The sequence below is a fragment of the Xanthomarina maritima genome (genome assembly GCF_008084905.1).
In the GTDB taxonomy this organism is placed as follows: Bacteria; Bacteroidota; Bacteroidia; order Flavobacteriales; family Flavobacteriaceae; genus Xanthomarina; species Xanthomarina maritima.
Window position 1 is genome coordinate 451 of record NZ_VSFC01000019.1, and the last position, 115,343, is coordinate 115,793.

Genomic DNA, 115,343 nt, shown 5'->3' on the forward strand with positions numbered 1-115,343 from the left:
TGGCACAATACCATTGGTAGATGCACCTACAGATGTTACTATGTGTGATAGTTATACACTACCAGCATTAACAAATGGAACATATTATACTGGAGCAGGAGGTACAGGATCAATGCTAAATGCAGGAGATTTAATAACAAGTACTCAAACAATTTATGTGTATGCTGAAACAGGAACAACACCTAACTGTTTTGCTGAAAATAGTTTTGATGTTACCATTAACCCAATGCCAACCATTGTGCCACCAACACCTTTTGTTGTTTGTGACGATACGGTAATCGATGGTGTTACGGAGATGGATTTAACTGTTAAAGACAATGAGATTTCTGGTGGAAACACTAATTATATAGTAACTTATTATAATAGTTTAACTGCAGCTCAAGCAGGAATGCCTGAAGTAATGCCATCTTCTTCAGCATATATAGGAACAGATGGAGAGGTGGTTTATGTTAGAGTTGAAGATTCAAATACAGGCTGTTTTGATACGACTACCTTGACTTTAAATGTATTAACAGGACCTCCTGTTGCTACACCTACTCCACTATATGACTGTGATGTAGATAATGATAATTTAGGAACCTTTGATTTATCACCAGTTAGAGATGATATTTTAGCGACAGATCCTACTTTAATTGTTACCTTTCATTTAACACTTCAAAATGCATTGGATGATGTTAATCCTCAAGGAGATTCGTTATCTAATGTTGCAGGACAAATTATTTATGTAAGAGTTGAATTTGGAACTGGACTTGATTGTGCAACTATTGTTGAGTTACAGCTTATTGTTGAGCCAGCACCAGAAATTCCAGACAACATTAGTCCTTATGTAATTTGTGATGATGATTTAGATGGCATGGCAACATTTAATTTAACCACTATGGATGCTACTATCTATGGTACACAAAATCCTGCTGATTTTGTATTGACTTACCATGAGTCATTGGCTGATGCTGAAGCTATTCCAGGTGTGAACCCAATTATTGAACCTGACTTGTCAAATTATGTTTCTGGAAATACAACAATATATGTGCGTTTAGAAGGTTTAAATGGCTGTATAAATGTAGGTCAATTTGATTTGATTGTAAATCCAATACCACAAATCCCTGCTGAAGCACAAGACGGAATTTATGAAATTTGTGATGATTCTTCAGATAATGATGGTTATGCAGTTTTTGATTTAACAACCCAAAACGATGGCCTAACTGGTGGAGATGCAACATTTGATGTAAATTATTATGAGACTATGGCAGACATTCCTAATAACCCAATTTCAGATTACACTGCTTATAATAATGTGTCTATAGGAGGTTTACCACACAATCCACAAACAATATTTGTAACTGTAACCGAAACAGCTAGTGGAAGCAGTTGTTATTCTGTAACCAGTTTAACGTTAATTGTCAATACTTTACCAACACCTAATGATGTTTTACCAGATTTAACAGTTTGTGATGATAATAATCCTGGCGATTTGCAAGAAGAATTTGATTTGACTCAAAATGAAGGATTAATGTTAAATGATTTTGATGAAATGGTTACGTATCATGAAACACTTGATGATGCTGAATCTGGAGATAACGCAATTAATAACGCTACAGCATATACTAATATATCATCACCACAAACAATATATGTTCGTGTTACAAATACTGGAGATCCTAATGATGCATCAGATGATGGAACAGGATGTTATGCTATTGTAACTTTCGATTTAATTGTCGACCCACTTCCTGTATTTAATATAGACGATTTTTACACTATCTGTATTAATCTAAATGGTACTGAGGTTATTGGTAATCCTACCATCGATACAGAATTAAGTTCTAGTTTATATACTTTTGAATGGATTGAAGATGGAGACCCATCAACCATTTTAAGTACAGATTCATTTTTTATGCCAACAGTTGAGGGTAATTATACAGTTACTGTAACAGATATTAATAGTGGTTGTTCGAGCTCAGACTCTACAGTTGTTCAGTTAAGTTCACCTCCAATGGTTACAGCAACTGTAGCCACTGAAGCTTTTGCTAATAACCATATTATTGTGGTAACAGCAACAGGAGATGGAGCTGCTTTATTTGAGTTTAGTATAGATAATGGACCTTGGGTAAGTAATGAACCAAATTCAAATACCTATACATTCTCTAATGTGCCATTTGGAGAACATGTCATTCAAGCTAGAGATATCAATGGTTGTGGTATTGCAAGCGATATGGTTCTGGTTATGGATTACCCATTATTCTTTACTCCTAATAATGATGGCTATAATGATACCTGGCAAATTTTCGGAATTGAAAACCAATTCGATGCTAAAATATTTATTTACGATCGGTATGGTAAATTACTAAAACAACTAAGTCCTACTGGACCAGGTTGGGATGGTACGTATAATGGCGAATTATTACCTTCAAGCGATTATTGGTTTACCATCGATTATAGAGAACTAGGAGAAAGTGATGGCGCTCAAAAACAATTTAGGGCACACTTTAGTTTAAAAAGATAAAGAAAAGAATTATAAAAGATTAAATTTGTAATAGAATTGCTATTTTCAGATTTAATCTTTTATGTTTTTGTTTAGAAAAGTATATCTATTAATTATATTCTTTTGTTTGGTCTATTTTAATATTTTTAGCCAAACTGGAGGTGCAAATTATTGTGCAGATGCAGAACCAATTTGTAGTTCTGCTGAGTTTTCTTTTGCAAATACTTCCAATGGTTCTAGTGCTGAAATTGGCCCAGATTATGGTTGTTTATTAACACAACCAAATCCAGCATGGTTTTTTTTACAGATAGGCCTAAGTGGCAATATAAATCTAATAATAGAACAAAGTAGTTCGCTAGGAGGGAGTCCAAATTTAGATGTCGACTTTATCCTTTATGGCCCATTTATAAATGCTGAAGATGCTTGTAGTACTAGTTTAACTGCGTCTAACACAATAGACTGTAGTTATTCACCAAATGGTATTGAAGATGCTAATATTCCTAATGCAATCTCTGGGCAATACTATTTACTTCTTGTAACTAATTTTTCAGGTCAACCAGGGTTTATCAGTATACAGCAATTAACAGGAACTGGTTCAACAAACTGTTCAATATTAGAATCTTTTAAAGCTTGTGATGGAGATTCATTTGCTCTAGATGCAACGACCCCAAATGCAGCCAGTTATTTATGGTTTGTTGAAGATGTTACTAATTTAGGAAGTTTTATTTTAATAAATGGGGCAAATTCAGCAACTTATAATGTATTCGATTCTAAAACGTATAGAGCAAATGCATTAGACAGCACTGGAGCATTAATTCAGCTTTACGAGTTTAATGTAGAGTTTTTAGATACACCTATTTTTCCAACAAGTATTCAACCATATATAATATGTGATTATTATGAAGACAATGATGGAGTTGGAGAATTTGATTTAAATACTAAAACTTCAGAAATTTTAAATGGATTAGATCCTATCTTATATTCAGTTACATTTTATGAGAATGATGCTGATGCACAGATGGATGAAAATCCATTATCAAATATATATCATAATTCAAATAACCCTGAAACTATTTATGCACGAATAGACAATATAGCTTCTGTAGTAATTGAGTGTTTTGATATTGGATCATTCGAAATAGGAGTTAATTTGTTGCCAGAAATAAGTTTAAATGACACCTATTATATATGTATTAATAAAAATGGAACTGAAGTAATAAATAATCCTGTTATAGATACTGGTTTAAATGACGAGGAATTTACTTTTGAGTGGATTGAAACAAGTAATCCATCAATTATTTTATCAACACAATCTATTTTCGAACCAATTCAAGGTGGATCTTACTCAGTAATTGTTATCAATAATTTAACAGGTTGTATCAATTCTGCAACTGCAACAGTTTTAGAAAGTTCACCACCCAATATATCTGCTACTGTGATTTCAGAGGCTTTTGCAGATAATCATATTGTAGAAGTAACTACAACAGGAGAAGGTTCTGCGTTATTTGAATTTAGTATAGATAATGGACCTTGGGTGAGTAACGAGCCAAATACTAACACTTATACATTCTCTCATATATCTTTTGGAGAGCATGTCATTCAAGCAAGAGATATCAATGGTTGTGGTGTCGCTAGTGAAATTGTTTTAATAATGGATTACCCTCTAATCTTTACACCAAATAACGATGGCTATAATGATACTTGGCAAATATTTGGAATTGAAAATCAATACGATGCTATTATTTACATTTTTGATCAATATGGAAAGTTGCTTAAGCAATTAAGTCCAACAGGACCAGGGTGGGATGGAACTTATAATGGTGAATTCCTGCCAGAAAGCGATTATTGGTTTGTAGTTAAATATCGCGAGTTAGGAGAAAGTGCAAGCACACAGAAACAATTCAGGGCTCATTTTAGCTTAAAAAGATAGAAAACAAAAAAGCTCAGATTTATATTAATCTTCATATTATTCGTAAATACGTTTCGAGTTATAGATTAAATCCTACAGTAAACGTAACATTAGTTAATCTAGAATCAATTGAGGCAACACTTGGAAAGCCAGAATTATTATATAATTTATATTCAGCAGATTGTTTTGCTTGGTCGAAAGCCATATCTAATTTAAAATTTCCGAAACTATAACCTAATCCTAAAGAATAACCCTTCAGATCGCTAAGCGTTGTTTCATCTTTATAAGGGCTTTCTTCAAATCTATAACCACCTCTAAAGCTTAATTGTTTCAATCTTATTTCTGCACCAACTTTATAAGTTGAGGCTGTAGTTAGTAGATTATTTATTGCATTATTTTGATTTGAAAAATACGAATCTGAAGTAGGTTTAAATTTAGTGTTACTATAATCTTTTAAAGAATAATCAAAACTAATTAAACCATATTCTCCAAAAATATAAGCTAAACTACCAGTAAATTTACCAGGAGATTGAATATTATATGAAGGGTAAATATTTATAATTCTAGAAATATATCCTATTTCTGGATCTGCAATGTTAGAATCTATATTCTGAATTAACTCTTCTTCTATTCTATACCATGTTGGCGAATTGTAAGTTAAACCTAATCTTAAATCGTTAGTGATTTTAGTAATAGCTCCTAGCTGAAAAGAAAAACCTGAGCCAAATGTAGAAAGCCAGTTCTCGAAAATAATATTTTTTGCTAAGGAATCTGGGTCGTTGTTAGTTTCATAGAAACTAGTAAACTTATCATAATTAATAAAATGTGTGTTTAAATTAACTCCTAAATATATTCGGTCTTTAAATGCTGTTGAAAAATTTAAGGAAAACTTACCATTATAACCAGAAGATGCATAATAATATTCCTGATAAAAAGAAGAAGCAGGAGCAGTATTCGAAAAATAGTTTGTTTCATCATCATTAGTGTTATTATCTAAATTAACTGGATCAATAATTCCTGCCCAATAACCTAAAAACACTTGTTGTACTGGGTAGCCATAATTTGGACTAGAACCTATATCTGCATAAGCCTCTTCAATATACTCACCAGGTTGTAGTTTTAGAACACCAAACGGAATTGCTTGATTTTCTGTAATATCTAAAAAATATCGATCTATTGAAGTGGTATTATTTCCATTTGCAAACCAATCGTTGTTATAATTTTGAACTTTGTCATATGCAGCACTAAATGCAAATTTTGACCAGTTTGAATTGCTGTTAGAATTATTAAAAACAAAAGCTGCTCCAGCCTGATTTAAATCTAAATTCGATTCTTTAGACGTATTAAATCCATTAAAATATTGTACTTCATTTTTAATGTTATTATTTGAAAGAGACATTGAAATGTGGCTGACATTAAAAATAGAAGAACCAGCAGGGTTTATACTAACGGCACTCATGTCTCCGCCAAGAGCACCAAAAGCACCACTTAACGCTCTGAATCTAGCAGTTCCTTGTAACTCGTCATTGGTATATCTTAATGCATCTGAAACGTCTTGAGCATATAAATTAGATATAGATATAACACTTATGAATAGTAAGATTAACTTTTTCATACATCAATATTTTTCTTTTTTGTATTTTTTTTATCTACCTCTTCCTCTACTTCCTCCACCAGAGCTTCTTCCTCCACCTGAATAAGAAGGGGAACTAGATCTACTAGGGGAATATGATCTAGAAGAATTGCTTCTAGGAGTTGAATTTGTTCTAGGGCTTACCGTATTATTAGAGTTTGTGTTTGATCTAGGTTTTGTAGTCGTTCTAGGCCTAGGAGTAGATGTAGTACCAACTTCTGGTCTTGTTGTAGTTCTCGGTCTAGAAGTTGTTGTAGAATTATTTGAAGTTGATGTTCTAGGTCTTGTTGTTGTTCTTGTGCTTAGTGAAGAATTTGTTGTATTGCTTCTTCCTCTAGTAGATGAATAGCCTAAACTTGAACTGTTATATCTAGTTCTGCCATTATAAGCATTAGAATTTCTATATCCATAATAATTATCACCATAATAGTTTCCTCTTCTACTAGAGCTATAAGCTAAACCTCTTCCTCCATATGCGTAACTTCCGTAATAGCCACCATAATATCCACCACCATAATAACCTCCGTAATAGCCACCGTAATAAGGGTAAGGAAACCAAGGATTATAATAACCCCAGCCATATCCATAATAAGGATAAAAACCACCATAATAATAAGGGTAATACCAAGGGTTATAACCCCAACCATAATTAAACCCAGTACTTATAGTAATAGAAATATCATTGTTATCTTCTCCCCATCCAGCATAACTATTATACTCAGTGTCTAATGAGTCTTGAGCTACAGCATATTCTCCCTCATAATCATCGACATCAGTAAATATTTCATTTTCCTCTTCTTCAGGTAATTGATAATCATAAGATTTTTCTTTGAAATAATTTTTATAATAGATTTGGCTTTCAGTTATAGGGTTTGTTTCTGTAGCTTCTTCATGATATTCAACAGTTGTTTCAGAATTATAAATACCATCATTATCTTGAGTTGCATTTTGTGAAGAACCACAAGATGCTAAAACAAGTAATAAGCCAAATACAGCTGCAAATGGTGTTTTTTTGAAAAAGGAGTTATTATTTTGCATATCTCTTAAATTTAATTGTTGAACATAACAAAAATAGTTAGTTTTGCTGAACTATTTTTATATTTAACATAGGTGCAATATTTGTGCCAAAAACCTGTATATGAGCAAAAAACTTACAAGTAGAGCTGAGGATTATTCTAAATGGTATAACGAACTTGTTGTAAAAGCAGACCTTGCGGAAAATTCTGCAGTTAGAGGTTGTATGGTAATAAAACCTTATGGTTTTGCTATTTGGGAAAAAATGCAAGCTGAATTAGATAGAATGTTTAAAGAAACAGGTCATCAAAATGCCTATTTTCCTTTATTTGTTCCTAAAAGTTTATTTGAAGCAGAAGAGAAAAATGCAGAAGGATTTGCGAAAGAATGTGCTATTGTTACACATTATAGATTACAAAATGATCCAGATAATCCTGGGAAATTACGTGTAGATCCTGAAGCTAAACTTGAAGAAGAACTTATTGTAAGACCAACAAGTGAAGCCATTATTTGGAACACATANTCGGTGGTCGCCGTATCATTAAAAAAATTGTAAGACCAACAAGTGAAGCCATTATTTGGAACACATATAAAGGTTGGATACAGTCTTATAGAGATTTACCTTTACTAATTAATCAATGGGCAAATGTAGTTCGTTGGGAAATGCGTACTCGTTTATTTTTACGTACAGCCGAATTTTTGTGGCAAGAAGGACATACGGCTCACGAAACAAAAGCTGAAGCCATACATGAAGCAGAATTAATGAATAATGTGTATGCAACTTTTGCTGAAAATTTTATGGCTATTCCAGTCATAAAAGGAATTAAAACAGCAAGTGAACGATTTGCAGGTGCAGTAGAAACTTATTGTATAGAAGCTTTGATGCAGGATGGTAAAGCATTACAAGCAGGTACATCTCATTTTTTAGGTCAAAATTTTGCTAAAGCTTTTGATGTAAAGTTTACTTCCAAAGAAGGCATACAAGATTATGTTTGGGCTACTTCTTGGGGAGTTTCTACAAGACTTATGGGAGCATTAATAATGACTCATAGTGATGATTACGGATTGGTTTTGCCTCCTAATTTAGCACCAAATCAAGTTGTAATAGTGCCAATCTATAAAAATGACGAGCAATTTGAAGAAATAACTAAAATTGCCAATCTAATGATGAGCGATTTAAGAGCAAAACATATTTCTGTTAAATTTGATAATAGAACAACTATACGTCCAGGTGCAAAATTTGCACAACACGAATTACAAGGTGTACCATTAAGAATTGCAATAGGACCAAAAGATTTAGAAAATGGTACCGTAGAGTTAGCTAGAAGAGATACTCTAACAAAAGAAGTTATAGCTTTAGATAGTTTGACTTCTAAAGTTGAAAGTTTAATGATTGAAATTCAAAATACACTTTATAAAAAAGCTTTAGACTTTAGAAACTCTCACATTACTTTAGTTGATGATTTTGAGGAATTTAAAACTGTTTTAGAATCAAAAGGAGGTTTTATATCAGCACATTGGGATGGAACAGAAGAGACAGAATCTAAAATAAAGGAGCTTACAAAAGCAACAATTAGATGTATTCCAGTGGATGAAAAGGATGAAAAAGGTATTTGTGTGCTTACTGGAAACCCTTCAAAACGTAGAGTATTGTTTGCAAAAGCCTATTAATTAATTTTTTTTTAAAAAAATATTATTTAGGTGTTGCAACATTTAAAAATAGTTGTATTTTTGCATCCGCAATGGAAACATTGTTAGTTATTTTGAAATGTATTGCAAGTTTAAATATATAGTTATATATTTGCGCACTCAAAACCAAATGGCCCGTTCGTCTATCGGCTAGGACGCCAGGTTTTCATCCTGGTAAGAGGGGTTCGATTCCCCTACGGGCTACAATTTTTATAAAAGAAAGATAATATAATGGCAAATCATAAGTCAGCATTAAAAAGAATTAGAAGTAACGAAGCTAAACGTTTAAGAAACAAATATCAGCATAAGACAACACGTAATGCTATTAAGAAATTAAGGGAATTAGAATCTAAAACAGAAGCTGAAACAATGTTTCCTACAATAGTTTCTATGATAGATAAATTAGCTAAAAAGAATATTATTCATAATAATAAAGCATCTAATTTAAAAGCTAGCTTGTCTAAGCACGTTGCATCTTTATAAGCTACATATTATATAAAATATTTAAAAAGCCTTTCAATTTTAATTGAAAGGCTTTTTTTATGTCACATTATTTAAAATTATAATATAAAAAAACCTTGATAAGCTATCAAGGTTTTTTTATTAAAAGAGGGTTTAAATTATCCGTTCATGGATATTAAAAATTCTTCATTATTTCTTGTTTGTTTGAATCTATCATTTATAAATTCCATAGCTTCTACAGGATTCATATCTGCTAAATACTTACGCATAACCCACATTCTTTGAATGGTATTTTCATCTAATAATAAGTCATCACGTCTAGTACTTGAAGAAGTAAGGTCTATAGCAGGGAAAATTCTACGATTAGATATTTTTCTATCTAATTGTAATTCCATATTTCCTGTTCCTTTAAATTCTTCAAAGATAACTTCATCCATTTTAGATCCAGTTTCAGTTAGAGCTGTTGCAATAATAGTTAAAGAGCCACCATTTTCAATATTTCTAGCAGCACCAAAGAAACGCTTTGGTTTGTGTAAAGCATTTGCATCCACACCACCACTTAATATTTTTCCAGATGCAGGTTGCACTGTATTGTATGCTCTAGCTAGACGTGTTATTGAATCTAATAATATAACTACATCATGTCCACATTCTACAAGTCGTTTAGCTTTTTCTAATACGATGTCGGCTATTTTTACATGTTCATGAGCTTCTTTATCGAAAGTTGAAGCAATTACTTCACCACGTACATTACGTTGCATGTCTGTAACTTCTTCTGGACGTTCATCAATAAGAAGTATCATTTGATATACTTCGGGATGGTTTGCTGCAATTGCATTAGCAACATCCTTTAATAACATGGTTTTACCAGTTTTAGGCTGTGAGACTATCATACCACGTTGTCCTTTTCCAATTGGTGAAAATAAGTCCATAATTCTAGTAGAAATTGTGCTTTGTCTTTCAGCTAAATTAAATTTTTCTTGAGGAAAAAGTGGCGTTAAATGTTCGAAAGATACTCTGTCTCTAACCACATCTGGGCTTTGACCATTAATCTTATTTACTTTAATTAAAGGGAAATATTTTTCTCCTTCTTTAGGAGGTCTCACATTTCCAAGAACTGTGTCTCCTTTTTTTAACCCAAATAATCTAATCTGAGATTGCGAGACATAAATATCATCAGGAGATGATAAGTAATTGTAATCTGATGAACGTAAAAAACCATATCCATCTTGCATGACGTCTAAAACACCTTCACTTTCAATAATGGCATCAAATTCAAAATCTGGCTCTCGATACCTATTTCTAGTATCTTTGTTTCCATTTGAATTGCCCTGATTTTGTTTTTTATTTTGGTTCGGATTTTTATTTTCTCTTTTTTGACGATTTTGATTGTCGTTTTTAGAATGAGTTTTTTTCTCATCCTTACTCTCATCTTTGCTTTTGTTTTCAGTATTCTGATTAGAATTTGAAGGGTTCGTAGATTGAGGTTTTTGATTTTCAGATTTAGGAGTTTCGGCCTTAGGAGTTTCAGTTTTTACATTTTGAGTTTGTTTTTGTTCTGATTTTTGATTCTCTCTTGCTGGCCTTTGTACTCTTTGTCTAGGCTTTTTGTCTTGTTGTTTTGGAGCTTCTTTTTTTGGCTCTTCTTTAACAACTTCTTTTACTGCTTTTGGGTTGGCAGCTTGTTGATCTAGTATTTGATACACCAAATCTAATTTTTTTAAAGAACGATACTTCGAAACGTTCAATTTACTAGCTATCTCCTGTAACTCAGGAAGCTTCATTTCTTTTAATTGTGAGATTTCAAACATGGATGTTGAATTGAATATTTGTATTAAATATTTAAATTGATTTTTTCTGAAAAAAATTGATTTTATTCTGAAGAATTAATAGCTTACAACTGTGATAGTTGTAATTTATTAATGCAATTATACAACTTTATTTTATTTATTTAAGTTAATTTTTAAAAAGAAACTATTATTTTTGTGCCTTTAAATTGAATAATTAATGCTTCAAAGAATTCAAACTATATATTTATTAATTGCTGCCGGAGTTTCTGGAGGACTTATTTATGTGTTCGAATTATGGACAACTCCTGAAAATGTAAAAATATATGCAGTAGATGTAAATTATATTTTTGCTTTGTTTCTGGTGTCAGCATTCATTTCAATACTATCTATTTCAAGATTTAAACATAGAAAATCTCAATTTATGTTGGGACGACTAAACATAATATTAAACTTTTTTTTACTAGGATTATTTGTGTATCAATCTCTAAATTTATCTGGAGAAACTGTAGTTTCAGAGAAAGGTATTGGGATTTTTCTTCCTATTATTTCTATCGTGTTTTTGGCATTAGCCAATAAAGCCATTAAGAAGGATGAAGATCTCGTAAAATCTGTAGATCGATTAAGATAAGCCTATCATCTTAGTAGTATTAGTGCGTTAACCCAAGGTGAAGACCTTGGGTTTTTTTATTACCTGTTTTCAAATTCAATAACTTCTAAGTCTTTAATATTGTTGTCATCGATTATAAATCGAAGCATGGTTCTAACTTTATGAAACCCATATTTTCCAACAGCACCAGGATTCATATGCAATAAGTTTAATTTCTTATCAGGCATTACTTTTAGAATATGAGAATGGCCACAGATAAATAAATCTGGTGGGTTCTTTCTTAAAGCTTCCCTAATTCTAATATCATATCTATTTGGATATCCTCCAATATGTGTTATCCAAACATCTATACCTTCACACTTAAATCTATTGTTTTCTGGAAATTCTGCTCTAGCGTCCTGACTATCAATATTTCCAAAAACAGCTTTTAATGGTTTTATATTCTTTATTTGGTTAGTTACGTTTAAATCTCCTATATCTCCTGCATGCCAAACTTCATCTGCTTGTTTAACATGTTTAATAATAGCATTATCTATATAGCCATGAGTGTCAGAGAGGAGAAGGATTTTTTTCATAGTGGCTTTCCAAGAAAGTAAGAATCTCTTTTATTATTTAACTTTTATTTGAAATTCAAAGAAGGATTAAAATTCTATCTTTGCTTTTCACAAAAATAGCATTTTCACTTGAGATATTTTTTAGAGCTTTCATATAATGGAAAAGGGTATCATGGTTGGCAAAGTCAACCCAATGCTATCTCTGTTCAAGAAGTTATTGAAAAATCCTTATCCACGCTTTTAAATAAACCAATTGCTATTGTTGGTGCAGGAAGAACAGATGCTGGAGTACATGCTAAGCAAATGTTTGCACATTTTGAAACAGATATAGCATTTGAAGTTGAAGATTTAATTTATAAGCTCAATTCTTTTTTACCTAAAGATATTGCCGTTTTGGATATTTTTAAAGTTATGCCTGACGCTCATGCCAGATTTGATGCTATAAGTAGAGCTTATCTATATAGAATATCACTATCTAAAGATGTTTTTAATTATGATGCTTCTTATTATTTAAAGCAGAGTTTAGATGTCTTTAAAATGAAAGAAGCATCGAAAATATTATTAGAATATAAAGATTTTCAATGTTTTTCTAAAAGTCAAACAGATGTAAACACTTATAATTGTGATATTGTATATGCAGATTGGCATCTAATTGAAAATGAATTGCAATTTCATATTAAAGCAGATAGGTTTTTAAGAAATATGGTAAGAGCTATTGTTGGAACATTAATAAATATAGGTTTAGGGAAATTAGATGTTGAAGATTTACACTCTATTATAAAATCTAAAAATAGAAGCGAAGCTGGTTTTTCTGTTCCAGCACATGGTTTGTATTTAATAGAAGTTTTATATCCTAATACAATTAAAATAACTGAATAATAAAAAAAAAATCAGTAGAAAAAATATATGAGTAAAATAGACTCCATTTTTGAAATAGAATTATCTAAAAAACTGTTGAAGTTTATTAAACCATATAAACATGTTTTTTTTGGAGTCCTTACAGCAGTTATTTTACTAGCAATTTTTGGTGCGTTAAGGCCATATATTTTACAACAAGCAATTGATAAAAATATTGTTACCAAAACTATTGAAGGGTTTTTACCATATATATATCTAATGGCAGGACTGCTTTTTGCTGAAGTTGTTTGTCAATTACTATTTATATATTATTCAGGATATTTAGGACAAAGTGTGGTGAAAGATATTCGTGTTAAGCTGTTTGATCACATGATTCGTTTTAGAATGAAATACTTCGATAATTCTTCTGTTGGAGTGTTAATAACTAGAGCTGTAACAGATATGGAACGAATAGCAGATGTATTTGGTGAAGGTCTTTTTATGATTTTTAGAGATTTACTTACCATGATAGTAGTTTCATTAGTAATGTTATATATGAACTGGGAATTAAGTTTGATTGTATTTTTAATGTTACCATTAGTTTTATATGCTACTAGGCTATTTCAAAAATATATGAAACGTGCCTTCGAAGAAGTAAGAACTGAAGTATCCAATCTCAATTCTTTTGTTCAAGAACGTTTAACTGGAATGAAAATTCTTCAATTGTTTACAAGAGAAGATACAGAGTATAAAAAGTTTAAAGAAATAAATAATAGACATAAAAAAGGCTGGCTAAAAACGGTTTGGTATAACTCTATTTTCTTTCCAATTGCCGAATTATCTTCTTCAATTACAATTGGTCTTATTGCATGGTATGGTGGATTAAATACAGTAATTGATCAAACAGCATCATTAGGAGACTTAACAGCTTTTATAATGATGATTCCTATGTTGTTTAGACCACTTCGTCAAATTGCTGATAAGTTTAATACGCTTCAAATGGGAATGGTTGCGGCAAAAAGAGTTTTTAGAGTGTTAGATACAACATCTCAAATCGATGATATTGGAACTCAGGTAGCTTCTCATTTTAAAGGACATATTTCATTTAAGGATGTTCATTTTAGTTATGTAGAAGATGAAGAAGTTTTAAAAGGAATTTCATTTGAAGTAAATGCAGGCGAAACAGTTGCTATTGTTGGAGCTACTGGAGCTGGAAAATCTACTATTATTAATTTATTGAATCGGTTTTACGATATCAATCAAGGTGTTATTTGTATAGATGATTTCAATATTAAAAAATTTACTCTCAAGTCATTACGAGCACAAATTGCTATTGTATTACAAGATGTGTTTTTGTTTGCTGATACAATTTTTAATAACATTAGTTTAAATAATCCAGATATTTTAATTGAAGATGTTGAGCAAGCTGCAAAAGATATTGGAATTCATGATTTTATTATGAGTCTTCCAAATGGATACCATTATAATGTTAAGGAAAGAGGCGCTATGTTATCATCTGGACAAAGACAATTAATTTCGTTTTTAAGAGCTTATGTAACCAATCCAAGTATTTTGGTTTTAGATGAAGCGACTTCTTCAGTCGATTCTTATTCTGAGCAACTTATACAAAATGCTACTGCTAAAATTACCAAAGATAGAACGTCCATTGTTATTGCTCACAGATTAGCTACCATAAAAAAAGCTGATAAAATAATTGTGATGGATGCTGGGCAAATTGTTGAAATAGGCACACATAAAGAACTTCTTAAAAAGCAAAATGGCTACTATAAGAATTTGTACGAAGTGCAATTTTTAAAGGAAGAAATTATGTAGGTTTTACTGCTTTAGCAAACTCAGCAAAACCACCATAATATATAATCATAATTAATATTAATAATATAACTAAGATTATGTATAATGCAAAGCCTACAATAAAAAATAATAAGGTTTTTAAAACAATACCTTTTAGACTTAAATCAAAAACACGTTTTAAACAATAAGCTGAAAAACCTATTTGAAACATTATAGTGTATAAAGTTATATTTCCCATAGTAAAACCTAAAGCCAGAGCAATAAGTGTTGGCAGAATCATTGCCAAAGAATTTTGCGAAAGGATATAAAGAAACATCACTAGATGCTCAGTATAATTATATTTTTTTTTGTTGAAGAACACAATTTTAGATACCAAAGCATATAATGGAATAAATGACATGAGTACTATTGATTGATACTCAAACATATTCTTCATCCATTTATTAGACATTTGAGCTTGGCCTTCAGCAACAAAGTCAGTAAGATCTAATCCTTCTGGGAAAAATTTAGAGATAAAAAACATTTGCAACCCTGCAAGTGTAATGGTTATAGCAAAGAAGCTTATTGGATTTACATATTTTTTTCTGGTGCCATCAATATAAGATCCAATAACATCTTCGGGTTTTGTAAAAAGGCAAATAAATGTTTGTAGAAATTTATTATCGTAATTTAGAAATTGTTCACTAAAATTTTCAAATAGATTTGAAATAGTAAGTCTGTTTTTAATTATTTTCCCACCACAGTTTTTGCAATATAAATCTGTATCAGTTAAATTAGTTTTACAGTTCTTACAAGTCATATTATGCTAAATCTTTTTTTATTAATTGAGTTAATTCTTGAATATCTTTAAACATAATAAACTCTCCATCTTTAAAAAAAGATATTTGTCCTGTTTCTTCACTTACAACAAGAGCAAGTGCATCTGTTTTTTCTGTAATACCAACTGCTGCTCTATGTCTTAATCCAAAACGTTTTGGTAATGTTTTTTCGTTATTAATTGGTAGAATAACTCTTGTTGCTTTTACAATATTATCTGCAATAATTATGGCACCATCGTGTAATGGACTATTTTTAAAAAAGATACTCTCGATTATAGGTTGTGTGACTTTAATTCTCATTTCATCACCTGTATTAGCAAGAAAATCAAGATTGTTGTTACATTCAAAAACAATTAAAGCACCAGTTTTTGTTGTAGCCATTTTATTGCATGCGGCTACAATAGCATCAACATCAGTTTTGTTATCAGCTTCTGTTTTTAAAAATTTAAATTGTTGAAAAAATTTTCGTCGTTTACTAAAATTAGTAGAGCCAACCATTAATAAGAATTTTCTAATTTCTTGTTGAAAAACAACTATTAAGGCAATTAATCCAACACTCATAAAACCGCCTAGAATCTTACTAAGCATCTTCATTTGAAGCGCATCAGTTAATAAATAAATAAAGTAGATAATTACAATTCCTATAAAGATATTAATAGCAACAGTCCCCTTTACAAGTTTATAAACATAATAGAGTAGAAGTGCTACCAAAATAACATCTATAATGTCTATAGCAGTAAATTTTAAAAGGTCGTTAAAGATTTCCAAGAGTTAGGTGTTTTGGTAAATTTAGCAAAATATACTTAATTAAAAACGAACTCTTTATTAGCTATAATAACATTTTCTGAATTTAATTGATTTAATAATGATTTGAAAGTAATATAATTTTGAAAGGATAAGTCTTCGTTGAAAAATAAATGAAGTGTTTTAGGGTCATCATTTTCTAAAATTACATTTTTAATGTTTTGTATTAAATTAAATTCAGAAGTTGCTAACTCTTTGCTATTTGATGCTGTAATTCTTATGTCTGAAAGATTATTGAATATTAAATGGAAATCATTTAATTCCTTTACAACTTCATCTGTACTTTTCTTTATATAAAAAATATCAGTGAAATCGATAAATCCTAAATTGTTAATACTAGTGTCGTGACAGGTATAATAATTTCTGGCAGCTTCGTTTTTATGAACTTCTGCATTTCGTTTTTTGTTTTGTAAGAATATAATTTTTGGAATTGCTTGTTTTAAAGTCAAGCGTTTATCTACGTTTATCAGCCAATTAGTTGTGCTTATTAATGTTTTTCTATTAAGCTCAATACTGTCTGCTTTAGTTTCGTCGTAAAATAAATAAGCTGCAGAAACATCTATAATTTCACTAATTTCAGAATGATTAATTTCTGGAAGTTGAACAATTTTATCATTACCACAAGACATAAGTAAAAGGAGTATAACTGTTTTAAAATATTTCATTTTAAGATTTTAATTGTTCAACAAGTTTAACACATTCCATAGCTTCCTTAACATCGTGAACTCGCAAAATAGAAGCTCCGTTTTGTAAAGCAATTGTATTTAAAACACTTGTGCCATTTAGCGCCTCTTTAGCAGAATTTTCCAGTGTTTTATAAATCATAGATTTTCTGGAAAGTCCAACTAAGATTGGCTTATCAAGAATATTAAAAAGGTTTAATTTGTTTAAGATTTCAAAGTTTTGTTTGCTAGTTTTTGCAAATCCAAATCCAGGATCTACAATCATGTCTATTATTCCTAAAGCTTTTGCTTTTGTAATTCTTTCTGAAAAATAAAATAACATCTCTTTTATTAAATTTTCGTAAGTGGTTTGTTTTTGCATGGTTTGTGGCGTACCTCTCATGTGCATCATAATGTAAGGAGCTTTAAGTTTTGCAACAGTTTCTAACATGAAATTATCTAATTGTCCTGCAGAAATATCATTGATTATAGCAGCTCCAGCTTCAATGCCTTGTTTAGCAACCTGACTTCTAAAAGTATCAATAGAAATTAAAATCTCTGGAAATTCTTTAACAATTAAATCGATTATTGGAAGTAAACGTTTCAATTCCAGTTCCTCGCTTATATGGTCTGCATTTGGTCTGGAACTATAAGCACCAATATCAATAAATGTGGCTTCATTTTTAAGCATCATATAAACTTGAGAAAGAATCTCACTGTCGTTTTTGTATTTGCCACCATCAAAAAAAGAATCTGGAGTCAGGTTTAATATTCCCATGACTTTTGGAGTCGATAAATCTATGAGGTTGCCTTTGCAATTTATAGTCATTTGTATATTTTATTCGGCTGTTTGAATAGGTATTGAAAACTTTAAACCTGAAACTTTGAACTTTAAATTTATTTATGCGAAATTTACGCAAAATTCATTTTAATTCATGCAAGATACTTCAAAACAATACGACGCAGTTATAAAAACATGTAGAGATTTATTTATTAAAAAAATGAAAGATTATGGAAGTGCCTGGCGTATTTTACGTTTACCATCGTTAACTGATCAAATTTTTATAAAAGCACAACGTATTAGAGGTTTGCAACAAAATGCTGTTCAGAAAGTAGATGAAGGTCAAGAAAGTGAATTTATTGGAATTATAAACTACTGTGTTATGGCATTAGTTCAAATTGAAAGAGGTATTGTAGAACAACCAGATTTATCTGTTGATGAAGCTACAAATCTTTATGATGAAAACGTAGCAATTACCAAACAACTCATGATGGATAAAAACCATGATTATGGGGAAGCTTGGCGAGATATGAGAGTTAGCAGTTTAACAGATTTAATCCTTCAGAAACTTTTGCGCGTAAAACAAATTGAAGATAACCAAGGAAAAACATTAGTAAGTGAAGGTATTGATGCTAATTATCAAGATATGATTAATTATGCAGTTTTTGCTTTAATTCATTTAAACGAAAAATAACATTTAGATTTATGAAATATATAGTACAATTAAGTAGAATAGTAGTTGGTGTATTATTTATCATCTCAGGATTAATTAAACTGAACGACCCACTTGGGTTTTCTTATAAATTACAAGAATACTTCAGTGCAGATGTATTAAATATTACATTTTTGGAACCTTATGCATTAGCTATTTCCATTTTTGTGGTCATTTTTGAAGTCATCTTAGGAATCTTTTTGCTTATAGGATACAAACCAAAATTCACAGTTTGGAGTTTGTTGGGAATGATTGTGTTTTTTACCTTTTTAACATTCTATTCTGCTTATTTTGAAAAAGTGAAAGATTGTGGCTGTTTCGGAGATGCCATTCCTTTAACTCCATGGGAAAGTTTTTATAAAGATGTTATTTTATTAGTCCTCATATTAATATTATTTTTTGGTGTACAACACATCAAACCAATATTCAGCAAACTTGGTTTAACAGTCATTTCTTTATTGAGTTTTATTGGCTGCCTTTGGTTTGGTTATCATGTATTAATGCATTTACCATCTGTAGATTTTAGAGCTTATGCTGTTGGTAATAATATTATGGAAGGTATGATTGTGCCTGAAGATGCTCCAAAACCTGTTCAAGAATTTACATGGACTTTTAAAGTTAATGGCGAAGAAAAAGAGTTTGTAACTAACGGAAGTTATCCTGAGGTAGATGGAGAATATGTAGGTGTTGAAACTAAAATTATTGAAGAAGGATACGATCCACCTGTCAAAGATTTTTCTATAGAAACGATGGATGAAGATTTTACTGAATATTATTTAAATGAAAATAATCTGATTATGATTATTATGTATAATCTGGATACTGCTGAAAAAGATGGTGTAGTAAAACTTAAAGCATTCTCAGATAAGGCTATAGAAAATGGCTATACAGTTATTGGAATGACAGCTTCAGGAGAAGATGCCAAGCAATATATGAAAGACCAATACAAACTTAATTTTGACTTCTTCCTTTGCGATGAAAAAGCATTAAAAACCGTAGTTCGTGCAAGTCCTGGTATTTTAAAATTGAAAAAAGGAACCGTTATTCAAAAAGTTCATTGGAACGATTTGGAAGATATAACATTACCTGAAGTTGAGCGTAAACCAGAACCAGAACCTGAAGTAATTGTTGAAGAAAAATTGCTATATGTAATAGATGGTGTTCAATATGAAAAGTCATATGTAGATCAAATTGACCCAGAAATAATTGAATCGGTTAATGTTATTAAAGATACACTTGTTATTAGAGAAATGGGAATTGTAGATTTTGATTCAATAATTGAAATTAAATTAAAGAAAGAATAATCTGTTAAACTATCTATTAAATAAAATATTTTACGCCTTACTTACATTATTTGGAGTTGTAACTGTTATTTTCTTTTTATTTAATGTGCTTCCTGGAGATCCAGCTCAAATGATGCTTGGTCAAAATGAAGATAGCGCACAACTGGCTATTGTAAAACAAAAATATGGTTTCGATAAACCTATAAGTACTCAGTATTTTTATTATTTGAATGATTTATCACCAATATCATTTCATTCAAATACAGAGACAGATTATACTTATTTAAAGGAAGGGAAATATACATCAGTCAGTTTATTTACAATAGGTAATACTACTACTGCTTTAAAATTCCCATATTTAAGAGAATCTTTTACTAAACAAGGAAAAAAAGTGAGTCAGGTATTAGCAGAAACACTACCAAACACTTTTGTATTAGCAGTCAGTGCTATTTGTATTGCCCTATTAATTGGTTTGATTTTAGGAGTCGTTTCAGCTTTGTATAAAGACACCTGGTTAGATAAAGTCATACAAATAGTAAGCACAGTTGGAATGAGTGTGCCTTCTTTCTTTTCTGCAATTTTATTTGCTTGGTTGTTTGGTTTTGTGCTTCATAAATACACCAATCTGGAAATGACAGGCAGCTTATACGAATTAGACGATTATGGGGAAGCCATGCATATTCAATTGAAAAATTTAATTCTTCCAGCAATTGTATTAGGAATTCGTCCATTAGCTGTAGTTATTCAACTTTTGAGAAATTCGTTATTAGAAGTGTTCAATCAAGATTATATTAGAACAGCTAGAGCCAAAGGTCTAAGCGAATATCAAATTATTAGAAAGCATGCTGTAAAAAATGCTTTAAATCCAGTAGTTACTGCTATTTCTGGTTGGTTTGCATCTATGTTAGCTGGAGCTGTTTTTGTTGAATATATTTTTGGTTGGAACGGACTTGGAAAAGAAATAGTAAACGCATTAAATACTTTAGATTTACCTATAATTATGGGTTCAGTGTTAATTATAGCGCTATTATTTATAATAATCAATATTTTTGTAGATATTATTTATGCTTGGTTGGATCCTAAAGTAAAATTAGAATAATAATTATGAGAAAAAACATCGTTGCCGGAAACTGGAAAATGAATAATGATTTAGCAATGACAGAATCATTAATTACAGAATTAAAAAAACAACATCAAACATCGAATGCTGAAGTAATGATTGCTCCTACATTTACAAATCTTTGGCATGCCTTTGAAGCTTTAAGAACTTCAGATATTGAAGTTATTGCTCAAAATATGCACTTTGCAGTATCAGGAGCTTATACAGGAGAAGTAAGTGCAGAGATGCTTAAAAGTGTTGGTATAAATACAGTTATATTAGGTCATAGCGAACGTCGTGCTTATTTTAACGAAACAGATGAGTTACTTGCAAAAAAAGTAGATGCAGCTTTAAAATATAACATGAGAATTATTTTTTGTTTTGGTGAAGAATTAACAGATAGAAAAGCTGGAAATCATGAAAAAGTTGTAGAAAATCAGATTAAAAAGGCTTTATTTCATATAGATGCTTTAGCTTTTAAACATATTGTTTTAGCTTATGAACCTGTTTGGGCTATTGGAACAGGAGAAACAGCAAGCCCTGAGCAAGCGCAAGATATGCATGCCTTTATTAGAAAGACTTTGGCTGATACATATGGAAAAGACGTGGCAAATTCAGTTTCTATTTTATATGGAGGATCTGTCAAACCAAGCAATGCCAAAGAAATTTTTTCTAAACCAGACGTTGATGGAGGATTAATTGGTGGAGCAGCACTTAATGCTGAAGATTTTTACGCCATAGTAAACGCTTTTTAAATGATGTCAAATACAATATATATAGGTTATGATTTTAAGGTGTCGCCTTTACAGCCAGCAACCGAAATTTTAATAGCAGAATTGGGTTATGCAGGTTTCGAAAGCTTTGTAGAAACCGAAGAAGGTGTTACAGCGTACATTCAAAAAGATGAATGGTATGAAACTATATTGGAAGATATACAAATTTTAAATTCAGATGAATTTGAAATAAATTATGTGTTTAACGAAATAGAACAAGTAAACTGGAACCAAGAATGGGAAAAGAATTTCGACTCGATAGTTGTTGAAAACACTTGCTCTGTTCGTGCGCCTTTTCATGAAAAGCCTAATACTAAATATGACATCATTATCGAACCAAAAATGAGTTTTGGAACTGGACATCATGAAACCACACATATGATGATTCAGCACATTTTGCATAATGATTTTAAAGGAAAATCAGTTCTTGATATGGGTTGTGGAACAGGTGTTTTGGCCATTTTAGCAGAAATGAAAGGAGCCAATCCCATTGATGCTATAGATTATGATAATTGGTGTTATATTAATAGCCTAGAAAATGTAGAACGCAATAATTGTAAGAACATAAGGGTTTTTGAAGGTGATGCCAATTTATTGGATGGAAGAAAATACGATATTATTATTGCCAATATCAATAGGAACATTTTGCTTAATGATATGGAAGCATATATCAATTGTTTAAATTCAGAAGGAATGTTGTTGTTAAGTGGATTTTATGTAGATGATATTTCAATTATTGAAGCTGAATGCAATAAATATAGTTTAAACCTCGTTGAAACTATAGAAAAAAACCAATGGGTTGCCTTAAAATTTTTAAATTAGTAGTGAAAAGTTTTTACAATGAGTGCCAAAGAAAAAATACAAGAGCAGGAAAGTGTTGACATATTAGAACAAACTAACAATGAAATTGTATTATATAATGACGATGTAAATACCTTCGATCATGTAATAAATACATTAATTTTTGCTTGCGAGCACACTCCAGAACAAGCAGAACAATGTTCCATTATTGTTCATTATAAGGGTAAATGTACTGTAAAAACAGGAGTTTATGAAGAACTTGAACCTAGGTGTTCTATGCTGCTAGATGCAGGTTTAAGTGCAGAAATTATATAAAAAAACACCTATTTTTTTAAGATAGATGCTTTGTATTTAAGAAACTAACCCATATAGATTGTCTCTTCGATTAATAGCATAATAAAGGTCAGAAATCCTTTTTTAACTTCCTATGATTTTTGTTAGGTTTAAAAAATAAAAAACCCTATCAATTAACATGATAGGGTTTTGTTTAGTGACCTCGATAGGATTCAAACCTATAACCTCTTGAGCCGTAATCAAGTGCGCTATTCAGTTGCGCCACGAGGCCATTTTTGAGGATGCAAATATATTCCTTTTTTAACAAAACCTCAAAAAAAAATTGATTTAATCTAATGCGTTTTTGGTTACATATAGTTTCCAACCAAAAATTACCATCTGTATTTTGCTTGCCATACTTAAATCTAAGCCTTGTTTTGTGTAACTTGGCAAGACTATTTTGTTGAGTTTTGCTAAAAATTTGAACAATTTCTTTTTCATAATTATTGCAAAGATACATTCCTTTTTTTAATTGCTTTATATGTTAAAATTAACCAATTAATAATTTATAAAACAAATAAAAGTCTAAGAGTTGATTACATTTGTTAAAATTCTCTAAAATGAAACAATTAATTACTTTATTAAGTTTTCTGTTTATAGGACAACTTTCTTTTTCTCAATTGGTTATTAATGAACTTGATTGTGATTCACCTGGAATAGACGATATGGAGTTTGTTGAAATTAAATCAGATGCTCCACAAACTTCTTTAGATGGTTATATTCTGGTGTTTTTTAATGGCTCAGCTTCTGGAGCAGACTCCAGTTATTTCTCTTTAGAATTAGATGGTTTTATAACTGATGAAAATGGATTGCTTTTAATAGGAAGTGATGCTGTTGAACCATTTCCTCAATTATTAATTTCAGCAAATGTTATTCAGAATGGAGCAGATGCAGTTGCTATTTACTTTGGAAATTATACAGATTTTCCTGAAGGAACGCTTGCTACTCAAACTAATTTAATTGATGCTTTGGTTTATGATACAAGTGATGCAGACGATACAGAACTTATGGCTCTTTTAGGAGTTACCGAACAAATAAATGAAGGCTCTAGTAATAATGCAAATTCTATACAACGCAACAACGATGGTAGTTACTTTGTTGGAACTCCAACTCCAAGATTGTTAAACGATGGAAGTGGAGAAGTATATAATGCTATATCAATGTCTACTTCTCAAACTCAATATAATGAGGATGACATAATTACCATAGTGTTTATAGCACAAGAAAATGTAACAGCAGATTTAGAATTTAGTTTTTCTTTAGATAATAACGGGTTTAATACTTCCGATTTTACAGGAAATACAACAGTTACCATTCCTTCTGGTCAAAATACAATTTCTACAACTATTACTTTAATTGACGATGATCTAGACGAAGGAGATGAAGAACCCCTTGTGAAATTTACAGATTTAGAATGGCCATATATTCCAAACAATAATTTTTTAAAACTACGAGTGGTAGATAACGATTTTACAATGGCACCATTTGGCACACCTATAAATTCAACTTATGGCATAGTTTCAAGTACACAGTCAAATGATTATTATAATAGTTTAGATGGTTTAGCAGACGTAGTTTTGCGTCAGGCGTTACAAGATATAATTGCAGATCCAAATGTAGTAAGAGCACAAACCTATACAGATTGTATTGAAATTTTAAAATATGCAGACCAAAATCCAGAAAATAGTAATCAAGTGTGGTTGGTATATTTAGAACAAGGAAGAGCAAAATTAGATTTTCAAACAACATCTGTAAATACAGGAACCTGGAATAGAGAGCATACTTTTCCTAGATCTCGTGCTGGATATTATAGTATTGAAGAAGACGAAGTTGCCGATGGAATAGATGTTTTTTGGACAACCAAAGCAGATTCGTTACGTCATGGAAATTCTGATGCGCATGGGTTAAGAGCTGTAGATGGTCCAGAAAATAGTAGTCGTGGCAATCAATTTTATGGTGAATATAATGGACCAACAGGTACATTAGGAGGTTTTAAAGGAGATGTTGCTCGAAGTGTATTTTATTTAGCTGTTCGTTATAATGGATTGGAAATTGTAAATGGTTTTCCTGATGGTATGGTTGGACAGTTTGGCGATTTACAAACCTTATTAGATTGGCATAGAAACGATCCTCCAGACGATTTCGAAATGAATAGAAATAACATAATTTATAACTGGCAATTCAATAGAAATCCGTTTATAGATCAGCCAGATTTAGTAGAATATATCTGGGGAAATATGGTTGGTGAAACTTGGAGTGAGAATTTAGGTGTTGTAGAATCTGAAGAATTACAAGTGAGTTTGTTTCCAAATCCTACTAATGGAAGATTAAATATAAATGGGATTATGTCAGAAACAAAAATAGAAGTTTTTTCAGTTGAAGGTAGAAATTTAATGTCTCAATTTGCACTAAACAATACGTATATTGATTTAAACTTTACTAGTGGACTTTATTTAATTAAATTAACTTCCGAAGGGAAATCGGTTGTTAAAAAGATTTTGATTAAATAAAGTAATATGTATAAAAAAATCCCAAACATCTGTTTGGGATTTTTTTTGCTCTTAAGGTTTAAAGTTCACTTTTTAGTTGTAATTACTATCACACCATCTTTAGCTTTTTCACCATATTTTTCGATGGCTTTTTCTCCTTTAAACACATTTACATTTGCAATGTTTTCTGGATTCACTTTTTCCATTTCTTCTTTAGTTATTTCTTTACCATCTAGAATGATAAGTGGATTTTGATCATCAGTAGAAATAAATACACCATCCTTTTCTTTCATTTTTACAACTTTTACTTTTTTATTTGCTTGAGCATCATCTGTTATAAAGTGAATGTCTTCTTCATTTCCATCAGATGAAATGACTTTTACTTCGTATCTTTTTTCTTTATTTTTATCAGATAACTCTTCTTTTGTAACCCATATTTTTTTGGTTTTTGAATGGTTATCAGTTTTAAATTCTAATTCTTCACCAGCTTCGGATAATGTAACAATTTCAATAGTTTTAGAGCCATCTTTTACTTTATGAACATTGCCATCTTCACTTATAAATATCATTTTTCCATCTGATTCAATTTCAATTTCTTCATCAGTATCTTGGTCATTCGATGAAAAAACAAATACATTTTCAGTATGATCATCAGATTTTATTTTGTGAACATTTCCATCTTCAGAAATAAAAGCCATGCTATGTTTACTAGATTTGATTGATGAGTTTCCAATTGAAATATCATTTCCATTTTTGTTAAAACCAATTTTTATTGGTGAAATAGGCTCATTACCATCTATATGATAATTAGCACTTGATTCTTTAGATTTAATATCTATTCTAATGGCAATTATTTCACCAGAAGCATTTCGTTTTACGCCTTTAAATTTTACAGTTAGTCCTTCTTTTAAAAGCTCATTTTTTACTTTTTCTAGCTCATTATCTGTAAAGTCTTTTGTTATTAAAACAACTTCTATTTCGGTTAAATTATTTGAAAAAATATTTTCTGATGGATTGTTTGAAGCATTGATATAAACTTCTTTGGTGTTAAAGCTCATTAAAAATAATCCTAATAATGGAAGAATTAATGTAAACTTCCATGCTTTTAATTTGTTTGATTTTGATTTGTGTAACATAACGATTCTTTTTTTGATTAATGAATTATAAAAATTATTGGTAACCATCAACTGATGATTGGGAATACTAGTTTTAAGTAATAAGCGTTGGTAACTCTTTTCACAATTAGAAATATTCTGAGCCTGATAATCTGCTATAAACTCTAAATTTTGTTGTAATTCTTTTTTGTATAACCAACAGAATGGATTAAACCAAAACACGACACAACTTAATTGTGATAAAATAACATCAATGGAATGAAACTGTTTAGCATGTACTTTTTCGTGGTTAATAATATGTGTTAATTCTTGGTTTTGAAACTGGCTTGGGTTGTAAACTATCCAATTAAAAAATGAAAATGGAGGAACTTTATTGTCAGTTTCTATTAATTTAAAACCATCTTCTTTTTTAAAGTCGTTATTTTTTAACAAAGAGAAAAGAGATGTAAATTCTAAGATTAATTTCCCTAAAAAGAATATAAGCCCTAAGGCATACACCCAATTAATAATTTGCAACATTGTCACTGTTTTATTTTTAGCTTGAATGAAAGCATTATCTATTATTAAGTTATTTGAAAAATTGGTAGGAGTATATTCTATATAAATAGGAATGACAACTAATGGAATAATACCTGCTATAAAGATACCTGACAGTAAATACAATCTATTAGCATTATAAAATGTTTCTTTTTGAAGCAATAGTTTATAACAAATAAAAAATATACCAAAAACAACCGATGCTTTAATAAAATAGTCCATAATTATTTTTTGTTTTCTATTAATGCAATAATTTCTTTTAGATCTTCAACGCTTATTTTTTCTTCTTTAGCAAAAAAGGAAACTACATTTTTATAAGAGCTATTAAAATAGTTCTCTATTGCTGTATTCATAAAACGTTCTTTATAAGCTTCTTTTGTAACAATTGGAAAGTATTGATGTGTTTTACCATAAGCTTGGTAACCAACATACCCCTTTTCTTCAAGATTTCTAATAATAGTTGAAAGGGTGTTGTAATGGGGTTTATCTTCTTTAATCTCTGCTAGAACGTCTTTAACGAATGCTTTTTTTAGCATCCATAATATATGCATGATTTCTTCTTCTTTATTTGTTAGTTTTTGCATGATGAATATTTTAAGATTCAAACATATAACTATTTTTACAGTTATACAACTATCAATATAGTTATTTAACGAAATTTTTAGTTTTCGTTAACTTTTAATAGGAAATGTTATCTTCGCCAAAAATTAAGTTTATGAGTTTGATTTGGGTTGTTTTAGGATTAATCCTGTTAGTTGTTGGAGGAGAGTTTTTAGTAAGAGCTTCAGTTTCTTTATCATTTAAATTTAACATATCTAAAATTGTAATTGGAATGACAGTTGTGTCTTTTGCAACCTCTGCTCCAGAACTTTTAGTTAGTTTACAAGCAGCTTTAGATGGTTCTCCAGATATCGCATTAGGTAACGTAATTGGATCTAATATTGCGAATATTGGATTGGTTTTAGGATTAACAGCTATCATTTCGCCTTTAACAATTAGTCACGACTTCTATAAGCTTAATTGGCCAATGATGATGTTATTGTCAATAGTTTTATACTTTTTACTGAAAAGTGGTAATGTGTTAGATTTTAAAGAAGGATTCGTATTGTTTATTTCTCTTATACTATTTCTATTCATTTTAATAAAGAAATCAAAGAGTAAAGACTTCGAGCCTGTTGAAGAAGTTAATGAAGCATTGCAAAAAACTTCAAATTTCAAATTAATTATTTGGCTTTTAATTGGTGGTCTAGCTCTTTATTTTGGTAGCGAATGGCTGGTTCAAGGTGCAAAAGAGATGGCCTTATCTTTTGGTGTAAGCGAAAGAGTAATTTCTGTAACTATGGTTGCAGTAGGGACAAGTGTTCCAGAATTGGCAGCATCAGTTATAGCAGCTTTAAAACAAGAAAAAGCAATTTCGCTTGGTAATTTAATAGGTTCAAATATTTTTAATATTGCTTCAGTGTTAGGTCTTACCGCAATGATATCTCCAATCGGTTTAGAGAATCCTAATATTTTAAATGTAGATATTTTTTGGATGCTAGGGTTTGCATTTATCCTGATTCCTTTTATGTTATTGCCTAAAAAATTCGAAATAGGTAGACTGAAAGGATTTGTTATTTTAACAGCTTATTCAATATTTGTTATTTTGGCTTTTTTGAGCGAATAATAGGGTCTATTTCATTTTATTTTATAATATTTTATATGAACCCCTATTTTTTTAGGGGTAAATGGCTTATAGTTTATTATTTTTCATAAATTTGCCCTATTAAAATAATTTAAGCTAAATGTAAATATATATGTCAACTCTAAGATTTCATGCTATTAAAGAATCTCTTAATAGAAAGCCTATTAAGATTGAAGAAAAAACACGTAGATCCGAACTTTTTGGATTAAATGTGTTTAACGAAGATAAAATGCGTCAGTATCTAACAAAAGAAGCATTTAACAGTGTTATGGATGCAATGCAAAATGGCACTAAAATTGATAGAGTAGTAGCAGACCATATTTCTACAGGAATGAAAGAATGGGCAATTTCTAAAGGAGCAACTCATTATACACATTGGTTTCAACCGTTAACAGGTTCAACTGCTGAAAAGCACGATGCGTTTTTTGAACCAATTGGTAATGGTCGTGCCATAGAAAAATTTGGTGGAGGACAATTAGTGCAACAAGAACCAGATGCTTCTAGCTTTCCTAATGGAGGTATAAGAAATACATTTGAAGCTCGTGGATATACAGCTTGGGATCCAACATCACCAGCATTTATTTATGGAACAACATTATGTATTCCAACTGTATTTGTATCCTATACAGGTGAAGCTTTAGATTATAAAACGCCACTTTTAAGAGCTCTACAAGCAGTAGATCATGCAGCTGTAGATGTTTGTAAATATTTTGATAAGAATGTTAAAAAAGTAAATGCGTCACTTGGTTGGGAACAAGAATATTTCTTGATTGATAGAGCGCTTGTTGCTTCAAGACCTGATATTTTATTAACTGGTAGAACACTTTTAGGTCATTCTTCTGCTAAAGGGCAACAATTAGACGATCATTATTTTGGAACCATTCCTAACAGAGCTATGCAATATATGCGTGACCTTGAAACAGAATGTATGTTACTTGGTATTCCTGTTAAAACTAGACATAACGAAGTTGCGCCAAATCAATTTGAATTAGCTCCAGTTTACGACGAAGCTAATTTAGCTGTAGACCATAACTCTTTATTAATGGATGTTATGGATAAAGTAGCAGAACGTCACGATTTTAAAGTGTTATTTCATGAAAAACCATTTAAAGGTGTTAACGGTTCTGGAAAGCATAACAACTGGAGTTTAAGTACGGATACTGGTGTTAATTTATTAGGTCCTGGTAAAACACCTATGAGCAACCTTCAGTTTTTAACATTTTTTATTAACACCATTAAAGCTGTTCATGATAACGAAGAATTAGTAAGAGCTTCTATAGCATCTGCTAGTAACGACCATCGTTTAGGAGCAAATGAAGCACCTCCAGCTATTATATCTGTGTTTATAGGAGAACAATTAACAAGTGTTTTAGATGAGCTACAAAATGTAACAAATGGTAAATTATCACCTGAAGAAAAAACAGATTTAAAACTGAATGTTGTCGGTAAAATTCCTGAAATATTATTAGATAATACGGATAGAAATAGAACGTCTCCATTTGCATTTACTGGTAATAAGTTTGAATTTAGAGCTGTTGGATCTAAAGCAAATTGTGCCAATCCAATGACAGTTTTAAATTCTATAGTTGCAAAACAATTAATTGATTTTAAAGCTGAAGTTGACGCGTTAATTGATGAAAAAGAACTTAAAAAAGATGAAGCAATTTTTAATGTATTAAGAGAATACATTAAAAAATCAAAAAATATTTTATTTGAAGGAAATGGATATGGAGAAGCATGGGAAAAAGAAGCTAAGAAAAGAGGGTTAAGCAATCATAAAACAACTCCAATTGCTTTAAGAGCAAAAGTTTCAGATAAAGCTATTAAGCTTTTTGAAGATTTAGGAGTCATGAATAAGATTGAAACTGAATCTCGATATGAAATTGAAATGGAAGAGTATGTCTTACATATTCAAATTGAAGGACGAGTATTAGGAGATGTGGCTAGAAATCACGTTGTACCTACTGCTGTTAGATATCAAAATATGTTGATTGATAATGTTAAAGGACTTAAAGAAATCTATGGTGCTGGTTTTAAAAAATTAGCCCAACAGCAAATGAATTTAATCGAAGAAATTTCTGGACACATTGAAGCTATAAATTCTAATGTTACAAAAATGACAAACGAAAGAAAAAAAGCTAATAATTTAGAAGATTTCGAAAAGAAAGCTGAAGCTTACTGTTTTAATGTTAAGCCAATTTTTGACGAAATAAGATATCATTGTGACAAACTTGAGTTGTTAGTTGATGATGAACTTTGGCCATTAACAAAATATAGAGAATTATTGTTTACTAGATAGTAAAATTTTTTTTAAAAAACAGAAAAAGTCCTATGTATATAGGACTTTTTTGTCTTAAATATAGTTATGTGTAGTTAATCTGATTTAAAATGTATGTTAACGAATAAGTAAAAAACTGGACTTAATTTTTAGTGTTTTTTAGTAATTTAGCTTTGCTATTAATCAATATTTATTTAACATGAAAAAGCTTATTATAAGTGTTCTTATGCTTTTGGCTGCAACTTTAATTTTCTCACAAAAAAACAATGAGAATACTAAAGTTAAAGCGCAAAAGGAATTAGTTGTACACGAACAACTTACTAAATAAAATCATGTTAATTTTAAATAAAACCACTATGCTTTAAAACATAAAGCATAGTGGTTTTATTTTTTATAAAAAATTCAATATTATATCTAATTGTTGGACGTATATAAAGATGCTTTTTATGAAAGAAGGAGAAAGTGTATATCTAATTTAAATTAATAGCTGATAAAAGATTTATTGAAGGATATATGTAATTTAAATATAAAGTGTCAATTATATATTATAAACTAAAAGAAAAGTTAAAATTTATAGAAATAAGTCAGTAAATGTCAATTTGAATTCTATAAATAACAAAAAATAAATTACAATTCTTACTTTTGCCCTTCAAACAAATTTCATGAGTGAAGAAATAAGTAAAAGGTATTCACAAAGAGGTGTCTCAGCCTCAAAAGAAGATGTTCATAATGCCATAAAAGATATCGACAAAGGACTTTTTCCTAAAGCTTTTTGTAAAATTGTACCAGACTATTTAACAAACGATTCTGATTATTGTTTGGTAATGCATGCAGATGGAGCAGGGACTAAGAGTTCTTTAGCTTATATGTATTGGAAAGAGACAGGAGATCTTTCTGTCTGGAAAGGCATTGCTCAAGATGCTCTAATAATGAACATTGACGATTTGCTTTGTGTTGGTGCAACAGATAATATCATGTTATCTTCAACTATAGGAAGAAATAAAAATCTGATTCCAGGAGAAGTTATTGCTGCAATTATAAATGGTACAGAAGAGCTAATTTCAGATCTTAAGTCATTTGGTGTTACAATTCATTCTACAGGTGGAGAAACTGCTGATGTTGGCGATTTGGTTCGAACTATTATTGTGGATTCTACAGTAACTGCTAGAGTAAAACGTAGTAATGTTATTGATAATTCTAATATTCAAGCAGGCGATGTTATTGTCGGTTTAGAATCTTTTGGTAAAGCTTCTTACGAAAGAGAATATAATGGAGGTATGGGAAGTAATGGTTTAACTTCTGCTAGGCATGATGTGTTTCATAAGTATCTTGCTGATAAATACCCAGAAAGTTTTGATGCAGCTGTTCCTGAAGAATTGGTGTATTCAGGTCAAATAAAATTAACTGATAATGTTGAAAATTCTCCAATAGATGCTGGTAAATTGGTCCTTTCGCCAACTAGAACATATGCGCCTATTATTAAAAAGATTTTAACTAAATATAATAGTGAAAACATACATGGAATGATTCATTGTAGTGGTGGAGCGCAAACTAAAATCCTTCATTTCATAGATAACCTTCATATAATAAAAAATAATATGTTTTCCGTTCCTCCGTTGTTTAAGCTTATCCAAGAGCAATCAAAAACAGAATGGAAAGAAATGTACCAAGTATTTAATTGTGGACATAGAATGGAATTATATGTATCTCCTGAAGTAGCTCACGATATTATTGCTATTTCTAAATCCTTTCATGTTGATGCAAAAATAATTGGTAAAGTAGAGGCCTCAAATGAAAAACAGTTAACCATTTCAAGCGAATACGGAGAGTTTAAATATTAGTTATTAAAAATCAGATTAATGAAGAAGTTTCTATTCATTTTATCTATTCTTAGTTTTCAGTTTATAGTTGCCCAACCAGATTCTTTATATTTTAAAACAGAAGATATAAATATTCCTAAATGGACACAAAAAAATAGAGCTAGTGCTCTTATAAGTGAAGTTGCTTTTGTAAACTGGAATGCAGGTGGTAGTAATTCAATTTCGGCCTTATTTAATTTTGAAAGTGTCTTGAAGTACCGTTATAAGCATTTGGTGTGGCATAATATATTAATATCTAGATATGGTATTAATAAACAGGAAAATCAAGGATTAAGAAAAACAGACGATATTCTTGATGTTAGTTCAACTTTGGGTTTTCGTAGAAATGAATTTACTAATTGGTTCTTTTCTTCAAGATTTAATTTTAAAACTCAATTTACTAAAGGATATAATTATCCAGACGATATCAATGTTTTATCAAAATTTATGGCTCCTGGTTATTTATTTGTTGGTGGAGGAATGGAATATGGGAAAAATATAGATGAATTCTCTCTTTATTTTTCGCCTTTAACAATTAAAACAACTTTTGTTTTAGACGAAGCATTAGCAAATGCAGGCTCTTTTGGTGTAACTCCTGCTGTGTATGATGAAGAAGGAAATGTAATTGAAGAAGGCGAACGTATAAGAAACGAAATTGGAATTCTATTAACTAGTGTATTTGAAAAAGAGGTTTTTCAAAATGTCATGCTTGTTAATTATGTGAGTTTTTATACAGACTACCTAAATGAGTTTGGAAACATTGATGTCGACTGGCAAATTAATTTTGACTTTAAAGTAAATAGTTTTATAAAAGCTAATTTTGGGTCGCATTTAAAGTATGATAACGATGTAAAAACACTTGTTGAAACAGAAGTTGAAGACGAGTATGAAGAAGAAGGGGCAAAGGTTCAATGGAAGCAAATCCTTGGCGTAGGTGTAGTTGTTGACTTTTAAATAAAATTAAAAAATTTGTTAACTTTTTATTGTTGATAAATTTTTAACTATCTGATAAATAGATTATTGTATTTTTTTCTTGTAAACTTTATGATTTAAGTCATGTTTTAAGTTTAAAATTTTTACGTTATTTACATTTGTAAACTAGAATGTAGAATTTTTAAATTAATCCAAAAACATGCCAACACAAACCCAACAAAAAGTACTTCCTCCTACTTATTCACAAGACGATGCATTTGAAGCATCTGTAACATATTTTAAAGGCGATGATTTAGCAGCTCGCGTTTGGATAAATAAATACGCCTTAAAAGATTCTGAAGGTAATTTATATGAGCTAACTCCAAACGATATGCACAGACGTATTGCAAAAGAGATTGCAAGAGTCGAGTCACGTTATCCAAACCCATTATCAGAAGAGTCTATTTTCGATTTAATTAAAGATTTTAAATACATCGTGCCTCAAGGAAGTCCTATGGCTGGTATTGGAAATCCTTATCAAATTGCGTCACTCTCCAACTGTTTTGTTATTGGTAATGATGGCAATTCAGACTCGTATGGAGGTATCATGAAGATCGACCAAGAACAAGTGCAGCTTATGAAACGTCGTGGAGGTGTAGGTCATGATTTATCACATATTCGCCCAAAAGGGTCGCCTGTAAAAAATTCGGCGTTAACGTCTACAGGAATTGTACCTTTTATGGAACGTTACTCAAATTCTACTCGTGAGGTTGCTCAAGATGGTCGTCGTGGTGCGCTTATGTTGTCGGTTTCTATAAATCATCCAGATTCAGAAGATTTTATCGATGCTAAATTAGAGCAAGGTAAAGTGACTGGAGCAAATGTTTCAGTTAGAATTGATGATGAGTTTATGAAGGCTGTAAAAGCCAATTCAAATTACACGCAGAAATATCCAATTTTTAGTGAGAGTCCTAAGTTTTCTAAAACCATTGAAGCCAATAAGCTTTGGAAAAAAATTGTTCATAATGCTTGGAAATCTGCTGAGCCAGGAATTCTGTTTTGGGATACGATTATCAACGAATCGGTTCCTGATTGTTATGCAGATTTAGGTTATAAAACGGTTTCAACAAATCCATGTGGTGAGATTCCGTTGTGTCCTTACGATTCTTGCAGATTGTTGGCTATGAATTTGTTTTCGTATGTTGAAAATCCATTTACAGAAAATGCCACATTTAACTTCGACTTGTTTAAAAAACACATTCATGTGGCGCAACGCATCATGGATGATATTATTGATTTGGAGCTAGAGAAAATTGATGCAATAATCGCAAAAATAGATGCAGATCCAGAATTAGATGAAGTGAAAGCAACGGAAAGAAACTTGTGGTTAAATATTCAAAAGAAAGCAAACGAAGGTCGTAGAACAGGAATTGGTATTACAGCCGAAGGAGATATGTTAGCTGCTTTAGGTATAAAATACGGAAGTAAAAAAGGGAATAAATTTTCAGAAGAAGTACATAAAACCTTAGGAATAGAAGCGTATAGAGCTTCAGTATATACAGCAAAAGATCGAGGCGCTTTTGCAATTTTTGATGCTGAACGTGAAAAAAACAATCCGTTTATACAGCGATTAAAAGAAGCAGATGAAAAGCTGTATTACGAAATGTTGGAATATGGACGTAGAAATATTGCTTTGTTAACTATTGCTCCAACTGGGACAACAAGTTTGATGACACAAACGTCTTCAGGGATTGAGCCTGTGTTTATGCCTGTTTACAAACGAAGAAGAAAAGTAAACCCGAATGATAAAAATGTACGTGTAGACTTTGTTGACGAAGTAGGAGATTCTTGGGAAGAATATGTGGTTTTTCATCATAGATTCAAACAATGGATGGAAGTTAATGGTTATAAAGTTTCAGATAATTGCGATCAGAAAGAATTGGATGCCATAATAAAAAAATCACCTTACTACAAAGCGACTTCAAACGATGTGGATTGGATGAGTAAAGTAAGCATGCAAGGTGCTGTGCAAAAATGGGTAGACCATTCTATAAGTGTAACCATTAATTTACCAAACGATGCTACTGAAGAATTGGTTGGGCAATTATATTTGGAGGCTTGGGAAGCAGGTTGTAAAGGTGTAACCGTTTATAGAGATGGTTCGCGTTCAGGCGTGTTAATTTCAAACGATGAAAAGAAGGAAGAAGAACAAGAAACCTTAACTACGTTCCCAACAAAACGTCCTCAAGTATTGGAAGCAGATGTGGTACGTTTTCAAAATAATAAAGAAAAGTGGATTGCCTTTATAGGGTTAATTGATGGAAAGCCTTACGAAGTATTTACAGGATTGGCTGATGATGAAGATGGTATTTTAATTCCGCGTTGGGCAAACAAAGGGCTGATTATTAAGAACAGAAATGAAGATGGAACCTCTCGTTACGATTTTCAGTATAAAAATATTAGAGGTTATAAAACCACTATTGAAGGCTTATCCCATAAGTTCAATCCAGAATATTGGAACTATGCCAAATTAATTTCAAGTACTTTACGTCATGGTATGCCAATAGATAAAATTGTCGACTTAATTAATAGTCTACAATTAGATAGTGAATCCATTAATACCTGGAAAAATGGTGTGGTACGTGCACTAAAACGATATGTTGAGGATGGTACTCAAGCGAAAGGGCAAACCTGTACTAACTGTAGTTCAACTAGTTTAATTTATCAAGAAGGTTGCTTAACATGTAAAGATTGTGGGTCATCCAAATGTGGTTAATTATTAAAATAAAATAGAGTTTAAAAGTGAAGTTGTTTACAACTTCACTTTTTTTTATATAAATACTTTGATGAATGAAAGGAATACAACCATAATACAAACATCAATAATAAATAACATAGAAAAAAGTCTTAAAGAATTAATGCCAAGGTTGTTGTAAAAAACAAGCTTTCTTTTTTCGTGAGATTCTTTAACAATAAACCATAAAAGAATGATTAAAAACAATTTGGTTAAAATGGCAGGAACAAGTTGTGGGCTAATAAAAGTTAAGACAATATTGATTATAAACGACCAAAAAACATAAGGTTTGTAAAACAATAATATGGCTCCAAAACGTTGCATCATATAGTAAAAACGACTTTTTTATTAAAATATTTCCTATTAATTATTTTAACTAAAAATAGAAGATTCTAAAAAATTCTAAAATCCATAAATTATCGTATTTTTGGCACACAATTTAGAATGGTACATGTTAGATAAATTACAAATAGTAAAGCAACGTTTTGATGAGGTTAGCGATTTAATTATCCAACCAGATATTATCTCAGATCAAAAACGTTATGTAGAGTTAAATAAAGAATACAAAGATTTACGTGTGTTAATGGACAAACGTGAACAGTACATAACCCTTACTGAAAACTTAAAAGAAGCCGAAGAGATTATTTCTGACGGAAGTGATCCAGAAATGGTGGATATGGCTAAAATGCAATATGAGGAAGCCAAAGAAGGGATTCCAAAATTGGAAGATGAAATAAAATTCCTTTTAATTCCTAAAGATCCAGAAGATACTAAAAATGCTGTTGTAGAGTTACGTGCTGGAACAGGTGGCGATGAAGCCAGTATTTTTGCAGGCGATTTATTTAGAATGTACACTAAATATTGCGAAAGCAAAGGCTGGAAGGTAGATACAGTAGATTTTAGTGAAGGAACCAATGGTGGTTTTAAAGAAATTCAGTTTGAAGTTACTGGAGAAGATGTATATGGTACCTTAAAATTTGAAGCTGGTGTGCATCGTGTGCAACGTGTGCCACAAACAGAAACGCAAGGTCGTGTGCATACAAGTGCTGCAACCGTTATGGTGTTTCCAGAAGCCGAAGAATTTGATGTGGAAATTAACCCGAAAGATGTACGAATCGATTTTTTCTGTTCGTCTGGTCCAGGAGGTCAATCGGTAAACACAACCTATTCGGCTGTGCGTTTAACGCATATTCCAACAGGTTTGGTGGCTCAATGTCAAGACCAGAAATCACAACATAAAAACAAAGAGAAGGCTTTTAAAGTATTGCGTTCTAGGTTATACGATATAGAGTTGGCAAAAAAACAAGCTGAAGATGCTGCCAAACGTGGTTCCATGGTAAGTTCTGGAGACAGAAGTGCCAAAATTAGAACTTATAACTATCCTCAAGGTCGTGTTACCGATCATAGAATAGGTTTAACCTTATACGATTTGAGTAATATTGTAAATGGCGATATACAACGCATTATAGACGAACTTCAATTAGCTGAAAATACTGAGAAGTTAAAAGCAAATACAGACGTAATTTAAAATATAGCCTCTTATTGAGGCTTTTTTTATAAGATGACAACAGAACAACTTACAGAACAAATTAAAAAAAAGAAATCTTTTCTATGTATAGGATTAGATGTCGATTTAAATAAAATTCCACAACATGTATTAGATGAGGAAGATCCTATTTTTTCTTTTAACAAAGCCATTATCGATGCTACTCATCATTTGTGTGTGGCTTACAAACCCAATACGGCCTTTTACGAAGCTTATGGTATCAAAGGTTGGAAATCTTTAGAGAAAACGATTAAATATTTAAACGAAAAATATCCTGAAATTTATACAATTGCAGACGCCAAACGTGGCGATATAGGCAATACAAGTAGTATGTATGCTAAGGCTTTCTTTGAAGATTTAGGTTTTGATAGTGTGACTGTGGCTCCATATATGGGGAAAGACTCCGTAGAACCTTTTTTAGCCTTTGAACACAAACACACTATCATGTTGGCTTTAACATCCAACGAAGGTGCATTCGATTTTCAAACAAAAACAATAGAAGGTAAAGAATTATACAAGCAGGTTTTAGAAACGTCTAAAACTTGGAAAAATTCTAAAAACTTAATGTACGTTGTTGGAGCTACCAAAGCTGAGTATTTTGCCGATATTAGAAACATAGTTCCAGATAGTTTTTTATTAGTTCCTGGTGTTGGTGCTCAAGGTGGAAACCTTCAGGATGTTTGTAAATATGGATTAAACAAGCATGTTGGTTTACTTATTAATTCTTCTAGAGGAATTATTTATGCTTCCAATCAAACGGATTTTGCTCAAGCAGCTGCAAACAAAGCCAAAGAACTTCAACAGGAAATTGAAGTGATTCTCAACAGTCATTCCGAGGAGTGATAACGACGTGGGAATCTTTTTTTTATTTAATTAAGATATTACCACAGAAAATTTAAAATTTTCTTCACAATGACAATAGTGGACCAACTAAATAGAACAATTCAAATAAAGTATGTCCCAAAACGGATTGTGTCTTTAGTGCCTTCACAAACCGAATTGTTGTATGATTTAGGTCTGGAATCTTCCATAGTTGGAATTACTAAATTCTGTGTACATCCTCAGCATTTCATTTCAAATATAAATGTAGTTGGAGGAACTAAACAAGTGCATTTTAATAAAATTAAAGCTTTAGAGCCAGATATTATTCTTTGTAATAAAGAAGAAAATACGCAAGAAATGATAGAGGCTCTAGAAAAAATAGCTCCTGTTCATATAAGCGATATTTACAGTATTGAGGATTGTTTGAAGTTAATAAGCATGTATGGCACTTTGTTTTCAGTGGAAAGTCAGGCTAAAGAGCTTATAGCTATCATTAAGATAGAACAGCAAAAGTTTCAGGATTTTATAATAGAGCAACCCAAATTAAACACAGTTTACTTTATTTGGAAAGACCCTTGGATGGTGGCTGCAAACCATACGTTTATAAATTCTTTAATGACTGAAGCTAAGTTTGAAAACCACTTTCAAAATTTAGAAAGATATCCAGAAATTGATTTGGATAAAGATATGGACGAGCAAGTGGAAGTGATCATGCTTTCAACAGAGCCTTTTCCATTTAAGGAAGAGCATATAAAAATATTGAAAAGGAAATTTCCTAAAGTAAAAGTGTTGCTAGTAGATGGTGAATTGTTTTCTTGGTATGGTTCTAGACTGGCAAAATCTTTTGAATATTTTAAAACGCTAAGAAGTGAATTTTTAAAATAAAAATTTAGTTTTTGAAGCGATAATATAAATTACAATAGATTTTTTTTGGGTGTTTCACGAAATATATATTTTAATCTATTTAGCTTATTTAAAAGCTTTATTGCTTTAAATTCTGAAATATCACTCTGAGCAGAATCAGACTCACGCAAATTGTAGGCTTGCTCTATAAGCTGTTTGTATCTACTTTGAAGTTTGATTTGGGTTTTCTTTAGTTCTGATAAATTTTCCATGACTCATACCTTTGAATATTAAATATATTTAAAATAATAGAATTCAGCAAGTTAAAAGTTTAGATTATTGAAAAAAAAATCGATTCTGTAAGAATCGATTTTAATTTAACTAACTAACTTAATTCAAATTTTCACAAGAAGGGTGAAATTTTCCATTTTGAAATAAAATCAATGCAAAGATGACCTTTTTCAATAATGTATATGTTAGCTTAATGTCAAATTAAGTTAAAGTTTTGATTAATAGTGTTTTATTGATTAATCCTGTAGGGCAAATGCTTGTTTTAATAAATTGGTAGTTCTAGAAGAATACTTAGTTCTAATTTCTTTTTCTTCTACGGCAATCATTTTATAAACTCCTTTTAAGGCTTCTTCGGTAACATAATCGGTTAAATCAGGATTTACATTGGTTGTAAAAGGAATGGCATTGTATTTGTTTATTAAATTAGACCAAATTTGATCTGCACCAACTTTTTGAAATGACTTATTTATTACAGGATGAAATTCAGCATATAAAGAGGCTTCTGTTTTTCCTGCTAAATATAGAGTTGCTGCATCATCACTACCAAGCAATATGGTTTTTGCATCATTAAAAGTAATGTCTTTAACGGCATTTATAAAAATAGGTGTTGCAGTGCTTACTGCGTCTTCGGCAGCTCTATTAAGAACTTTCAAGCCTTCATCTGCTAGACTTCCTAATCCAATATCACGTAAAGCTTTATCAACTTTTTGTAGTTCCTCAGGTAGCAATATTTTAACTAATTCATTTTTATAAAACCCATCATTTTGCGTTAGTTTACTAACTTGTTTTTCTATACCTAAATCTAAAGCTTCACGTAGTGCTGAAGCAATTTCAGAATTACTTATTCCAGAGGTGCTTTCTGGTAATTGATTGACTGCCTCATGTAATTCTGCACAAGCAGTTATATTAAGTATTAAAATGAATCCTATAAATTGTCGTAACATGTTTTGGGTTTAAAATTTTCAGCAAAGATAATTTTACAAATAAGAACATTTCAATTATTATGCCTATTATTTTGTTTTGGATTCTTTTGCTCTAATCAAATGTAAGTGCTGTTTTGATTTGTAGATTCTTATAATGTGCTTAAAATGCAAAAAAATCTTTCAATATTCCTTAAATTTGCCTCACGAAAAATTGAAGTTTAATTAATATTATTTTCGTTAAAGCGAAATATACTATGAAACAAGTTACTCCATATAAACCAAAATACAAAGTTCGTATAGTTACAGCTGCATCTTTATTTGATGGTCATGATGCGTCTATAAATATCATGCGCCGAATTATTCAAGCAACAGGTGTTGAAGTCATTCATTTAGGTCATGATAGAAGTGTAGAAGAAGTAGTTAACACTGCTATTCAGGAAGATGCCAATGCTATTTGCCTGACATCTTACCAAGGTGGACATAATGAATATTTCAAGTATATGTATGACTTGTTGAAGGAAAAAGGAGCCGAACACATCAAGATTTTTGGTGGAGGTGGAGGTGTTATTTTACCTTCTGAAATTAAAGAGTTAATGGATTATGGAATTGCTCGTATCTATTCACCAGATGATGGAAGAGAACTTGGTCTTCAAGGTATGATTAACGATTTGGTAGAGCAATCGGACTTTGCTATTGGAGATTCTTTAAATGGAGAATTAGATTTACTTCCTAAGAAAAACTCAAAATCTATTGCACGTATCATTTCTTCTGCAGAAAACTTTCCAGAAGTAGCAAAAGACACTTTAGATAACATTCATGCTAAAAACAAATCTTCTATGACTCCTGTTTTAGGGATAACAGGAACAGGAGGAGCAGGTAAATCTTCTTTAGTAGACGAATTGGTAAGACGATTTTTAATTGACTTTCCAGAGAAAACCGTTGGTTTAATTTCGGTAGACCCTTCCAAACGAAAAACAGGAGGCGCTTTACTAGGAGATCGTATTCGAATGAATGCTATTAATAATTCCAGAGTTTATATGCGTAGTTTAGCGACTCGTCAATCAAACTTAGCCTTATCAAAATATGTTCATGAAGCTGTTGAGGTATTAAAAGCTGCCGAATACGATTTAATAATTTTAGAAACATCTGGTATTGGTCAATCAGATACTGAAATTATAGAACATTCAGACGTGTCACTTTATGTGATGACGCCAGAATTTGGTGCAGCAACGCAATTAGAAAAAATTGATATGCTTGATTTTGCCGATTTGGTTGCTATTAATAAATTCGATAAGCGAGGTTCTTTAGATGCGTTACGCGATGTTAAAAAACAATACATGCGTAACAATAATCTTTGGGATGTACCACAAGATCAGTTGCCAGTTTTTGGAACTATAGCCTCGCAATTTAATGATCCAGGAATGAATACGCTTTATAAAGCCGTAATGGATAAGCTAGTTGAGAAAACAGATACCGACTTAAAATCGACTTTCCATATCTCTGATGAAATGAGTGAGAAAATTTTTGTAATTCCACCTTCTAGAACACGTTATCTATCTGAAATTGCAGAGAATAATAGAGCTTATGATAAAACTGCCAACGAGCAAGTTGACGTAGCACAAAAGCTTTATGGCATTTATAAAACGATTGAATCTGTTGTTGGAAATACACCTGAATTAGATAAAACAGGAATTAATGATAAGATCCTGAAACAAGTTCAGGATGACAATAAAGATTTTTTAAGACTCCTTATTGCTGAATTCGACAGAGTAAAACTAAATCTTGATCCGTATAATTGGGAAGTAATAACGGGTTGGGATGACAAAGTGAACAAATACAAAAACCCTATTTATTCCTTTAAAGTAAGAGATAAAGAAATAAAAATTGAAACCCATACCGAGTCCTTGTCACATACACAAATACCAAAAGTAGCTTTACCAAAATACCAAGCTTGGGGAGACGTATTGAGATGGTGTTTGCAGGAGAATGTCCCTGGAGAATTCCCTTATGCATCTGGATTGTATCCTTTTAAGCGTACTGGAGAAGATCCAGCAAGAATGTTTGCAGGAGAAGGAGGTCCAGAACGTACAAACAGGCGTTTTCATTATGTAAGCGCTGGCTTGCCAGCCAAACGTCTGTCTACGGCTTTTGATAGTGTGACGCTTTACGGAAACGATCCAGATTTACGTCCAGATATCTATGGGAAGATTGGTAATGCAGGCGTTTCTATTTGTTGTTTGGATGATGCTAAAAAACTGTATTCTGGTTTCGATTTAGCCCATGTGATGACTTCAGTGAGTATGACTATTAATGGTCCTGCTCCTATGTTGCTTGGGTTTTTTATGAATGCTGCCATAGATCAACAATGCGAAATTTACATTAAAGAACATGGTTTAGAAAAAGAGGTTGAAGCTAAAATAGCTAAGATTTACAAGGATAAAGAAAGACCTAAGTATAATGGAGATTTACCAGAAGGAAATAATGGTTTAGGCTTGATGTTATTAGGGGTTACGGGAGATCAAGTGTTGCCAGAAAAGGTGTATGCTGAGATTAAAAAGAATACCATTGCTCAAGTTAGAGGAACTGTTCAAGCAGATATTTTAAAAGAAGATCAAGCACAAAACACCTGTATTTTCTCAACTGAGTTTGCTTTGCGATTAATGGGAGACGTTCAGGAGTATTTTATTGATAATAACGTACGTAACTTTTATTCCGTATCTATTTCTGGATATCACATTGCTGAAGCTGGAGCCAATCCAATTACTCAGTTAGCTTTGACTCTTTCTAACGGATTTACTTATGTGGAGTATTATCTTTCAAGAGGAATGGATATTAATAAGTTTGGACCAAACCTATCGTTTTTCTTCTCGAATGGAATCGATCCAGAATATGCTGTTATTGGTCGTGTAGCTAGAAAAATTTGGGCTAAAGCTATGAAACATAAATATGGAGCAAATGCGAGAGCTCAAATGCTTAAGTACCATATCCAAACCTCAGGACGTAGTTTGCATGCTCAAGAAATTGACTTTAACGATATTCGAACCACACTTCAAGCCTTGTATGCTATTTATGATAACTGTAATTCGTTGCACACCAATGCGTATGATGAAGCCATTACTACACCAACAGAAGAATCGGTTCGTCGAGCCATGGCTATTCAGTTAATTATTAATAAAGAATTAGGATTAGCTAAAAACGAAAATCCAATTCAAGGTTCTTTTATTATAGAAGAATTAACCGATTTGGTTGAAGAAGCCGTTTTAATGGAGTTTGATAGAATTACAGAAAGAGGTGGTGTGCTTGGAGCTATGGAAACCATGTATCAACGTTCTAAAATTCAAGAAGAGAGTTTGTATTACGAAACTTTAAAACACAATGGTGAATTTCCTATTATAGGAGTGAATACCTTTTTAAGTTCTAAGGGTTCTCCAACTGTTCAGCCAGCTGAAGTAATTCGTGCAACTGAGCAAGAGAAACAGTTTCAAATAAAAACCTTAGAGAATCTTCATAAATTCAATGATACAAAAGCTTTATTAAAGAACCTTCAAACTAAAGCCATACATAACGAAAATATTTTTGAAGCGTTAATGGATGTTTGTAAAGTGTGTTCTTTAGGTGAGATTACTGCAGCTTTATTTGAAGTAGGAGGTCAGTATAGACGAAATATGTAATTGGTTTTAACTATAAAATGTATAATTATCCTGGGTGTTTACTCGGGATTTTTTTTGATTCAAATTTTTTTTAAACAGCTTGCATCTTTTTTACAAATCCTTCGTCTATTATATGAATATTTAAAACATCATTGAAATGAAAAATAACGAATGTACTTGCAACTGCTCAGGTTGTAAAGATGGAAATTGTAAAAACTGTACTTGTCAAAATTGCACTTGTGCTAATTGCAATTGTTAATGAATGCTAATTAACAGAGAAACAGCAACTATTTTAGTAATTTTATACTTAAGAAGTTGCTGTTTTTCAATTTTAAAAAGAATGACTACCCAAACTATATGGAAATTGTATGCAGAAGATGTTAAACACTTTATATTGAGTAAGGTGAAAGATGGCTCTGTTGCAGACGATTTACTTCAAGACACTTTTATTAAAGTTCACACCAAAAAAGACACAGTAAAAGATGAATCTAAATTAAAAGCGTGGTTATTTTCTGTAGCTAGATTTACGGTATTGGATTACTTTAGGCAACATAAAATAACTACTGACGATAAAAATATCGATGTTTTTTTTTTAGAAAACGACAACAAACATACGGAGCATGATTGTTTGCTTGGGATTATAAAAAGCTTACCAAAAAAATACCGAGACCCTTTATTTCTAGCAGACATTAAAGGATTGAAACAAGATGAAGTAGCCAAACAATTAAAATTACCTCTTCCAACTGTTAAGTCGCAAATACAAAGAGCCAGAAAACAAATTGCTCAAGGATTTATGGATTGCTGCGATTTTAAAATGAATACGAATGGCTATTTGGTAGGAGAGATTAAAGAGAAAAAGGACTGCAAGGTCTGTAATTAAATTTAATTATTTGAATGTTTGCTTGCCTTTACTTAAAGAGGATGTATTTTGTCTTAATTTTTTGTAACCACTTGTTTTTTAAAGAGATAATTTGTCTGTTCAACTAAATTATTATAATAACATTTATTCTATCTGTACATTTATCTTGATTTCAATTTTAAACACTATTATTATGAAAGCAACTTTAAATTATAGTTTTATCAGACAATCTGAAAATCATTTAGACTGGTTATTGAACTTCATTAAATCTGAAAAATACTTCGAAGTAGATAGCTTTATTGTTCCATTAAACAAAGCTAGTTAATTAAAAAAGGACTAAACTTATTAATATTAATTATAAAAAAAAGTCCAAACTTAAGTTTGGACTTTTAAATATAATATTTTTTCTAAGCCTTATTTAGAGAACTTGAATACAGCATGTTAGTCTCTCAAAACTCCTCTTGAGATTACTATTTTTTGAATTTCACTTGTGCCTTCGTATATCTGCGTAATTTTTGCATCACGCATTAAACGCTCTACATGGTATTCTTTTACAAAACCATTTCCACCATGTATTTGTACAGCTTCAACCGTATGTGTCATAGCAACTTGAGAGGCATATAACTTAGCCATTGCACTTGACATATCGTAATTGTTGCCTTGGTCTTTGTCCCAAGCAGCTTTCATTACCAACATTCTGGCAGCTTCAATTTCTGTAGCCATATCAGCTAATTTAAAGGCAATAGCTTGGTGGTTACATATTTCAGTACCAAAAGCTTTACGTTCTTTAGAGTATTTTAAAGCCAGTTCGTATGCTCCTGCTGCTATTCCTAGAGCTTGAGAAGCAATACCAATTCTACCACCAGAAAGCGTTTTCATAGCGAATTTAAATCCGAAACCATCTTCACCAATTCTATTTTCTTTAGGAACTTTTACATCGTTAAATTGTAAAGTATGAGTGTCGCTACCTCTAATACCTAACTTATCTTCCTTAGGTCCAATATCAAATCCTGGCATTCCTTTTTCAAGAATAAACGCATTAATTCCTCTGTGACCTTTGTCTCTATCTGTTTGAGCAATTACTAGATAAACATCTGCTCGACCACCATTAGTAATCCAGTTTTTAGTGCCATTTAGTAAGTAGTGGTCTCCTTTGTCGATAGCTGTTGTTTTTTGTGAAGTGGCATCACTACCAGCTTCAGGCTCGCTTAAACAAAATGCACCAATAACTTGTCCTGTTGCTAATTTTGTAAGATATTTTTGTTTTTGATCTTCGTTACCATAAGCTTCTAAACCATAACAAACTAAGGAGTTGTTTACAGAAACCATTACAGAAGCCGAAGCATCTATTTTGGAAAGTTCTTCCATAATTAGAACATAAGAAATGGCATCCATTCCAGAACCACCATATTTTGGATCTACCATAATACCCATAAATCCAAGTTCTCCCATTTTTCTAACGAGACTATCTGGAAAGGTTTGTGCATTATCACGTTCTATAACTCCAGGAAGTAATTCGTTTTGAGCAAAATCGCGAGCTGCATCGCGTATCATGATGTGTTCTTCTGTAAGATTAAAATCCATAGTTTCTTGTAATTGTAGTATTGTTTAAAAGTGCACAAAGATACTTTTTTATTGGCATTTTTTCAAAAGGGATTGTTATTTTTACAGGATATGAATAAAACCGAATATCATGTTGTTGGTGTTATGTCTGGAACCTCTTTAGATGGTGTAGATCTAGTCTTTACTACTTTTACTATTCAAGAGGGATTATGGGATTATAACATTCATTGCTCTAAAACCATTGCATATACAAAAGAATGGTATGATGTTTTAAAACATTTAACATCAAAATCTATAGAGCAACTTCAAAAGATTGATATAGCCTATTCGGAATATTTAGCACATATTATTCAAGACTTTATAGTTGGTAATAACATTACTGAATTGGATGCTATTTGTTCACATGGACATACAGCCTTGCATCAACCAGAAAAAGGTTTGACTTATCAAATAGGAAACTTGCCTAGTTTATATCAAATACTTAAAACAACCATTATTTGTAACTTTAGGGTTCAGGATGTTGCACTTGGAGGACAAGGAGCACCATTAGTTCCAATTGGCGATAAGTTATTGTTTTCGAATTATGATTTCTGTTTGAACTTAGGAGGGTTTGCCAATATTTCAACCGAGAACCACGAGCAACGAGTTGCCTATGATATTTGTCCAGTGAATATTGTTTTAAACCATTATGTGTCTTTATTGGGTTATGAATATGATGATCGAGGTAAAATAGCTTCAACAGGAGAAATTCATCAAGAGCTATTAACGCAGTTAAATTGTTTAGGTTTTTATAAAAAAGAGCCACCCAAATCGTTAGGATTGGAATGGGTGCAAAATAATGTTTTTCCTTTAATTGAAAAGTTTCAATTACCTGTAGAGTCTATATTAAGAACATTTGTTGAACATATAGCTATACAGATTTCAAAAGAAATTAATAAGAAACAATTATCAAATGTATTAGTAACAGGTGGAGGCGCTTATCATACTTTTTTAATTCAAAATATTCAAGAAAAAACAACTAACAGTATATTAATTCCTGAAAAATCTTTGGTAGAGTATAAAGAAGCTTTAGTTTTTGGGCTTTTAGGTGTATTAAAGTTGCGAGGAGAAGTAAACTGTTTAAGCAGTGTTACAGGAGCAAAACACCATCATAGTTCTGGAAAAATTTTTAAACATTAAAAATATTATAATTTTATATCTAAAGGGTTTTAGTTTTTTATATTTGTTTCACATTTATTAATCTACCAACTAAATGAAAGAATTACTTCAAAAATACGAAGCCAAAGAACCAGAAATTATATTTAATTGGAAAGATCCAGAAACTGATGCTGAAGGGTGGACAGTTATAAACTCTTTAAGAGGTGGCGCAGCAGGAGGAGGTACCCGAATGAGAAAAGGATTGGATATGAATGAAGTACTTTCTTTAGCTAAAACTATGGAAGTTAAATTTACAGTATCTGGACCTGCTATTGGAGGTGCTAAATCTGGCATTAATTTCGATCCTAAAGATCCAAGAAAAAAAGGCGTTCTAGAACGTTGGTACAATGCTGTTTCTCCTTTATTGAAAAGTTATTATGGTACTGGAGGAGACTTAAATGTTGATGAAATTCATGAAGTGATACCAATAACAGAAGAAAGTGGTGTTTGGCATCCTCAAGAAGGTGTTTTTAATGGACACTTTAAACCTACTGAAGCCGATAAAATTAATAGAATTGGTCAATTAAGACAGGGAGTAATTAAAGTCATTGAAAACCCAAATTTCTCGCCAAGTGTTAAAAGAAAGTATACCATAGCAGATATGATTACTGGTTTTGGCGTTGCTGAAGCAATAAAACAATATTATGATATTTATGGCGGATCTGTAGTAGGTAAAAAAGCAGTGGTTCAAGGTTTTGGAAATGTGGGTGCAGCAGCAGCGTTTTATCTAACTCAAATGGGAGCCAAAGTTGTTGGGATTATTGATATTGCTGGAGGTCTTATTAAAGAAGAAGGCTTTACTTTTGAAGAAATGACCAACTTGTTTTTAGCAAAAACCGGCAATAATTTAGTGGCAGAAAATTTAATTCCCTTTGAAGAAATAAACGAACAAATATGGTCATTACAGACTGAAATTTTTGCACCTTGCGCTGCCTCTAGGCTTATTACAAGAAATCAAATTGACCAAATGATAGATAGTGGTCTTGAAGTTATTTCTTGTGGAGCTAACGTGCCTTTTGCAGATAAAGAAATATTTTTCGGCCCAATAATGGAGCATACAGATAATCGTGTAAGTTTAATTCCTGACTTTATTTCTAACTGTGGTATGGCACGAGTATTTGCTTATTTTATGGAAGCACGAGTACAAATGACAGATGAGGCTATTTTTAACGATACTTCTAATACCATAAGAAAAGCCATCCAAAATGTATATAATCAAAATAATTCTAAAACCGATATTAGCGAAACTGCATTTGAAATTGCACTAAGCCAACTTATTTAACAGTTAATTTTTATGGAAACAACAATAATATTAGTATTTGTTATAGGTTATTTAGCAATAACATTAGAGCATAATTTAAAAATTGATAAATTAATACCTGCTTTGGTCATGATGGCTCTATGTTGGGCATTAATAGCTTTGGGGTTAGAGCATTTTCCAATTTGGTTTGACTCGGCTAAACATGCCTTGTTAGAAAATTTTGGTATGTTAGGACACGAAGAGAAGATGCACATTATGGAGGAAACTCTATTGCATCATTTAGGTAAAACATCTGAAATATTAGTATTCCTTTTAGGAGCCATGACCATTGTAGAAATTATTGATTATTTCGATGGTTTTGCTACAATTAAAGGCTTTGTTAAAACAAAAAGTAAAAAACGCATTTTATGGATTTTTGGATTTTTAGCATTTTTCCTATCTGCGATTATAGATAATTTAACCGCAACTATTGTTCTAATCTCCATCTTACAAAAACTGATAAATGATAGAAACACAAGAATCTGGTATGTAGGTTTAATTGTAATTGCAGCCAATGCAGGTGGTGCTTGGTCTCCAATTGGAGATGTTACTACTACTATGTTATGGATTGGAAAAAAAGTAACTACAGGTCATCTATTTGTGTACTTATTTATACCTTCTTTATTATGTATGTTGGTGCCTACTTTTATTGCTTCATTTTTACCAGTATTTAAAGGTGATTTTGAAAAAACAGAAGACAATATCGATAAACCTAAAAGCCGTTTTAGCTCAATAATGCTATACTTAGGATTAGGTGGAATTGTGTCTGTGCCTATTTTTAAAACCATAACACATTTACCACCTTATGTTGGAATGATGTTAGCACTAGGTGTTGTAGCTATTTTTGCTGAACTCTATAGTAGTTCAAAATTTACATTATCTCATTCCGAACATCAAGGTGGAGACACTGTTGGACATCACAGCCCAGTACATAGCTCACTTTCAAAAATTGAAATGCCTAGTATATTATTCTTCTTAGGAATTTTAATGGCAGTTGCAGCACTAGAATCTTTAGGAATCTTATTTGGTTTTGCTACTAGTTTACAAGATAACATGCCAATGCTAGGTACCGAGTTACACCATGAAGGAGTCTCAGATTTAGTTGTTTTACTATTAGGTGTAGGTTCTGCAGTTATAGATAATGTACCATTAGTGGCAGCTAGTTTAGGGATGTTTTCAGAACCTATTGATAATGAGTTATGGCATTTTATTGCTTATTCAGCTGGTACAGGAGGAAGTATGTTAATTATAGGTTCGGCTGCAGGTGTTGTTGCCATGGGAATGGAAAAAATAGATTTTTTCTGGTATCTTAAAAAAATTGCTTGGTTAGCATTGGTTGGCTTTATAGTAGGAGCCGTTGCTTTTATGTTTACCAGAACCATTTTTTAATTATAATTTAAAGTAAAAACTTACGTTATTAACGTAATCAAATAAAATTTCAATGTTAAATACTATGGTACAAGAAACACAAGATGGTACAGAGTTGCTTAATAATGGTGAATCTGTTGAAAAAACATTATCCATTATCGAGTTAATAACAAGTGGTGGAACTGCTGGAATGGTTATTATTACCATATTATTTGTTTTATTAATAGTTGCTTCTTATATCTATTTTGAACGCTTATTTGCTATAAAAGCAGCATCTAAAATAGATGCTAATTTTATGAATCAAATTAAAGACCATGTTACTAATGGCAAAATAGATTCTGCTCAAGTATTATGTGCTCAAGTTAATTCACCAGTTTCAAGACTTATAAGTAAAGGAATTTCACGAATTGGAAAACCTTTAGAAGATATCAATACGGCAATTGAAAATGCAGGACGACTGGAAGTTTATGGTCTTGAAAAAAACGTGAGTGTTTTAGCTACCATCTCTGGAGCAGCCCCAATGATTGGATTTCTTGGAACAGTAATTGGAATGATTTTATCCATTTTCGAAATAGCTAATTCTGGAGGTCAAATAGATATAAAATTATTGGCCGATGGTCTTTATACTGCCATGACAACCACAGTTGCAGGTTTAATAGTAGGTATTATTGGATATATTGCGTATAATCATTTAGTAGTAAAAACGGATAAGGTAGTTTATCAAATGGAAGCAAATTCCTTAGAATTTTTAGATCACTTAAACGAACCTATTTAATGAATTTAAGAGGAAGAAATAAAGTAACGCCAGAATTCAATATGTCTTCAATGACAGATATTGTCTTTTTGTTACTTATCTTTTTTATGCTTGCATCTACATTGGTTACTACCAATGCCATTGATATCTTATTGCCTAAAGCCAGTGGAAAAACTGAAAATAAGAAATCTGTTGCAGTCAGTATTAAAAAAGATTTGACTTATTATATAGACCAGAAACGTGTTGGAGAAAGCATGTTAGAATCGGAACTTATTGCTGCGTTATCAACAGAAGACAAACCGACTTTGGTTTTAAGAGCAGAAAAATCGGTTCCAGTTGAACATGTGGTGAAAGTTATGGATATTGCCAATAGAAATAAGTTTAAGGTTATACTGGCAGTAAAACCAAATTAGTTTCATGAAAAATCGATTTTCTATTTTTAAATGTATTTAGATTTTCCATATGACTAATAAAAGACAATAAAAAAGATACATGAAATATTTCGAGACCATACACGAACGTAATTCAGCAAGAATAACAGCGCTTATTGCTTTGTTAATTGTTTTGTTGTTGTTTATTGTTGGTACGCAATATATGGATCCACCTGAAGAATATGGAGTTGCCGTAAATTTTGGAACAACAGATTTTGGAAGTGGAGATGTACAGCCTACAAAACCAATAAAATCTGAGCCTAGAGAAATCAAAGAACAGCCTCAAGAAACAGTTAAACAACCAGAACAAAAACAACCAGAGGCAACTGCACCTAAAACAAAAGCTGAAGATGTTTTAACTGAAAATAATGATGAGGCAATTGCCATAAAAAAACAAAAAGAAGCAGATGCACAGGCTAAAAAAGTAGCAGATGCCAAAGCAAAAGCCCAAGCAGAAGCAGATGCTAAAGCAAAAGCAGAAGCAGATAAAGTTGCGAAAGAACAAGCTGAGAAAGAAGCTAAAAAGAAAAAGCTTGATGCTTTAATTGGAGGTGTAAGAAAATCTGAAGGTCAGGAAACTGGAGGTGAAGGCAACGATAACAAAGCAGGTGATAAAGGGCAGTTGGATGGAGATCCATATGCAGCAAGTTATTTTGGTGAGCCAGGATCTGGAAGTGGAGGAGTTGGTTATGGTTTAAGAGGAAGAGGAGTTCCAACCAAACAGGTTTTTAAGCAGGATTGTAACGAGTCTGGAATGGTTATCGTAAAAATTGTCGTGAATAGAAATGGCGATGTTATTGAAGCGATTCCAGGCGTTAAAGGCACTACCAATACAGCAGCCTGTTTATTAGAACCAGCTAAAAAAATAGCGTTATCTCATAAATGGCGAGCAGATAGTAAAGCTCCTTCAAAACAAATAGGTTTTGTAAAAGTAAACTTCAATTTAGGTCAATAATGACATATCAAGATACTGTTAATTGGATGTTTTCTCGACTTCCAATGTATCAACGGCAAGGAAAATCGGCTTATAAAGCAGATTTAAAAAACACTTTGTTATTAGCTGAGCATTTAAAGAATCCTCAAAACAAAATTAAAACCATTCATGTGGCTGGAACCAATGGAAAAGGGTCTACAAGTCACATGTTAGCATCTATCTTTCAAGAAGCTGGCTATAAAGTAGGGTTGTTTACCTCACCACATTTAAAAGATTTTAGGGAGCGTATTAAAATTAATGGCAAGGTAGTAAGTAAATCTTTTGTTATAGGCTTTGTTAAAAGTAATAGAGCTTTTCTAGAATCACAGAACTTGTCGTTTTTCGAAATGACTTCAGGGATGGCTTTCGATTATTTTGCAAAACAAAAAGTTGATATTGCCATCATTGAAGTTGGTTTAGGAGGTAGATTGGATTCTACAAATATCATTACTCCTGAAGTTTCAGTAATTACAAATATTGGACTAGATCATACGCAGTTTCTAGGAAACACTTTAAAAGCCATTGCTTTAGAAAAAGCAGGTATAATAAAACCAAACGTTCCAGTGATTATTGGAGAAACGCAAGAAGAAACTACAAATGGGTTTATTGATATTGCCAAAAAAAATCATTCTGAAATTTATTTTGCAGACACCTTGATACATGGAGTTTTTCCTTGTGATTTAAAAGGGTTGTATCAACAGAAAAATATTAAAACGGTTTTACAGACTATTCAGGTGTTAAATTCTACTTCATTTTCGATTTCTGAAAAACAAATTAAAAACGGTTTGCTACATGTAGTAAAAAACACGGGATTACAGGGTAGATGGCAAATATTACAAGAACAGCCTAAGGTAATTTGCGACACAGCGCATAATAGAGAAGGGTTAAATTATATAGTAAAACAACTAGAAGAAGAAGCGTATAGCCACATGCATATTGTTTTTGGAGTAGTAAATGATAAAGATTTGAGTTCTATTTTACATGTTTTACCTAAAAAAGCAACTTATTATTTCTGTAAACCAGATGTACCTAGAGGCATGGAAGTTGGTTTGTTACAAAAAGAATTTCTGAATGCAGGGTATACAGGATCAAGCTATATGAGTGTAAATGAAGCCTTAATAGCTGCCAAAAAAAATGCTTCTGAGAGAGATTTAATATATGTAGGTGGTAGTACGTTTGTAGTGGCAGAAATAATTTAATTTTTTTTGCAAAAAAGTTTTTGCAGTATGGAAAACTAATTTATATTTGCAGTCCAATTACGAAAGGGCGCGTAGCTCAGTTGGTTCAGAGCACCTGGTTTACACCCAGGGGGTCAGGGGTTCGAATCCCTTCGCGCCCACAGAACAAAAGGTTTATACAAATGTATAAACCTTTTTTTATTTCCGTATTTTAATGAAGATTCTCCTTTTTATAGACTAAAGGTGTTTTAAGTTTTACTTTTTTAAATTGTCTGTTGAAATTCGACATGTTATTAAATCCTACTTTGTAAGCCACATGGGAAATAGTGGGATTTTTTTTAGATAATAGAAGTTTACAGGCATGCTCGATGCGTAATTCGTTTAAAAATACGCCATAGGTTTTATTCGTGTACTTTTTAAAATATTTGCAGAATGCGTTTTTAGTCATGTTGGCCACATTAGCAACAGATTCTAAAGTTATTTCTTTATCGTAATTTGTCATAGTAAACTTAAACACATCACGCATGCGTTCACCTTCTTCTATAGAGACGTTTTTTTCATAGATAAATGAAGACAAACTTTTGTAGTTACTTTTTGAGAAAAGATTCAATAATTGTAAAAGTATGATGAATCTTTCTAATTTTGTGGCAGTTTCAACCCTATTAAAAAGCGATATAATTTCAGTTTGATTGGAGCTTATTTTAAATCCGTGTTTGGCTCGTTTAAAAAAATCTTGCGCTTCAGTCATTTCATCCAAAACAAAAAAATCTTTACCAAAGCTAGATTCAGTAAAAAACAACGTGAGCATATGCGATAGTTTATATTGTTCCTGATCGCTTTCAAATACATGAGGTAACTGACTTCCTATTACAATAACATCACCTGTTTTATAATAATTAATGGTATCGCCAACAATTAAAGTGCCTTCACCTTTTACAATATAACTTAATTGAATTTCTTCATGTTGATGAAGTTTATCATAAAAAAAGGGTTCTAAATCAACTTGGTAAACCAAAGCTGCCGATTCCGGTTTAGGTATTTTAAAGGGTAGAACTTTCATAATTTCAGACGCATTAATAAGTACAAAATTAAGCAATAATGATTATTAAAAACTATTAATTAGATAATATAGTATCATAAGTGGATAAAAACAGATTATTTTAAATATGAAATCATATTTACATTTGTGGTATTAAAAATTAGATATATTATGAGTATTCAATGGAAAGGCGTTATGCCAGCAGTTACAACCAAGTTCACAGATACAGATGAACTAGATTTAAACATGTTTGAAGTAAATATAAAGGCACAGTTAGATGCTGGAGTCCATGGCATTGTACTTGGTGGCACTTTAGGAGAAGCTAGTACCTTGTTAGATGAAGAAAAACGAATTCTAACTCAAACCACAGTAGATATTGTTAAAGGTCAAGTTCCTGTTTTAATAAACATTGCCGAACAAACCACTAAAGCAGCCATTCAAGCAGCTCAAAAAGCTGAAGAGGATGGAGCTAAAGGTTTGATGATGCTGCCACCCATGCGTTATAAATCTGGAGACAGAGAAACGGTAGAGTACTTTAAAGCAGTTGCAAATAATACGTCGCTGCCTATTATGGTATATAACAATCCAGTGGATTATAAAATTGAAGTGACTTTAGATATGTTCGAAGAATTATTGAAATGTAACAATATAGAAGCAGTTAAAGAATCGACACGAGATACTACTAATATTACACGAATCAAAAATCGCTTTGGAGACCGTCTAAAAATTATGACAGGAGTTGATACTTTAGCTTTAGAAAGCATGTTGTTAGGAGCTGATGGTTGGATTGCTGGTTTAGTGTGTGCTTTTCCAGCAGAAACAGTGGCCATTTATCAACTTCAAAAGGCTGGTAGATTAAAAGAAGCTCTTGATATATATAGATGGTTTATGCCTTTGTTAGAGTTAGATATAAACCCTAAATTAGTACAGAATATTAAACTGGCAGAAGTTGCCACTGGAATTGGTACAGAAAACGTTCGTGCTCCAAGATTACCATTAATTGGAGATGCGCGTAAACATGTCTTACAAGTGATAGAAGAAGGTTTGAAAAACAGACCTACACTTCCAGATTACAAAAATTTATAATATGATATCAGGAAAAAATTATATAGGAAACCAACTTTCTGCAAATGGAAATAAAACTTACAAGACTTTTAATCCACAGTTGCATATTGAAAACAGTCCTATTTATACCGAATCCACAAAAGAAGAAATAGATAAAGCAGTTAGTTTAGCATCGAAAGCATTTAAAACATTTCGAAATATCTCTGGAAAAAAGAAAGCCGAATTTTTAAACGCTATTGCAGACGAAATTTTAGCATTAGATTCCGAATTAATAGAGACTTATTGTTCAGAAACTGGTTTGCCAGAAGGTCGTGCTATAGGAGAAAGAGGAAGAACCGTTGGACAATTGCGTGCTTTTGCCGAGTTGGTTCAAGAAGGTTCTTGGGTTGAAGCAAGTATTGATACGGCTCAACCAGAAAGACAGCCTATGTCAAAATCGGATATTAGAAAAATGTTGGTTCCTTTAGGGCCAGTTGTCGTATTTGGAGCTAGTAATTTTCCATTGGCTTATTCAACAGCTGGAGGAGATACTGCAGCAGCTTTGGCTGCTGGATGTCCAGTTCTTGTAAAATCGCATCCCATGCATGCAGGAACAGGAGAATTGGTTGCTTCTGCCATAATTAAAGCTGCCGAAAAAACAGGTATGCCAAATGGTGTGTTTTCAAATTTAAATAGTAGTGGAATTGAAGTGGGAACGCAATTGGTGTCGCATCCTGATGTAAAAGCTGTTGGATTTACCGGAAGTATTCGAGGTGGAAGAGCTTTATACGATTTAGCTGCTAAAAGAGAAGAACCCATTCCTGTTTTTGCGGAAATGGGAAGTATTAATCCAGTGGTTATTTTACCTGAAGCATTAAAAAATAAAGGAGTGGCTTTAGCAAACACCTATGCTGGATCTATTACTTTAGGAACTGGTCAGTTTTGTACCAACCCAGGGTTGTTGTTAGGAATTAAAAGCGACTCATTAACAAACTTCATTCAGAATTTATCTGATGAAATTATAAAAATTGAACCATCCTGTATGTTGCATCCAAATATTATTGGAGCTTATGAAAGCAACAAACAAAAAGCATTGTCTCAGCCAGAATTAACTGTGGTTGCCAATTATGATTCAGAAGTTAAACCTAATTATGCCAGACAAACGGTTACAACTGTTGAAGGTTCTACTTTTTTGAATAATACCACGTTACATCAGGAAGTATTCGGACCTTATTCTATGGTTGTTCAGTGTGAACATGCACAACAATTAGAACAGGTAATTTCAAAATTAGAAGGGCAGTTAACAGGAACTTTAATTGCTGAAAATGATGAAGCTGCGCAATATTCTCAAATTATTGAAGCGCTTCAAAACCGCGTAGGACGTATTATTTATAATGGTGTGCCTACAGGTGTTGAAGTTTGTCCGTCTATGGTTCATGGCGGACCATATCCTGCATCCACAGATAGTCGATTTACAGCTGTTGGAATTCATTCCATAAAACGATGGGTTAGACCATTTAGCTATCAGGACTGGCCAAATAACTTGTTGCCAGATGCATTGAAGAATGAAAATCCTTTACATATTTCACGTTTGGTAAATAATAAACAAACTACAGATAACATTTAAAAATGAAAAGCACGTTTGTTTGCATTGATGCACACACCTGTGGCAATCCAGTAAGAGTTATTAAACATGGTGGTCCAGATTTGATAGGAAATACCATGAGCGAGAAGCGTCAGCATTTTTTAAAGGAATACGATTGGATCAGGAAAGGTCTCATGTTCGAGCCTCGTGGTCACGACATGATGAGTGGCAGTATTTTATATCCACCACACCATTCTGAAAATGATTTTGCCATCCTATTTATTGAAACTTCTGGTTGTTTGCCAATGTGTGGACATGGAACCATTGGAACCATAACTATTGCCATTGAAGAAGGTTTGGTTAAACCAAAAGTTCCAGGAAAAATTAGAATGGAAGCACCTGCAGGATTAGTAGAAATAGACTATCAACAAACTGGAGCTAAAGTGGATTGGGTAAAACTAACCAATGTAAAAAGCTATTTAGCAGCCGAAGGTTTAACCATTGAGTGCCCAGAATTAGGAGAGATTCGTTTTGATGTGTCCTATGGTGGGAATTTTTATGCCATTGTGGATCCTCAAGAAAATTTTTCTGGAGTTCAGGATTTTTCGGCTTCAAAAATTATTCAGTATTCTCAAGTGGTAAGAGAGAGGATTAATAAAAAATATCCAAACCTATTTATTCATCCAGAAAATGAAACGATAAAAGACGTGACACATATGCTTTGGACAGGAACTCCAATAGACCCAACCTCTTCGGGTAGAAATGCTGTTTTTTATGGAGATAAAGCCATTGACAGAAGTCCTTGTGGCACAGGAACTTCGGCAAGATTGGCACAATTGTATGCGAAAGGAAAACTGAAAGTTGGAGAGGATTTTATTCATGAGAGTTTTATTGGAAGTAAGTTTGTTGGACGTGTTGAAAAAGAAACTACTTTAGATGGCAAATTAGCCATCATTCCTAGTATTCAAGGATGGGCAAAAATTTATGGACATAATACCATTACTATAGATACAGAAGATGATCCTTATGCTTTGGGGTTTCAAGTGATTTAAACTATTCCCAACTTGATTGAGAATCTAGAAGGAAATAAATTATTTTCCGAATAACGAATAACGAATAACGAATAACGAATAGTGAATAACGAATAGTGAATAGCGAATTGCGAATAAGGAATAGCGAATAACGAATAGTGAATAGCGAATAGCGAATAGCGAATAGCGAATAGCGAATAACGAATAGCGAATAACTCATTAACCCATTAATTCATTAGTTTTATTAGCTCATTAATTCATTAACTAAATGAAACATTGTATAATCATCGGAGGAGGCATCATAGGTTTATGCTCTGCTTATTATCTTCAGAAAGAAGGTCATCAAGTAACCATCATAGACCAATCCAATATGGATGCAGGAGCATCTTATGTGAATGCTGGATATTTATCTCCAAGTCATTTGGTGCCATTATCTGCTCCAGGCGTTATGAAAAAAGGTTTGAAATGGATGTTAAATCCTGCAAGCCCTTTATATATTAAACCACGTTTGGATTCCGATTTTATTAAGTGGACCTTAGCTTTTAATAAATCTTGCCATGCCAATCATGTTAAAAAAGCCATTCCTGCCATTAAAGGTATTACTTTATTGAGTCAGGATTTGTATGATGATATCAAACGTGAAGAGAACTTTAGCTTTCATTACGAGAAGAAAGGACTATTGATGTTGTGTCAGACTGAAAAATTGCTAGAAGAAGAAATAGAAACAGCTCATTTAGCAAAACGAGAAGGTTTGGATGTTAACGAGATTAGTCATGAAGAATTGAAAGAGCTAGAGCCTCATGCCACTTTTAATGTCAAAGGAGCTACTTATTATAAATGTGATTCTCATACCACACCTCATGAATTTATGACAGAGATGAAAGCACATTTAAAAGCTGTTGGTGTTCAGTTTTTTTCTAATGAAAAGGTAGAAGACTTAGTGGTAAATAATGGTAAAATTGAAGCTGTTATAACGAAAAATCAGACTTTAAAAGCTGATGAATTTGTGCTTGCTGCAGGTTCTTGGAGTTCCATATTAGGTAAAAAGCTAGGTTTAAAATTGTTGTTACAAGCAGGAAAAGGCTATCGTATTAATACTACTCAAGACACAGGAATTAGCATTCCATCTATTTTAGCTGAAGCCAAAGTAGCAGTTACACCTATGAATGGATTTACACGTTTTGCAGGCACTATGGAAATAGCAGGTATCAACGATAAAATAAATAAAATACGTGTTGAAGCCATTGCAAGAGCTGCAACAAGTTTTTACCCTGAAGTAGAACTTACCCAAGAAGAAAAGAATCAAGCTGCTTCTGGCTTACGTCCAGTTTCTCCCGATGGTTTGCCATTTATTGGAAAATCTTCAAAATGCAAAAACCTGACCATCGCCACAGGTCATGCCATGATGGGGTGGAGTATGGGTCCAGCGACTGGAAAGTTGGTTTCTGAAGTTATTTCAGATAAAAAACCTATTTTAGATTTAAATCCGTTTCATCCAGATAGAACATTTTAATTATGAGATACAATCAAATTCCAAATAGTTTATTCATAAAAAGCAGAACCAATTTTACAGCTAAAATGAAAGCCAATACGTTGGCTATTTTAACGTCCAATGATGTAAAACACAATAATGCAGACGATGTCATGGGTTTTACACAGAACAACGATTTGTTTTATTTGTGTGGTATCGACCAAGAAGAAACCATTTTGGTGTTGTATCCAGATGCTTATAAAAAGGAAAATCGGGAGATTCTGTTTATTAAAGAAACGAATGAACATATTAAAATTTGGGATGGCGACAAGCTAACTAAAGATCAAGCTACTAATATTTCCGGAATAGCACGTGTGGAATGGCTTCAGGATTTTGAAAAAGTCTTGCAATTAATGGCTTTTGAAGCAGATGGCATTTATCTAGGGCATAATGAGCACATCAAGCGTGTGACTTATAATCAGCAAACGCAGCAAGACAGAATGATAGCATGGTGTAAGGAGAAATATCCTTTGCATACGTATTATCGTGCTGCGAAAATTACACGCGATTTAAGATTGATTAAATCTGAAGAAGAAATTGCTTTAATGCAACAAGCAGCAAATATTAGCGTGAATTCTTTTAAACGCGTCTTGAAAGCTTGCAAACCAAGCATGAAGGAATACGAGTTGGAAGCCGAATTGTCTTATAGCCTAGTAAAATCTGGTGCTTCGCGTCATGCCTTTAAACCTATTGTGGCTTCAGGTAAAAATGCGTGTGCACTTCATTATAATACCAATGATGCTGTTTGTAAAGATGGCGACATGATTTTATTAGATTTTGGTGTTTGTTATGCCAATTACAATAGTGATACCACTAGATGTTTTCCTGTAAACGGAACATTTTCTGAAAGACAAAAAGAAGTTTATGCTTCTGTGTTGCATTGTTTAAAAGCAGGAAGTAAATTGTTGAAACCTGGGATTTTACCTTCAGATTATGAAGCTACTATGGCAAAATTAGTAGAAACTGAACTCATAAAATTAGGATTATTACAAGCTGAAGATGTTGCCAAACAAGACCCTGAAAAACCTTTGTATAAAAAGTATTTTATGCATGGCACAGCGCATCATATAGGATTGGATGTTCATGACGTAGGTTTGTATTCAAAAGCTCTAGAACCTGGAATGGTTTTAACTTGCGAACCAGGAATCTATATTCCAGAGGAAGGAATAGGTTGCAGGTTGGAAAATGATTATCTGATAATCAAAGACGGAAATATCAACTTAACAGAAGCTATGCCTATTGAGATTGAAGATATTGAAGCGTTGATGACATCTTCATCTTAAAATAAACCCATCTTTCATTGGGTCCTTTGGATCTATCACAAACGTGTGCTTTCCTGTAATATGAGCAGTGCCTTCCACTTGTGGAATCACAGCTTTAAATGTGCCAAAATCTTCTTCGGAAATAATGGAACCTTTAAAAACGGAGCCTGTAATACTCTCTATACTCATAGTTTCATTATAAGTCATTTCATTTCTAGCTTTGTGAATTGCCATTCTACCAGAAACACCTGAGCCAGTAGGACATCTATCGACTTCGCCTTCAGCAAATATGCACACATTCCGACTATCTACTCCAGATTCTTGCTTCTTATTATCTATAAAAATGGTGCCATAAAGAAAACTCAAATCTTCTTCAAAAGGATGAATAATTTCTTTATCGTTTTTCATAACAGCATGTTTAATATCCATGCCTTTAGCTATTAAAGACCGATAAGATTCTGGTTTTAAATTGAAATCGAAATTGTTTTTTGCCATATCCACATAGGCATAAAAAGCACCACCATAAGCTAGGTCATAAGTTACTACTCCAAGACTATCAACCTGCACTTTATTATCTAAACTAACTACAAAACTTGGCACACAATGAAACCTAACACCAGTAACTTTTCCATCTTTTACATGAGCGAAAGACGTAATTCTACCACAAGGCGCATCTATTTTTAAGGTATTATCTCCTTCTTTAACTTCAATCCATTTCATTTCTACAGCTAATGTTGAAATAGCAATAATGGCATGACCACACATGGTAGAATAGCCTTCGTTGTGTAAAAAGATAATTCCAAAATCGCCTTCATCATTGTTTGGAGGAGTTAAAATACAGCCATACATGTCTGCATGTCCACGAGGTTCAAACATTAAAGCTGTACGTAAGTGGTCGTAATTTTCTAAACAATACCTTCTATATTCTAAAACTGAATTTCCTCTTAGTTCTGGGAAACCATCAATAATAACACGAAGGGGTTCGCCACCAGTATGCATATCAATGGTTTTTATTTGTAACCAATTGGTATTTGGATTAAAATCTGTTTTATTGCGAATGTTAAGGTATGTGTTATTCATTGGTATATTTATTATAATAGTAAGTAGCTGCAGTTAAATCCTCTAGAGAATGACCTACAGATTTAAAAAAAGTTATTTCATTTATATTTTGTCTTCCAGGTTTTTGATTAGAGCATAGCTCAAACAGGTCTGCTTTAATATCTTTTTCTTTAAGAATGCCATTTTTTAATGGGATAACAATATCTCCACTTTCTTTAAGTCCACCTTGGTAGGTATCGATAAATATGGAAGATTTTTTAATAACTTCATCATTAGCTTCTCTCATATCTGGTTTATAAGCACCAACTAAATCGATATGTTGTCCAGATTTTAATAATTCACCTAAAACTAAAGGAGTTTTTGATAAGGTGGCACTGGAAATAATATCGACTTCAGAAATTTTTTCTTCAATCGTTTCAATAGGATACACATGGAATTTTTCATTTTGAAGTTCAGCAGCTATTGCTTCTGCTTTCTCCATATGTCTGCCCCAAATAAAAACATTTTTTATAGGTCTTACTGAAGCATGAGCTTTTATAAGATTTATGGATAAAGCACCAGTACCAATCATTAGCAGAGATTTTGAATCTTTCTTAGATAGATAAGATGATGCCAAAGCCGATGCAGCTGCAGTGCGTTTAACGGTTAAACTTTTGGCTTCTATGATGGCTTTTATAGTGCCTTTTAAAGCATTGAAATAAATATAAGTACCTTGAATGGAGGGTAGATTAAACCGACTGTTTTCTGGATTGACTGTGACTATTTTTACACCAGCTACTTTCCCTGGATTCCATGCAGGCATTAATAAGAGTGTTGACTCTGAGTTGACTTCTAGATTCGGAAAATCATGATGATGACGTAAAGGAACCATCACATCCTTATTAGAAAAACTCTGTTTTAATTCTTGAATTAATTCAGAGAAAACAGTGCTTTGCTCAATAAAAGCATCTCCAATTTGTAGAATTTTATCCATACTTTAAAAGTAGCTAAAATTTAAATTATAAATACATTTTAACTATAAATCAGTGAATATTATATTTATATTGGATAATATAGTATCTAAATTGATTCACTTATTATGGAAAGCTATTCTTTTAACCAGCCATCAATTATGTTATAGATTTCTTTTTGTGTTTCTGGACTAAAACTTTTTATTCTAGTTGTATGACTTCCTTCAGGTAGAACAAATTTATAGACCTCTCTTTTTAAAGCATTATCTTCTAATTCTACTGCAGTTGCACTCCAGGCATCATATTCGCCATAGATAAAAAGCATATCTTCGGCAGAATTATCCAGAAATGTTTGAACCTCTTGCATAGGTTTTAAATCGTATTCTTTAGAAATACCTTCAGGGAAAGCCCATTCGAATTTATAAATTTCTTCGGTATTTAAATACTGTTTAAAAGGAGCTGTTTCATAACCATAAATTCCTTGTTGTGTTAAAGCAGCCCAAAAGTAAGGTTGTAAATTTTCGACCGCTTTTTCTTCAAAGAAACCATAACCAACCACATTAATCAAGTGGGTGTAAATTTCCTCAACAGAAGCATTCTGAGTTGGGATACTTTCAATGGGAGTTCCCCATTGCCAAAACGCAAAAGAATATTCTAAAATGGTATAATCTATGGCTTTATCTATACCAAATTCCCATGTCATATTTTTTTCTTTAGCTTCATTTTTCATCATTTCCAAAAGAGCTGCTCTGTTTTCAAAACATAAGTTTTGAAACGCTTTTACTTTATCTCTATTTTCTTGAGTGCTAACAGTATTTAAAAATTCATAAACTCTTGGGTCTTCACGTTCAAAATTTAAAGGACCAACATAACAAACACACCCATCTACGTTGTCTGGAAAATATCTACGATGCAACATGGTTGTCTGGCAGCCTTTAGAAATTCCAGTAGAAATAAACTTGGCTTCTGGATACAATGCTTTTTTAATGGCATCTATAATTCTTGCTTGATCTTTTGCTGCATTTTCAACAGTCAAGGTATTCCAGTCTATAGTTTCTGGTCGTGAATTATTAAAATATCTATGTTCTATATTAATTTGATTCGCTTTATAGTGGTCTGCTAATTCACCGGCTTTTTCTGAGCCAATGCCATAACCTTGAAGTTCAACTATAACAGGTTGTGAAGGTTCAACAAAACCTAAAAAAACACGTTGATTAAAAGTGCCCTTTGTCAAGTCGTTGTAATCTATGGGTTGCTCAAACCAGATTTCATAATTCTCATTAAAATGACTTACAGGTTCTCTTTTTTCTATGCTAACAATATTTTTAATGGAAGCTAATTTTTCGAAATTTGATAAATTAGTTGAAGCTAAAGCTAAAGTTGAATCAGAAGCTATAGCCGAAGTAGAAGTAGAAGTTTGTGAAGTCTTACAATTTATAAGTAAGATTACAAAAAGGGATAGAAATAGTTTTCGTATTAATTTCATAAGTCGTTGTTTAAGAGTTTCGCAATATGTTATAAATATAGTGATTAAACTATAACAATTCTAATATACGCTCTAATGCCATGCCTCTAGAGCCTTTAATTAATAGGGTTGCATTTTCTAGATTTTTTATATGGAACTGCTCTTTAAACTCGTTGAATGTTTTATAAGTTTCATTATTTGTATGGATGGCATGGTGAAAATTTTCACCTATATATATTACTTTCGAAATGTTAAGAGAATTAGCTAATTTAGCGATTGTTATATGTTCTTTATTAGCTTCTGTACCCAATTCGAACATATCACCAAGAATGGCTATTTTGTTTTTAGCTTCCAACTTTCCAAAATTTTGCAAGGCAACAGTCATACTTGAAGGGTTTGCATTGTATGCGTCTAGAATAATTTTGATTGTGCCTTTTTCTACAATTTGAGATCTGTTGTTTTTTGGTGTGTAGTTTTCTATAGCTTCTTTAATTAATGCTTTATCAATTTTGAAAAAAGTGCCTATTGCTATAGCTATAGCAATGTTATTGAAATTGTATTCGCCAATTAATTGGCTCCTTATTTCTATATTATTCAAACTGACTGTTACGTTTGGTTGAGCCCTTTTAAAATAAATTTCAACATCATCTGTTTTCTGTTGCCCAAAGGTAAACGTATTAGCTCCTTGGCTTTTTTCTAGTTGTAAGGAATCGTTTGAGTTAACAAAAATAGTTTTGTTGTGTTCTATAAGATGATTGTAAAGTTCAGATTTTCCTTCAATAACACCTTCTACGCTACCAAAACCTTCTAAATGTGCCTTTCCGAAATTGGTGATCAAGCCATAATCTGGAAAGGTTATGTTACATAGAAACTCTATTTCTTTTTTGTGATTAGCTCCCATTTCAACTATGCCTATTTCTGTATTCTTGTTCATTTTTAACAATGTTAAAGGCACACCAATATGGTTGTTGAGATTTCCTATAGTTGCTGAGGTATTATATTTTTTTGACAATACAGCATGAATCAACTCTTTGGTAGTAGTCTTTCCATTACTTCCAGTTAGTGCAATAATTGGAAGATTTAAATATTTTCTATGATAACTTGCTAATTTTTGCAAGGTTGTAAGTACATCTTCAACTAAGATGCATTGTTTGTTAATTGCAAATTCTTCTTCATCTATGATACAATAGGAAGCACCATTTTCTAGGGCTTGTTTAATAAAGGCGTTGCCATTAAAATTGTCGCCTTTCAGAGCAAAATATAAATCGTTCTTAGATATTTTTCTTGTGTCTGTTGAAACAGAAGGGTATTTTAAAAAGAGTTTGTACAGTTGTTCTATGTTCATAAAATAAAAGTATAAAAAAAGTCCTAACAAATTGTTAGGACTATTTTAAAAGATATAATAAATCTTAATTTTTTGTTTTGTTTTTTTGTTTAGATTTAGAACCCACTCTTGACATAGCACATCTAAAGCCAATATAATCTGTAGCCATAGTTTGTGGGAAATAACGTCTTTGTGCTGGATCTAACCAATACTCTCTGTCTTTCCAAGAACCACCTTTGTAAACACGAACTTCGTCGTTAATTAAAGAAGTTCTTTTGTTTGATTTGTCGTATTCTCTAATTAATGCACCAGTAGAATCGTCTATATCTACATTATGTTTAGGAGAATTATACATTTTACTTGTCATTGATGTTTCGCTAGCAACACCTTCTTCATCGCCAAAACTTTCTCTGTATTGACGAGACGATTGTTTATCTCCATCTCTAAAGTTTCTGTTATCGCTTCTATCAAAGTTTTGTCTTAAATAGGTTTCATCATCATCTACTGCAACTTGAGAAATTTCACCAGGTAAATCTCTTGCAATAACTTTACCGTTAGGTAAGGTATCGAAGACAATCTCTTCAGTTGTTACAATTTTTACGGTACCATCTTCGCTAATAGCATTTTTAGTGTAAACATTACCACGATAGTAGTTAAAGTCGTTAAATTCGTCATCCACTATAGGTCTGTAAACATCTGCTACCCATTCGGCAACGTTTCCAGCCATATCATATAAACCAAAATCGTTTGGCTCGTATTTTTTCACTTCGTTTGTAATATCAGCACCATCGTCTGACCATCCAGCAATACCACCATAATCTCCATTTCCTTGTTTGAAGTTAGCTAATTGATCTCCTCTTACTTTACGTTTTCCAGAACGAGTATATTGACCATCCCAAGGGTATTTTTTTCTACCTCTGTAAATGTTATAACTACGTAACTCTGTTAAACCTAAAGCAGCATATTCCCATTCAGCTTCTGTTGGAAGTCTATAACTTGGTGAAATAATACCTGTTTCTCTACCAGCATAAACACCAGTTGTATCTCCAGAAGCAGTTGTATTTACTCTCCTTCTTGTATTTTCAGGATTAGTAAGACTATCATTACCACCATAAACTTGAGTAGGAGCATTAATATATGTATCTGTATTAAAAGTTTCTCCAGCTGCTACACTAGTAATTTTAGCATCTCTAGTAATATAGCCAGCATTTTCTAAATACATTTCATTTACACGATCTGTTCTCCAACTTGCAAATTCAACAGCTTGAATCCAACTAACACCTACCACAGGATATTCTCCATAGCCAGGATGACGTAAATAGTTTTCAGTCATAACTTCATTATAACCTAATCTATTTCTCCATACTAGAGTGTCTGGAAGAGCACCATTGTATATAGCTTTATAGTTTTCTTCAGTTGGTGGGTAAATTCTTTTTAACCAATCTAAGTATTCCATATACATTTTGTTGGTTACTTCTGTTTCATCCATGTAAAAAGACTGAATGTGCTGTTGGTTTGGAGTGTTGTTCCAATCGTGCATAACATCGTCTTGAACTTTACCCATTGTAAAAGTTCCACCTTCTACAAATACTAAACCAGGAGCTGTTTCTTGTTCTTTAAATTGTGTGTTGTATTGGAACCCTCCTTCTCTAGAGTTTATATCCCAACCGGTAGCTCTGGAGCTGTTTGAGCTTGATGATCTTTTACAACCAACTGTAGTTATAGAAATTGCTAACAATAACAATATCTTAAATGCCATTACTTTTTTCATATCCATACTTTTAAGTAAGCTAATTCATGTTTTTGGTGACGCAATATAAGCATTATAGCGAATATTACAAGGAAAAATATCAAATTTGATTAAAAAAAAATGCATTTCATCCTATTTATTGCACCTTACAACGATGTTTTTTACACTTTTAATCGGTAATTTGTGATTAAATAACGTACAATTTTATAAATTATTATTGTATTTTTGAATCGTTTTTTTAAAATTGTTTGTTTTGCGATAATAACAAGCAATTATTCACGTTAATTAATCAATGAAAAAGAAATTTTTATCCCTATTACTTTTTATCACTTTTATATCTTTTTCCCAACAAAAGCAATTTAAAATTAATTGGGATGGTACAAAAGTGCTGTCTACAGAAAGCTTTAAGTTAACTGTACCTTCTTTTAATGAAGAGCATTTTAATTATAGTTTGACGGAAGGGTTACAATTTGTTTCTCAATGGTCTGTTTCGCAAGCAGTAGATGAGACCTCTGTTTTTATTGATAATGTTGAATATGCTAACATTTCAAAAGCTGATTTAAAGGATATAAATCTAGAAACTATTCCAAATAAATTGACATTTAGTTTAAAAACTTCAATAGCTAGAAATTCTAATTTTGCTTATTTCATTCTTTCTCCTATAATAAAAACAAACCAAGGTTATAAAAAGGTAATTTCATTTTCTGTTTCTTATAAAAGTGGCAGTCTTAAAAGAAATTATAATCAATATAATCAAAGAGTAATTACAAATTCGGTATTAAGTAGTGGACAATGGTTTAAATTCTATATAGATACAACTGGAGTTTTTAAAATATCGAAAAATTTTCTTTCTAATTTAGGAATTAATACAAATAATGTAGATCCAAGAACTATAAAATTATATGGAAATGGAGGGAGAATGATTCCTTATGCAAATTCGGAACCTTATCCATTAGATATTCAAGAAAATGCTATTAAAATTATAGGAGAAACGGATGGTGTTTTTAATGATAACGATTATATCCTATTTTATGGACAAGGACCAAAAGGATATGATCAAGTTAGTAATACCAATATTAATTGTTATACAGATAAGACCTACTATTATATTAATATTAGTTCTGGACATGGTAAAAGAATACAGCCTTTTGTTCAACCTACAGGACCAGTTGATTTAATGATTGATACGTTTCAAGATTATAAGTATCATGAAGTTGATGAATATAATTTAGCAAGTGTCGGAAGACGTTGGTTTGGAGATAAATTTGATATTGAAGACACAAAAACATTCGATTTTTCTTTTCCAGACTTGGTAACTACTATTCCAGTAAAACTAAAAGTGTTTTTAGGGTCTACTTCTGAAATAGCAACTAGCATGCAAGTAAATATTAATAGTGATAATATTATTACTTTACCTTTACCAGCAACTACAGACTCTAATCTTGCAACTGAAAACAGTTTTGATAATAATGTAATAGTTAATTCCTCTAATCTTACCGTTAGTTTAACACATAACAATAATGGTAATCCTTCAGCTTTAGCCTATGTAGATTACATTTCTATAGAAGCTACTAGAGCACTAAATTTTGTTGGGAATCAATTTGCTTTCAAAAACAATGCAGTTACTCAGTTAACTGGAATAGGTCAATATAACATTACAAATACAGCACAAGTTTCAGAAATTTGGAATGTTACAGATATTTACAATGTTACCAATCTGGTAAATTCCAATAATGCTCCTAGCATTAGTTTTACTTCATCTCTTGGAGTCTTAAAAACTTATGTATTAGTTACACCTTTAAATTATTTTGAGCCTCAAATAGGTAATATTAAAACGGTTACTAATCAAGATTTAAAAGGTACTATATTTCAAGATTCTCAAGGACAATTTAAAGATATTGATTATTTAATTGTTACACCAAATGCTTTTAAAACACAAGCTGAAAGGTTAGCTCAAATTAACAGAAATGTTAATCAATTAAATGTAAAAGTTGTTTCTTTAGATCAGATCTATTCTGAATTTAGTACAGGAAATCAAGATATTGGCGCTATTAGGAATTTTGTAAAATACATTTACGATAATGCTAGTACACCTAGTAAAAGAATTAAATATGTTTGTTTATTTGGAGATGGCTCTTTTGATTATAAAGATAGAATTCCAAATAACACCAATTTTGTGCCTTCATGGCATGCTTACAGCAGTTTTAATTTAACTAATTCGTTTATTTCAGACGATTTTTATGGAATGATGGACTCTAATGAAGGAGCAATGGATATATCTGATAAATTAGATATTGCTGTAGGTAGAATCTTAGCAGAGTCTTATCAAAGTGCTAAAGAGCTTGTAGATAAAGTAGAAAGGTACTATGTAGAAGCATCTTATGGTAGTTGGAGAAATAACTTTGTTGTTATATCAGACGATGTAGATGAAACTTGGGAACAAGTACTTCAAGCAACTACAGATTCAATTGGTAATGCTGTTTCAGCTCAAAAACCTTTTATTAATGTTACTAAAATACATTCTGATGCATTTCAACAAGAATCATCAGCAGGTGGAGATAGATATCCAACTGTTAATACAGCTATAAAAAACTCGTTAGAAACAGGTGCTTTGGTTGTTAATTACTTTGGTCATGGTGGAGAAGATGGGTTAGCACACGAACGTATTTTTGAAAAAACAGATGCACAAGAATTAAATAATGTTTGTAAACTTAATTGTTTTGTAACAGTTACTTGTGAATTCACAAAATTTGATAACCCTTTGCGACCAACTGCAGGAGAATATACCTATTGGAATAAAGATGGTGGAGCCATAGGCTTAATTACAACTACCAGGCAGATATTCGTTAATGTAGGCGTTTCATTTAATACTATTTTAGAAGAATATTTGTTTTCTTATAGTGATAACGATAATTTCCCAGACAGCGAATACCCTAGTATGGCAGAAGCTTTAAGGCTAACTAAAATCGATCCTGCAATATCTAATGGAGGACAAAGAAGATTGGTGTTTTTTATTGGTGATCCAGCTATGAAATTAGCATTTCCAAAACCCCATATTGTATTAACTAAAATAAACGATGCACCAATTTCAGGTGCTACAGATGTTCTACAGGCTTTAAGCCACGTAAAGCTTTCAGGTGAAGTAGTTGATTTATCAGGTAATGTTATAAGCGATTTTAATGGAGTACTTTCAACAACTATTTATGATAAAAACATCCAGAGACAAACTTTAGGGAATGATGGTACAACAGATAGCGGTCAAGTAATTATTATGGATTTCGAGACTCTTGGCTCTATTATTTTTAGAGGACAGTCTTCAGTTACAAATGGACAATTTGAAATTGAATTTGTTGTACCTAGGGATATTGGTATTCCAGTTGGTTATGGGAAAGTTAGTTTTTATGCAAAAAAAGACGGACAACTTTTAGATCATTCTGGAGCAAGTGTTAATCAAGTTCAAATAGGTGGATTAAATGAAAATGCCGAAGCAGATAATGTAGGACCAATAATAAACGCATACATGAACGACGAAAGTTTTGTTTCTGGAGGAATAACAAACAGTTCCCCAACTTTATTATTGAAATTACAAGACGATAATGGAATTAATACAGCTAGTGGTATTGGTCATGATATTGTAGGGATACTTGATGGTGACGAAGCGAATCCTTATGTTTTAAACGATTATTATCAGACTGAATTAGACAATTATCAAAGAGGTATAGTTAATTATCCATTAAGAGATTTAGAACCAGGATTGCATACATTATCTATAAAAGCGTGGGATGTTTACAACAATTCCTCTACTACAGAAATCCAATTTGTGGTTTTTGACGAGAATCAACAGTTGGTTATCGAAAATGTTTTAAATTATCCAAATCCCTTTGTTAATTACACAGAATTTTGGTTCAATCACAATAGTTCGGAGCCTTTAGACGTTTTAGTTCAAATATTTACTGTTACTGGAAAAATTGTTAGAACCTTAAGTGGTCAAACAAATACAGGTGAATGTTGTAATAATGGAGCCTCAAGTTTATCTAGAGAAATTATTTGGGATGGAAGAGACGATTTTGGAGACAAAATAGGAAAAGGCGTTTATATTTATAAACTAACAGTCCGTTCGGCAACTTTAAATAAAACCGTAGAAAAAATAGAGAAACTTGTTATACTATAATAAAAATATATATTTGTCAAATAATAAAAATTTATGAAGAAATCACTTTTAATGTTATCAGCATTCTTCTTTGCTGTCCAAATACAGGCCCAAACAGTTGTTATTCCCGATGAACCAGACTCACGAGTAATAACTACAGGAGTTCCTTTTTTATTAATAGCATCAGATGCTCGTGGAGCTTCTATGGGAGATATGGGAGTTGCAACTTCTGTAGATGGGTATTCGCAACAATGGAATGCCTCAAAATATGTGTTTTCAGAAACAAAACAAGGTGTTGCAGTTAGCTATACGCCATACTTAAGTAAGTTAGTAAACGATATCTTTTTAGGTAGTTTAACATATTTTAATAGATTAAACGAAAGAAGTTCTTTTTCAGCCAGTTTTAGATATTTTTCTCTAGGAGAAATAGAGTTTGTAGAATTTGAAGATCAGACGCCTTTAATGAAAAGCCCTAACGAATTTACTTTTGGTGTATCATATGCCTTAAGACTTAGCGAACAATTTGGGATGGCAGTTAGTATGAATTATTTGAATTCCGATTTAAAAATTGATGATGGGACAGACACCTCAGCAGCAAGTACTTTTGGCGTGGATGTTTCTGGGTATTACCAAAGTGAAGAACAGGCATATAATTCTTTTAATGGTAGAACCAGATTTGGATTTGCTATTCAAAATATAGGTCCAAAATTTAAGTACGACCAAGGAGGTCAAGAAAATTTCCAACCTACAACCTTACGTTTAGGAGCTGGTTTCGACTTTATTTTAGACGATTTCAATAAAGTATCTGTAACAGGTGAAGTAACGAAACTTTTAGTACCAACGCCTCCAATTACTGGTAAAGAATATGAATATGAGGACACTAACAGTAATGGGCAATATGATTCAGGGGAACCTAAAATATACTTAAATGATGTTATTATAGAAGGAAAAGATCCAGACGTAAGTTTTGTTAAAGGGATGTTTCAATCTTTTAGCGATGCACCAGGAGGGTTTAGCGAAGAAATGGAAGAATGGACTTGGGCATTAGGAGCAGAATATTCGTATCAAGATTCTTTTGCTTTTAGAGCAGGGTATTTTCATGAAAGTGAAGACAAAGGAGCCAGACAATTTTTTGCTATTGGCGCAGGATTTACATATAATGTTGTAGGTATTGATTTATCTTATTTATTCTCAGCATCAAAAGTGCCAAGCCCATTAGAAAACACACTTCGTTTCTCTCTAACATTTAATATAGACAGAGAAGCATATTCAGAATATTAAAATACAATCTAAAAACAAACATTAAAAACTATTGCCAATCGCAATAGTTTTTTTGTCTAAAATAGTATCAGTAACTTTAGGAATATTTAAAATATATGAAGGACATAAAAATTGAATCTATATTAACGGTTTACGATAATATTGAAGAACTACCAGAAGAAGTTTCGAACTTAATGGATCATGCCATGTTAGCTAGAAAAAATTCGTATTCGCCATATTCCAAGTTTAGTGTTGGTGCAGCCATTTTATTAGATAATCATCAAATTGTTTTAGGAAGTAATCAAGAAAATGCCTCTTATCCATCTGGATTATGTGCAGAAAGAACAGCCATTTATTATGCAGGCTCGCAATTTCCTGAAGCAAAAATTTTAAAAATGGCCATCATTGCTGGATCAAGAATACATCAAACCATGACACCTATACCTCCTTGTGGCGCTTGTAGGCAAGCTATTGCAGAATATGAAGTAAAACAAGATGCGCCTATTGAAATATATTTTATGGGAGAAACAGGAAAAGTAGTAAAATCTCATTCTTTAGCAAACTTATTGCCTTTAGTTTTTGATAAATCAGTTCTTTAACTAATTATTTGTAGCAAATTCATACTCTCTCATTAAATTTTACGAAATACAGTTTTTTCATTAGTAACTAATGTAGTATTTTTGTTATTCGTTTATTAAAGTAACGTAACCAATGCAAAAAATAACAAAAGAAGTTTACCTTAAGTGGTATGAAGATATGTTATTCTGGAGAAAGTTTGAAGACAAACTAGCTGCCGTTTACATTCAACAAAAAGTTAGAGGATTTCTTCATTTATATAACGGTCAAGAAGCTATTCTAGCTGGAGCATTACATGCTATGGATTTGACTAAAGATAAAATGATAACAGCTTACCGTAATCATGTTCAACCAATAGGTATGGGAGTTGATCCTAAACGTGTTATGGCAGAATTATATGGAAAAGCTACAGGAACCTCTCAAGGTTTAGGAGGTTCTATGCATATTTTTTCTAAAGAACACCGTTTTTATGGAGGTCATGGAATTGTTGGAGGACAAATACCTTTAGGTGCAGGAATTGCATTTGGAGACAAATATCATGGTAGTGATGCCGTTACTCTATGTTGTTTTGGAGATGGAGCTGCTAGACAAGGTTCTTTGCATGAAACTTTTAACTTGGCCATGCTATGGAAACTTCCTGTTATCTTTGTATGTGAAAACAATGGCTATGCCATGGGAACATCAGTAGCAAGAACAGCCAATCATACAGATATTTGGAAACTTGGAAAAGGTTATGAAATGCCTTGTGGACCCGTAGATGGAATGAATCCGGTAAAAGTTGCTGAAGCCTTTGATGAAGCTATTCAACGAGCTAGAAGAGGAGAAGGACCAACATTTTTAGAATTAAAAACCTATAGATATCGAGGTCATTCTATGAGTGATGCTCAACATTACAGAACAAAAGAAGAAGTAGAAGAATACAAAAAAATTGATCCTATTATTCAAGTAAAAGATATTTTACTTGATAAGAAATATGCTACGGAAGCCGACATCAAAAAAATTGATAAACGTGTGAAAGATTTAGTAAACGAATGTGAAAAATTTGCTGAAGAGTCGCCTTATCCAGATAAAAATGTGATGTACGATGCTGTTTACGAGCAAAAAGATTATCCATTTATTCAACATAAAATATAAGCTATGGCAGAAATTATAAATATGCCTCGTTTAAGCGATACCATGGAAGAAGGTACTGTGGCTACTTGGTTGAAAAAAGTTGGAGATAAAGTTGAAGAAGGCGATATTCTTGCTGAAATTGAAACAGATAAAGCCACTATGGAGTTCGAATCTTTTCACCAAGGTGTTTTATTGCATATTGGTGTTCAAGAAGGAGAAACAACTAAAGTAGATGAGCTTCTTGCTATTATTGGAGAAAAAGGAGAAGATATATCTTCGTTGATTTTAAATTCTAAATCAACAGAAAACAGTTCTGAAGATAAAGACACTTCTAGCAAAATTGAGACATCAAAAAAAGAAGACTCAAAGAATGAAGATAAAGCAGAACTACCTCAAGGAGTAACCATTGTAACCATGCCACGTTTAAGTGATACTATGGAAGAAGGTACGGTTGCCACTTGGCTTAAAAAAGTTGGAGATAATGTATCTGAAGGAGATATTCTTGCTGAAATAGAAACAGATAAAGCAACTATGGAATTTGAAAGTTTCCAATCAGGTACTTTATTGCATGTTGGATTGAAAGAAGGAGAGTCTGCAAAAGTAGATGCTCTTTTAGCTATTATTGGTCCTAAAGGAACAGATGTTTCAGATGTTACTAAAAATTTTAAAGCTGAAAATTCAACTGCTACAAGAGAAACTTCTTCACAAGAAAAGCCTTTAAAAGAAAAAGAGGAAATAAAAAAATCAGATGAAAAACAAGAAGTTTCAAGTTCAACTTCAAGTTCAGATTCTAGTAGAATATTTATTTCTCCATTAGCTAAAAGAATGGCTGATGAAAAAGGAATTAATATTTCTCAAGTAAAAGGTACTGGAGAAAATGGTAGAATTATAAAACGTGATATTGAAAACTTTACACCAGCAACTTCTTCTCAATCGGTTGGTAAATTTGTGCCAAGTGGGCAAGAAGATTTTGATGATGTAAAACACTCACAAATGCGTAAGGTAATTGCTAAACGTTTAGCAGAGTCTAAATTTACGGCACCACATTATTATTTAAATGTAGAGTTTGATATGGAGAATGCTATAGCGTTCCGTCAACAATACAATACCTTACCAGACACCAAAATTTCTTATAACGATATAGTTGTAAAAGCCTGTGCTCTGGCATTAAAGCAGCATCCTCAAGTAAATTCTCAATGGTTTGACGACAGAATGCAGCTTAATAATCACGTGCATATTGGAGTAGCTGTAGCAGTTCCAGATGGTTTAGTGGTTCCTGTAGTAAAATTTGCAAACGAACAAAGTTTAACTCAAATTGGAGCTGCAGTAAAAGATTTTGCAGGTAAAGCTAGAAATAAAAAATTAACACCTCAAGAAATGGAAGGTAGTACCTTTACTATTTCTAATTTAGGGATGTTTGGAATTGAAAGTTTTACTTCAATTATCAACCAACCAAACTCAGCTATTTTATCTGTAGGAGCTATTGTGGAAAAACCGGTAGTTAAAAATGGACAGATAGTAGTAGGAAACACCATGAAATTAACCATGGCTTGCGACCATAGAACTGTTGATGGAGCAACTGGATCTGAATTTCTTTTAACATTAAAAGGATATATTGAAAACCCTGTGACGATGTTGGTTTAATGGAACTCATTTAGATATTAGCGAAGAATCTATTATATTAGAATCCTGCTTATACAGCAGGATTTTTTTTTAACTTTAAAACTAATTTTTTTACCTATGAATAAAATTTTATTTCTAATTTTTACAGGATTCATTCTATTAGGATGTAAATCATCAACAGTTGTAATTAATAATGAAGATCCAAGTCAAAATATCATTCCAAAAGCATCTAAAAACGATGTTATAATCTCTTTATCAGATTCAAAAAAGAATCTATTAGCAACTTCTTTTGAGCTTAATGAAACCGTTTCATTTTTGGCTTCAGATGAATTACAAGGGAGAAATACAGGCACTGAAGGGATTGAGCAAGCAGCTGTTTTTATAGAGAATAAGTTTAAATCTTATCGACTACAACCATATTTTGAAACATATAGAGATTCATTTAAAATAGGAGAAAAGAATGCTTATAATCTGGTAAGTTTTCTAGAAGGTAAAGACCCGAATCTTAAAAATGAAATCATTATAATTGGGGCTCATTACGACCATATTGGTTATGGTAAAGTTGTTGAAAACGATTCTATTGCGAATGGAGCAAACGACAATGCTGCAGGAACAAGTTCAGTTTTGGCTATTGCAAAATATTTTTCTGAAGCAAAATCTAATGGAAGAAGCTTGATGTTTGTACTTTTTTCAGCAGAAGAAATGGGTTTATTAGGATCAAAACACTTAGCAGGTAAATTAAAAACAAAAGAGATTGATTTATACACCATGTTAAATTTTGAAATGATTGGAGTGCCTTTTACAGACAGAGATTATGTGGCATTTGTTACAGGCTATGACTTGTCTAATATGGCAGAAAAAATAAACGAATATGCTGGTAGTAATCTTGTTGGGTTTTCTGAAATTGCTAAACAATATCAACTGTTTAAAGCATCAGATAATCATCCTTTTTACGAAGCTTTTAATTTACCATGTCAAACCATAGCATCCTGCGATTTATCTAATTATGACTACTATCATCATGTAGACGATGAAGCTGATAAATTAGATTATGCTCATATGGTGTCATTAATCAATAAAATGATCCCAGTTATTGAAATAATGAGTCATACTAAAACAAAAGAAATTGTTCTGTATGAAGAGTAAAAACATAATTATAACAGGAACTAGTAGAGGAATTGGATTTGAACTTGTAAAACTGTTTGCAAATCATGGGTATCAAGTGTTAGCACTTTCAAGAAATGATAATCCTGTAAAAAATCTTCAATTAAAAAATGTCACTTCTTTTTCTTTTGATTTAAGCGACAAATCCAGTTATAAAACAGTTGAAGAATTTATAAAAGAAGAGTGGCATCAAGTTGATATATTAATCAATAATGCAGGAGCTTTATTAAATAAACCATTTGCCGAAACAACTTTTCTAGATTTTGAACAAGTTTATAAAACCAATGTTTTTGGTGTTTCAGAGATGATAAGAACAGTCGTTCCTTTCATGAAAAAAGATAGTCATGTTGTAACAATAAGCTCCATGGGTGGTGTTCAAGGAAGTGTTAAATTTTCAGGATTGTCTGCTTATAGTTCAAGTAAAGCAGCTGTAATTACTCTTACCGAATTATTAGCTGAAGAATATAAAGAAATGGGTCCAAGCTTTAATGTTCTTGCTTTAGGTGCAGTGCAAACTGAAATGTTAGAGGAAGCATTTCCTGGATATCAAGCTCCAATAACTGCACTTGAAATGGCAAATTATATTTTTGATTTCTCTTTAAATGGGCAAAAGTATTTTAATGGTAAGTTGCTACAGGTTTCAAATTCTACACCTTAATAAGAGTTACAATGTAACTCCTTGTGTTGTAAACGAAATACCTTGTTGTCCAGAGGTTGAAATCATAACAGCTTCAAATAATGGTTCATGACCAGATTCATTTAAAGCCCAATCGAATATAAAATTGGCTCCAGATCCACCATGTGTATCTTTTTCATCTATAATTATTTCAATTGTTTCTAAAGGGTTTAATAGAATAGGATCTTTAAAATATGTTCTAATCAAATCGCCTTTTGTATTATAATAAGATGCTTCTAATAGATAAACGGGTTCAGTTACGCTAACATTTCTTAAACTAACAGTTACTGTTAGTGCAATGGTTCTATGTTCTGTTATACTATATATTTCAGAATAAACAGAAAGATAACTTGAGCCTTTTTTTAGACTGTCTGTTACTGGTAATTCAATACTTCTTTTTTTCCAATTAATTGGATCTATGTCATCAGTTTGCTCATTTTTTTGACATGAAACAAATAACATACAAGAAATAAAAAGTAGAAAAGCATATTTCATAATTTCAAGAATTTATTTTTCATTTTTTAGGTTGTCTAAATTTACAATTTTTATTGCCATACACAATTACATTTCATTTTAATAAAGTAATTTTGCATTTCAAATTCATACTCATGCAACAAACAACAAATACTATTTTAATGATTCGACCTATTAATTTTAGGATGAATGAGCAAACTGCTGTTAACAATTATTTTCAAGAAGATTTAGACTTGAAAAATGCAGAAATTAATGCAAAAGCTCAAGTAGAGTTTGATACGTTTGTTGATAAATTAAAAGAGGTTGGAGTGAATGTTATTGTTGAGAATGATGATATTTTAATGGATACACCAGATTCTATATTTCCTAATAATTGGGTAAGTTTTCATGAAAATGGTAACGTAGGATTGTATCCAATGTTTGCAGAAAACAGAAGAAAAGAGCGTCGTGATGAGGTATTTATTCGCTTAGAAAAGGAGGGTTTTATTATTAACAATATTATTGATTATACAAGTGCTGAAGACGAAGGTGTTTTTTTAGAAGGTACAGGAAGTTTGCTCCTAGATAGATTTAATAGTAAGGCTTATTGTGCGTTGTCTCCAAGAGCAGATGAAGATTTATTTATAGAGTTTTGTGAAGATTTTGAATATACTCCAATAGTTTTTACAGCTTATCAAACAGTAGAAGGGAAAAGAAAAGCTATATATCATACCAATGTGATGATGTGTTTGGCAGAAACATTTGCTATTATTTGTTTAGATTGTATAGATGATAAAAAAGAGCGCAGAAATGTTCTAAAACATTTAAAGGAAGACGGTAAAGAAGTGATTACAATTTCTGAGGATCAAGTCAATAATTTTGCAGGTAATATGCTCCAAGTTAGAGGGAAGAATGATAAGCGTTACTTAATTATGAGTCAAGCTGCTTATGATTCATTAACTGAAGCACAAATAGATACTATAGAAAAGCATTGTGAGATCCTTTCAAGCTCCTTAGAAACTATTGAAACTTGTGGAGGTGGATCTGCTCGTTGTATGATGGCAGAAGTCTTTCTTCCTAAAAAGAATTAATTCTGTGGATTAGATTTAGGTAATTCAACATAGAATGTTGTTCCAACATTTAAATCGCTTTCAACCCATATTTTTCCATGGTTTAATTCTACTAATTCTTTACAAATGGTTAAACCTAAACCAGTTCCTTTTTCATTTTCAGTACCAATAGTAGTAAAAGATGTATTCTTAAATAATTTTTGTTGATTTTCTTTAGAAATACCTACTCCAGTATCAGAAATACTTATAACAGATCTGCCATTACTAATATGGTTGGCAATGGTAATGGTATCTCCTTCTTTACTAAATTTAATAGCATTAGTCAGTAAATTTTGTATAATTATTTCAACCATACTCTTATCTGCATATACAAAATCTCTTAAGGTTTTATCTCTTAATATAATGCCTTTCTTTTCTAGTTTTTGTTCTAGTAAATTAACTTTATCTTCAAAAACTTCTTGTAAATCAAATAAACTTGGACTAGGTTCTAAAGATTGCATTTGAGACTTAGACCAATTCAATAAATTAAATAATAATAAAGAGGCATTATTAGCATTTTCACTTAATTCTGGAATTAGAGTTTTAAATTCATCTTGAGTTAAAGAACCATCTTTTAATAAATCTATAAATCCTTTTATGGAGGTTAAAGAATCTTTTAAGTCGTGAGATACTATAGAAAACAACTTGTCCTTTACCTTATTAATGTCTTCAAGATGTTTTGTTTGTTCAAGAATTGCTTCGTTTTGAATTTCTATGCGTTTGTTTTTTTCTTCAAGTTCTCTGGTGTATTGCAAGCGACTATTTCTTTTTAAATATATAAGAATTAAGAATGTAGAAAGTATCGCAATGGCACCTAATAAGGCATAAAAAATAATTCGTAATCTATCGAATTCTTTTTGACTGTTTGCAGGTTTTATAATTTGCTCAGATTTTAATGAATTATCAATAACATCTTCTGTTATAACATTATCAATTAAATTAATTTCTTCTGGCTCAACATATGTTTTTTTGGAAGCATTATTTATTTGGTTTTGTAATTGATAATATTCTCTTTGCCAAATGTATGCTCTGTCAAATTTTCTGTTTGTTGAATCTAAGGCTTTCATTAAGCCATAATTTTTTAATTGCTCTGTTTTATCATCAATTTCACTAGCAATATCTTTAGCTTCTAATAATTGAATTTCAGCATATTTTAAAAAGTTTCTTTGCAGATTAAGGTCTCCTAAATTATTTAAAGAAACTAAAACACCATGTTGGTTGTTTAAGTCTCTATTTAGTCTTAACCCTTCAATTAAATATTCTAAAGATTTATCATAGTCTTTAAACTGTAAATATTCACCTCCTAGTTTTGGTAAAATTTCACCTCTAAGGGAATCGTTGTCAGTAGGAATGTTTCTTAAAACTCTTTCGTAATAATCAATAGATTTTCTATGTTCTTTTTGAATAGAATAAAGTTCTGCTAATGTTTTTAGTGCTTCTATAGAACCCTCACTGTTATTTGTTTGTCTTTCAATTTCTAAAGTTTTCGAATAAAATTCAATAGCCTTATTGATATCATTTATGCTATAATAAGCTTTTGCTAGACATTCGTAAGCAGAACGCAACTCTTTTTGTAAATTTCTTTTTTCAAATTCTTTTAAGGCTAATAGAGAATATTGAAGACCTTTACTGTAATTTCCTCTTTTAATCTCATTTAAACCAATGCTATTATTAACTTTTGCAATATTTAAAGTGTCATCTAGTCTAATAAAGAGCTCTTTGGCTTTTAAATAATTATCTCTAGCATTAATATAATCGTCTTTATAAGCATAAATTAATGCTTTATAATATGTAATTTCTGCTATACCATCTTGATAATTTAATTTATTCGATAATTTTTCTGTTTGAGAAATATATTTTAATGCCTTATCAAATTCTTTTTCATTGTAAAGAGATTTAACAAGCAATAAAGAAGTTTTAATTTTAGTAGTATCAGAATTTTGAAAAGCTAATTGTATAGTAAGACTATCTACTTCTTTGGTTTGGGAAAAACCATTGAGTACAAATAAAAAAACGATTAAAGAAAATAGCTTCTTCATACATTCTTATTGCAGTGAAATTAGTAATACATCATCAATTAAGATTTGGTGTATTAATCTAAGGTATTGATCTGCAATATATTAGTTAGTTTAAGATAACCCATAGACTGGGACAATTAATAGCATTACCTAACAAAAGTTGCAAAAAGATACATGATAAGCTAATTTCTGCGTTTTAATACCAATAAATTAGTTGAAATGTTTGTTAAAAAACAGAGCAAAAATTTGCTTATCGATGAATGGCAAAAAAGTAGGAAAAACTACACTTTTGTCGATGAAATGCATGTTTTATTATTAAGTTTAACAACCTATTTTTAATTGAGAAAGTACATTTATTATGATGTACAAAATAATTGCAACTTTAAATTATATGTTGACTGAAATTTATAAAGTATTTAAGCCTGAATACCTTTAATAAAAGTTTTATCTTTGCAATCTTAAAAATCTAAGATTATGAGTCTTCAAGACATCTTATCAAAACAAGTAATTGCTGCTGTAAATACTATTTATAATCAGGAATTAGAAACCGTGGAATTTCAAGCAACCAGAAAAGAATTTGTTGGAGATATTACGGTAGTTATTTTTCCTATGCTTAGAGTTGTAAAGGGAAATCCAGTTCAAATAGGAGAATCTATAGGGCAATACCTTGTAGAGCATGTTGAAGAAGTTATTGGATTTAATGTGATTAAAGGGTTTCTAAATGTTGAAATAGGTAATGGTTATTATTTAAACTTTTTTAATAATGTTGTTTTAGATGATAAATATGGATTTAAAACTCCAAAGCCTGGAGATAAAGCCATAATGGTAGAATATTCATCACCAAACACCAATAAGCCACTACATCTTGGGCATATCAGAAATAATTTATTAGGATTTTCGGTTGCTGAAATTTTAAAAGCCTCTGGGAAAAAAGTATATAAAACACAAATTATTAACGATAGAGGAATTCATATTTGTAAAAGTATGATTGCTTGGAAGTTATTTGGAAATAACGAAACTCCGGAAACTTCAAGTTTGAAAGGAGATAAATTAGTTGGTAATTACTATGTAAAATTCGATCAAGAATATAAAAAAGAAATTCAAAATTTAATTTCTGAAGGGCAAACAGAAAATGAAGCAAAGCAGAATGCACCAATTTTAAAAGCAGCTCAAGATATGCTTATTAAATGGGAAGCTGGAGATGCAGAAACGGTTGCTCTTTGGGAAAAAATGAATCAATGGGTTTATGATGGATTTGATACAACTTATAAAAATTTAGGTGTTGATTTTGATAAACTCTATTATGAAAGTGAAACTTATTTATTAGGAAAAGAATTTGTTTCTGAAGGTTTAAAAACTGGAGTTTTCTTTAAAAAAGAAGATGGTTCAGTTTGGTGTGATTTAACAGAAGATGGTTTAGACGAAAAAATTGTGTTGCGTAGCGATGGTACAGCCGTTTATATGACTCAAGATATTGGAACAGCTATTCAACGTGTTAAAGATTATCCAGATGTTGGAGGCATGGTCTATACAGTTGGGAACGAGCAGGAATATCATTTTCAAGTTTTGTTTTTAATTATAAAAAAACTTGGTTTCGAATGGGCAAAAAACCTGTATCATTTAAGTTATGGTATGGTAGATTTACCTTCAGGTAAAATGAAAAGTCGTGAAGGAACTGTTGTAGATGCAGACGATTTAATTGATGAAATGGCTTCAACTGCTGGAGAAATTTCGCAAGAATTAGGGAAGTTGGATGGCTATTCAGATGATGAAAAGCAAGAACTATATAAAACTATTGGACTAGGTGCCCTAAAATATTATATTTTAAAAGTAGACCCTAAAAAACGTATTTTATTTGATCCAAAAGAATCTATAGATTTTCAGGGTAATACTGGCCCTTTTATTCAATATACTTATGCTAGAATTCAATCTATTTTAAGAAAAGCAGATATTGATACAAATGTGACTCTTAGTATGGAAGAAGTGACTTTACACGAAAAAGAAAAAGAGCTTATTAAGCAAATTCAACTTTTTGAAGATGTAATTCAACATGCAGCAGATAACCATAGTCCTGCTTTAATAGCTAATTACACCTATGATCTGGTAAAAGAATTTAATTCCTTCTACCAGAATGTGTCTATACTAGGTGCAGATACAGAAAACGAAAAGAGATTTAGAGTACAATTGTCGCAAGTAGTTGCAAACATTATTAAAAATGCTTTTGGATTGTTAGGGATTCAAGTTCCAGAGCGTATGTAAAAATGCCTTTTAAAAAAGGGTATCTCATTTAAATAGCTAGTGAATTAAGATAATTGTTTAATTCCTTTTATAGACAAAATATGAATTGATGTTTCACTCAATTTTATATTCATTCTTTAAATATTCAATTAAATCTTCACCAGACATTTTTATTTCTTGACAGGTATTAATTATGGCAGTTTTTGAACCATTTAAATAGACTGAAAAAACAGCAAGTTGCTGTAATAAATCAGGATTTTGGTTTAGTAAATCAGGGTTTTTTGAAGTTTCAATTATTTCGCCATTTTCACCCTCCATATTTATTAAAATAGCAGGATCTAATATTCTTGAAGCAGTAAATTTGAAATCATTAAATTCATCCTGACTTATTTTTTCAAGTAAGCTAATTAGAGAGTATTTTTTATAATACGTCATAATTTTATTTGAAGTATTAAGGTTTCGAATGAGCCTAAAATTCCCAGAGTTTTTTAATTGTTCAAAAGTTCTACTGTTATTAGTTAAAGGAGTTAGGCGTGGCCCAAGTCTTGCAAAATAATATAGTTGCCCTGAATTATTTGGTATTAATGAAGGCGTGTTTAAAATAGTTATTAAACTGTCCATCATTTTAGACTTTGTCTCTATGTCTAAAATATGTTCAGTCAATAGTTTTTGATCCGTTTTTAAATCTGCAATTAGGGAATGTATGTATTCTTTTTCCTTCGAAATATCGCTTAAATGTTCTCGATAATTTTCAGCAAAAAAACCTAAAGTGATAGCAAGAAATAACATGAAAAATTCTAAAAAATATTGTTTCCATTTTTTATGAAACCTTATTTTTTTGATGTCTTCATTGGAACTCATTTGATTTAAAGAATCTTTTATTGCTTCATTTTTTTTCTTGCCAGACATATACAAATATTTTAATGTGAAAACGAAGTTCGTTTATTTTTTTTAGAATGTCAATTTCAATTTAAGATAGTTGCCTTAATCCTTCATAAACAACAATACTAACGGCATTTGCAAGATTCAGACTTCTAACATGGTTATTATATAAAGGGATTTTAAATAAGTTATCTAAATTATTATCAATCATAGATTTTGGCAAACCAATTGATTCTTTTCCAAAGACTAGAAACATTTCATTTTCAAATTTAATGTCCCAATGGTTTTTTGTGCCATGACTGGATAAGAAAACCATGTTGGCATCTTTATTCTTCTTAAAAAAGTCATCTATATTTTCATAATAATGAAGATTAAGATGTTGCCAATAATCTAAACCAGCACGTTTTAAGCGACTGTCTGAAATTTCGAACCCAAAAGGTTTTACCAAATGTAAATTTGATCCTGAAGCTAGAGCTAAACGACCAATGTTTCCTGTATTGTTTGGAATCTCGGGTTCTATTAATACTATATTTAACGGCATTTATTTAAAATTTGAAATTTCATGTAAAAATAAAAAACCTATCTAATTAAAGATAGGTTTGCTTTTTTAATGCAAATATTTTTACTTTTTATTTTTTTGATTTTTTATGGTTTTCTCATCTATATCAAACTTGTTGGTATTTGTTTTTTTAGCAATACCTTCAGGGTTTGTTGGATGATCTTGCTCTGTTTTTCTTTTAAATTTTCTTTTATCTTGAATCGTTCCCATTTTTTATATTTTTAAGTTCATATATAATATAAAGAAAAAACTCGCAAAACAATACTAAAACTATCACAAAATAAGGTAGTTACATGTTAAATCATGTTAATTGGTTTAAAATAGCATTTGGAAAATCGGCTGTATCTTTAACACCATTATTACTTAAGTGTTTAATAAATGCACTTCCAATTATTGCTCCTTTGGCATACGTAGTAGCTTGAGTAAAGCTATTATGATCTGAAATTCCAAAGCCTATAATTTGAGGGTTTTTAAGATTCATATTGGCAATTCGTTTAAAGTAGTTGATTTGCTCTTCACCAAAGCCTGAACTACTTCCTGTAACACTAGCGCTACTTACCATATAAATAAATCCATTTGAAATAGAATCGATAAAATGGATACGTTCAATAGATGTTTGAGGTGTAATTAAAAAGACATTTATTAAGTCATATTTCTCAAAAATTGGTTTGTATTGTTCGTTATAAACATTTACTGGTAAATCTGGAATAATGAGTCCATCGATACCTGTTTCAGAACATTTTTTACAGAATGCTTCTACACCATATTGTAATATTGGGTTAAAATATCCCATGATAATTAGAGGAATATTGACCGTTTTTCTAATATCTTTTAATTGCTTAAAAAGTGCTTCGGTAGTCATGCCATTTATAAGTGCTTGTGTAGAACTAGCTTGAATGGTTGGTCCATCTGCAAGAGGATCGCTAAAAGGCAATCCTATTTCTATCATATCAACACCACTTTTTTCTAAATTTTGAATGATTGAAACTGTGTCATCAAGATTTGGATAACCTGCAGTAAAGTATATAGATAGTAACTTTTTGTTTTCGTTTAGTTTTTTATTGATTCTATTCACAATTCATAATTTGTAATAGTTAATGTATGTATTCAAATCCTTGTCACCACGACCAGATAAACTTAATACCACAACATCTTCAGGCTTAAATTTTTTCTGTTCAAAAATGGCTAAAGCATGCGAGCTCTCTATTGCAGGAATTATACCTTCCAGTTTACAAAGTTCTAATCCAGCAGTCATGGCTTGATCATCAGTAATTGACATAAATTCAGCTCTACCTGATTTATATAAATGTGCATGCATTGGACCAACTCCTGGATAATCTAAGCCAGCAGAGATGGAGTATGGTTCTGTAATCTGTCCATCATTCGTTTGCATTAATAGGGTTTTGCTTCCATGAATAATACCCTCCTTTCCTAAAACCGAAGTGGCTGCACTTTCACCAGAATCAACGCCATGACCAGCAGCTTCAACAGCAATTAGCTTGACTTCTGTATCTTCAAGAAAATGATAAAAAGCTCCAGCAGCATTACTTCCTCCACCAACACAAGCCACAACATAATCTGGTTTTGTTTTATCTTCGTGTTCTTTTAATTGCCATTGTATTTCTTTTGAAACTACAGACTGAAAACGTGCTACCATATCTGGATAAGGATGAGGTCCAACTACAGATCCTATAATATAATGTGTGTCTACAGGATTGTTTATCCAATCGCGAATGGCTTCGTTAGTTGCATCTTTAAGGGTTTTACTACCTGATTTAGCAGAAATAACTGTTGCGCCTAGCATTTTCATTCTGGCTACATTTGGTGCTTGACGAGCAATGTCAATTTCTCCCATATATACAATACATTCTAAACCCATTAAAGCACAAACAGTAGCTGTAGCAACACCATGCTGTCCAGCCCCAGTTTCGGCAATAATGCGTTTTTTGCCTAAACGTTGTGCCATTAGAATCTGACCAATGGTATTGTTTATTTTATGAGCTCCTGTATGGTTGAGGTCTTCTCGTTTAAGATAAATTTTAGTGTTGTATTTTTCTGATAATCGTTTGGCGAAATAGAGTGGAGAAGGTCTACCAACATAATCTTTTAAAAGCAAATTGAACTCCTTTTGAAATGAAGGTTCTTTCATGACTTTTAAATAGTTTTGACGTAACTCTTCTACATTTGGATAGAGCATTTCTGGAATGTAAGCACCTCCAAATTCTCCGTAATATCCTTTTTCGTTTATGTTGTAAGTCATTTTATTTTGCTTTATCATTCAGAACGAAGTGAAGAATCTCATAAGAGATGCTTCGACAAGCTCAGCATGACAGGTTATTTTTAAACTCTTTTAACAATTCTATATTTTTTAATCCAGCTTCTAATTCAAATTTGCTGTTTACATCAATAGCGTAACAATATTTTGAAGCATCACTCTTAAAAAATGATTTTAAATTTTCTGTTTCTTCGATTCCAATTCCTCCACTTAAAAAATAAGGTTTGGTTGAAGGATATTTTTTTAGAACATCCCAATTAAATGTATAACCATTACCTCCTGAAAGTTTTCCTTTGGTGTCGAATAAAAAGAAATCACAAACTTCTTCATATGGGTTTAAAACAGAAAAGTCAAACACATCTTTTATTGAAAATACTTTAATAATTTTAACTTCTGACAATTTTAATATTCTACATAATTCAGGAGATTCATGACCATGTAATTGAATAACTGACAACTTGTGTTTTTCTATTTGTCGTGAAATAAACTCCACTTTTTCATCTACAAAAACACCAATTTTTTCTATGGTATCTGAAATTTCAGGTATTGTTTCTTCAAAATATCTTGCAGATGGTTCATGAAAAATAAAACCAAGAAAATCTGGTTGCAGTTGTGCAACTTCAGAGATATTATCTTGGTATTTCATCCCACAGATTTTTAATTTCATTTTTCTAAAGCTTTAATAAATTCTTCTGCATTTTTTCCTGCATCATCAGTTTTCATAAAATTTTCTCCAATTAAAAAGCCTTTGTAACCATAAGGTTGTAATTCTTTTATGGCTTCAATAGAGCTAATACCACTTTCAGAGACTTTTACAAAATGGTTTGGAATTAGTTCACTTAATGTTTTACTGTTTTCCAGACTCACATCAAATGTTTTTAAGTTTCTATTATTAATACCCAACATATCTAAACTTGGCATGATGGATTTATGTAATTCTTCTTCATTATGAACTTCTAAAAGCACTTCTAAATTAAAACTCTTAGCTAATTGAGAGAATCTCTTGATTTCATCCCTAGTTAGAATGGCTGCAATTAATAAGATTACATCGGCTCCATAAGCTTTAGCTTCCATTATTTGATATTCATCAATAATAAATTCTTTTCGAAGTAATGGTAAGTTACAACTTGCACGAGCTGTTAATAAATCGTCCAGAGAACCTCCAAAATATTTAGCATCTGTAAGAACAGATATGCCACAAACTCCAGCTTTTTGATATCCTTTGGCAACATCAAACACATTTAAGTTTTGATTGATAACCAATTTAGATGGTGAACGACGTTTATGTTCTGCTATAATTCCAGTCGTACTATTTTTAAGTTTGTTTGATAATGAATAAGTTTCTCTGTTAAATAATACAGATTGTTCTAATTGAGTTATTGGAATAAGTTGTTTTCGAAGGTTAACTTCAATGCGTTTATCGGCTACTATTTGATCTAGAATATTCATTAGTTACTGCTTAGTTTTACTAGTGTTTTAAAACTGTTTAGAGCTTTACCTCTTAATAGTGATTCTTTTGCGAGTTCAAAACTATTTTCGATAGGTATATCTGTAACTGTAGTAATTGCCATAGCTGCATTGGCACAAACCACATTGTTTTGGGCTTCAGTACCTTGTCCTTTTAAAATATGTGTAAATATTTTGGCAGATGTAGCAACAGAATTACCTCCATGTATGTTGTCTTGGTTTAAAGTTTCAACACCAAAATCTTCAGGACTAATCATATATTCTGAAGTGTTTCTAATAATTTTTGTTGGTCCAGTTAGCGAAATTTCATCATAACCATCAAGCGCATGAAGAATGGTGTAATTTTTATCTGTTTTTTGATATAAGTAACCATACATGCGTAATAATTCTAAATTAAACACACCAACCATTTGATGTTTAGGAAACGAAGGGTTTACCATTGGACCTAACATATTAAAAAATGTTTTAACACCTAATTCTCTACGTATTGGAGCTACATTTTTCATGGCTGGATGAAATAAAGGAGCATGTAATACACAGATGCCTGCTTTATCTAAACTTCGCTTTAAAAAATCTGTATCCGAAGTGAATTTAATTCCTAAATGTTCCAAAACATTAGATGAGCCACAAGTAGAAGATACTCCGTAATTTCCATGTTTTGCAACCTTTACTCCAGCTCCAGCAGTAACAAAAGATGCAAGCGTAGAAATATTAAATGTGTCTTTTCCATCACCTCCTGTTCCACATAAATCTATGGCATTATAATCCTTTAAATCAATAGGAATGCATAGTTCTAATAGTGCATCTCTAAATCCGAAAAGTTCTTCTATGGTTATGCTTCGCATCATAAAAACAGTTAGAAAAGACGCTATTTGGTTTTGGTTGTAATCACCATTAGAGATATTTACAAGAACCTGTTTAGCTTCTTCACTTGAAATGTTTTCTTGATTTATTAATCTATTTAGTATGTTTTTCATATTTATTTCTCACGAAAGTGGGAATCTTATTAATTTAACTCTATAATTTGTCGGGTTTTTGTCATTCAGAATAGTGTGAAGAATCTTGCAAAAAGATGCTTCGACAAGCTCAGCATGACAAGTTTAATTTTCAACCCAATTCTTTAGTATTTGTTTTCCATTTGGTGTTAACACAGATTCTGGATGAAACTGAACACCTCTTACATCAAATACTCTATGGCGTAAAGACATAATTTGTCCGTTATCATCAAATGATGTAGGTTCTAATGCATCTGGTAAATTGGTGTCTACAACCCAAGAATGGTAACGTCCAACTTCAAAAGTCTTATCTAATCCTTTAAATAAGTTTTCATCATCTACACAAGTAGTGACTTTTGTAGCTACACCATGAAAAACAGTATCTAAATTAATTATAGTGCCACCGAAAACTTCACCAATGGCTTGTTGCCCTAAGCAAACACCTAAAATGCTTTTTGTTGGTGCATACTTTGCTATTATTGGTTTAAGCAAACCAGCCTCATCAGGTATTCCTGGTCCTGGTGATAATACTATTTTATCAAATACTTCAACATCATCTATATGCAATTGATCGTTTCTTTTAACTGTAACTTTACAACCTAAATCTTCTAGGTAATGAACCAGATTGTAAGTAAAACTGTCGTAATTATCAATAACTAATACGTTTTTCATAATTATATATTTTCTGCTAATTCTAAAGCTTTTGTTAATGCACCAAGTTTATTGTAAACTTCTTGTAACTCATGTTCTGGATTTGATTTAGATACTATTCCAGCTCCAGCTTGCCAGTGTAATTGATGGTTCTTGCTTAAAAAAGTTCTTATCATAATAGCATGATTGAAGTTGCCTTCAAAATCCATAAAACCTATAGCACCACCATAAAAATCACGACTCGTTTTTTCATATTTCTCAATTAATTGCATGGCTTTATGTTTTGGTGCTCCACTTAATGTTCCTGCAGGAAAAGTATCTGCGACTACTTGCATGGTAGTTGTTTCTTTATGTTTGTTGCCTGTTACTTTACTAACTAAATGAATGACATGAGAAAAGAATTGTACCTCTCTGTATTTTTCTACAACTACATGGCTTCCATGTCTGCTTAAATCGTTTCTTGCTAAATCTACTAGCATTACATGTTCTGCGTTTTCCTTGTCGTCTATGGCTAATTGTTTAGCAAGTTCAGCATCTTTTTCATCATTTCCAGTACGTTTAAAAGTTCCTGCAATTGGGTGAATTTCAGCCTTTCCTTTGTTTATAACTAATTGTGCTTCTGGTGAGCTTCCAAAAATTTTAAAGTCGCCATAATCGAAATAGAATAGGTAAGGAGATGGGTTGATACTGCGTAAGGCTCTATACACATTAAACTCATCGCCTTTAAATTGTTGAGAGAATTTTTTAGAAAGAACTAGTTGAAATACATCACCACGAGCACAATGTTTTTTAGCTAAATCTACTTGAGTTTTATATTCCTCATCAGAAAGATTTGAAGTTGTTTTTCCTTTCGTTGAATAATTAAAAGCTGAATAGTTTTTTGATTTAATAAGCTGAAGAATGTCATCTATATTATTTTCAGCATCAAAGCAATGTGCAAAAATATAAGCTTCATTTTTAAAGTGATTAATTGCAATGATGTTTTGATAAACAGCATAATAAATATCTGGGATGTTTAAATGATCTTCTTTTTTAGAAATCTCAATGTCTTCAAAATAACGTACAGCATCGTAAGCTATATAACCAAAAACACCATTATTTATAAATTTAAAACTGTCATCTGATTGTACTTTAAAACGTTTTGTGAACTTATGAATCACATCTGTAACACTTGTATTTTTCTTTATTTTGTTTTTAAATATGGTACCATCTGGAAAAGTTTGAGTTATCACTTCATTTTTAACTTTTATTGAAGCAATTGGGTTACAGCAGATATAAGAAAAACTATTGTCATTTGCATGATAATCACTACTTTCAAGTAAAATGCTATTTGGAAATTTATCGCGTACTTTTAGATAAATACTTACTGGTGTGATAGTATCGGCTAGAATTTTTTTATGGTGAGTGTATAAACTGAATATTTTCATAAATTAATTAATAAAAAAAGGCTTGTCGTGAATGACAAGCCTTGATATTTTAGTTTTAAATATACTATAGCGATTGTTCACGAATTAGAGTTTCGAGAATTCCACCACCAAGTATGATTTAAAATTGAGTTCATTTTTTTTATTTTTCAAATATATAATGATTTGTTTATTAAGCAAAATAATTATTAAAAAAAACTACCATATTTAATGGTAGTTTTTAAGATTACTAAAAGTAAAATAAAATTAGTTAGCTATTAATCGAATCTTTTTTAGTAACCTAAATATTGTATAACAAAAAAAGACTTGTATGTAAAAGTATTTAAAATATATAAAATATGACCTATATATGTAATTATTTGTTAAAGATTATATAAAAATAATTAGTATTAATTAAATTTATTGACATGAAATATAGGTTTTGTATTTGCTTAAGCTTGATTTTGCTTTTTAATTGTAATCAAACAGTTAAAAATGATAGGAGTTTGACATTAATTGAAAAGAATGATACTCAAGAAAAAATAGAATTAAATATTGTTGATTTTAATTCATTTGAACCTTATCTTAAGAGACAAGATAATCAAGTTTATATCATTAACTTTTGGGCAACTTGGTGTGCACCATGTGTTAAAGAATTACCAGCTTTTGAAAAAATAAATAGCGAGTTTAGTAATAAGAATATTAAAGTAATTTTAGTGAGTTTAGATTTTCCGAAACAATACGAGAGCAAATTAATACCCTTTATAAAAGAAAATAAATTACAATCTGAAATTATTGTTTTAAATGATACTGACTCTAATACATGGATTCCTAAAGTTAGTGAAGAATGGTCTGGAGCTATTCCTTCAACATTAATTTATTCTAATACTGAAAGGAAGTTTTATGAAAAATCATTTAATTACAACGAATTAAAAATAGAAGTTCAACAATTTTTAAAATAAATATTATGAAATTATTAAAAGTAGGAATTGTGCTGTTAGCTATTTTAGCTTTTTCAGCATTTACAAGTTTAGATAATTCTGGTTATAAAGTAGGAGATATAGCTTCAGATTTTAATTTAGAGAATGTAAATGGAGAGATGGTGTCTTTAACAAATTATTCAGAAGCAAAGGGCTTTATTGTTATTTTTACATGTAATACCTGTCCTTACGCTATAGCTTATGAAGATAGAATTATTGCATTAAATAACAAGTATGAGTCTAAAGGATTTCCTGTAATAGCCATTATGCCTAATAGTACAACTGCAAGTCCAGGAGATAATATGGAGGCCATGAAAGCAAGAGCCAAAGCAAAAGGGTTTAATTTTCCATACCTAATAGATAAAGATCAAAAAGTATATCCTGAATATGGAGCTTCAAGAACTCCACATGTATATGTATTACAGAAAACTAAAAAAGGAAATCAAGTAAAGTATATTGGAGCTATAGATGATAATTATCAACATCCAGAATCAGTAAATCAAAAATATGTTGAAAATGCTGTAGATGCTCTGTTGGAAGGAAAACCTATTAAAGAAGAACATACTAGAGCTATTGGTTGTACTATAAAAGTTTAATAACTAAAATAACCGTAGTTAAGGCTTCGGTTTTTTTATTAATTTTGCAAGAATAATTATAATAAGAAATTAATGGCAGATTTAACTCAAGAGCAATGGCAAGAACAATTATCTAACGATGGGCATGCTTGTATATTAGATGTAAGAACTGAAGACGAGTTAGAAGAAGGGTTTATACCAAATTCGAAACATATTGATATATATCTAGGTCAAGAATTTATTAATCAAGTAGAAGCTTTAGATAAAAGTAAGAATTATTATGTGTATTGTCGTTCAGGAGGAAGAAGTGCACAGGCTTGTGCTATAATGAATCAGCTAGGGTATTCTAATACATACAATTTATTAGGTGGTTTTAGCGAATGGCAAGGTGAGGTGTCTAACAATTAAGATAAAAAATTATGAAACGTATTTTATCAGTATTAGGTTTACTTTTTTTAATAATGATTATGAATTGTAAAAATTCTGAAAACACTAATATGCAATTAGTAACTCCAGAGGAAATGGAATCTATAATAGAAATGGAAGGTGTTCAATTAATTGATGTTAGAACTCCTGAAGAATTTGCTGAAGGTTTTATTAAAGGAGCTCAAAATATTGATTTTTATTCTGATACTTTTGACCAAGATATTCTAAAACTTGATAAAACAAAACCTGTAGTTTTATATTGTAAATCTGGTGGAAGAAGTGCTAATTGTGCAGAAAAACTTATAGAAGCTGGATTTGTTAAAGTATACGATTTAGATGGAGGTATTACCCAATGGCAACATAGTGGGTTTAAATTAATTTCATTAGAATAAAATATTTATTTTTCTAAAAAATACTTAAAATTTCCTTCATATAATCTTGGAGGAGCTATACTTTTAATTTCTTTCTGTAGCTCTTTGTCTTCCCAAATAATATTTAATCCAAGAGCCTTGTTTATATCATAAGTATCATTTCTTGAAGTATATGCAGCATACGTATATTTTCTTTTAAATTTTTTCAAAAACTCGAGAATACTTGCAGCTATATATAAAAAATTTTCATTACAATCACTATTAATATCGTACGCATAAAACACAGGACTTTTGGATTTTTTATAATCTATTAAATCCTCTATTGTTATATCTTCTTCTTTAATTTGTCTTTTTTTTATTTTATTATAAAACCTTTTAGTTAATGGAAAAAACACACAATGACCTGAATAGTATCCAGATGTGTCGAAAATAATTAAATTTAATTCAGATAATATTTCAGAAGCTTTTATAATTAATTCTTTAGAAATAGGCTTAGGAATATGTGGTTGTAATTGAGTACATCTTAAGATGTCATTTAAATCAGAATCATATTTTATTGTTCGAATTCTATTCGTTTTACTATGAATGTTTTTAATCCAATTTGGATCAGGTAAATCTTTTGAAAGCGAACTTAATGAATACTTCCTAATGTTAAAATCATAGAAAACAGGAATGGATACAGGAGCGTTTAAATTTCTAATAACTTGATAAGGAATAAAAGTTATATCTACCATTTCCTCTTCCTTATCAGGCTTTAATAATGTTTCGTTTTTTTCCCATCTAATAATTGTTCTAATATCTACATCAAATTTTGCAGCTAATTCTGCTTGAGACATAATAGTATATTTTCTAAAATCAATTAATAATGCACCTATAGAAGTGTATTTTTTCATGTTGAGGAAAAAGGTTGGTTGATAGTAAAAGTAGCATTTTTTATTTACATGACATTTAACGTCATACGAAGCTTTAATTCCAGAATCTACTTTTGCCAGGTGAAAAAAAAAGGTCAAGTAGAACTAAGTTGTCAATCTAAATTAAATCAAAAGCAAGTAGCTAATGAATTGTTAGATAAAACAGTAGAAGACTGTAACAAGCACTTAGCATCTAAAGTTGCCGTTTTAGAATGTATGTTAGAATTGGACAATTTATTGATTAAAAATTCTCTTTGTAAGAAAAAGCACTTATACAATAACCCTTAAAATTATAGGCTTTTATATCATGATTCGAGCTAAAATTCTATTTATCGAACAAGCAATTGTTAGTAATTCTGCTGAAAATACAGAATTATTAGATGCTATTAAAAATGTTAGAAACTTACTAGATCAAATAGATTTTAATTCAGAAATAGTACCCTTAGAAAGTGCAAAAAGTTTATGCAAATTATTAGAGTCATTAAAAAATGAACCTCTCTCAAGTCAAGAAATGTTATTGGCTAAAAAATTGGTTAAATTCAAATAAGATTATTATGAATAAAAGAAGTTTGGTTTTTGTAAATTTTGTGCTATTTATAATAGTTTGTTTGCTTGTAGTTAACTGTAAATCTAATTGGAAGACACATCATACTAGTGGATATGTAAATGAAGTAGATACTCTTTATGAAGAAAGATCAAATAAAATCTTATCTATAGATAGAACTTTCTACAGAAAATTACCAACAGTTCATAATGGGGTAATAGAGTTTAAACAAACAAAAGGTGAAACTTATGTTATTGTTGTTATAAACGATGTTAAAGCTGAAGGTTTTGCTATGTTTGTTATAGAAGATTTTAAAGAATTCATAAAAAATGCAAATCATATTATGAGTAATATGGATCTAGATATAACTGTTAATGTAGATGATTTGAAATCTACATCTATGAGAAAAAGTATATCTTTTAAAAAGGGTGTCTTTTTAAGTAAAGAGGCTAATAATACAAAATCCACTATTTTCGATTTATCAGAAGAGACTATAAATCAAATACAAGAAGCCTATTTTAAGTACTTGAATGAGTAAATTTTAATTAGAATTTAAGAATTCTAGGCGTTTAACTAATTTATTGTCTCTTAATCTAAACTTTTATACATATTTATTTCAATTTACTTAAATTTAAGTAATTGCGTATTTAAGGAATCTTACCCCAAATCTTAAATTCATTAGGCGTGAGATGTATTTTTTATTAACTAAAAATATAATTATTATGATGAACGGATTTATTATTATTTCAATTTTAGCAGCCATGTTTTTATTTTTTTATTGGTACTCTTATTCTACAGTTGCTGCAGAAGATAAAAAGCGTGAAGCCATTTGGAAAAAGAGACATGAACTTGAAGAGGCTTTTAATAAAAAAATGAGAGAAAGAGCTGAATTAAGACGTCAAAAATTTGAAAAATTTATGCGTCGTAGTAAAGAAATTCAACAAGAGCTTATAAGATTAAACAAGATGAAACAAATACAACAGCATTAATCTGCCATTTGTTTATATAAAAAACTCCTAAAACAAGCATGTTCTAGGAGTTTTTTTGTGGAGTCGCCGAGATTCGAACTCGGGTCCAAACAAGCCACCAAAGAGCTTTCTACACGTTTATTCTTTTCTTGGGTTTTCGACTGTAAGCTGGTTAAAGACAACCTACTTACAACTTATCTTCTTTAGTTTCAAAAATAAATCGAAGCGCTTTACTTTCTATATTAACTTTTACGATGCCTCTATTCGAACGCCGTTAATAAAGGCTTTCAGGAGACATTTAGCTTGTACACCTTGTGTACCTAGGCAAATCCTACTATAATTCGGATTATGCAGCTAAAGCGTAGTTATTCTCGCCGTTTAAATGTTTGACCTAGCCTTTTACGTGTTTCAAAGTCATTACACGACGTGCTTACCATTTAATTGATCTCGCTGTCAAAACCAGTCGACCCCAAATAAATAATATCCTTTTTTTAAAAGGAAAGCGAAGTTACTAAAAAATAGTTGTGCAACTTCATAAATCCATGTATTTTCGTGCAAAATCTATACCAAATGTAAATGTGTCATAAAACACTATTTACTATAACTAATAATGAGTTTTTAAATGAGTATCAAATTCGCCATCATAAAAGAACGTAAAAATCCACCAGATAGACGTGTGGTTTTTTCGCCTGAAAAATTAGCAGAAGCCAGAGCACAATTTCCTGAGGCTACTTTTAAAGTAGAATCTAGTGATATTCGAGTGTTTCCAGATTCAGCATATAAAGCCTTAGGATTTGAAGTTACCAATGATGTAAGCAATTGCGATGTGATGATAGGTGTAAAAGAAGTGCCTATTGAGGATTTAATTCCAAACAAAAAATACTTTTATTTTTCGCATACTATTAAAAAACAGCCTTATAATAGAAAACTGCTTCAAGCTATGCTTGGAAAAAATATTGAAATGTTTGACCACGAAACAATAGTTAAGAAAAGTGGAGCAAGACTTATTGGTTTTGGACGTTATGCTGGTTTGGTTGGTGCTTATAATGGGTTTCGAGCATTAGGTTTAAGAGATGGATTGTTCAATTTACCAAAAGTTGAAACTTTGGCAGATTTAGATGAAGTAAAGGCTGAATTAAATAAAATAACAATACCGAATATTAAAATATTACTTACTGGAACCGGAAAAGTAGCTCTAGGTGCGAAAGAAATTTTAGATCATTTAAAAATTAAACAAGTAAGTGATGCTTTATACTTAACGTCTAAGTTTACAGAGCCAGTCTATGTTATGGCAGATGTCATGGAATATGCTAAACGTAAAGATGGTAAAGTAGGAGAGAAGTGGGAGTTTTATAAAGATCCAACAGGCTATGAAAGTAATTTTATGCCTTATGCTAAAGAAACAGATTACTTTATTGCTGGCCATTTTTACGGAAATAATGCTCCCTTTCTTTTTACGAGAGAAGATGCTAAGCGTTCAGATTTTAAAATAAATTTAATTGCAGATATTAGTTGCGATGTCGATGGACCTGTTGCTTCAACCTTAAGGGCTTCGACCATAGCAGATCCATTTTATGGATATGATGCGAAAACTGAAAGTGAAGTTGCATTTAATGCTAAAGGAGCTATAACAGTTATGGCTGTTGATAATTTACCTTGCGAATTACCAAAAGATGCTAGCGAAGGTTTTGGAGAGATGTTTTTAGAAAATGTTATTCCAGCATTTTTTAATAAAGATGAAAGAGGTATTTTAAAACGTGCTAAGATTACTGAAAACGGAAAATTAACCGAAAGATTCTCTTACCTACAAGACTATGTAGAAGGTAGATAAATATTAAAACTATAAAATGAATAAAACAGCTTTAGTAACAGGAAGCGCTTCTGGATTAGGATTTGAGTTGGCACTTTTGTTGGCTAAAGATGGACATAATTTAGTGTTGATTGATATTGATGTTGAAAAACTTAAGGAAGCTAAGCAAACTATTGAATCTAATTTTTCGGTAAAAGTTCAAGTTTTTGCTAAGGATTTAAGCAAGATTAATATTTCTGAAGAGATTATAGCAGACTTACATGGAACTCCAATAGATGTGTTAGTTAATAATGCAGGTTTTGGATTATTTGGTTCTTTCTGGGAAACAGATTGGAAACGCGAAGAACAGATGCTTAATTTACATGTTCTAACTACAACACATTTAACTAAATTGGTTTTAAAAGACATGGTTAAAAGAGGTTCTGGTAAAATTTTAAATTTATCCTCTCTAGCAGCTTTTCAACCTGGTCCACTTATGTCTTTATATTATGCTACAAAAGGTTATATTCTGTCTTTTTCTGAAGCTATTGCCTGTGAATTAAAAGGAACAGGAGTAACGGTAACTGCTTTATGTCCTGGACCTACAAAGACATCGTTTCAAAAAGTGGTAGCAAACGATTCATCTGAAAATAAGATAACCTTTAATATGGCTTCTGCAAAAGAAGTTGCAGCTTATGGTTATAAAGCTATGATGAAAGGAAAAGTATATGCCATTCCGGGTAAGTTTAATAAGCTGTTGGCAACATTGCCTCGTTTTATGCCAAGAAATTTAGCAGCGAATATTGTTAGAAAAATTCAAGAGAAGAATAGAGAAGAGTAATTTTATTTTAATTCTTTAATGTTGGCTTCTATTAATTCTATTGTTTCTTCTAAAAACTGCATGATAGTATTCTCATTTATTGTAACATAAGATTGGTTCATGTAGTAATCGAATAACATACTATCTACCTCTAAACTAGATAAAAATGTTACATAATTGTCCTTTGGAATTTCTATGGGTTCAATAGTGATATTGCGTTTATAATCAGACCTATTCATAGAAGCATCAATATTTCGTAACGGAATATGTTTGTATAATATTTGAGGCATATTGTTTACCCAATATTCTCTTCTAATAATAATATCTTCTCTATAGTCATCCAGTTCTCCTGTCCATTGGTTTAGAGCATACTTTAATTTTTCGTCTTGAATTAGCTCTAAATTTCCTGAAGATATTATGTCATTCATAACTCCTAATCTAGCATCGAAGGTGGCATAATTGTACATTTTTCCCAATAAGCTATCAATGGTTTGTGTTCTAAAATTTTTGGTAGGGTCAAAATTCAAAAGCGCAACAATTGCATTTAAGCAACCTTCATTAAGACTGTGATCAAATTTGAGTTCTTCAATATTCTGCCTGAATTCTTCTCTCAAGCTCAATAGTATTTGTTGTTCCTTGTCCAGATCTTTTTGCTTTTCATTCCAGTTATTAATTTGAAGCGCTATTAGAATACCAATAACCACAAGGATTATTTCGCCAATGGCGTATTTAAAGTATTTGGATGTTTTGTTTTCCATTAGTAAAGATTTTCTAATATGTCTGAAGAATTTTATCATTTTGCAAGATTTTGATTGATCTGTGTTAATATGAGTTCGATAAAATTATGTAATTCAATATCGTTCATGATTACAAAATCTTGATCTAATAAATACTTATAAAGATGGCCTTCAAATTCGCGACTTTCTAAGGCTTCAATATTATATCCGAAATTTGAATCCTCCATTTTTTTAGCTTCATACTTATCTGACCAACTAGCAAACGACATGTATTTATTACCGTTTTTTATTGGTGCATGTTTTGAATAAAAAGGCTGTAATTGAAAATTCATTTGATCTCTTCTTATAATGATATCTTCTACCATATTATCTATTTTACCAGGCCATTGTGTCAGGTTTTTTCTTAATGAGTCATCTTTAATAATTCTTAATTTTCCTGAATTAATTACCTCATTTAAAACTCCTGATGTAGTATTAAAGGAACCGTAAGAAAAAACAACCATAAAAAGACTGTCTAGTTTATTTGTGTTTTCTTCCATGTTTTTTTGTTGAATCAAATCAAGTAATCCTGCAACTGCTTTTTGGTTCTCTTGATTTATTAACATGTTGTTTTTTAAGTTTTCTAAGTTTATTTTAAATTCAGAATTTAAGTCTTTTAAAAGAGATTGTTCTTCATTATTTAATTTACGTTGTTCATTCCAATTGTTAATTTGTAAAGCAATGAGAATACCAATAACCACAAGAATTATTTCGCCAATAGCGTATTTAAAATATCTGCCTGTTTTGTTTTCCATAAGGAGGTTTTGACGGATTTTGCGAAAGAATTTTATCATAAAATTTTAGTTGCTTTTTGGTTTAGTGAGTTCAATAATATTATCAAGAACTTCTTGTACTTGTTGTAATTCGCCACTACTGTTTAAAATTTGGTTCAGAAAATCGTATCTGCTTTTTACTAAATATTCAAATTCTAAGGTTTGTAATACTTCAAAATTATTTCGCTCATCTTTAAAGTTAAGGTTAAAATCAAAATGTTTAGAAAAATAGGGATCATATTGATCCCAAATATGATCTCTAGAACGCAGTTCTTCTTCTTGATAATCTATAACCAAATCGTTCCAAGATATCAATAAATCGCGTAAGGTTTCATTTTTTATAATATCAAAAGAAGAGGTGCTAGCAAGGGCATTGATGCTGGTTTGAGAGGGATTAAACGTATGTCCTCCATAAGATTCCCATAAATAAACAGATAATGAATCTAAAACTGCTGGTTCTGGTTTTGAAAGTATTGGGAAAAGATTTATAATTTTGCTACAATTACTATGAACTTTTTTATGCAAACCAACGACTGAGTCTAACTGTTTCTTGTTCTGTTTAAACTCCTTATGAATGTTTGCTAATATGGCAGTTTCTTTGTTAGATTTTAAACGATTTTCATTCCAGTTATTTATTTGTAATGCAATAAGAATACCAATAACTACAAGCACAATTTCGCCTATAGCATATTTAAAGTATTTGGATGTTTTGTTTTCCATGATGAGGTTTTGACGGATTTTTCGAAAGAATTTAATCATAATAACTTATTTACAAGTTCTATTAACTCATTCGTTAGTGTTTTTAATTCAGTTAATAGTTTTATATGTCCAACAGCTAAAATCTGTCGGAAAGTGGTCATATTTACAAGTAATAATTCGTTTTCTTCGTTTTTGAGAATTCGTTTTGAAATTTCTATCAATCGGTTCGAGTTGGGTAGGCTACCATCATTATAATAGATTAAACCCATTATATTAGTAATAAAAAGTTGGTCTGTAAGTTGTGAATTATTATTTTGAATAATCTTTTCAATGCGTTCTAAATTTTGATAATACACAATTAATTTGTCTTTGAAGATTTGATCTTGTATTAAATCAATATTACCAGAAGATGTTAAATCTGTATATGTTGGGTCAGTACTTACAAATGTTTTTCTTTGTGTTAATAACGATAAATTATTCATTAGAGAAGAATCTATAACAAGCTCGTCGTTTTCGAAATAGGTATCTAAAAATGGTTTTGCATTTTCAATATAAATAGTTTCATAGCTTAAATGAATGTCAATAGAATCAAGCTGATGTTGTAAATCACGTTTTATATTAGTTAAATAGGTATGCTCTTTTTTCTGCTCTATTCGTTCTTTGTTCCAAGTATTAATTTGTAAGGCAATAAGAATTCCAATAACCACAAGCACAATTTCGCCAATAGCATATTTAAAATACTTGGTAGTTCTGTTTTCCATAATGAGGTTTTGACGGATTTTTCGAAAGAATTTAATCATATTGACTAAGGTTTGGACGCATCAATTATGTCATCAATTAGTATTTCGGTTTCTTGAATTCGTTCGCGTAAATTTTGCATTAACCAAAGATAATTGTCATAATAGTTCTCAAATTCCACAGTTTGAAAAAGCACATAATAATCTGGTTTTACTTTAGATTTACCAGCCCAAACATAATCACTTTGCATATCCATTTCTTTAAATGAAATTTTATCTAATAAAAATGGAAGTATCTGTTCATTTGCCCAACTATCTAATTTATGGTTGCGATTTTTTCTAATTTCTGACAGCGAATTCCATTTGTAAAGTAATTCTGAAATAGTATCGTCTTTAAAGAGATTTAAATTTGCATTTTGTACAATGCTTTTTACTGTATTATCTGCAAAAGCAATTTCACTGGCTCCCAATGATACATATAGTAAACTGTCTATATTATGATTTGATAGGGTTTCTTGAGATGCTCCAACCAATTTCATAAGTGCGATGCTTGCCATCATTTCTTTATCTGAGCTAATTTTATAGTCATTTACTATTTTTTTATTCTCAATAAAATCAGAATGTAATTTTAAAAGAATGTCTTCTTTCTCCTTTTGCACAAGTCGATTTTGATTCCAGTTATTCACTTGTAGTGCAATGAGAATCCCAATAACCACAAGAATGATTTCGCCAATAGCGTATTTAAAATATTTTCCTGTTTTATTTTCCATAAGGAGGTTTTGACGAATTTGACGAAAGAATTTAATCATTTTGTATAGACTTTAGTTCCACATCAATTATTGCTGATATATCAGTAATTCTATTCATTAAATCCTTTTGAATGGAATAACGTAAATCTTCTAATTGCGTTTTATTATACAAATGACCAAAAAAGGCCTCTTGTTTAAACAAGAATTTTATGGCTTCAGCTTCTTTATCAGCATCTGAATTTTGACGCAATCCAATACGATTCCTTAACTGTGAAACAGATAATGTCAGTAATATAGGTTCGGCAATTATTTGTAACCTATGTAGGAGAAACATACTTGTTTCTTGATCTTCAAAACCTGCATTTAGTATGGAGAAATATTCTGCTAACAATCTATTAAGATGGCCATTTTTAATTAAATCAGAATCTCCAGTATTTATTAAAGCGTCATAAGCACCAGTAACTAATTCGGCTCTGTACCAGGAAAAAGCACCATATTCAACAAACATTTTTATAGAATCGTTAATTGGCATGGGTATTTTGTCTTCAAATATTGAAATTAAAGAAATGCTTCTTGACAACGCATTTTTCTGCATCATTAAGGTATGTTGTAGTCGTTTTTCGGATTCTTTAAAATCGGATTTTAAGGATTGTAAAATAACAATCTCTTGATTTGACCTTTTGCGTTCTTCATTCCAATTATTTATTTGTAAAGCAATGAGAATTCCAATAACCACAAGAATAATCTCGCCAATGGCATATTTAAAGTATTTGGATGTTTTATTCTGTAAAAGAAGATTTTGTCTAATGCGACGAAAGAATTTCAGCATAAATAATGGTTGGTTTATTATTTAGGTTGTTAATAGTGATTTAGGGCTGATACTTCTTAGAGATGAGTAATTTACTAATTAAATTTAAATTTGAAGTATTATAAATTGTAAATATGGAGTCTGTTCCTTTTTAGTTAGAATCGTTTCAGATTGTATTCTATAGCTAGAATAAAAATAATTCCTAAAGTATAGGCTATTAAATCTGAAACTTGAAATGTGCTACCTAAAACAAGTTTGGCTAATGTATGGTTTTGAAGATTTAGGGTTTTAAGAATGTTGAAGAATTGAAGAAACTCAATAAAGAAAGCAAATATTAATACACAAATGCCTAATCGAGTTGGTTTTATTGAGAGAAAACTTTTAATAAAAGCATAAATAAGTATCACAACCAGAAAATCTCCAAAAGTATGTCTTATAAAGCCTGTTTTTATATATGTTGTAATGAAAATTTCAGCAATGAAAATTACTATAAAAATAAGGTAGTAAGTTTTATTAAATTTTAATTTCATTTAACTTTATTAGATTTTAAATAAAACCTCATCCTTTTATGTAATAACTCCAAAGAATGAGGTTTAAGGTTTGTAATTAATTATTGTTCCAGTCAATTTTTCTAGATACAAACATAACTATGGCTAATATTAAGAAGAGTCCAATACTACCAACTAAAAGGGCGTAATTTTCTAATTGAATTATAACATATATAAAGGTATATAAAGCCGTCAATGATAGTCCAATAAACACTGGGAATTTTAAAGTTTTTAAAATGGATTTAGCATATAAGGTAATTAATGTTATAACAGATATTCCTGATACTAAATAGGCTTTTAAAAAATTACTATGTTCTGAAATGGAAACTAATAAAGTATAGAACATAGTTAGTGCTAATCCAATCATTAAATATTGAAATGGATGAATATTAATGTTACTCATAGTTTGAATTAGAAAAAAGACTAAAAATGTAAGACCAATAACAAGAAAACCATATTTTGCTGAGCGTTCACTTTTTTGATATTCATCTACCATGACCATAAATTTTGTCCCAAAAGCAAATTCATTTAAGTTAGGAATTTTATTTATATATTGTTGAGAAAATGCTCTGTTTATATGTAATATTTTCCAATCTGCATGAAAACCATCTTTTGTTATTTCTTTGGTTTCGTTGTTAGGTAAAAAGTTGCCTATAAAACTTGGGTCAGCCCAATTTGAAGTCATTGTCATAGTAGTAGCTTTACCAATAGGAATTATTTGAATGCTTTTACTTCCATTAAAAATAATATCAAAATTGAAATTTGCTTTATCAGATTTTGTGAAGTCTAAATCTTCTAAATGACTTGATTCTAATTCCTCTAAATAACCTAGACCATCATTAGAGTTTTTGTTAAATGTAGTTTCAAAGGGATAACTAGAGTTTTTAACTTGGATAGTCATTTCATTTTTAATACCTTTTAAATTAGACGTTTTTATTAAAATTTTTAGTCTATCCCAAACAATATCTTCATCTTTAATACCTTTTAATTCTAAGTTAGGTTTTTTAAAATATCCTAAAAAATTCATAGAAGTAGTAAATACAGCAGACTCGAAATTACCTCTTTTTAAGGTTTTTGAATTGGCTTCCACTTCAGAATCCAAATTTTCAGGAAAAATATATGCGTAATTAATATGTGTTTTAGTTTCTGTAAAGTAGGTTTTAGTAGATTCGTTAAACGTTTTAGTTTCGGTATACGTTTTATATGGGAGTTTTAATATTGGTCCATAAACTAATACATGATTTCCCCATTTATCATTTATTTCATTTACAACATCTTGTTGCCTAATAGATCGTTCGGTAATTAAACTGTTTATATATTGGAGTGGAATAAGTAATATAATTACCAAAAAGCCTACCATAAGCATTCTTGCAGTTATTGATGTTCTAATCCATTGTCCAAATCTGTTTTGTTGTGGTTTTTGTATTTGTTCCATAATTATTATTCTAAAGTACTTTGAAAAACAAAGTGTATTGACAAAAAAATATATTTATTGATTATTAATTAATTTTTCGAGAGCATCAATATGTTTGTTAAACTCAATTCTTCCTAATTTGGTTGTAGTATACCGAGTATTTGGTTTTCGTCCTATAAATTGTTTTTCTACAGTAATGTATTCTGCCTTTTCAAGAGCTTTTGTGTGGCTTGCTAAATTACCATCTGTAGCTCCAAGAAGTTCTTTTAGTGTATTAAAATCGGCATACTCATTTACCATTAAAATAGACATAATGCCTAATCTAATTCGATGGTCAAATACTTTATTAATGTTGTTTATGATGCTCATAATAGTTTCTAGAAAAACAGAAATTTTATTAAGACTCTAACTTCCTGCTATTGGTGTTCCAAAAATGCCAACTGCTAGTTCTATCCAGGTTATTAGAAGTAAAATTATAATAGTTATGGTTAATAGAACCCTATTTTTCTTAGTTTTTACTTTCCTTAAAACTAACTCCATTACTAATCCAGTTCCAAATAACAATATCCCAGCTATTATAAAGTCAAAAATAGACCAATTAACTTCAGCTGAAAAATGCATAGCAATTAACGGTATTAAGAGAATGAATGATGAAAAAATCAATATGCTTGCCAATCTTTTGTCTTGTGTTTTCATGTGTTTAAAATTTATTATGTTAATTATTATCATATTTAAAGTGCATCCAAGTACCATAAATTATGTGCATAATTCCAAAACCTAAAACCCAAAGCCAGAAGCCATAACCAGGAAACAAAGCACATATTAAGCCTAATATAATTTCAATAATACCTAAATAACGAATATTACCAATACTATATTTTGACGCATTTATTAAAGCTAGCCCATAAAATATAAGCATTAAGGCTCCTGTTTGTCCATATTTTTGTTGGTTTAAAATGATTAAAATATAGAATCCTCCAGCTAAAAGAGGAATTAAAAAATTAATAACTAACCGTTTTGAGGTATTGTCCCAAATTTTCTCTCCGTGTTTTTTAGCTTTTCTGGTTGTTAATATTACAGCTGTAATAATACTTAAAACAGCAATTAAGATAAGATCTAATAAAACTAATCTAAAAATTTTACTGTCAAGAATAAGTGTTCCATTACTATAACTTATAACCAACCAATAAGCAACAGCAGCTCCAATAATAGCATAGAATCCTGCTAGAATTCCAGATAAACCACTTAAAGAAATAAAACGAGACGATTTATTCATGAGTTGCTTTATCTCACCTAAATCTTTTAAATAATCTTTTGATTCCATATTAAAGTACTTTGAAAAGCAAAGTAAATAAATTATTTTGATTTTAGCATCATATTATTTTGTTAAATTTGAAAATATAAATTTATAGCCTTTTGAAACCAGCCGAAGCATACATACTTAAACAATTGGAACCTTTCCGATCCATAATGATGTATTTGCAACTGGTTATAGAAAAAACGTTGCCTGAATTTGAATTAAAATATAAATGGAAATTGCCTTGTTATTATATAGGAAAAAGACCTATTTGTTACATCAACCAAAGTAAAGATTATGTGGATGTTGGCTTTTGGCATTCTGCTCATCTTTCAAAAAAGTTTGATACCTATTTAGTAAGTGAAAATAGAAAAATAGTTAAATCGCTTCGCTATAAAACTTTAGAAGATATACAAGATGATGTCTTGGTTTCCATTCTTAAAGAAGTGAAATTGCATAAAGATAAATCGTTTTGGAAATAGGTAGGTTACAAAGAATTTACCACTTTTCTAATGGCAACTAAATTCGTCAGTAATTTTTCTAAATTATCTAAGTGTAGCATATTAGCTCCATCGCTTTTAGCATTTGCAGGATCGAAGTGAGTTTCAATAAATAAACCATCTACATTATTAACTACTCCAGCTCTTGCTATGGTTTCAATCATATCTGGTCTGCCTCCTGTTACTCCAATACTCTGGTTAGGTTGCTGTAAAGAATGTGTCACATCTAAAATAGTTGGTGCATATTGACGCATGGTTGGAATTCCTCTAAAGTCGACTATCATATCTTGATAGCCAAACATGGTACCTCTATCTGTAATCCATGCCTTGTTATTGCCAGCATCTTTTACTTTTTGAACCGCATGTTTCATAGCTTCAGGACTCATAAATTGGCCTTTTTTAAGATTCACAACTTTGCCTGTTTGTGCAGCAGCAACCACTAAATCTGTTTGTCTAACTAAAAAAGCTGGAATTTGTAACACATCTACGTATTGAGCAGCCATTTCAGCATCAGATATTTCGTGGATATCTGTTACTGTTGGTACATCAAACGCATTCGAAACCTTTTCTAAAATTTTAAGTGCTTTTTCATCTCCAATTCCTGTAAAACTATCAATTCTGCTTCTATTAGCCTTTTTAAAGCTTCCTTTAAAGATGTAAGGAATTTCTAGTTTATCTGTAATAGCAATCACTTTTTCAGCTATACGCATAGCCATTTCTTCACCTTCAATAGCACAAGGTCCAGCTAATAGAAAAAAGTTGTTAGAATTGGTGTGTTTTATTTTTGGGATCTCGTTAAGATTCATTTGCTTAAAAATTTAAGCCACAAAGATAATCAATTTAAAACGCTTTTTTCATACTATTTCTAATCATCCAAAGAGACATGGTAAAGTTTGTAAATACAAATAAACCACCTAAAACAATAAAGCTTTTTATTGTATTTGAAATAGATACAATATTAAAAATATCAGATAGGTATGCTAGAATAAGGTATGAAGAAACACAAACAAATGTAATTCCTAAAGAAAAATTTAATTTTTTATTTGGTTTAATTAATTGCCATAAAAATGGTATTCCAAATAATAAAATTGGGTAAGCAGTTAAACCTTCGCTTTTATTTACACTTGTAAATAAGTAAGCAATTACTGCAATAAAATAAAGGTAGGGTACAAATTTTGAATATTTACTAATCAGTTTCATCTTTTAAAAATTTAGGGTTAATACCTGTTTTTATTAAGATGTAAATTGCCTATGTGGTTAATTACTGGTTAGTATGGCTATTTACTATTAATCTTTTATTTAAACGAAAGATAATAACTGATATTATGATATTTTATAATAATAACAAATTATTAACTATTGGAGATTAGTTGCATACGCCAATATATAATTATAAGACACTAATATATAAGTGTTTAAATATTAGGCTAACAACAATTAGTAAAGTTTATATTTATTAATCTATATAGAAATAATTATTTATTTAAAATCTTTTTGCAAAGGAATTTAACGTACCTTTGCACGCTTAAAATAAGGCACTATTATGGCTAATATTAAAAACATTGCAATTATTGCACATGTCGATCATGGTAAAACTACTTTGGTCGATAAAATCATGTACCATTGTCAACTATTTAGAGAAAACCAAAATACTGGTGATTTAATTCTAGATAACAACGATTTAGAACGTGAAAGAGGAATTACAATTACGTCTAAAAACGTATCTGTAGTTTATAAAGACACAAAAATTAATATTATTGACACTCCAGGTCACGCCGATTTTGGTGGAGAAGTAGAACGTGTACTTAATATGGCTGATGGTGTGTTGCTATTAGTTGATGCTTTTGAAGGTCCCATGCCTCAAACGCGTTTTGTATTACAAAAAGCAATTGATTTAGGTTTAAAACCTTGTGTGGTTATCAATAAAGTGGATAAAGAAAACTGTACTCCTGATGAAGTACATGAAAAAGTTTTCGATCTTATGTTTGAATTAGGTGCTGAAGAATGGCAACTAGATTTTCCAACAGTTTATGGTTCTGCTAAGAACAACTGGATGAGTGACGATTGGAAAAACGAAACTGAAAATATTGAACCATTATTAGATATGGTTATCGAACATATTCCTGCTCCAAAAATTCCAGAAGGAAATACGCAAATGTTAATTACGTCTTTAGACTTCTCATCTTTTACAGGCCGTATAGCTATTGGACGTTTAACTCGTGGTCAATTAAAAATTGGACAAAACATTTCTTTAGTAAAAAGAGATGGTAAAATTGTAAAGAATAAAATTAAAGAACTACATGTTTTTGAAGGATTAGGTCGTTTAAAAGTAGATGAGGTTCAAACAGGAGATATTTGTGCTATTGTTGGACTTGAAGGATTTGAAATTGGCGATACTGTAGCCGATTTCGAAACTCCTGAAGGATTAAAAACAATTGCTATTGATGAGCCAACAATGAGTATGTTGTTTACCATTAACGATTCGCCTTTCTTTGGAAAAGATGGAAAGTTTGTAACATCAAGGCATATCAAAGACCGTTTAACTAAAGAATTAGAAAAAAACTTAGCATTAAGAGTTGAAGAGACTGATAGTGCAGATAAGTTTATTGTTTTTGGACGTGGTGTTTTACACCTATCGGTTTTAATTGAAACCATGCGTCGTGAAGGTTACGAGCTTCAAATAGGTCAACCACAAGTAATCATTAAAGAAATTGATGGTGTAAAATGTGAGCCAGTGGAAGAAATGACAATTGATTTACCTGAAACGGTTTCTGGTAAAGCCATCGAAATGGTAACAATGCGTAAAGGTGAAATGTTAAGCATGGAAGCTAAAGGAGATAGAATGGTGTGTCAATTTATGGTGCCTTCTAGAGGGATTATAGGTTTACGTAACCAGTTATTAACAGCTACTGCAGGTGAGGCTATTATGGCTCATAGGTTTAAAGAATACCAACCTTTAAAAGGTGGTATCCCAGAGCGTCAAAATGGTTCTTTGGTATCTATGGAAAAAGGGCAAGCAATTCCTTATTCTATTGATAAATTACAAGATAGAGGTAAGTTTTTTGTTGATCCAGGTGAAGATATTTACGAAGGTCAAGTCATTGGTGAAAACTCTCGTGGAGACGATATGGCTGTTAACGTAACTAAAACTAAAAAATTAAGTAACGTTCGTAGTTCTGGAGCAGATGATAAAGCGAAGATTGTTCCTGCTATTAAATTCTCTTTAGAAGAAGCTTTAGAATATATTCAAAAAGATGAATATGTTGAAGTAACACCAAATCACTTACGTTTACGTAAAATTTACTTGACAGAAGTAGAGCGTAAGAGAAATAAGAGTATCTAATTATTATACATAAATTAGTAATATATAAAAGAGGAATCCTATTTTTGGTTCCTCTTTTTTTTAGCTTAAAAAAACTTTTAATATAGTATGGACTTTTTAGGAATAGAATTTACAGAATGGGTTGGTTATGCAGCAATGGCAACAGTACTTATTTCTTTTTTAATGAAAGATGTAAGAAAGTTACGGCTTGTTAATTCGTTTGGATGTTTACTTTTTGTTGCTTATGGATTTATGTTAGATCCTTTGTCTTGGCCAATTATTTTAACAAATACGGCCATTTTCTGTATTAACATGTATTATACACTATTGAAAAAAGCTTAAGTTTACTATATTTGATAAACATTTTATTTTAAGCTAAGAACTATAATTGTAGATACTAGCTTTCAGTTTAAAAATTAAAACCTATAATTTACCCAATAAGCTTCATGGTAATAAAAAAACTATCTATCATAATACCAGTTTATAATGAAGCAGAAACAATTCATTTAATCTTAAATAAGATTAAGAATGTCATTCTTTTAGATAATATTTTAAAAGAAATAATAATTGTAGATGATTGTAGTGAGGATAATACTTATGAAAAAATAAAGTCCTATTTAGAGCTAAATTCAGATGCAGATATTTATTATTTTAAACATGAAAAGAATAAAGGCAAAGGGGCAGCATTACATACAGGCATATCAAAGGCAAAAGGAGACTATTTAATTATTCAAGATGCCGATTTAGAGTATGATCCAGCAGAATATAATAGACTTTTAAAACCAGTAATTGATGGTTTTGCTGATGTAGTTTATGGTTCTCGTTTTATGGGTAGTCAACCACATAGAGTACTCTTTTTCTGGCACACAATTGGAAATAAATTCTTAACATTCCTTACGAATGTATTTTCCAATTTAAATCTTACTGATATGGAAACCTGCTATAAACTATTTAAGACAAGTTTAATTCAGGGAATTAAGTTAAAAGAGCAACGTTTTGGGTTTGAGCCTGAAGTAACATTAAAAATCTCTAGAATTCCAAGAATTCGAATTTATGAAGTAGGTATTTCTTATTACGGAAGAACTTATGAAGAAGGAAAGAAAATAAGTTGGAAAGATGGATTTAGAGCTATTTACTGTATTTTAAAATATGGAGTTTTTAAGTAATTTAATAACAATTTGTTCAAACTTTAAGTTCTATATATTCTTTTGTCTTTTCTCTATAAAAATTTTATAAATAATAATAATCATTATAAATAATAATGCGTAATTATAGAAATAAAAACGCATAATAGAATAACTTGCAGTAGCTACTATCATTGAGTTAGATAATGTTAAGCTAGACACCATAAATAAAATGGCATAGTTTTTTTTGTAAGAAATGAGAACCTTTATCAAACTGAAAAGAAAAACTCCAAGAACAAAAAGCAATATATATATTGATTTAAATCCATGGATTATACTTGCAAAATAAACGTTAACCCATTTATTAAAATTATTTTTTATAAGTATAGGAGTTATTGATTTTGCTGCTTCTTCAATGGCTAGTCTAGATTCAACAATAGACATGTTTTTGTTGAGAAAATATTCAGTGCCTTTATCATGTAAAGTAAAATTACAGATATACACTAAATATTTGTGAAAGTGTTTATAATAATCTTGATAAGATACTCTTTTTTTGCTGGACATAATCCATTTATTACTTGAAATAAAATTATGGCTTTCTATAAAAATGGTTTTGTGTTCTTCATTTTTAATATAACTACTATCAGATATTTTACTTACATAGAAAGCTAACGAAGCTGTGTTCACATAAGTAAAAGGTGTAGATGCAAATGCATTATCTTTAAGTTTGTGATAGCTTTTGTCTAATAGTATCGTTGTAATAGGAATAAGGACTAGAATGAGTAACTTCATCAAATTATTCCGTTTTGAAATTTCTTTTCTGTTTTTCAAAATAAATAGAAAAGCAATAATAAATGGAACTAATATAAATTGACCTCTTGTTAAGATTAATAATATAGAGGAAATACAAATATAAATTAGTGCTATATTATTGTTTTTAAATAAAAAATCAATTGAAAACACTATGAAAAATAAGTAAAGTGGATAGCTTAAGCCTTCAGAGCAAATATTATTCGCCACGTATAATGGGCCGAAAAATGGAAATAGCAAGATGGCTACCAATATGAATTTTGAAAGATAATTTAGTTGAAGTACTTCAGTGAATTTTTTAGCAACAAAATGGACTGCTATAAATCCAAATAGTAATTGAATTCCAACCGTAACCAAATCAAAATAATCTTGAAAGATAAATTTCAAGAAATTTGTAAAAATAGCATATCCAGGATATCTGTAAATAGCAGCATTTAAATAACTAGCTGTGTCTGGAGTGTAGATAGCATCTTGAAAAATTAAAAAAATGAAACTAAAGAAATACATTCCATAGATAACAATGTCCTTAAGCTTAATGTTTTTCAATTTTGATTTTTATTTAATTTTTTACAAAGTAAAAGAATAATTAGAAATAAAGAGTATTTAATAAAATTACTTAATATCTAAAGAGTTCAATTTCATTTTAAAATAATAGATAAGAGAACTACTAAGTTCTTAACTTTAAATAATATTTTTAATTTCAACATAGCTTAATGAAACCTAATAGTTTTACTTATTTATAGAGTTTAAGTTTACTATATTTACAAAAATTTCAATATGATATTTCTTTATTTTGATCCAGCCATTGGAGCCATGATTGTTCAAGCTATAGTAGCTGCCATAGCAGGTGTTTTGTTGTTTTCTAAAAACTTGCTTTTAAAAGTAAAAGTGTTTTTAGGAATTGTAAAACCTAAAGACGAGGAATTATTTGACGATATAGATATTGAAAGGTCTGAAATAGAAAAGAAAGATTCTAGTGACTCATAAAAAAGCACATCCAGCTTCGTTTAGAGATCCTTCTGGTTTTATGTTTGTTGAAGAAGGGATAGTTAAACGACAAATAAACCCTATTTATTTTAAACAGTATTTTGCTCTTAAAGATTCTAGATTTTTCGAAAAACTTTTTAATAGTCAGGTGCTTATACCACATGAAGAATTATCTCATTCTTCAGAACAAATTATAATTCAGCCAGAACATATTCCGTTTATTACTTATCCATACGAGTGGTGTTTTAATCAATATAAAGAAGCGGCTCTGCTAACCCTTAAACTGCAAAAGTTTAGTTTGGAACACGGTTTTTCTTTAAAAGATGCCTCAGCTTTTAATGTGACATTTCATAAAGGAAAAGCTATTTTTATAGATACACTGTCTTTCGATTTTTATATAGAAAATTCGCCTTGGAGAGCCTATAAACAGTTTGTGTCTCATTTTTTAGGACCATTGCTTATGGCTCATTATCATGGTGCACAATCTTTAAAGTTAATGAGTAATTATATAGATGGAATTCCGTTAAACATGATTGCATCCA

The 115,343-nt window shown here is 31.1% G+C and carries 108 protein-coding genes, 3 tRNA genes, 1 other RNA gene and 1 pseudogene (1 of these 113 running past the window's edge); 65 read left to right on the plus strand and 48 right to left on the minus strand.

What is annotated here, in order from left to right; all coding sequences use genetic code 11:
- Positions 1 to 2,503 (plus strand): T9SS type B sorting domain-containing protein (locus tag FVF61_RS14295; protein ID WP_233586666.1); only part of this gene is annotated, 2,503 nt, incomplete at its 5' end.
- 67 nt (positions 2,504 to 2,570) lie between these two features.
- The gene (locus FVF61_RS14300; protein ID WP_233586669.1) at positions 2,571 to 4,412 is read left to right on the plus strand and encodes a T9SS type B sorting domain-containing protein; all 1,842 of its coding nucleotides are present in this window, start codon (positions 2,571 to 2,573) and stop codon (positions 4,410 to 4,412) included.
- A 58-nt stretch (positions 4,413 to 4,470) separates the two neighbouring features.
- Here the strand turns inward: FVF61_RS14300 and FVF61_RS03135 are convergent, their stop codons facing one another.
- Both FVF61_RS03135 and FVF61_RS14240 read right to left on the minus strand, forming a co-directional pair.
- The gene (locus FVF61_RS03135; protein WP_148453200.1) at positions 4,471 to 6,006 is read right to left on the minus strand and encodes an OmpP1/FadL family transporter; all 1,536 of its coding nucleotides are present in this window, start codon (positions 6,004 to 6,006) and stop codon (positions 4,471 to 4,473) included.
- 30 nt (positions 6,007 to 6,036) lie between these two features.
- Entirely contained in the window at positions 6,037 to 7,062 is a 1,026-nt protein-coding gene (locus FVF61_RS14240; RefSeq protein ID WP_199757261.1) for a hypothetical protein, read from the minus strand.
- Positions 7,063 to 7,162: 100 nt separating this feature from the next.
- Between FVF61_RS14240 and FVF61_RS03145 the strand changes: the two are divergent.
- The 3 genes and pseudogenes from FVF61_RS03145 (at position 7,163) to rpsT (ending at position 9,210) form a co-directional block, all read left to right on the plus strand.
- Positions 7,163 to 8,709 (plus strand): annotated as a pseudogene (locus FVF61_RS03145) (His/Gly/Thr/Pro-type tRNA ligase C-terminal domain-containing protein).
- A 150-nt stretch (positions 8,710 to 8,859) separates the two neighbouring features.
- A tRNA-Glu gene (locus FVF61_RS03150) sits at positions 8,860 to 8,931 on the plus strand.
- A gap of 27 nt (positions 8,932 to 8,958) precedes the next feature.
- On the plus strand, positions 8,959 to 9,210 hold the full coding sequence (gene rpsT / locus FVF61_RS03155) for a 30S ribosomal protein S20 (RefSeq protein WP_148453203.1): 252 nt from the start codon (positions 8,959 to 8,961) through the stop codon (positions 9,208 to 9,210).
- A 137-nt stretch (positions 9,211 to 9,347) separates the two neighbouring features.
- Here rpsT and rho read toward each other — a convergent pair whose 3' ends face one another.
- Complete coding sequence (gene rho / locus FVF61_RS03160; RefSeq protein WP_148453206.1) at positions 9,348 to 11,000, minus strand: transcription termination factor Rho; 1,653 nt, start codon at positions 10,998 to 11,000, stop codon at positions 9,348 to 9,350.
- Between the two features lie 196 nt (positions 11,001 to 11,196).
- Between rho and FVF61_RS03165 the strand changes: the two genes are divergently transcribed.
- Entirely contained in the window at positions 11,197 to 11,607 is a 411-nt protein-coding gene (locus FVF61_RS03165) for a DUF4293 domain-containing protein (protein WP_148453209.1), read from the plus strand.
- A gap of 59 nt (positions 11,608 to 11,666) precedes the next feature.
- Here the strand turns inward: FVF61_RS03165 and FVF61_RS03170 are convergent, their stop codons facing one another.
- Positions 11,667 to 12,161 (minus strand): metallophosphoesterase family protein, encoded by a 495-nt coding sequence (locus FVF61_RS03170; RefSeq protein WP_148453212.1) that lies wholly within the window; start codon positions 12,159 to 12,161, stop codon positions 11,667 to 11,669.
- 108 nt (positions 12,162 to 12,269) lie between these two features.
- On the opposite strand from FVF61_RS03170, the gene truA reads away from it, so the two are divergent.
- Both truA and FVF61_RS03180 read left to right on the plus strand, forming a co-directional pair.
- Entirely contained in the window at positions 12,270 to 13,019 is a 750-nt protein-coding gene (gene truA / locus FVF61_RS03175) for a tRNA pseudouridine(38-40) synthase TruA (RefSeq protein WP_148453215.1), read from the plus strand.
- Positions 13,020 to 13,046: 27 nt separating this feature from the next.
- Positions 13,047 to 14,810, plus strand: coding sequence for an ABC transporter ATP-binding protein (locus FVF61_RS03180; protein WP_148453218.1), 1,764 nt, complete (start codon positions 13,047 to 13,049; stop codon positions 14,808 to 14,810).
- Here FVF61_RS03180 and FVF61_RS03185 read toward each other — a convergent pair.
- Genes FVF61_RS03185 through folP form a run of 4 tightly spaced genes read right to left on the minus strand, consistent with a single transcriptional unit; the run spans position 14,803 to position 17,902 of the window.
- Complete coding sequence (locus FVF61_RS03185) at positions 14,803 to 15,588, minus strand: DUF3667 domain-containing protein (protein ID WP_148453221.1); 786 nt, start codon at positions 15,586 to 15,588, stop codon at positions 14,803 to 14,805. The genes FVF61_RS03180 and FVF61_RS03185 overlap by 8 nt on opposite strands.
- A 1-nt stretch (position 15,589) precedes the next feature.
- Positions 15,590 to 16,375 carry a diadenylate cyclase CdaA gene (gene cdaA, locus FVF61_RS03190; RefSeq protein WP_148453224.1) on the minus strand — a complete coding sequence of 262 codons (786 nt, stop codon included), beginning with the start codon at positions 16,373 to 16,375 and terminating at the stop codon, positions 15,590 to 15,592.
- A 35-nt stretch (positions 16,376 to 16,410) separates the two neighbouring features.
- Positions 16,411 to 17,076, minus strand: coding sequence for a hypothetical protein (locus tag FVF61_RS03195; RefSeq protein ID WP_148453227.1), 666 nt, complete (start codon positions 17,074 to 17,076; stop codon positions 16,411 to 16,413).
- Between the two features lies 1 nt (position 17,077).
- Positions 17,078 to 17,902: a dihydropteroate synthase gene (gene folP, locus FVF61_RS03200; RefSeq protein ID WP_148453230.1), complete on the minus strand. Its 825-nt coding sequence runs from the start codon at positions 17,900 to 17,902 to the stop codon at positions 17,078 to 17,080.
- Between the two features lie 106 nt (positions 17,903 to 18,008).
- On the opposite strand from folP, the gene FVF61_RS03205 reads away from it, so the two are divergent.
- The 6 genes from FVF61_RS03205 to FVF61_RS03230 are packed head-to-tail and all read left to right on the plus strand — an operon-like array spanning position 18,009 to position 22,837.
- On the plus strand, positions 18,009 to 18,548 hold the full coding sequence (locus tag FVF61_RS03205) for a DUF1599 domain-containing protein (protein ID WP_148453232.1): 540 nt from the start codon (positions 18,009 to 18,011) through the stop codon (positions 18,546 to 18,548).
- 11 nt (positions 18,549 to 18,559) lie between these two features.
- Positions 18,560 to 19,870 (plus strand): BT_3928 family protein, encoded by a 1,311-nt coding sequence (locus tag FVF61_RS03210; protein WP_148453234.1) that lies wholly within the window; start codon positions 18,560 to 18,562, stop codon positions 19,868 to 19,870.
- 1 nt (position 19,871) lies between these two features.
- A complete protein-coding gene (locus FVF61_RS03215) occupies positions 19,872 to 20,948 on the plus strand; it encodes an ABC transporter permease (protein ID WP_148453237.1) in 1,077 nt (358 codons plus the stop codon).
- Positions 20,949 to 20,953: 5 nt separating this feature from the next.
- Positions 20,954 to 21,703, plus strand: coding sequence for a triose-phosphate isomerase (gene tpiA / locus FVF61_RS03220; RefSeq protein ID WP_148453240.1), 750 nt, complete (start codon positions 20,954 to 20,956; stop codon positions 21,701 to 21,703).
- A 3-nt stretch (positions 21,704 to 21,706) separates the two neighbouring features.
- Positions 21,707 to 22,543 (plus strand): 50S ribosomal protein L11 methyltransferase, encoded by an 837-nt coding sequence (gene prmA / locus FVF61_RS03225; protein WP_148453528.1) that lies wholly within the window; start codon positions 21,707 to 21,709, stop codon positions 22,541 to 22,543.
- An 18-nt stretch (positions 22,544 to 22,561) separates the two neighbouring features.
- The gene (locus FVF61_RS03230) at positions 22,562 to 22,837 is read left to right on the plus strand and encodes an ATP-dependent Clp protease adaptor ClpS (protein ID WP_148453243.1); all 276 of its coding nucleotides are present in this window, start codon (positions 22,562 to 22,564) and stop codon (positions 22,835 to 22,837) included.
- A 176-nt stretch (positions 22,838 to 23,013) separates the two neighbouring features.
- Here the strand turns inward: FVF61_RS03230 and FVF61_RS03235 are convergent.
- A tRNA-Arg gene (locus tag FVF61_RS03235) sits at positions 23,014 to 23,087 on the minus strand.
- Positions 23,088 to 23,415: 328 nt separating this feature from the next.
- On the opposite strand from FVF61_RS03235, the gene FVF61_RS03245 reads away from it, so the two are divergent.
- Positions 23,416 to 25,365, plus strand: coding sequence for an endonuclease (locus tag FVF61_RS03245; RefSeq protein WP_148453249.1), 1,950 nt, complete (start codon positions 23,416 to 23,418; stop codon positions 25,363 to 25,365).
- Positions 25,366 to 25,430: 65 nt separating this feature from the next.
- On the opposite strand, the gene FVF61_RS03250 is transcribed toward FVF61_RS03245, so the two are convergent.
- Complete coding sequence (locus FVF61_RS03250) at positions 25,431 to 27,218, minus strand: M56 family metallopeptidase (RefSeq protein ID WP_148453252.1); 1,788 nt, start codon at positions 27,216 to 27,218, stop codon at positions 25,431 to 25,433.
- 2 nt (positions 27,219 to 27,220) lie between these two features.
- Complete coding sequence (locus FVF61_RS03255; protein WP_148453255.1) at positions 27,221 to 27,580, minus strand: BlaI/MecI/CopY family transcriptional regulator; 360 nt, start codon at positions 27,578 to 27,580, stop codon at positions 27,221 to 27,223.
- 131 nt (positions 27,581 to 27,711) lie between these two features.
- Here FVF61_RS03255 and FVF61_RS03260 point away from each other — a divergent pair, with 131 nt between their 5' ends.
- The 9 genes from FVF61_RS03260 (at position 27,712) to FVF61_RS03300 (ending at position 39,776) form a co-directional block, all read left to right on the plus strand.
- On the plus strand, positions 27,712 to 28,662 hold the full coding sequence (locus tag FVF61_RS03260; protein WP_148453258.1) for a calcium/sodium antiporter: 951 nt from the start codon (positions 27,712 to 27,714) through the stop codon (positions 28,660 to 28,662).
- Positions 28,663 to 28,792: 130 nt separating this feature from the next.
- On the plus strand, positions 28,793 to 30,979 hold the full coding sequence (locus FVF61_RS03265) for a glutamine synthetase III family protein (protein ID WP_148453262.1): 2,187 nt from the start codon (positions 28,793 to 28,795) through the stop codon (positions 30,977 to 30,979).
- A gap of 178 nt (positions 30,980 to 31,157) precedes the next feature.
- Positions 31,158 to 31,286, plus strand: a complete 129-nt coding sequence (locus FVF61_RS14385; RefSeq protein WP_262711994.1) for a hypothetical protein — start codon at positions 31,158 to 31,160, stop codon at positions 31,284 to 31,286.
- A gap of 334 nt (positions 31,287 to 31,620) precedes the next feature.
- On the plus strand, positions 31,621 to 32,799 hold the full coding sequence (locus FVF61_RS03270; protein WP_148453265.1) for an AIR synthase related protein: 1,179 nt from the start codon (positions 31,621 to 31,623) through the stop codon (positions 32,797 to 32,799).
- 18 nt (positions 32,800 to 32,817) lie between these two features.
- Positions 32,818 to 33,771 (plus strand): DUF3078 domain-containing protein, encoded by a 954-nt coding sequence (locus tag FVF61_RS03275; protein WP_148453268.1) that lies wholly within the window; start codon positions 32,818 to 32,820, stop codon positions 33,769 to 33,771.
- Between the two features lie 178 nt (positions 33,772 to 33,949).
- Positions 33,950 to 36,505, plus strand: a complete 2,556-nt coding sequence (locus FVF61_RS03280) for an adenosylcobalamin-dependent ribonucleoside-diphosphate reductase (protein WP_148453271.1) — start codon at positions 33,950 to 33,952, stop codon at positions 36,503 to 36,505.
- A 469-nt stretch (positions 36,506 to 36,974) separates the two neighbouring features.
- Positions 36,975 to 38,051 carry a peptide chain release factor 1 gene (gene prfA / locus FVF61_RS03290; protein WP_148453531.1) on the plus strand — a complete coding sequence of 359 codons (1,077 nt, stop codon included), beginning with the start codon at positions 36,975 to 36,977 and terminating at the stop codon, positions 38,049 to 38,051.
- Between the two features lie 33 nt (positions 38,052 to 38,084).
- Positions 38,085 to 38,912 carry an orotidine-5'-phosphate decarboxylase gene (pyrF, locus tag FVF61_RS03295; RefSeq protein WP_148453274.1) on the plus strand — a complete coding sequence of 276 codons (828 nt, stop codon included), beginning with the start codon at positions 38,085 to 38,087 and terminating at the stop codon, positions 38,910 to 38,912.
- A gap of 69 nt (positions 38,913 to 38,981) precedes the next feature.
- Positions 38,982 to 39,776: an ABC transporter substrate-binding protein gene (locus FVF61_RS03300; RefSeq protein ID WP_148453277.1), complete on the plus strand. Its 795-nt coding sequence runs from the start codon at positions 38,982 to 38,984 to the stop codon at positions 39,774 to 39,776.
- 29 nt (positions 39,777 to 39,805) lie between these two features.
- Here FVF61_RS03300 and FVF61_RS03305 read toward each other — a convergent pair whose 3' ends face one another.
- The gene (locus FVF61_RS03305) at positions 39,806 to 40,006 is read right to left on the minus strand and encodes a Lacal_2735 family protein (protein WP_148453280.1); all 201 of its coding nucleotides are present in this window, start codon (positions 40,004 to 40,006) and stop codon (positions 39,806 to 39,808) included.
- A gap of 255 nt (positions 40,007 to 40,261) precedes the next feature.
- Entirely contained in the window at positions 40,262 to 40,969 is a 708-nt protein-coding gene (locus FVF61_RS03310; RefSeq protein WP_148453283.1) for a DUF4197 domain-containing protein, read from the minus strand.
- Positions 40,970 to 41,202: 233 nt separating this feature from the next.
- Here FVF61_RS03310 and FVF61_RS03315 point away from each other — a divergent pair, with 233 nt between their 5' ends.
- The 3 genes from FVF61_RS03315 (at position 41,203) to FVF61_RS14390 (ending at position 45,782) form a co-directional block, all read left to right on the plus strand.
- Positions 41,203 to 44,619: a methylmalonyl-CoA mutase family protein gene (locus tag FVF61_RS03315; RefSeq protein ID WP_148453286.1), complete on the plus strand. Its 3,417-nt coding sequence runs from the start codon at positions 41,203 to 41,205 to the stop codon at positions 44,617 to 44,619.
- Between the two features lie 319 nt (positions 44,620 to 44,938).
- Positions 44,939 to 45,478: a sigma-70 family RNA polymerase sigma factor gene (locus FVF61_RS03320; RefSeq protein WP_148453289.1), complete on the plus strand. Its 540-nt coding sequence runs from the start codon at positions 44,939 to 44,941 to the stop codon at positions 45,476 to 45,478.
- A 172-nt stretch (positions 45,479 to 45,650) separates the two neighbouring features.
- On the plus strand, positions 45,651 to 45,782 hold the full coding sequence (locus FVF61_RS14390) for a hypothetical protein (protein WP_262711995.1): 132 nt from the start codon (positions 45,651 to 45,653) through the stop codon (positions 45,780 to 45,782).
- A 116-nt stretch (positions 45,783 to 45,898) separates the two neighbouring features.
- On the opposite strand, the gene FVF61_RS03325 is transcribed toward FVF61_RS14390, so the two are convergent.
- Complete coding sequence (locus tag FVF61_RS03325) at positions 45,899 to 47,041, minus strand: acyl-CoA dehydrogenase (RefSeq protein ID WP_148453292.1); 1,143 nt, start codon at positions 47,039 to 47,041, stop codon at positions 45,899 to 45,901.
- Positions 47,042 to 47,131: 90 nt separating this feature from the next.
- Between FVF61_RS03325 and FVF61_RS03330 the strand changes: the two genes are divergently transcribed.
- The 8 genes from FVF61_RS03330 to FVF61_RS03365 all read left to right on the plus strand — a co-directional run bounded on the left by FVF61_RS03330 (position 47,132) and on the right by FVF61_RS03365 (position 54,382).
- Positions 47,132 to 48,199, plus strand: coding sequence for an anhydro-N-acetylmuramic acid kinase (locus tag FVF61_RS03330; RefSeq protein WP_148453295.1), 1,068 nt, complete (start codon positions 47,132 to 47,134; stop codon positions 48,197 to 48,199).
- A 73-nt stretch (positions 48,200 to 48,272) separates the two neighbouring features.
- Positions 48,273 to 49,499, plus strand: a complete 1,227-nt coding sequence (locus FVF61_RS03335) for a Glu/Leu/Phe/Val dehydrogenase dimerization domain-containing protein (RefSeq protein ID WP_148453298.1) — start codon at positions 48,273 to 48,275, stop codon at positions 49,497 to 49,499.
- 12 nt (positions 49,500 to 49,511) lie between these two features.
- Positions 49,512 to 50,906, plus strand: coding sequence for a sodium:proton antiporter NhaD (gene nhaD / locus FVF61_RS03340; protein ID WP_148453301.1), 1,395 nt, complete (start codon positions 49,512 to 49,514; stop codon positions 50,904 to 50,906).
- Between the two features lie 52 nt (positions 50,907 to 50,958).
- On the plus strand, positions 50,959 to 51,660 hold the full coding sequence (locus tag FVF61_RS03345) for a MotA/TolQ/ExbB proton channel family protein (protein ID WP_199757262.1): 702 nt from the start codon (positions 50,959 to 50,961) through the stop codon (positions 51,658 to 51,660).
- The gene (locus tag FVF61_RS03350; protein WP_148453304.1) at positions 51,660 to 52,052 is read left to right on the plus strand and encodes an ExbD/TolR family protein; all 393 of its coding nucleotides are present in this window, start codon (positions 51,660 to 51,662) and stop codon (positions 52,050 to 52,052) included. Before FVF61_RS03345 ends, FVF61_RS03350 begins: the two co-directional genes overlap by 1 nt.
- Before the next feature lie 79 nt (positions 52,053 to 52,131).
- On the plus strand, positions 52,132 to 53,025 hold the full coding sequence (locus FVF61_RS03355; protein ID WP_148453307.1) for an energy transducer TonB: 894 nt from the start codon (positions 52,132 to 52,134) through the stop codon (positions 53,023 to 53,025).
- The gene (locus FVF61_RS03360) at positions 53,025 to 54,242 is read left to right on the plus strand and encodes a bifunctional folylpolyglutamate synthase/dihydrofolate synthase (protein ID WP_148453310.1); all 1,218 of its coding nucleotides are present in this window, start codon (positions 53,025 to 53,027) and stop codon (positions 54,240 to 54,242) included. The genes FVF61_RS03355 and FVF61_RS03360 overlap by 1 nt, the downstream gene beginning before the upstream one ends.
- Before the next feature lie 65 nt (positions 54,243 to 54,307).
- Positions 54,308 to 54,382 (plus strand) — tRNA-Val (locus tag FVF61_RS03365).
- Positions 54,383 to 54,432: 50 nt separating this feature from the next.
- Here the strand turns inward: FVF61_RS03365 and FVF61_RS03370 are convergent.
- Entirely contained in the window at positions 54,433 to 55,281 is an 849-nt protein-coding gene (locus tag FVF61_RS03370; RefSeq protein WP_148453314.1) for an AraC family transcriptional regulator, read from the minus strand.
- Positions 55,282 to 55,431: 150 nt separating this feature from the next.
- Here FVF61_RS03370 and FVF61_RS03375 point away from each other — a divergent pair, with 150 nt between their 5' ends.
- The 5 genes from FVF61_RS03375 (at position 55,432) to FVF61_RS03395 (ending at position 61,734) form a co-directional block, all read left to right on the plus strand.
- A complete protein-coding gene (locus tag FVF61_RS03375; RefSeq protein ID WP_148453318.1) occupies positions 55,432 to 56,346 on the plus strand; it encodes a dihydrodipicolinate synthase family protein in 915 nt (304 codons plus the stop codon).
- A gap of 1 nt (position 56,347) precedes the next feature.
- Entirely contained in the window at positions 56,348 to 57,931 is a 1,584-nt protein-coding gene (locus FVF61_RS03380) for an aldehyde dehydrogenase (NADP(+)) (protein ID WP_148453321.1), read from the plus strand.
- A 2-nt stretch (positions 57,932 to 57,933) separates the two neighbouring features.
- On the plus strand, positions 57,934 to 58,941 hold the full coding sequence (locus FVF61_RS03385) for a 4-hydroxyproline epimerase (RefSeq protein WP_148453323.1): 1,008 nt from the start codon (positions 57,934 to 57,936) through the stop codon (positions 58,939 to 58,941).
- 247 nt (positions 58,942 to 59,188) lie between these two features.
- Positions 59,189 to 60,433, plus strand: a complete 1,245-nt coding sequence (locus tag FVF61_RS03390; RefSeq protein WP_148453326.1) for an NAD(P)/FAD-dependent oxidoreductase — start codon at positions 59,189 to 59,191, stop codon at positions 60,431 to 60,433.
- A 2-nt stretch (positions 60,434 to 60,435) separates the two neighbouring features.
- Complete coding sequence (locus tag FVF61_RS03395; RefSeq protein WP_148453330.1) at positions 60,436 to 61,734, plus strand: aminopeptidase P N-terminal domain-containing protein; 1,299 nt, start codon at positions 60,436 to 60,438, stop codon at positions 61,732 to 61,734.
- Here the strand turns inward: FVF61_RS03395 and FVF61_RS03400 are convergent.
- The 5 genes from FVF61_RS03400 to gldJ form a co-directional block, all read right to left on the minus strand.
- Positions 61,726 to 62,793 (minus strand): proline racemase family protein, encoded by a 1,068-nt coding sequence (locus tag FVF61_RS03400; RefSeq protein ID WP_148453332.1) that lies wholly within the window; start codon positions 62,791 to 62,793, stop codon positions 61,726 to 61,728. The genes FVF61_RS03395 and FVF61_RS03400 overlap by 9 nt on opposite strands.
- Complete coding sequence (locus FVF61_RS03405) at positions 62,786 to 63,745, minus strand: ornithine cyclodeaminase family protein (protein WP_148453335.1); 960 nt, start codon at positions 63,743 to 63,745, stop codon at positions 62,786 to 62,788. Before FVF61_RS03405 ends, FVF61_RS03400 begins: the two co-directional genes overlap by 8 nt.
- Before the next feature lie 113 nt (positions 63,746 to 63,858).
- Positions 63,859 to 65,208: a S28 family serine protease gene (locus FVF61_RS03410; protein ID WP_148453338.1), complete on the minus strand. Its 1,350-nt coding sequence runs from the start codon at positions 65,206 to 65,208 to the stop codon at positions 63,859 to 63,861.
- Between the two features lie 49 nt (positions 65,209 to 65,257).
- A complete protein-coding gene (locus FVF61_RS03415) occupies positions 65,258 to 66,532 on the minus strand; it encodes a UDP-N-acetylmuramoyl-tripeptide--D-alanyl-D-alanine ligase (protein WP_148453341.1) in 1,275 nt (424 codons plus the stop codon).
- A 64-nt stretch (positions 66,533 to 66,596) separates the two neighbouring features.
- Complete coding sequence (gldJ, locus tag FVF61_RS03420) at positions 66,597 to 68,288, minus strand: gliding motility lipoprotein GldJ (protein WP_199757263.1); 1,692 nt, start codon at positions 68,286 to 68,288, stop codon at positions 66,597 to 66,599.
- A gap of 265 nt (positions 68,289 to 68,553) precedes the next feature.
- On the opposite strand from gldJ, the gene porU reads away from it, so the two are divergent.
- From porU to FVF61_RS03455, 7 genes are all read left to right on the plus strand, one after another.
- Positions 68,554 to 72,432: a type IX secretion system sortase PorU gene (gene porU / locus FVF61_RS03425; RefSeq protein WP_148453347.1), complete on the plus strand. Its 3,879-nt coding sequence runs from the start codon at positions 68,554 to 68,556 to the stop codon at positions 72,430 to 72,432.
- 33 nt (positions 72,433 to 72,465) lie between these two features.
- Positions 72,466 to 73,692 (plus strand): type IX secretion system outer membrane channel protein PorV, encoded by a 1,227-nt coding sequence (gene porV, locus FVF61_RS03430; protein ID WP_148453350.1) that lies wholly within the window; start codon positions 72,466 to 72,468, stop codon positions 73,690 to 73,692.
- A gap of 95 nt (positions 73,693 to 73,787) precedes the next feature.
- Positions 73,788 to 74,270, plus strand: a complete 483-nt coding sequence (cdd, locus tag FVF61_RS03435) for a cytidine deaminase (protein ID WP_148453353.1) — start codon at positions 73,788 to 73,790, stop codon at positions 74,268 to 74,270.
- Between the two features lie 112 nt (positions 74,271 to 74,382).
- The gene (gene pdhA / locus FVF61_RS03440) at positions 74,383 to 75,381 is read left to right on the plus strand and encodes a pyruvate dehydrogenase (acetyl-transferring) E1 component subunit alpha (protein ID WP_148453356.1); all 999 of its coding nucleotides are present in this window, start codon (positions 74,383 to 74,385) and stop codon (positions 75,379 to 75,381) included.
- A gap of 3 nt (positions 75,382 to 75,384) precedes the next feature.
- The gene (locus tag FVF61_RS03445) at positions 75,385 to 77,004 is read left to right on the plus strand and encodes a pyruvate dehydrogenase complex dihydrolipoamide acetyltransferase (protein ID WP_148453359.1); all 1,620 of its coding nucleotides are present in this window, start codon (positions 75,385 to 75,387) and stop codon (positions 77,002 to 77,004) included.
- 96 nt (positions 77,005 to 77,100) lie between these two features.
- Positions 77,101 to 78,129 (plus strand): M28 family peptidase, encoded by a 1,029-nt coding sequence (locus tag FVF61_RS03450; RefSeq protein ID WP_199757264.1) that lies wholly within the window; start codon positions 77,101 to 77,103, stop codon positions 78,127 to 78,129.
- Positions 78,119 to 78,805: an SDR family NAD(P)-dependent oxidoreductase gene (locus tag FVF61_RS03455; protein WP_148453362.1), complete on the plus strand. Its 687-nt coding sequence runs from the start codon at positions 78,119 to 78,121 to the stop codon at positions 78,803 to 78,805. Before FVF61_RS03450 ends, FVF61_RS03455 begins: the two co-directional genes overlap by 11 nt.
- 6 nt (positions 78,806 to 78,811) lie before the next feature.
- On the opposite strand, the gene FVF61_RS03460 is transcribed toward FVF61_RS03455, so the two are convergent.
- On the minus strand, positions 78,812 to 79,318 hold the full coding sequence (locus FVF61_RS03460) for a DUF3124 domain-containing protein (RefSeq protein ID WP_148453365.1): 507 nt from the start codon (positions 79,316 to 79,318) through the stop codon (positions 78,812 to 78,814).
- Positions 79,319 to 79,431: 113 nt separating this feature from the next.
- On the opposite strand from FVF61_RS03460, the gene ctlX reads away from it, so the two are divergent.
- On the plus strand, positions 79,432 to 80,367 hold the full coding sequence (gene ctlX, locus FVF61_RS03465; RefSeq protein WP_148453368.1) for a citrulline utilization hydrolase CtlX: 936 nt from the start codon (positions 79,432 to 79,434) through the stop codon (positions 80,365 to 80,367).
- Here the strand turns inward: ctlX and FVF61_RS03470 are convergent.
- Positions 80,364 to 82,424 carry an ATP-binding protein gene (locus tag FVF61_RS03470; protein ID WP_148453371.1) on the minus strand — a complete coding sequence of 687 codons (2,061 nt, stop codon included), beginning with the start codon at positions 82,422 to 82,424 and terminating at the stop codon, positions 80,364 to 80,366. The two genes, ctlX and FVF61_RS03470, sit on opposite strands and share 4 nt — an antisense overlap.
- Before the next feature lie 453 nt (positions 82,425 to 82,877).
- Between FVF61_RS03470 and argS the strand changes: the two genes are divergently transcribed.
- Positions 82,878 to 84,662, plus strand: coding sequence for an arginine--tRNA ligase (gene argS / locus FVF61_RS03475; RefSeq protein ID WP_148453373.1), 1,785 nt, complete (start codon positions 82,878 to 82,880; stop codon positions 84,660 to 84,662).
- Positions 84,663 to 84,755: 93 nt separating this feature from the next.
- Here the strand turns inward: argS and FVF61_RS03480 are convergent, their stop codons facing one another.
- From FVF61_RS03480 to FVF61_RS03520, 10 genes are all read right to left on the minus strand, one after another.
- The gene (locus FVF61_RS03480; RefSeq protein ID WP_148453377.1) at positions 84,756 to 85,550 is read right to left on the minus strand and encodes a hypothetical protein; all 795 of its coding nucleotides are present in this window, start codon (positions 85,548 to 85,550) and stop codon (positions 84,756 to 84,758) included.
- A 61-nt stretch (positions 85,551 to 85,611) separates the two neighbouring features.
- Positions 85,612 to 86,064, minus strand: coding sequence for a tRNA (cytidine(34)-2'-O)-methyltransferase (locus FVF61_RS03485; RefSeq protein ID WP_148453380.1), 453 nt, complete (start codon positions 86,062 to 86,064; stop codon positions 85,612 to 85,614).
- 81 nt (positions 86,065 to 86,145) lie between these two features.
- The gene (locus FVF61_RS14245) at positions 86,146 to 86,292 is read right to left on the minus strand and encodes a hypothetical protein (RefSeq protein WP_199757265.1); all 147 of its coding nucleotides are present in this window, start codon (positions 86,290 to 86,292) and stop codon (positions 86,146 to 86,148) included.
- A 91-nt stretch (positions 86,293 to 86,383) separates the two neighbouring features.
- A complete protein-coding gene (gene trpA, locus FVF61_RS03490; protein ID WP_148453383.1) occupies positions 86,384 to 87,157 on the minus strand; it encodes a tryptophan synthase subunit alpha in 774 nt (257 codons plus the stop codon).
- A gap of 3 nt (positions 87,158 to 87,160) precedes the next feature.
- Entirely contained in the window at positions 87,161 to 88,342 is a 1,182-nt protein-coding gene (gene trpB, locus FVF61_RS03495) for a tryptophan synthase subunit beta (protein WP_148453386.1), read from the minus strand.
- A 61-nt stretch (positions 88,343 to 88,403) separates the two neighbouring features.
- Positions 88,404 to 89,024, minus strand: a complete 621-nt coding sequence (locus FVF61_RS03500) for a phosphoribosylanthranilate isomerase (protein ID WP_148453389.1) — start codon at positions 89,022 to 89,024, stop codon at positions 88,404 to 88,406.
- Positions 89,021 to 89,806 (minus strand): indole-3-glycerol phosphate synthase TrpC, encoded by a 786-nt coding sequence (trpC, locus tag FVF61_RS03505; RefSeq protein ID WP_148453392.1) that lies wholly within the window; start codon positions 89,804 to 89,806, stop codon positions 89,021 to 89,023. The genes FVF61_RS03500 and trpC overlap by 4 nt, the downstream gene beginning before the upstream one ends.
- Positions 89,806 to 90,801: an anthranilate phosphoribosyltransferase gene (gene trpD, locus FVF61_RS03510; RefSeq protein ID WP_148453394.1), complete on the minus strand. Its 996-nt coding sequence runs from the start codon at positions 90,799 to 90,801 to the stop codon at positions 89,806 to 89,808. The genes trpC and trpD overlap by 1 nt, the downstream gene beginning before the upstream one ends.
- 123 nt (positions 90,802 to 90,924) lie before the next feature.
- On the minus strand, positions 90,925 to 91,491 hold the full coding sequence (locus tag FVF61_RS03515) for an anthranilate synthase component II (protein WP_148453396.1): 567 nt from the start codon (positions 91,489 to 91,491) through the stop codon (positions 90,925 to 90,927).
- Positions 91,492 to 91,493: 2 nt separating this feature from the next.
- Positions 91,494 to 92,897: an anthranilate synthase component I family protein gene (locus FVF61_RS03520; RefSeq protein WP_148453399.1), complete on the minus strand. Its 1,404-nt coding sequence runs from the start codon at positions 92,895 to 92,897 to the stop codon at positions 91,494 to 91,496.
- A 482-nt stretch (positions 92,898 to 93,379) separates the two neighbouring features.
- Here FVF61_RS03520 and FVF61_RS03525 point away from each other — a divergent pair, with 482 nt between their 5' ends.
- The 4 genes from FVF61_RS03525 to FVF61_RS03540 all read left to right on the plus strand — a co-directional run bounded on the left by FVF61_RS03525 (position 93,380) and on the right by FVF61_RS03540 (position 95,246).
- Entirely contained in the window at positions 93,380 to 93,835 is a 456-nt protein-coding gene (locus FVF61_RS03525) for a TlpA disulfide reductase family protein (RefSeq protein WP_233586672.1), read from the plus strand.
- Between the two features lie 5 nt (positions 93,836 to 93,840).
- Positions 93,841 to 94,449 carry a thioredoxin family protein gene (locus FVF61_RS03530; RefSeq protein WP_148453405.1) on the plus strand — a complete coding sequence of 203 codons (609 nt, stop codon included), beginning with the start codon at positions 93,841 to 93,843 and terminating at the stop codon, positions 94,447 to 94,449.
- A gap of 72 nt (positions 94,450 to 94,521) precedes the next feature.
- Positions 94,522 to 94,836 (plus strand): rhodanese-like domain-containing protein, encoded by a 315-nt coding sequence (locus FVF61_RS03535; protein WP_148453408.1) that lies wholly within the window; start codon positions 94,522 to 94,524, stop codon positions 94,834 to 94,836.
- An 11-nt stretch (positions 94,837 to 94,847) separates the two neighbouring features.
- Complete coding sequence (locus FVF61_RS03540) at positions 94,848 to 95,246, plus strand: rhodanese-like domain-containing protein (protein WP_148453411.1); 399 nt, start codon at positions 94,848 to 94,850, stop codon at positions 95,244 to 95,246.
- Between the two features lie 5 nt (positions 95,247 to 95,251).
- On the opposite strand, the gene FVF61_RS03545 is transcribed toward FVF61_RS03540, so the two are convergent.
- Positions 95,252 to 96,118, minus strand: coding sequence for a helix-turn-helix domain-containing protein (locus tag FVF61_RS03545; RefSeq protein ID WP_148453414.1), 867 nt, complete (start codon positions 96,116 to 96,118; stop codon positions 95,252 to 95,254).
- Positions 96,119 to 96,217: 99 nt separating this feature from the next.
- On the opposite strand from FVF61_RS03545, the gene FVF61_RS03550 reads away from it, so the two are divergent.
- From FVF61_RS03550 to FVF61_RS03565, 4 genes are all read left to right on the plus strand, one after another.
- Positions 96,218 to 96,424, plus strand: a complete 207-nt coding sequence (locus tag FVF61_RS03550; protein ID WP_148453418.1) for a hypothetical protein — start codon at positions 96,218 to 96,220, stop codon at positions 96,422 to 96,424.
- A 19-nt stretch (positions 96,425 to 96,443) separates the two neighbouring features.
- Entirely contained in the window at positions 96,444 to 96,683 is a 240-nt protein-coding gene (locus FVF61_RS03555; protein WP_148453421.1) for a hypothetical protein, read from the plus strand.
- Between the two features lie 7 nt (positions 96,684 to 96,690).
- The gene (locus FVF61_RS03560; RefSeq protein WP_148453424.1) at positions 96,691 to 97,218 is read left to right on the plus strand and encodes a hypothetical protein; all 528 of its coding nucleotides are present in this window, start codon (positions 96,691 to 96,693) and stop codon (positions 97,216 to 97,218) included.
- 184 nt (positions 97,219 to 97,402) lie between these two features.
- Positions 97,403 to 97,669 (plus strand): hypothetical protein, encoded by a 267-nt coding sequence (locus FVF61_RS03565; RefSeq protein ID WP_148453427.1) that lies wholly within the window; start codon positions 97,403 to 97,405, stop codon positions 97,667 to 97,669.
- A 55-nt stretch (positions 97,670 to 97,724) separates the two neighbouring features.
- Here the strand turns inward: FVF61_RS03565 and ssrA are convergent.
- Positions 97,725 to 98,119: a transfer-messenger RNA gene (gene ssrA, locus FVF61_RS03570) on the minus strand.
- A 157-nt stretch (positions 98,120 to 98,276) separates the two neighbouring features.
- On the opposite strand from ssrA, the gene FVF61_RS03575 reads away from it, so the two are divergent.
- Positions 98,277 to 99,479: an NAD(P)-dependent oxidoreductase gene (locus FVF61_RS03575; RefSeq protein WP_148453537.1), complete on the plus strand. Its 1,203-nt coding sequence runs from the start codon at positions 98,277 to 98,279 to the stop codon at positions 99,477 to 99,479.
- A gap of 16 nt (positions 99,480 to 99,495) precedes the next feature.
- On the plus strand, positions 99,496 to 100,278 hold the full coding sequence (locus FVF61_RS03580; protein ID WP_148453430.1) for an SDR family NAD(P)-dependent oxidoreductase: 783 nt from the start codon (positions 99,496 to 99,498) through the stop codon (positions 100,276 to 100,278).
- A gap of 2 nt (positions 100,279 to 100,280) precedes the next feature.
- Here the strand turns inward: FVF61_RS03580 and FVF61_RS03585 are convergent, their stop codons facing one another.
- The 11 genes from FVF61_RS03585 to FVF61_RS03635 form a co-directional block, all read right to left on the minus strand.
- Positions 100,281 to 101,054 (minus strand): DUF6090 family protein, encoded by a 774-nt coding sequence (locus FVF61_RS03585; protein WP_148453434.1) that lies wholly within the window; start codon positions 101,052 to 101,054, stop codon positions 100,281 to 100,283.
- Complete coding sequence (locus tag FVF61_RS14250) at positions 101,051 to 101,788, minus strand: DUF6090 family protein (RefSeq protein ID WP_199757266.1); 738 nt, start codon at positions 101,786 to 101,788, stop codon at positions 101,051 to 101,053. The genes FVF61_RS03585 and FVF61_RS14250 overlap by 4 nt, the downstream gene beginning before the upstream one ends.
- A gap of 45 nt (positions 101,789 to 101,833) precedes the next feature.
- Entirely contained in the window at positions 101,834 to 102,565 is a 732-nt protein-coding gene (locus FVF61_RS03595; protein WP_148453437.1) for a DUF6090 family protein, read from the minus strand.
- Entirely contained in the window at positions 102,562 to 103,305 is a 744-nt protein-coding gene (locus FVF61_RS03600; RefSeq protein WP_148453439.1) for a DUF6090 family protein, read from the minus strand. The genes FVF61_RS03595 and FVF61_RS03600 overlap by 4 nt, the downstream gene beginning before the upstream one ends.
- A gap of 5 nt (positions 103,306 to 103,310) precedes the next feature.
- Positions 103,311 to 104,012 (minus strand): hypothetical protein, encoded by a 702-nt coding sequence (locus tag FVF61_RS03605; RefSeq protein WP_199757267.1) that lies wholly within the window; start codon positions 104,010 to 104,012, stop codon positions 103,311 to 103,313.
- A 31-nt stretch (positions 104,013 to 104,043) separates the two neighbouring features.
- A complete protein-coding gene (locus FVF61_RS03610; protein WP_148453444.1) occupies positions 104,044 to 104,820 on the minus strand; it encodes a DUF6090 family protein in 777 nt (258 codons plus the stop codon).
- A gap of 134 nt (positions 104,821 to 104,954) precedes the next feature.
- Positions 104,955 to 105,329: a ribosomal maturation YjgA family protein gene (locus FVF61_RS03615; protein ID WP_148453447.1), complete on the minus strand. Its 375-nt coding sequence runs from the start codon at positions 105,327 to 105,329 to the stop codon at positions 104,955 to 104,957.
- Between the two features lie 76 nt (positions 105,330 to 105,405).
- Positions 105,406 to 106,782, minus strand: coding sequence for a cell envelope integrity protein CreD (creD, locus tag FVF61_RS03620; protein ID WP_148453450.1), 1,377 nt, complete (start codon positions 106,780 to 106,782; stop codon positions 105,406 to 105,408).
- A 54-nt stretch (positions 106,783 to 106,836) separates the two neighbouring features.
- Positions 106,837 to 107,130 (minus strand): winged helix-turn-helix domain-containing protein, encoded by a 294-nt coding sequence (locus FVF61_RS03625; RefSeq protein WP_148453453.1) that lies wholly within the window; start codon positions 107,128 to 107,130, stop codon positions 106,837 to 106,839.
- A 36-nt stretch (positions 107,131 to 107,166) separates the two neighbouring features.
- Positions 107,167 to 107,457: a hypothetical protein gene (locus tag FVF61_RS03630; RefSeq protein WP_148453456.1), complete on the minus strand. Its 291-nt coding sequence runs from the start codon at positions 107,455 to 107,457 to the stop codon at positions 107,167 to 107,169.
- 19 nt (positions 107,458 to 107,476) lie between these two features.
- Entirely contained in the window at positions 107,477 to 108,085 is a 609-nt protein-coding gene (locus FVF61_RS03635) for a hypothetical protein (protein WP_148453459.1), read from the minus strand.
- 92 nt (positions 108,086 to 108,177) lie between these two features.
- Here FVF61_RS03635 and FVF61_RS03640 point away from each other — a divergent pair, with 92 nt between their 5' ends.
- Positions 108,178 to 108,540 (plus strand): DUF1801 domain-containing protein, encoded by a 363-nt coding sequence (locus tag FVF61_RS03640; protein WP_148453462.1) that lies wholly within the window; start codon positions 108,178 to 108,180, stop codon positions 108,538 to 108,540.
- Between the two features lie 5 nt (positions 108,541 to 108,545).
- Here FVF61_RS03640 and kdsA read toward each other — a convergent pair whose 3' ends face one another.
- Positions 108,546 to 109,364, minus strand: coding sequence for a 3-deoxy-8-phosphooctulonate synthase (gene kdsA, locus FVF61_RS03645; RefSeq protein ID WP_148453464.1), 819 nt, complete (start codon positions 109,362 to 109,364; stop codon positions 108,546 to 108,548).
- A gap of 34 nt (positions 109,365 to 109,398) precedes the next feature.
- Complete coding sequence (locus FVF61_RS03650; protein WP_148453467.1) at positions 109,399 to 109,758, minus strand: hypothetical protein; 360 nt, start codon at positions 109,756 to 109,758, stop codon at positions 109,399 to 109,401.
- Positions 109,759 to 110,101: 343 nt separating this feature from the next.
- On the opposite strand from FVF61_RS03650, the gene typA reads away from it, so the two are divergent.
- From typA to FVF61_RS03665, 3 genes are all read left to right on the plus strand, one after another.
- Positions 110,102 to 111,901, plus strand: coding sequence for a translational GTPase TypA (gene typA, locus FVF61_RS03655; RefSeq protein WP_148453470.1), 1,800 nt, complete (start codon positions 110,102 to 110,104; stop codon positions 111,899 to 111,901).
- An 87-nt stretch (positions 111,902 to 111,988) separates the two neighbouring features.
- Positions 111,989 to 112,222 (plus strand): uroporphyrinogen decarboxylase, encoded by a 234-nt coding sequence (locus FVF61_RS03660; RefSeq protein WP_148453473.1) that lies wholly within the window; start codon positions 111,989 to 111,991, stop codon positions 112,220 to 112,222.
- A gap of 104 nt (positions 112,223 to 112,326) precedes the next feature.
- Positions 112,327 to 113,046: a glycosyltransferase family 2 protein gene (locus FVF61_RS03665; protein ID WP_148453476.1), complete on the plus strand. Its 720-nt coding sequence runs from the start codon at positions 112,327 to 112,329 to the stop codon at positions 113,044 to 113,046.
- A 30-nt stretch (positions 113,047 to 113,076) separates the two neighbouring features.
- On the opposite strand, the gene FVF61_RS03670 is transcribed toward FVF61_RS03665, so the two are convergent.
- Positions 113,077 to 114,360: a hypothetical protein gene (locus tag FVF61_RS03670; protein WP_148453479.1), complete on the minus strand. Its 1,284-nt coding sequence runs from the start codon at positions 114,358 to 114,360 to the stop codon at positions 113,077 to 113,079.
- 231 nt (positions 114,361 to 114,591) lie between these two features.
- Between FVF61_RS03670 and FVF61_RS03675 the strand changes: the two genes are divergently transcribed.
- Both FVF61_RS03675 and FVF61_RS03680 read left to right on the plus strand, forming a co-directional pair.
- Positions 114,592 to 114,801, plus strand: coding sequence for a hypothetical protein (locus FVF61_RS03675; RefSeq protein WP_148453482.1), 210 nt, complete (start codon positions 114,592 to 114,594; stop codon positions 114,799 to 114,801).
- On the plus strand, positions 114,791 to 115,343 hold the 5' portion of the coding sequence (locus tag FVF61_RS03680; protein WP_148453483.1) for a class I SAM-dependent methyltransferase. 833 nt of this gene lie beyond the right edge of the window; the window shows 553 of its 1,386 coding nt (coding positions 1-553); the start codon lies at positions 114,791 to 114,793; its stop codon lies off the right edge, out of view. Before FVF61_RS03675 ends, FVF61_RS03680 begins: the two co-directional genes overlap by 11 nt.

Excerpts from the sequence above, each read along its gene's own strand:
- FVF61_RS03605 (WP_199757267.1), bottom strand. The coding sequence starts at position 104,012 with ATGGAAAATAAAACAGGAAAATATTTTAAATACGCTATTGGCGAAATC.
- FVF61_RS03565 (WP_148453427.1), top strand. The coding sequence starts at position 97,403 with ATGATGAACGGATTTATTATTATTTCAATTTTAGCAGCCATGTTTTTA.
- FVF61_RS03185 (WP_148453221.1), bottom strand. The coding sequence starts at position 15,588 with ATGACTTGTAAGAACTGTAAAACTAATTTAACTGATACAGATTTATAT.
- FVF61_RS03325 (WP_148453292.1), bottom strand. The coding sequence starts at position 47,041 with ATGGATTTTAATCTTACAGAAGAACACATCATGATACGCGATGCAGCT.
- FVF61_RS03450 (WP_199757264.1), top strand. The coding sequence starts at position 77,101 with ATGAATAAAATTTTATTTCTAATTTTTACAGGATTCATTCTATTAGGA.
- FVF61_RS03485 (WP_148453380.1), bottom strand. The coding sequence starts at position 86,064 with ATGCCGTTAAATATAGTATTAATAGAACCCGAGATTCCAAACAATACA.
- prfA (WP_148453531.1), top strand. The coding sequence starts at position 36,975 with ATGTTAGATAAATTACAAATAGTAAAGCAACGTTTTGATGAGGTTAGC.
- FVF61_RS14245 (WP_199757265.1), bottom strand. The coding sequence starts at position 86,292 with ATGGGAACGATTCAAGATAAAAGAAAATTTAAAAGAAAAACAGAGCAA.
- FVF61_RS14390 (WP_262711995.1), top strand. The coding sequence starts at position 45,651 with ATGAAAGCAACTTTAAATTATAGTTTTATCAGACAATCTGAAAATCAT.
- FVF61_RS03630 (WP_148453456.1), bottom strand. The coding sequence starts at position 107,457 with ATGAAAACACAAGACAAAAGATTGGCAAGCATATTGATTTTTTCATCA.
- FVF61_RS03255 (WP_148453255.1), bottom strand. The coding sequence starts at position 27,580 with ATGCAAAAACTAACAAATAAAGAAGAAGAAATCATGCATATATTATGG.
- FVF61_RS03245 (WP_148453249.1), top strand. The coding sequence starts at position 23,416 with ATGAAACAATTAATTACTTTATTAAGTTTTCTGTTTATAGGACAACTT.
- FVF61_RS03650 (WP_148453467.1), bottom strand. The coding sequence starts at position 109,758 with ATGAAACTGATTAGTAAATATTCAAAATTTGTACCCTACCTTTATTTT.
- FVF61_RS03665 (WP_148453476.1), top strand. The coding sequence starts at position 112,327 with ATGGTAATAAAAAAACTATCTATCATAATACCAGTTTATAATGAAGCA.
- trpC (WP_148453392.1), bottom strand. The coding sequence starts at position 89,806 with ATGAATATTCTAGATCAAATAGTAGCCGATAAACGCATTGAAGTTAAC.
- FVF61_RS03370 (WP_148453314.1), bottom strand. The coding sequence starts at position 55,281 with ATGAAAGTTCTACCCTTTAAAATACCTAAACCGGAATCGGCAGCTTTG.
- FVF61_RS03545 (WP_148453414.1), bottom strand. The coding sequence starts at position 96,118 with ATGAAAAAATACACTTCTATAGGTGCATTATTAATTGATTTTAGAAAA.
- porU (WP_148453347.1), top strand. The coding sequence starts at position 68,554 with ATGAAAAAGAAATTTTTATCCCTATTACTTTTTATCACTTTTATATCT.
- FVF61_RS03660 (WP_148453473.1), top strand. The coding sequence starts at position 111,989 with ATGGACTTTTTAGGAATAGAATTTACAGAATGGGTTGGTTATGCAGCA.
- FVF61_RS03320 (WP_148453289.1), top strand. The coding sequence starts at position 44,939 with ATGACTACCCAAACTATATGGAAATTGTATGCAGAAGATGTTAAACAC.
- FVF61_RS03530 (WP_148453405.1), top strand. The coding sequence starts at position 93,841 with ATGAAATTATTAAAAGTAGGAATTGTGCTGTTAGCTATTTTAGCTTTT.
- FVF61_RS03400 (WP_148453332.1), bottom strand. The coding sequence starts at position 62,793 with ATGAATAACACATACCTTAACATTCGCAATAAAACAGATTTTAATCCA.
- FVF61_RS03260 (WP_148453258.1), top strand. The coding sequence starts at position 27,712 with ATGAGTTTGATTTGGGTTGTTTTAGGATTAATCCTGTTAGTTGTTGGA.
- FVF61_RS03350 (WP_148453304.1), top strand. The coding sequence starts at position 51,660 with ATGAATTTAAGAGGAAGAAATAAAGTAACGCCAGAATTCAATATGTCT.
- FVF61_RS03625 (WP_148453453.1), bottom strand. The coding sequence starts at position 107,130 with ATGAGCATCATAAACAACATTAATAAAGTATTTGACCATCGAATTAGA.
- prmA (WP_148453528.1), top strand. The coding sequence starts at position 21,707 with ATGTCAAATACAATATATATAGGTTATGATTTTAAGGTGTCGCCTTTA.
- FVF61_RS03535 (WP_148453408.1), top strand. The coding sequence starts at position 94,522 with ATGGCAGATTTAACTCAAGAGCAATGGCAAGAACAATTATCTAACGAT.
- FVF61_RS14385 (WP_262711994.1), top strand. The coding sequence starts at position 31,158 with ATGAAAAAGCTTATTATAAGTGTTCTTATGCTTTTGGCTGCAACTTTA.
- FVF61_RS03335 (WP_148453298.1), top strand. The coding sequence starts at position 48,273 with ATGAAAGAATTACTTCAAAAATACGAAGCCAAAGAACCAGAAATTATA.
- FVF61_RS03205 (WP_148453232.1), top strand. The coding sequence starts at position 18,009 with ATGCAAGATACTTCAAAACAATACGACGCAGTTATAAAAACATGTAGA.
- ctlX (WP_148453368.1), top strand. The coding sequence starts at position 79,432 with ATGCAACAAACAACAAATACTATTTTAATGATTCGACCTATTAATTTT.
- FVF61_RS03165 (WP_148453209.1), top strand. The coding sequence starts at position 11,197 with ATGCTTCAAAGAATTCAAACTATATATTTATTAATTGCTGCCGGAGTT.
- FVF61_RS03460 (WP_148453365.1), bottom strand. The coding sequence starts at position 79,318 with ATGAAATATGCTTTTCTACTTTTTATTTCTTGTATGTTATTTGTTTCA.
- FVF61_RS03380 (WP_148453321.1), top strand. The coding sequence starts at position 56,348 with ATGATATCAGGAAAAAATTATATAGGAAACCAACTTTCTGCAAATGGA.
- cdd (WP_148453353.1), top strand. The coding sequence starts at position 73,788 with ATGAAGGACATAAAAATTGAATCTATATTAACGGTTTACGATAATATT.
- tpiA (WP_148453240.1), top strand. The coding sequence starts at position 20,954 with ATGAGAAAAAACATCGTTGCCGGAAACTGGAAAATGAATAATGATTTA.
- FVF61_RS03135 (WP_148453200.1), bottom strand. The coding sequence starts at position 6,006 with ATGAAAAAGTTAATCTTACTATTCATAAGTGTTATATCTATATCTAAT.
- FVF61_RS03415 (WP_148453341.1), bottom strand. The coding sequence starts at position 66,532 with ATGAACATAGAACAACTGTACAAACTCTTTTTAAAATACCCTTCTGTT.
- FVF61_RS03390 (WP_148453326.1), top strand. The coding sequence starts at position 59,189 with ATGAAACATTGTATAATCATCGGAGGAGGCATCATAGGTTTATGCTCT.
- FVF61_RS03540 (WP_148453411.1), top strand. The coding sequence starts at position 94,848 with ATGAAACGTATTTTATCAGTATTAGGTTTACTTTTTTTAATAATGATT.
- FVF61_RS03455 (WP_148453362.1), top strand. The coding sequence starts at position 78,119 with ATGAAGAGTAAAAACATAATTATAACAGGAACTAGTAGAGGAATTGGA.
- FVF61_RS03250 (WP_148453252.1), bottom strand. The coding sequence starts at position 27,218 with ATGGACTATTTTATTAAAGCATCGGTTGTTTTTGGTATATTTTTTATT.
- FVF61_RS03310 (WP_148453283.1), bottom strand. The coding sequence starts at position 40,969 with ATGTTACGACAATTTATAGGATTCATTTTAATACTTAATATAACTGCT.
- FVF61_RS03675 (WP_148453482.1), top strand. The coding sequence starts at position 114,592 with ATGATATTTCTTTATTTTGATCCAGCCATTGGAGCCATGATTGTTCAA.
- FVF61_RS03615 (WP_148453447.1), bottom strand. The coding sequence starts at position 105,329 with ATGAAATTAAAATTTAATAAAACTTACTACCTTATTTTTATAGTAATT.
- argS (WP_148453373.1), top strand. The coding sequence starts at position 82,878 with ATGAGTCTTCAAGACATCTTATCAAAACAAGTAATTGCTGCTGTAAAT.
- FVF61_RS03600 (WP_148453439.1), bottom strand. The coding sequence starts at position 103,305 with ATGATTAAATTCTTTCGAAAAATCCGTCAAAACCTCATTATGGAAAAC.
- folP (WP_148453230.1), bottom strand. The coding sequence starts at position 17,902 with ATGACTATAAATTGCAAAGGCAACCTCATAGATTTATCGACTCCAAAA.
- FVF61_RS03355 (WP_148453307.1), top strand. The coding sequence starts at position 52,132 with ATGAAATATTTCGAGACCATACACGAACGTAATTCAGCAAGAATAACA.
- kdsA (WP_148453464.1), bottom strand. The coding sequence starts at position 109,364 with ATGAATCTTAACGAGATCCCAAAAATAAAACACACCAATTCTAACAAC.
- FVF61_RS03585 (WP_148453434.1), bottom strand. The coding sequence starts at position 101,054 with ATGATAAAATTCTTCAGACATATTAGAAAATCTTTACTAATGGAAAAC.
- FVF61_RS03180 (WP_148453218.1), top strand. The coding sequence starts at position 13,047 with ATGAGTAAAATAGACTCCATTTTTGAAATAGAATTATCTAAAAAACTG.
- FVF61_RS03280 (WP_148453271.1), top strand. The coding sequence starts at position 33,950 with ATGCCAACACAAACCCAACAAAAAGTACTTCCTCCTACTTATTCACAA.
- FVF61_RS03595 (WP_148453437.1), bottom strand. The coding sequence starts at position 102,565 with ATGATTAAATTCTTTCGAAAAATCCGTCAAAACCTCATCATGGAAAAC.
- FVF61_RS03555 (WP_148453421.1), top strand. The coding sequence starts at position 96,444 with ATGATTCGAGCTAAAATTCTATTTATCGAACAAGCAATTGTTAGTAAT.
- FVF61_RS14250 (WP_199757266.1), bottom strand. The coding sequence starts at position 101,788 with ATGGAAAACAAAACAGGCAGATATTTTAAATACGCTATTGGCGAAATA.
- FVF61_RS03580 (WP_148453430.1), top strand. The coding sequence starts at position 99,496 with ATGAATAAAACAGCTTTAGTAACAGGAAGCGCTTCTGGATTAGGATTT.
- FVF61_RS03395 (WP_148453330.1), top strand. The coding sequence starts at position 60,436 with ATGAGATACAATCAAATTCCAAATAGTTTATTCATAAAAAGCAGAACC.
- FVF61_RS03470 (WP_148453371.1), bottom strand. The coding sequence starts at position 82,424 with ATGAAGAAGCTATTTTCTTTAATCGTTTTTTTATTTGTACTCAATGGT.
- FVF61_RS03300 (WP_148453277.1), top strand. The coding sequence starts at position 38,982 with ATGACAATAGTGGACCAACTAAATAGAACAATTCAAATAAAGTATGTC.
- nhaD (WP_148453301.1), top strand. The coding sequence starts at position 49,512 with ATGGAAACAACAATAATATTAGTATTTGTTATAGGTTATTTAGCAATA.
- gldJ (WP_199757263.1), bottom strand. The coding sequence starts at position 68,288 with ATGGATATGAAAAAAGTAATGGCATTTAAGATATTGTTATTGTTAGCA.
- creD (WP_148453450.1), bottom strand. The coding sequence starts at position 106,782 with ATGGAACAAATACAAAAACCACAACAAAACAGATTTGGACAATGGATT.
- trpD (WP_148453394.1), bottom strand. The coding sequence starts at position 90,801 with ATGAAAAACATACTAAATAGATTAATAAATCAAGAAAACATTTCAAGT.
- pyrF (WP_148453274.1), top strand. The coding sequence starts at position 38,085 with ATGACAACAGAACAACTTACAGAACAAATTAAAAAAAAGAAATCTTTT.
- typA (WP_148453470.1), top strand. The coding sequence starts at position 110,102 with ATGGCTAATATTAAAAACATTGCAATTATTGCACATGTCGATCATGGT.
- FVF61_RS03265 (WP_148453262.1), top strand. The coding sequence starts at position 28,793 with ATGTCAACTCTAAGATTTCATGCTATTAAAGAATCTCTTAATAGAAAG.
- FVF61_RS03385 (WP_148453323.1), top strand. The coding sequence starts at position 57,934 with ATGAAAAGCACGTTTGTTTGCATTGATGCACACACCTGTGGCAATCCA.
- FVF61_RS03230 (WP_148453243.1), top strand. The coding sequence starts at position 22,562 with ATGAGTGCCAAAGAAAAAATACAAGAGCAGGAAAGTGTTGACATATTA.
- FVF61_RS03610 (WP_148453444.1), bottom strand. The coding sequence starts at position 104,820 with ATGCTGAAATTCTTTCGTCGCATTAGACAAAATCTTCTTTTACAGAAT.
- FVF61_RS03515 (WP_148453396.1), bottom strand. The coding sequence starts at position 91,491 with ATGAAAAACGTATTAGTTATTGATAATTACGACAGTTTTACTTACAAT.
- FVF61_RS03410 (WP_148453338.1), bottom strand. The coding sequence starts at position 65,208 with ATGAAATTAATACGAAAACTATTTCTATCCCTTTTTGTAATCTTACTT.
- trpB (WP_148453386.1), bottom strand. The coding sequence starts at position 88,342 with ATGACTTACAACATAAACGAAAAAGGATATTACGGAGAATTTGGAGGT.
- FVF61_RS03210 (WP_148453234.1), top strand. The coding sequence starts at position 18,560 with ATGAAATATATAGTACAATTAAGTAGAATAGTAGTTGGTGTATTATTT.
- FVF61_RS03635 (WP_148453459.1), bottom strand. The coding sequence starts at position 108,085 with ATGGAATCAAAAGATTATTTAAAAGATTTAGGTGAGATAAAGCAACTC.
- FVF61_RS03315 (WP_148453286.1), top strand. The coding sequence starts at position 41,203 with ATGAAACAAGTTACTCCATATAAACCAAAATACAAAGTTCGTATAGTT.
- FVF61_RS03560 (WP_148453424.1), top strand. The coding sequence starts at position 96,691 with ATGAATAAAAGAAGTTTGGTTTTTGTAAATTTTGTGCTATTTATAATA.
- FVF61_RS03270 (WP_148453265.1), top strand. The coding sequence starts at position 31,621 with ATGAGTGAAGAAATAAGTAAAAGGTATTCACAAAGAGGTGTCTCAGCC.
- FVF61_RS03480 (WP_148453377.1), bottom strand. The coding sequence starts at position 85,550 with ATGTCTGGCAAGAAAAAAAATGAAGCAATAAAAGATTCTTTAAATCAA.
- porV (WP_148453350.1), top strand. The coding sequence starts at position 72,466 with ATGAAGAAATCACTTTTAATGTTATCAGCATTCTTCTTTGCTGTCCAA.
- FVF61_RS14240 (WP_199757261.1), bottom strand. The coding sequence starts at position 7,062 with ATGCAAAATAATAACTCCTTTTTCAAAAAAACACCATTTGCAGCTGTA.
- FVF61_RS03405 (WP_148453335.1), bottom strand. The coding sequence starts at position 63,745 with ATGGATAAAATTCTACAAATTGGAGATGCTTTTATTGAGCAAAGCACT.
- FVF61_RS03375 (WP_148453318.1), top strand. The coding sequence starts at position 55,432 with ATGAGTATTCAATGGAAAGGCGTTATGCCAGCAGTTACAACCAAGTTC.
- FVF61_RS03195 (WP_148453227.1), bottom strand. The coding sequence starts at position 17,076 with ATGAAATATTTTAAAACAGTTATACTCCTTTTACTTATGTCTTGTGGT.
- FVF61_RS03345 (WP_199757262.1), top strand. The coding sequence starts at position 50,959 with ATGTTAAATACTATGGTACAAGAAACACAAGATGGTACAGAGTTGCTT.
- pdhA (WP_148453356.1), top strand. The coding sequence starts at position 74,383 with ATGCAAAAAATAACAAAAGAAGTTTACCTTAAGTGGTATGAAGATATG.
- FVF61_RS03445 (WP_148453359.1), top strand. The coding sequence starts at position 75,385 with ATGGCAGAAATTATAAATATGCCTCGTTTAAGCGATACCATGGAAGAA.
- FVF61_RS03520 (WP_148453399.1), bottom strand. The coding sequence starts at position 92,897 with ATGAAAATATTCAGTTTATACACTCACCATAAAAAAATTCTAGCCGAT.
- FVF61_RS03275 (WP_148453268.1), top strand. The coding sequence starts at position 32,818 with ATGAAGAAGTTTCTATTCATTTTATCTATTCTTAGTTTTCAGTTTATA.
- FVF61_RS03330 (WP_148453295.1), top strand. The coding sequence starts at position 47,132 with ATGAATAAAACCGAATATCATGTTGTTGGTGTTATGTCTGGAACCTCT.
- rpsT (WP_148453203.1), top strand. The coding sequence starts at position 8,959 with ATGGCAAATCATAAGTCAGCATTAAAAAGAATTAGAAGTAACGAAGCT.
- rho (WP_148453206.1), bottom strand. The coding sequence starts at position 11,000 with ATGTTTGAAATCTCACAATTAAAAGAAATGAAGCTTCCTGAGTTACAG.
- FVF61_RS03360 (WP_148453310.1), top strand. The coding sequence starts at position 53,025 with ATGACATATCAAGATACTGTTAATTGGATGTTTTCTCGACTTCCAATG.
- FVF61_RS03500 (WP_148453389.1), bottom strand. The coding sequence starts at position 89,024 with ATGAAATTAAAAATCTGTGGGATGAAATACCAAGATAATATCTCTGAA.
- FVF61_RS03305 (WP_148453280.1), bottom strand. The coding sequence starts at position 40,006 with ATGGAAAATTTATCAGAACTAAAGAAAACCCAAATCAAACTTCAAAGT.
- FVF61_RS03170 (WP_148453212.1), bottom strand. The coding sequence starts at position 12,161 with ATGAAAAAAATCCTTCTCCTCTCTGACACTCATGGCTATATAGATAAT.